The sequence below is a fragment of the Pectobacterium carotovorum genome (genome assembly GCF_900129615.1).
GTDB lineage: Bacteria > Pseudomonadota > Gammaproteobacteria > Enterobacterales > Enterobacteriaceae > Pectobacterium > Pectobacterium carotovorum.
In genome coordinates, this window is the sequence record NZ_FQWI01000001.1 from 863,876 (window position 1) to 955,067 (window position 91,192).

85 protein-coding genes and 2 tRNA genes (1 of these 87 only partly in view) are annotated in these 91,192 nt (G+C 49.0%); 33 read left to right on the forward strand and 54 right to left on the reverse strand.

The features are described 5' to 3' along the window. A protein-coding gene (locus tag BUB06_RS03785) for an MFS transporter (protein WP_039471564.1) crosses the window boundary here: on the forward strand, nucleotides 1-524 show its final stretch. 685 nt of this gene lie to the left of the window's left edge; 524 of the gene's 1,209 nt are visible here — the last part of the coding sequence; the start codon falls outside the window, past its left edge; the stop codon is at nucleotides 522-524. A gap of 38 nt (nucleotides 525-562) precedes the next feature. Then, nucleotides 563-1,759, forward strand: a complete 1,197-nt coding sequence (locus BUB06_RS03790; protein WP_039471562.1) for an MFS transporter — start codon at nucleotides 563-565, stop codon at nucleotides 1,757-1,759. Between the two features lie 80 nt (nucleotides 1,760-1,839). On the opposite strand, the gene BUB06_RS03795 is transcribed toward BUB06_RS03790, so the two are convergent. The 9 genes from BUB06_RS03795 to BUB06_RS03840 all read right to left on the reverse strand — a co-directional run bounded on the left by BUB06_RS03795 (nucleotide 1,840) and on the right by BUB06_RS03840 (nucleotide 10,286). Further along, the gene (locus BUB06_RS03795) at nucleotides 1,840-2,379 is read right to left on the reverse strand and encodes a glycine zipper 2TM domain-containing protein (protein WP_010297275.1); all 540 of its coding nucleotides are present in this window, start codon (nucleotides 2,377-2,379) and stop codon (nucleotides 1,840-1,842) included. A 457-nt stretch (nucleotides 2,380-2,836) separates the two neighbouring features. Continuing rightward, on the reverse strand, nucleotides 2,837-4,141 hold the full coding sequence (locus BUB06_RS03800) for an NAD(P)/FAD-dependent oxidoreductase (RefSeq protein ID WP_039471560.1): 1,305 nt from the start codon (nucleotides 4,139-4,141) through the stop codon (nucleotides 2,837-2,839). A gap of 366 nt (nucleotides 4,142-4,507) precedes the next feature. Then, nucleotides 4,508-5,050: an alpha/beta hydrolase YcfP gene (gene ycfP, locus BUB06_RS03805; RefSeq protein ID WP_010297273.1), complete on the reverse strand. Its 543-nt coding sequence runs from the start codon at nucleotides 5,048-5,050 to the stop codon at nucleotides 4,508-4,510. Between the two features lie 162 nt (nucleotides 5,051-5,212). Beyond that, on the reverse strand, nucleotides 5,213-6,232 hold the full coding sequence (gene nagZ, locus BUB06_RS03815; protein ID WP_072012987.1) for a beta-N-acetylhexosaminidase: 1,020 nt from the start codon (nucleotides 6,230-6,232) through the stop codon (nucleotides 5,213-5,215). Nucleotides 6,233-6,304: 72 nt separating this feature from the next. Beyond that, nucleotides 6,305-7,189, reverse strand: coding sequence for a thiamine kinase (thiK, locus tag BUB06_RS03820; RefSeq protein WP_039471556.1), 885 nt, complete (start codon nucleotides 7,187-7,189; stop codon nucleotides 6,305-6,307). After that, complete coding sequence (lpoB, locus tag BUB06_RS03825; protein WP_010297262.1) at nucleotides 7,170-7,751, reverse strand: penicillin-binding protein activator LpoB; 582 nt, start codon at nucleotides 7,749-7,751, stop codon at nucleotides 7,170-7,172. Before lpoB ends, thiK begins: the two co-directional genes overlap by 20 nt. 21 nt (nucleotides 7,752-7,772) lie before the next feature. Beyond that, nucleotides 7,773-8,153: a YcfL family putative periplasmic lipoprotein gene (locus tag BUB06_RS03830; RefSeq protein WP_039471554.1), complete on the reverse strand. Its 381-nt coding sequence runs from the start codon at nucleotides 8,151-8,153 to the stop codon at nucleotides 7,773-7,775. Nucleotides 8,154-8,252: 99 nt separating this feature from the next. After that, on the reverse strand, nucleotides 8,253-8,603 hold the full coding sequence (gene hinT, locus BUB06_RS03835) for a purine nucleoside phosphoramidase (RefSeq protein ID WP_010276226.1): 351 nt from the start codon (nucleotides 8,601-8,603) through the stop codon (nucleotides 8,253-8,255). 228 nt (nucleotides 8,604-8,831) lie between these two features. Continuing rightward, nucleotides 8,832-10,286, reverse strand: coding sequence for an MFS transporter (locus BUB06_RS03840; protein ID WP_039471552.1), 1,455 nt, complete (start codon nucleotides 10,284-10,286; stop codon nucleotides 8,832-8,834). A gap of 124 nt (nucleotides 10,287-10,410) precedes the next feature. Here BUB06_RS03840 and BUB06_RS03845 point away from each other — a divergent pair, with 124 nt between their 5' ends. After that, nucleotides 10,411-11,208, forward strand: coding sequence for a helix-turn-helix transcriptional regulator (locus BUB06_RS03845; RefSeq protein WP_039471550.1), 798 nt, complete (start codon nucleotides 10,411-10,413; stop codon nucleotides 11,206-11,208). Between the two features lie 60 nt (nucleotides 11,209-11,268). Here the strand turns inward: BUB06_RS03845 and ptsG are convergent, their stop codons facing one another. The 14 genes from ptsG to yceD all read right to left on the reverse strand — a co-directional run bounded on the left by ptsG (nucleotide 11,269) and on the right by yceD (nucleotide 23,606). Further along, on the reverse strand, nucleotides 11,269-12,702 hold the full coding sequence (ptsG, locus tag BUB06_RS03850; protein ID WP_010297248.1) for a PTS glucose transporter subunit IIBC: 1,434 nt from the start codon (nucleotides 12,700-12,702) through the stop codon (nucleotides 11,269-11,271). A gap of 313 nt (nucleotides 12,703-13,015) precedes the next feature. Beyond that, nucleotides 13,016-13,813 carry a metal-dependent hydrolase gene (locus BUB06_RS03855; protein WP_010297243.1) on the reverse strand — a complete coding sequence of 266 codons (798 nt, stop codon included), beginning with the start codon at nucleotides 13,811-13,813 and terminating at the stop codon, nucleotides 13,016-13,018. Nucleotides 13,814-13,832: 19 nt separating this feature from the next. Further along, nucleotides 13,833-14,843 (reverse strand): DNA polymerase III subunit delta', encoded by a 1,011-nt coding sequence (gene holB / locus BUB06_RS03860; RefSeq protein ID WP_010297240.1) that lies wholly within the window; start codon nucleotides 14,841-14,843, stop codon nucleotides 13,833-13,835. Next, nucleotides 14,843-15,502: a dTMP kinase gene (tmk, locus tag BUB06_RS03865; RefSeq protein WP_039471548.1), complete on the reverse strand. Its 660-nt coding sequence runs from the start codon at nucleotides 15,500-15,502 to the stop codon at nucleotides 14,843-14,845. Before tmk ends, holB begins: the two co-directional genes overlap by 1 nt. Next, nucleotides 15,492-16,511 carry an endolytic transglycosylase MltG gene (mltG, locus tag BUB06_RS03870; protein WP_039471546.1) on the reverse strand — a complete coding sequence of 340 codons (1,020 nt, stop codon included), beginning with the start codon at nucleotides 16,509-16,511 and terminating at the stop codon, nucleotides 15,492-15,494. Before mltG ends, tmk begins: the two co-directional genes overlap by 11 nt. 14 nt (nucleotides 16,512-16,525) lie before the next feature. Continuing rightward, nucleotides 16,526-17,323, reverse strand: a complete 798-nt coding sequence (pabC, locus tag BUB06_RS03875; RefSeq protein WP_039471954.1) for an aminodeoxychorismate lyase — start codon at nucleotides 17,321-17,323, stop codon at nucleotides 16,526-16,528. Between the two features lie 128 nt (nucleotides 17,324-17,451). Continuing rightward, nucleotides 17,452-18,693 carry a beta-ketoacyl-ACP synthase II gene (fabF, locus tag BUB06_RS03880; RefSeq protein WP_010297227.1) on the reverse strand — a complete coding sequence of 414 codons (1,242 nt, stop codon included), beginning with the start codon at nucleotides 18,691-18,693 and terminating at the stop codon, nucleotides 17,452-17,454. Nucleotides 18,694-18,774: 81 nt separating this feature from the next. Next, nucleotides 18,775-19,011, reverse strand: coding sequence for an acyl carrier protein (gene acpP / locus BUB06_RS03885; RefSeq protein ID WP_005970506.1), 237 nt, complete (start codon nucleotides 19,009-19,011; stop codon nucleotides 18,775-18,777). Nucleotides 19,012-19,165: 154 nt separating this feature from the next. Then, nucleotides 19,166-19,900, reverse strand: coding sequence for a 3-oxoacyl-ACP reductase FabG (fabG, locus tag BUB06_RS03890; RefSeq protein ID WP_010297224.1), 735 nt, complete (start codon nucleotides 19,898-19,900; stop codon nucleotides 19,166-19,168). A gap of 14 nt (nucleotides 19,901-19,914) precedes the next feature. Further along, nucleotides 19,915-20,844 carry an ACP S-malonyltransferase gene (gene fabD, locus BUB06_RS03895; protein ID WP_039471543.1) on the reverse strand — a complete coding sequence of 310 codons (930 nt, stop codon included), beginning with the start codon at nucleotides 20,842-20,844 and terminating at the stop codon, nucleotides 19,915-19,917. Between the two features lie 17 nt (nucleotides 20,845-20,861). Beyond that, nucleotides 20,862-21,815 (reverse strand): beta-ketoacyl-ACP synthase III, encoded by a 954-nt coding sequence (locus BUB06_RS03900; protein WP_010297218.1) that lies wholly within the window; start codon nucleotides 21,813-21,815, stop codon nucleotides 20,862-20,864. A gap of 6 nt (nucleotides 21,816-21,821) precedes the next feature. Beyond that, nucleotides 21,822-22,868 carry a phosphate acyltransferase PlsX gene (gene plsX / locus BUB06_RS03905; protein ID WP_010297216.1) on the reverse strand — a complete coding sequence of 349 codons (1,047 nt, stop codon included), beginning with the start codon at nucleotides 22,866-22,868 and terminating at the stop codon, nucleotides 21,822-21,824. Nucleotides 22,869-22,897: 29 nt separating this feature from the next. Beyond that, entirely contained in the window at nucleotides 22,898-23,068 is a 171-nt protein-coding gene (gene rpmF, locus BUB06_RS03910) for a 50S ribosomal protein L32 (protein WP_005970518.1), read from the reverse strand. A gap of 16 nt (nucleotides 23,069-23,084) precedes the next feature. Next, nucleotides 23,085-23,606, reverse strand: coding sequence for a 23S rRNA accumulation protein YceD (gene yceD / locus BUB06_RS03915; protein ID WP_005970520.1), 522 nt, complete (start codon nucleotides 23,604-23,606; stop codon nucleotides 23,085-23,087). 140 nt (nucleotides 23,607-23,746) lie between these two features. On the opposite strand from yceD, the gene BUB06_RS03920 reads away from it, so the two are divergent. Continuing rightward, nucleotides 23,747-24,331 carry a Maf family protein gene (locus BUB06_RS03920; protein ID WP_039471540.1) on the forward strand — a complete coding sequence of 195 codons (585 nt, stop codon included), beginning with the start codon at nucleotides 23,747-23,749 and terminating at the stop codon, nucleotides 24,329-24,331. 79 nt (nucleotides 24,332-24,410) lie between these two features. Here the strand turns inward: BUB06_RS03920 and rluC are convergent, their stop codons facing one another. Then, nucleotides 24,411-25,367 carry a 23S rRNA pseudouridine(955/2504/2580) synthase RluC gene (gene rluC, locus BUB06_RS03925; RefSeq protein WP_039471538.1) on the reverse strand — a complete coding sequence of 319 codons (957 nt, stop codon included), beginning with the start codon at nucleotides 25,365-25,367 and terminating at the stop codon, nucleotides 24,411-24,413. A 594-nt stretch (nucleotides 25,368-25,961) separates the two neighbouring features. On the opposite strand from rluC, the gene rne reads away from it, so the two are divergent. Continuing rightward, a complete protein-coding gene (gene rne, locus BUB06_RS03930) occupies nucleotides 25,962-29,315 on the forward strand; it encodes a ribonuclease E (RefSeq protein WP_039471536.1) in 3,354 nt (1,117 codons plus the stop codon). A 62-nt stretch (nucleotides 29,316-29,377) separates the two neighbouring features. Here rne and BUB06_RS03935 read toward each other — a convergent pair whose 3' ends face one another. Continuing rightward, a complete protein-coding gene (locus BUB06_RS03935; protein WP_010297204.1) occupies nucleotides 29,378-29,665 on the reverse strand; it encodes a putative quinol monooxygenase in 288 nt (95 codons plus the stop codon). Nucleotides 29,666-29,849: 184 nt separating this feature from the next. Between BUB06_RS03935 and pyrC the strand changes: the two genes are divergently transcribed. From pyrC to BUB06_RS03965, 6 genes are all read left to right on the forward strand, one after another. Continuing rightward, a complete protein-coding gene (pyrC, locus tag BUB06_RS03940; protein WP_039471535.1) occupies nucleotides 29,850-30,893 on the forward strand; it encodes a dihydroorotase in 1,044 nt (347 codons plus the stop codon). Between the two features lie 106 nt (nucleotides 30,894-30,999). Continuing rightward, nucleotides 31,000-31,239 carry a DNA damage-inducible protein I gene (gene dinI, locus BUB06_RS03945; protein WP_010297195.1) on the forward strand — a complete coding sequence of 80 codons (240 nt, stop codon included), beginning with the start codon at nucleotides 31,000-31,002 and terminating at the stop codon, nucleotides 31,237-31,239. An 88-nt stretch (nucleotides 31,240-31,327) separates the two neighbouring features. Then, nucleotides 31,328-31,585 (forward strand): hypothetical protein, encoded by a 258-nt coding sequence (locus BUB06_RS03950; RefSeq protein WP_010297192.1) that lies wholly within the window; start codon nucleotides 31,328-31,330, stop codon nucleotides 31,583-31,585. A gap of 233 nt (nucleotides 31,586-31,818) precedes the next feature. Next, entirely contained in the window at nucleotides 31,819-32,073 is a 255-nt protein-coding gene (bssS, locus tag BUB06_RS03955) for a biofilm formation regulator BssS (RefSeq protein WP_039471533.1), read from the forward strand. Nucleotides 32,074-32,533: 460 nt separating this feature from the next. Next, the gene (locus BUB06_RS03960) at nucleotides 32,534-33,088 is read left to right on the forward strand and encodes a cytochrome b (protein ID WP_039471531.1); all 555 of its coding nucleotides are present in this window, start codon (nucleotides 32,534-32,536) and stop codon (nucleotides 33,086-33,088) included. Nucleotides 33,089-33,117: 29 nt separating this feature from the next. Beyond that, a complete protein-coding gene (locus tag BUB06_RS03965) occupies nucleotides 33,118-33,693 on the forward strand; it encodes a YceI family protein (protein WP_161503050.1) in 576 nt (191 codons plus the stop codon). 73 nt (nucleotides 33,694-33,766) lie between these two features. Here BUB06_RS03965 and trhO read toward each other — a convergent pair whose 3' ends face one another. Then, nucleotides 33,767-34,834: an oxygen-dependent tRNA uridine(34) hydroxylase TrhO gene (trhO, locus tag BUB06_RS03970; protein ID WP_010297181.1), complete on the reverse strand. Its 1,068-nt coding sequence runs from the start codon at nucleotides 34,832-34,834 to the stop codon at nucleotides 33,767-33,769. A gap of 235 nt (nucleotides 34,835-35,069) precedes the next feature. Here trhO and BUB06_RS03975 point away from each other — a divergent pair, with 235 nt between their 5' ends. Together BUB06_RS03975 and BUB06_RS03980 are read left to right on the forward strand one after the other, a co-directional pair. After that, nucleotides 35,070-36,164: an NADH:flavin oxidoreductase/NADH oxidase gene (locus tag BUB06_RS03975; RefSeq protein WP_039471529.1), complete on the forward strand. Its 1,095-nt coding sequence runs from the start codon at nucleotides 35,070-35,072 to the stop codon at nucleotides 36,162-36,164. A 261-nt stretch (nucleotides 36,165-36,425) separates the two neighbouring features. After that, nucleotides 36,426-37,346 (forward strand): Kdo(2)-lipid IV(A) acyltransferase, encoded by a 921-nt coding sequence (locus BUB06_RS03980; RefSeq protein WP_039471952.1) that lies wholly within the window; start codon nucleotides 36,426-36,428, stop codon nucleotides 37,344-37,346. 119 nt (nucleotides 37,347-37,465) lie between these two features. Here the strand turns inward: BUB06_RS03980 and mdoH are convergent, their stop codons facing one another. Both mdoH and BUB06_RS03990 read right to left on the reverse strand, forming a co-directional pair. Beyond that, a complete protein-coding gene (mdoH, locus tag BUB06_RS03985) occupies nucleotides 37,466-40,045 on the reverse strand; it encodes a glucans biosynthesis glucosyltransferase MdoH (protein WP_039471527.1) in 2,580 nt (859 codons plus the stop codon). Beyond that, a complete protein-coding gene (locus BUB06_RS03990) occupies nucleotides 40,038-41,540 on the reverse strand; it encodes a glucan biosynthesis protein G (protein WP_117590829.1) in 1,503 nt (500 codons plus the stop codon). Before BUB06_RS03990 ends, mdoH begins: the two co-directional genes overlap by 8 nt. Nucleotides 41,541-41,983: 443 nt before the next feature. On the opposite strand from BUB06_RS03990, the gene BUB06_RS03995 reads away from it, so the two are divergent. After that, nucleotides 41,984-42,478, forward strand: coding sequence for a DUF2946 domain-containing protein (locus BUB06_RS03995; RefSeq protein WP_072012986.1), 495 nt, complete (start codon nucleotides 41,984-41,986; stop codon nucleotides 42,476-42,478). A 102-nt stretch (nucleotides 42,479-42,580) separates the two neighbouring features. Continuing rightward, nucleotides 42,581-44,104: a PepSY-associated TM helix domain-containing protein gene (locus tag BUB06_RS04000; protein ID WP_039471523.1), complete on the forward strand. Its 1,524-nt coding sequence runs from the start codon at nucleotides 42,581-42,583 to the stop codon at nucleotides 44,102-44,104. A gap of 111 nt (nucleotides 44,105-44,215) precedes the next feature. On the opposite strand, the gene BUB06_RS04005 is transcribed toward BUB06_RS04000, so the two are convergent. The 3 genes from BUB06_RS04005 to BUB06_RS04015 all read right to left on the reverse strand — a co-directional run bounded on the left by BUB06_RS04005 (nucleotide 44,216) and on the right by BUB06_RS04015 (nucleotide 47,471). Then, entirely contained in the window at nucleotides 44,216-45,880 is a 1,665-nt protein-coding gene (locus tag BUB06_RS04005; RefSeq protein WP_039471521.1) for a methyl-accepting chemotaxis protein, read from the reverse strand. 851 nt (nucleotides 45,881-46,731) lie between these two features. Further along, entirely contained in the window at nucleotides 46,732-47,013 is a 282-nt protein-coding gene (locus tag BUB06_RS04010; RefSeq protein ID WP_010297160.1) for a hypothetical protein, read from the reverse strand. Between the two features lie 158 nt (nucleotides 47,014-47,171). Beyond that, entirely contained in the window at nucleotides 47,172-47,471 is a 300-nt protein-coding gene (locus BUB06_RS04015; protein ID WP_072012985.1) for a hypothetical protein, read from the reverse strand. Nucleotides 47,472-47,626: 155 nt separating this feature from the next. On the opposite strand from BUB06_RS04015, the gene BUB06_RS04020 reads away from it, so the two are divergent. After that, nucleotides 47,627-47,812 (forward strand): GhoT/OrtT family toxin, encoded by a 186-nt coding sequence (locus tag BUB06_RS04020; protein WP_039471519.1) that lies wholly within the window; start codon nucleotides 47,627-47,629, stop codon nucleotides 47,810-47,812. 83 nt (nucleotides 47,813-47,895) lie between these two features. Then, nucleotides 47,896-48,402 (forward strand): 2-thiouracil desulfurase family protein, encoded by a 507-nt coding sequence (locus BUB06_RS04025; protein WP_010297154.1) that lies wholly within the window; start codon nucleotides 47,896-47,898, stop codon nucleotides 48,400-48,402. 54 nt (nucleotides 48,403-48,456) lie between these two features. On the opposite strand, the gene BUB06_RS04030 is transcribed toward BUB06_RS04025, so the two are convergent. The 4 genes from BUB06_RS04030 to BUB06_RS04045 form a co-directional block, all read right to left on the reverse strand. Next, nucleotides 48,457-48,885 (reverse strand): universal stress protein, encoded by a 429-nt coding sequence (locus tag BUB06_RS04030; RefSeq protein ID WP_010297151.1) that lies wholly within the window; start codon nucleotides 48,883-48,885, stop codon nucleotides 48,457-48,459. A gap of 164 nt (nucleotides 48,886-49,049) precedes the next feature. Beyond that, the gene (locus tag BUB06_RS04035) at nucleotides 49,050-49,505 is read right to left on the reverse strand and encodes a GNAT family N-acetyltransferase (protein WP_039471517.1); all 456 of its coding nucleotides are present in this window, start codon (nucleotides 49,503-49,505) and stop codon (nucleotides 49,050-49,052) included. 4 nt (nucleotides 49,506-49,509) lie between these two features. Further along, nucleotides 49,510-50,034, reverse strand: a complete 525-nt coding sequence (locus BUB06_RS04040; protein ID WP_010297144.1) for an isochorismatase family protein — start codon at nucleotides 50,032-50,034, stop codon at nucleotides 49,510-49,512. Nucleotides 50,035-50,123: 89 nt separating this feature from the next. Continuing rightward, on the reverse strand, nucleotides 50,124-50,546 hold the full coding sequence (locus BUB06_RS04045; RefSeq protein WP_010297142.1) for an NUDIX hydrolase: 423 nt from the start codon (nucleotides 50,544-50,546) through the stop codon (nucleotides 50,124-50,126). A 466-nt stretch (nucleotides 50,547-51,012) separates the two neighbouring features. Between BUB06_RS04045 and BUB06_RS04050 the strand changes: the two genes are divergently transcribed. Next, on the forward strand, nucleotides 51,013-51,267 hold the full coding sequence (locus BUB06_RS04050; RefSeq protein ID WP_039471515.1) for a biofilm/acid-resistance regulator YmgB/AriR: 255 nt from the start codon (nucleotides 51,013-51,015) through the stop codon (nucleotides 51,265-51,267). 389 nt (nucleotides 51,268-51,656) lie between these two features. Here the strand turns inward: BUB06_RS04050 and BUB06_RS04055 are convergent. Further along, a tRNA-Ser gene (locus BUB06_RS04055) sits at nucleotides 51,657-51,744 on the reverse strand. 288 nt (nucleotides 51,745-52,032) lie between these two features. Here BUB06_RS04055 and yccA point away from each other — a divergent pair. Both yccA and tusE read left to right on the forward strand, forming a co-directional pair. Beyond that, nucleotides 52,033-52,692, forward strand: a complete 660-nt coding sequence (gene yccA / locus BUB06_RS04060; protein WP_039471513.1) for an FtsH protease modulator YccA — start codon at nucleotides 52,033-52,035, stop codon at nucleotides 52,690-52,692. 109 nt (nucleotides 52,693-52,801) lie between these two features. After that, nucleotides 52,802-53,131: a sulfurtransferase TusE gene (gene tusE / locus BUB06_RS04065; RefSeq protein WP_010305633.1), complete on the forward strand. Its 330-nt coding sequence runs from the start codon at nucleotides 52,802-52,804 to the stop codon at nucleotides 53,129-53,131. Nucleotides 53,132-53,143: 12 nt separating this feature from the next. Here the strand turns inward: tusE and yccX are convergent, their stop codons facing one another. Next, a complete protein-coding gene (gene yccX, locus BUB06_RS04070; RefSeq protein WP_039471950.1) occupies nucleotides 53,144-53,422 on the reverse strand; it encodes an acylphosphatase in 279 nt (92 codons plus the stop codon). A gap of 225 nt (nucleotides 53,423-53,647) precedes the next feature. Here yccX and hspQ point away from each other — a divergent pair, with 225 nt between their 5' ends. Continuing rightward, nucleotides 53,648-53,956 (forward strand): heat shock protein HspQ, encoded by a 309-nt coding sequence (gene hspQ, locus BUB06_RS04075; protein WP_010276051.1) that lies wholly within the window; start codon nucleotides 53,648-53,650, stop codon nucleotides 53,954-53,956. A gap of 82 nt (nucleotides 53,957-54,038) precedes the next feature. On the opposite strand, the gene BUB06_RS04080 is transcribed toward hspQ, so the two are convergent. Next, the gene (locus BUB06_RS04080; RefSeq protein WP_010305621.1) at nucleotides 54,039-54,452 is read right to left on the reverse strand and encodes a CoA-binding protein; all 414 of its coding nucleotides are present in this window, start codon (nucleotides 54,450-54,452) and stop codon (nucleotides 54,039-54,041) included. Nucleotides 54,453-54,646: 194 nt separating this feature from the next. Between BUB06_RS04080 and BUB06_RS04085 the strand changes: the two genes are divergently transcribed. Both BUB06_RS04085 and BUB06_RS04090 read left to right on the forward strand, forming a co-directional pair. Then, nucleotides 54,647-55,171, forward strand: coding sequence for a DUF2057 family protein (locus BUB06_RS04085; RefSeq protein WP_039471510.1), 525 nt, complete (start codon nucleotides 54,647-54,649; stop codon nucleotides 55,169-55,171). Nucleotides 55,172-55,308: 137 nt separating this feature from the next. Then, the gene (locus BUB06_RS04090) at nucleotides 55,309-55,767 is read left to right on the forward strand and encodes a methylglyoxal synthase (protein WP_014915868.1); all 459 of its coding nucleotides are present in this window, start codon (nucleotides 55,309-55,311) and stop codon (nucleotides 55,765-55,767) included. Nucleotides 55,768-55,844: 77 nt separating this feature from the next. Here the strand turns inward: BUB06_RS04090 and helD are convergent, their stop codons facing one another. Further along, nucleotides 55,845-57,902: a DNA helicase IV gene (gene helD / locus BUB06_RS04095; protein ID WP_039471508.1), complete on the reverse strand. Its 2,058-nt coding sequence runs from the start codon at nucleotides 57,900-57,902 to the stop codon at nucleotides 55,845-55,847. A 197-nt stretch (nucleotides 57,903-58,099) separates the two neighbouring features. Here helD and BUB06_RS04100 point away from each other — a divergent pair, with 197 nt between their 5' ends. Both BUB06_RS04100 and yccS read left to right on the forward strand, forming a co-directional pair. Next, nucleotides 58,100-58,546 (forward strand): YccF domain-containing protein, encoded by a 447-nt coding sequence (locus BUB06_RS04100; RefSeq protein ID WP_039471506.1) that lies wholly within the window; start codon nucleotides 58,100-58,102, stop codon nucleotides 58,544-58,546. A 20-nt stretch (nucleotides 58,547-58,566) separates the two neighbouring features. Continuing rightward, entirely contained in the window at nucleotides 58,567-60,702 is a 2,136-nt protein-coding gene (yccS, locus tag BUB06_RS04105; RefSeq protein ID WP_039471504.1) for a YccS family putative transporter, read from the forward strand. A 14-nt stretch (nucleotides 60,703-60,716) separates the two neighbouring features. On the opposite strand, the gene BUB06_RS04110 is transcribed toward yccS, so the two are convergent. Next, on the reverse strand, nucleotides 60,717-61,337 hold the full coding sequence (locus tag BUB06_RS04110) for a TfoX/Sxy family DNA transformation protein (protein ID WP_010305607.1): 621 nt from the start codon (nucleotides 61,335-61,337) through the stop codon (nucleotides 60,717-60,719). A gap of 223 nt (nucleotides 61,338-61,560) precedes the next feature. Between BUB06_RS04110 and sulA the strand changes: the two genes are divergently transcribed. Both sulA and ompA read left to right on the forward strand, forming a co-directional pair. Then, the gene (gene sulA / locus BUB06_RS04115) at nucleotides 61,561-62,067 is read left to right on the forward strand and encodes an SOS-induced cell division inhibitor SulA (protein ID WP_039471502.1); all 507 of its coding nucleotides are present in this window, start codon (nucleotides 61,561-61,563) and stop codon (nucleotides 62,065-62,067) included. 362 nt (nucleotides 62,068-62,429) lie between these two features. After that, entirely contained in the window at nucleotides 62,430-63,515 is a 1,086-nt protein-coding gene (ompA, locus tag BUB06_RS04120) for a porin OmpA (RefSeq protein WP_039471500.1), read from the forward strand. A 154-nt stretch (nucleotides 63,516-63,669) separates the two neighbouring features. On the opposite strand, the gene matP is transcribed toward ompA, so the two are convergent. Further along, nucleotides 63,670-64,128 (reverse strand): macrodomain Ter protein MatP, encoded by a 459-nt coding sequence (gene matP, locus BUB06_RS04125; protein WP_039471498.1) that lies wholly within the window; start codon nucleotides 64,126-64,128, stop codon nucleotides 63,670-63,672. A gap of 177 nt (nucleotides 64,129-64,305) precedes the next feature. Between matP and BUB06_RS04130 the strand changes: the two genes are divergently transcribed. After that, the gene (locus BUB06_RS04130) at nucleotides 64,306-66,075 is read left to right on the forward strand and encodes an AAA family ATPase (protein ID WP_039471496.1); all 1,770 of its coding nucleotides are present in this window, start codon (nucleotides 64,306-64,308) and stop codon (nucleotides 66,073-66,075) included. A 91-nt stretch (nucleotides 66,076-66,166) separates the two neighbouring features. Next, a complete protein-coding gene (gene fabA / locus BUB06_RS04135) occupies nucleotides 66,167-66,685 on the forward strand; it encodes a bifunctional 3-hydroxydecanoyl-ACP dehydratase/trans-2-decenoyl-ACP isomerase (RefSeq protein ID WP_014915875.1) in 519 nt (172 codons plus the stop codon). A 94-nt stretch (nucleotides 66,686-66,779) separates the two neighbouring features. Here the strand turns inward: fabA and BUB06_RS04140 are convergent, their stop codons facing one another. The 4 genes from BUB06_RS04140 to betI form a co-directional block, all read right to left on the reverse strand. Beyond that, nucleotides 66,780-67,433: a tellurite resistance TerB family protein gene (locus BUB06_RS04140; protein ID WP_080726766.1), complete on the reverse strand. Its 654-nt coding sequence runs from the start codon at nucleotides 67,431-67,433 to the stop codon at nucleotides 66,780-66,782. Nucleotides 67,434-67,592: 159 nt separating this feature from the next. Continuing rightward, nucleotides 67,593-69,272, reverse strand: a complete 1,680-nt coding sequence (betA, locus tag BUB06_RS04145; RefSeq protein ID WP_039471493.1) for a choline dehydrogenase — start codon at nucleotides 69,270-69,272, stop codon at nucleotides 67,593-67,595. Nucleotides 69,273-69,291: 19 nt separating this feature from the next. Further along, the gene (gene betB / locus BUB06_RS04150; RefSeq protein WP_039471491.1) at nucleotides 69,292-70,764 is read right to left on the reverse strand and encodes a betaine-aldehyde dehydrogenase; all 1,473 of its coding nucleotides are present in this window, start codon (nucleotides 70,762-70,764) and stop codon (nucleotides 69,292-69,294) included. A gap of 69 nt (nucleotides 70,765-70,833) precedes the next feature. Beyond that, nucleotides 70,834-71,421 carry a transcriptional regulator BetI gene (gene betI, locus BUB06_RS04155; RefSeq protein ID WP_010309838.1) on the reverse strand — a complete coding sequence of 196 codons (588 nt, stop codon included), beginning with the start codon at nucleotides 71,419-71,421 and terminating at the stop codon, nucleotides 70,834-70,836. Nucleotides 71,422-71,774: 353 nt separating this feature from the next. On the opposite strand from betI, the gene BUB06_RS04160 reads away from it, so the two are divergent. The 3 genes from BUB06_RS04160 (at nucleotide 71,775) to BUB06_RS04170 (ending at nucleotide 74,973) form a co-directional block, all read left to right on the forward strand. Beyond that, nucleotides 71,775-73,808: a choline transporter gene (locus tag BUB06_RS04160; RefSeq protein WP_010309837.1), complete on the forward strand. Its 2,034-nt coding sequence runs from the start codon at nucleotides 71,775-71,777 to the stop codon at nucleotides 73,806-73,808. 216 nt (nucleotides 73,809-74,024) lie between these two features. Next, a complete protein-coding gene (locus BUB06_RS04165) occupies nucleotides 74,025-74,663 on the forward strand; it encodes an RpiB/LacA/LacB family sugar-phosphate isomerase (RefSeq protein ID WP_010309836.1) in 639 nt (212 codons plus the stop codon). Nucleotides 74,664-74,883: 220 nt separating this feature from the next. Then, nucleotides 74,884-74,973 (forward strand) — tRNA-Ser (locus tag BUB06_RS04170). 86 nt (nucleotides 74,974-75,059) lie between these two features. On the opposite strand, the gene phoH is transcribed toward BUB06_RS04170, so the two are convergent. From phoH to BUB06_RS04190, 3 genes are all read right to left on the reverse strand, one after another. After that, nucleotides 75,060-75,848 (reverse strand): phosphate starvation-inducible protein PhoH, encoded by a 789-nt coding sequence (gene phoH, locus BUB06_RS04175; RefSeq protein WP_039471489.1) that lies wholly within the window; start codon nucleotides 75,846-75,848, stop codon nucleotides 75,060-75,062. A gap of 531 nt (nucleotides 75,849-76,379) precedes the next feature. After that, a complete protein-coding gene (fliZ, locus tag BUB06_RS04185; RefSeq protein ID WP_010306119.1) occupies nucleotides 76,380-76,895 on the reverse strand; it encodes a flagella biosynthesis regulatory protein FliZ in 516 nt (171 codons plus the stop codon). A gap of 204 nt (nucleotides 76,896-77,099) precedes the next feature. Next, nucleotides 77,100-77,822 carry an RNA polymerase sigma factor FliA gene (locus tag BUB06_RS04190; protein WP_014915881.1) on the reverse strand — a complete coding sequence of 241 codons (723 nt, stop codon included), beginning with the start codon at nucleotides 77,820-77,822 and terminating at the stop codon, nucleotides 77,100-77,102. A 478-nt stretch (nucleotides 77,823-78,300) separates the two neighbouring features. On the opposite strand from BUB06_RS04190, the gene BUB06_RS04195 reads away from it, so the two are divergent. Beyond that, on the forward strand, nucleotides 78,301-79,344 hold the full coding sequence (locus BUB06_RS04195; RefSeq protein WP_236689866.1) for a glycosyltransferase: 1,044 nt from the start codon (nucleotides 78,301-78,303) through the stop codon (nucleotides 79,342-79,344). Nucleotides 79,345-79,416: 72 nt separating this feature from the next. Here the strand turns inward: BUB06_RS04195 and BUB06_RS04200 are convergent, their stop codons facing one another. The 6 genes from BUB06_RS04200 to BUB06_RS04225 form a co-directional block, all read right to left on the reverse strand. Continuing rightward, the gene (locus tag BUB06_RS04200; protein ID WP_039471485.1) at nucleotides 79,417-80,259 is read right to left on the reverse strand and encodes a WcbI family polysaccharide biosynthesis putative acetyltransferase; all 843 of its coding nucleotides are present in this window, start codon (nucleotides 80,257-80,259) and stop codon (nucleotides 79,417-79,419) included. 201 nt (nucleotides 80,260-80,460) lie between these two features. Beyond that, nucleotides 80,461-81,054, reverse strand: a complete 594-nt coding sequence (locus BUB06_RS04205; protein ID WP_039471484.1) for an acyltransferase — start codon at nucleotides 81,052-81,054, stop codon at nucleotides 80,461-80,463. Nucleotides 81,055-81,171: 117 nt separating this feature from the next. Continuing rightward, nucleotides 81,172-82,293 (reverse strand): DegT/DnrJ/EryC1/StrS family aminotransferase, encoded by a 1,122-nt coding sequence (locus BUB06_RS04210; protein WP_039471482.1) that lies wholly within the window; start codon nucleotides 82,291-82,293, stop codon nucleotides 81,172-81,174. A gap of 22 nt (nucleotides 82,294-82,315) precedes the next feature. Continuing rightward, on the reverse strand, nucleotides 82,316-85,819 hold the full coding sequence (locus tag BUB06_RS04215) for a glycosyltransferase (RefSeq protein ID WP_039471480.1): 3,504 nt from the start codon (nucleotides 85,817-85,819) through the stop codon (nucleotides 82,316-82,318). Between the two features lie 145 nt (nucleotides 85,820-85,964). Then, nucleotides 85,965-89,648 carry a glycosyltransferase gene (locus tag BUB06_RS04220; RefSeq protein WP_072012984.1) on the reverse strand — a complete coding sequence of 1,228 codons (3,684 nt, stop codon included), beginning with the start codon at nucleotides 89,646-89,648 and terminating at the stop codon, nucleotides 85,965-85,967. Between the two features lie 391 nt (nucleotides 89,649-90,039). Then, complete coding sequence (locus BUB06_RS04225; protein WP_039471476.1) at nucleotides 90,040-90,930, reverse strand: flagellin N-terminal helical domain-containing protein; 891 nt, start codon at nucleotides 90,928-90,930, stop codon at nucleotides 90,040-90,042. Nucleotides 90,931-91,192: the final 262 nt, after the last annotated feature.

Sequence of the window (91,192 nt, forward strand, 5' to 3'; positions counted from 1 at the left end):
TCGTGGGCACCGTGGATATCGTCAGCGTCGCCTTCGCCGAACAGCATGGTCAGCCTGCTGCGGCCAGTCTGGTACTGTCGGCTTATGCGGTAGGTTCCTGTCTGGCCGGGCTGGTGTTCGGCGCTCTCAAGCTGCGAACCGCATTGCACCAGTTGCTGTTGCTGGGCGGCTTGGCAACGGCAGCAACCACGTTGCCTCTACTGCTGGTTGGCAGCATTCCGGCACTGGCTGCGGCCGTGCTGATCGCCGGGCTGTTCTTCGCCCCCACCATGATCGTGGCAATGTCGCTGGTCGAACGTCTGGTGCCCGAACATCGCCTGACTGAAGGCATGACCTGGCTGCTGGCAGGGTTGAATGTCGGCGTGGCGCTGGGTGCTGCGGTATCAGGCCACGTTGTCGATAGCGGCGGCGCTCGAGCCGGATTCACCGTGGCGCTGTGCGCTGGCGTACTGGTGCTGCTGGTCGCGCTGTGGGGATACCAGCGCCTGCGGGCGCATGCCTCCTCTCTTCCCCATACCGCTTGACGATTAAACCGCTTGTTCCCCCTATTAAGGACTGAACCATGAACACGTCTTCCTCTATCCCTATAGGTGCAGCTTCACAGCATCTCTGGCTGGCTGTCGCCGCCGTTGGTCTTGCGACCTTCTCTGTCGTCACGACAGAAATGCTTCCGGTCGGCTTGCTAACCCCGATTGCCGATACGCTACAGACTTCTACCGGAACCGCTGGCCTGATGATTTCGCTGCCTGCACTGTTAGCCGCGTTATTCGCCCCATTCGTGGTCATCGCATCCGGCGGTATGGATAGACGCAGGATCCTATGCGGACTGCTGACGCTGCTGGTTATCGCCAACATTGCCTCGGCACTGGCACCGGACATCGGTTGGATGCTGGCGGCACGCGTGCTGGTCGGCTTCTGCATGGGCGGCATTTGGGCGATTGCCGGTGGTCTGGCGGCCCGACTCGTTCCCGAGCATGCCATCGGCCTGGCGACATCTATCATCTTTGGCGGTGTCGCAGCGGCATCGGTGCTGGGTGTGCCGTTCGGCGCACTGATCGGCGATCTCGCCGGATGGCGCTGGGCCTTCGGCTGCATGGCCATCTTTAGCGGGCTGGTGCTAGTGCTTCACCTCGCGGTTATTCCTGCCTTGCCCGTCGCCCATTCCGTCACCTTACGCCAGTTCGGCGAGCAGTTGCTCAACCGTAAACTGCAAGTCGGGCTAATCCTGACGCTGTTGCTGGTAGCCGGACACTTCATGGCCTTTACCTTTGTGCGACCACTGCTGCTATCGGTGTCAGGGTTCGATGCGCGGTGGATCGGCGCATTGCTGTTCGCCTATGGTCTGGCAGGTATCATCGGCAATTTTCTGGCGGGCATCATCGCAGCGCGGCGCACGGCGTTAACCTTGATGGCAATCGCGTTGGGGCTGTTGTTGACCCCGATCCTGTTCCTGACCGTCGGTGGCTCACATTTCGGCGGCGGTATAGTGCTGCTCGTCTGGGGATTAGCCTACGGCGGCGTGTCTGTCGGTTTGATGACCTGGATGATTAAGGCCGCGTCGCGCACCGTGGAGATGGCCTCCGCGCTGTATGTTGGCGTCTTCAATATTGGCATCGCGCTTGGGTCATGGGTAGGCGGTCAGATAGTCGATAGCTCTGGCCTGATTACGACGCTTTGGCTGGCCGCTGGATTTGCAGCTGTCGCCGTATTGTTATCGTTGAGCATGAAACTGGCTGAGAGCAGGAAGATCGTACAATGAAAAAACCGCGAGCACCTTCTTCAGGTGTCTCGCGGTTTTTAGAGATGGTGTCAGCGCAAAACCGTAGACGTTGGGGTCAGTTAACTCTGTTGGTTCAGGATTAATTGCCCGTTTCGGTCTACTGGAATTTGTGTACCAGGATCGCGATCCATGCGGATTTTACCCTGCTGGTCGCCGATTTTATAGGTGACATCATAACCCAGAACTTTTTGTGATTTATCGTACACGGTCTGACAGCGCTGTTGCTGCGTCGTGTACGTATCATTTTCCTGCATGCCGCTTTGTACGCGGTTACCTGCATAACCACCGGCCAACGCGCCCGCTACCGTTGCAATATCTTTACCACGTCCGCCACCAATCTGGTGCCCCAGAACACCACCCGCTACGGCACCCAGTACCGAGCCAGCAATCTGGTTTTCATCCTGCACGGGGCGACGATGCGTCACGCTCACATTACGGCATTCCTGACGAGGCGTTTTGACCGTTTCTTTAATCGGTGTTGCTGTTAGCACCTGTGCAAACTGAGGTTTAGAGGAAAAGACATCCATACTCGCCACCGCCGCCACACCCAATGCAGCAGCCACACCAATACCTACACCCGCTAACATTGATTTGTTCACAGGATACCTCCCGAATCTATTCTCACGCATTCCCCACCTGCAATCCTGACGAAACATTGTTTTACGTCAGCTCGCGTTTAACGCGATGAATCCGATGGTTCCTTCTGAATATCAGCATTCAGAATTTTCGGCGTGCGTGCTACGCCATCTGTAAACAGTGGAAAGTCTGCACAATGTTTCACACTCTCGCAATAAGACTAATTAACCAAAACTGTCAGATTCGTAAAATAAAACCGTCATTTGGGAATTATCTTAACTGGAATTGGTAATAGGACGATATTTTATACTGCCAAATCAGAGAAGTAGCCCATCGCGCGACGGCTCAGAAACAGGGGGTGAGTAGATTGACGGAAAAGAGAGGGCTACAAAGTAAGTAATAAGATGGCCGCTGACAGAAAAGAATACGGGCATGACATTGCGTTCATGCCCGTATCAGAAAGTTGTCAGCTGCGATGAATTAATGCAGTTTCAGACGCGGGCGAATCACCCGGTTGATCCCACCGACCAACATCATCAGGCCAGTTTTAACATAGCCATGCAGAGCCACCTGATGCATACGATAGAGAGAGATATACACGAAACGTGCAATCCGCCCTTCTACCATGACGGAGCCCCGCATCAGGTTCCCCATCAGGCTGCCAACCGTACTAAATTTAGACAGCGAAACCAGCGAACCGTGATCTTTATAGACATAAGGTTTCAGCGTTTGCCCGTTCAGCAACGCGATGATATTGCTGTGGCAGCGTGATGCCATCTGGTGAGCCGCCTGCGCGCGCGGTGGCACAAACCCGCCGCCTTCCTGCGGGCAGGAGGCACAATCGCCAATGGCGAAAATGTTGGGATCGCGCGTCGTCTGCAACGTCGGCTCAACCACCAGTTGGTTAATCCGGTTCGTTTCCAGACCGGCAATCTCTTTCATCGCATCCGGTGCTTTGATGCCCGCCGCCCAAACCATCAGGTCGGCTTCGATAAATTCACCGTCCTTGGTATTCAGACCCCCACGTTCTGCGCTGGTCACCATGGTTTTCGTCAGCACGCGAACGCCAATATTGTTCAATTCCTGATGTGCAGCCGCTGAAATACGCGGCGGCAGCGCAGGCAGAATACGTTCGCCCGCTTCCACCAGCGTCACATTCAGCGTTTGGTTATCCAGCCCGTCAAAGCCGTAGCTGTGCAGCTGTTTCACCGCGTTATGCAATTCCGCAGACAACTCGACCCCTGTCGCACCACCGCCCACAATCGCGATGTTCACGCGCTCTTTTTCTTCCTGATTTGCCGTGAATTTCAGGAACAAATTCAGCATTTCATTATGGAAACGACGGGCTTGTTTCGGGTTATCCAGGAAAATACAGTGATCTTTCACGCCCGGCGTGCCGAAGTCATTTGAGGCGCTGCCTAATGCCACCACCAAAATGTCATACGGAATACGGCGTGCCGCGACCAGCACATCGCCTTGCTCGTCACACACTTCAGCCAGTTGAATCTGCTGCTGTTCACGATCGATATCCGTCAACATGCCAAGTTGGAACTGGAAATAGTGATTGCGGGCGTGCGCCAGATAGCTCAGCGCATCCATATCGTCGTCCAGTGAACCAGTTGCCACTTCATGCAGCAGCGGTTTCCACAGGTGGCTGTGGTTGCGATCCACCAGCGTGATCTCCGCTTTTTTCTTGCGTCCTAACTTGTGGCCCAAACTCGTTGCGAGTTCAAGTCCGCCAGCTCCCCCGCCGACAATGACAATTTTTTTGGTTGGTGATGTCAAAATGACCCCCTAAAATGTGAACCAATCGTTAATAAAGAGTAAAAAATAATATCCTTATATAACATAGGGTTCGCGTAAGTTAAGCCTGATATCTGCTGCAAGAATAGCACGCTAGGTTATTTGGTCATACCAAAATTGATATATATCAATTTATTTTGTCGAGCAGGTTTTTAGCGAGAAAATTCCATCTTTATTTCAGTGAATTAGCGGAAATCTGCGCGAAGAGAAAATGCTGAATCGTGCGCGTCTGCGCCGCTGGATGAACTAAGGAAAGTAAATAAATTGCGTCATTCCTCCTGATCTCCCTCAAAAAAGGATACCAGAAGGAATGACAGCAGCCGTTGACAAGTCATCGCTAACGCAGGGTTAACCGAGCGTTTTGAAGGCTTTTATTCGCTGCAAATGGGGGGAGATGCTTTTGAATTTATGCGTCTGAATATCGTCCCAGACGATCTCATAATACGTTCCCAACGTCTGTGCGCTACGCTGGCTGTCGAGCATTTCATCCTGACGAGAGAGCATCACCATACAGCGATCGCGGTTCTTTTCACGAAAGTTCGCCACGCACTTCGTGGCGATATCCAGATACTCTTCTGGGCGATCGATTTTCCCGCTCATGTTTTCCTGCGGGAAAAGGTTAGGATTAACGATGACTTGCCGTATATCACACAGGAAACCAACGCGTTCGGCCCAGAATCCCCCCAACCCCACGCCACAGATCAGCGGACGATCGTCATCAGACTGCTGAATCGTCTTATCCACCTGCTTGAGCAGATGTTGCATATCATGGCGCGGATGCAACGTGCTGTAGCTAATCAGCCGAACATCTTCATCAATAAACTGAAGCTGCAGGACCTTTTCATGGTTGCCGGGGCTGGTCGAGTCAAAACCGTGTAAATAGATAATCATCTTTCATCCTCACCGCAGACTGGGTTGCCTATTTCTCGCCATTTTTATACCCGTCATACTTCAAGCTGCTTGTGCGTTGGCTTCCCTTACTCACCCCAGTCACTTACCTAAGTAAGCTCCTAGGGATTCGCGCAGTTGCCGCCTTCACGCAACTCGAATTATTTAGTGTATATGCGCCTGCCAGCGCTCGCTGAGTAATGTGAGCGCCTGATTAGCCTGCTTCCAGCGTGGCGAATCCAGCAGTTCCCGACGAGAAAACGAACCCTGATGATATAAGCGCGTCAGTTGTTCCGCTTTGACCGGGGACAGGTTATCCAGCACGCTGACCGCCCCTTCACGATGGTTACAGACCAGAATCATGTCACATCCTGCCTGCAACGCCGCCTGAGCCCGCTCGGGATAGCTGCCCATCACGGCGGCACCTTCCATCGAGAGATCGTCAGAGAAAATGATGCCATCAAAACCTAACTCTTCACGCAGCACCGTTTTGAGCCAATAGGACGAACCACTAGCAGGACGCGGATCGGCCTCCGTATAAATCACGTGGGCAGGCATGATCGCATCCAACTGCTGACGCTGGATCAGTTCTTTAAAAATCAGCATGTCGTGCGCACGAATCTCCGCAAGCGAACGCGGATCGCGCGGCGTTTCTTTATGTGAGTCGGCGCTGACCGCACCGTGACCGGGGAAGTGCTTACCCGTGACCTTCATACCTGCGCTGTGCATGCCGCGGATAAAGCGCTGCGCCACCGCCAACGCTGTCTCTGGAGTGGCATGAAATGAACGCTCACCAATCGCCGCGCTCTGGTGGCCGATATCCAGCACCGGCGCAAAGCTAATATCGATATCCATCGCGATCATTTCTGCCGCCATCAGCCAACCGCCTTCTTCCGCCAAACGCAGGGCTTCTGATTCGCTATTTAATGCCGCAAACGCCTGCGCGGCAGGCAGACGAGTAAATCCGTCACGAAAACGCTGAACGCGCCCACCTTCTTGATCCACGGACACCACAAGGCGCTCGCGCGACGCCGCGCGGATTTGACGCACCAATTCACGCAACTGCGCCGCGTCATGAAAATTACGGGTAAACAGAATCACGCCGCCAACCAGCGGATGTTCCAACACTTCACGATCTTCTGCATCCAGCTCATAGCTGGCAACGTCTAACATTACCGGACCCACAAAAACCTCATTCTTTAGAGTGTACTGCTTAATGAAATGATCTTTACCACAAAAGCCACACCGTCAGCCTGGCTATAGCCTGTAGCCCAACTGTAACCGATGATATAGCGCGGGAATGTCCGCTAAAAATTCGGGGTTCTTCGTTTGCTGCCAGCGAACCTCAAACCACATCAATACCAGATAATCGACCCAGGGGAACCACTGCATCATCTGTTGCTGGAGGCGGCTCACGGAAAACCCTCGCTGATGTCGCTGGTAGCTCTGTAGAAAATGCGTTTGCGCCAGGTTTTCCATCTGGCTGGCTCGCACAATAAACGCCAGTTCAAAGGCAATATCGCCATCTGAGGCATATTCCCAGTCAATCAGCATCGTTCCTTGTGGAGTAATCAGCAGGTTTTCAGCATGCACATCAAGATGGAGAGGAGCCAGCGCCAAAGGCGTGGGTAGCGCCGCACGCTGAAAATAATGATGGGCACGCAACAACGCGGGCGAACGGCGGCGCGGATCCATCAACTGCCAGTGTTGAGCAAATAGCGTTTTGAGATCGAGAGGATGGCCGCTACGCGGCTGGCGATGAAGCTGAGACAACATTCGCGCCACTTCGCCATTAGCCAGCATCATCAGGAACTCATCAGAGGTGGCAATGCGCCCCGGCACCCATTCGACAATGAGCCAGCCATCACGCCACAACAGCGGCCGTGGCGCGAGACCTATCGCCGACATCTGCCGCAGCAGAGCGAACTCGCGCTGGCGATCGACGCCCATTTTCCGCTCGGTTGGCGATTGCCGACGCGCAAGCCATTCGATACCCGGGCCACGGATACGCCAGCTTTTACTACTCAAGCCACCAACCAGCTCAAAGCGAATATCCGCCATCTCCACGGCCGGGAAATATTTCAGGATCGTCGCAATCAGCTGCTGGTGGATGCCTGCCTGCTTAATGCTGAACGGCGCCATTGCCTGACCACACAATTTCACCGGTCTGCACCAGCATCAGTTGCATGTCGAGCTGCGGCGATTTCACATCACCACTGACATCGCTGTACAGCACATACTGCGCGCTGACATAGCGCGCCAGACCAATCGCCTTGCTGCGCGATCCTAAGCTGTCGTCAACCGACAGGCCCAACGTTTGTTTTGCGGCAGCCAGTTGCTCACGCGGCACCAGCGTAAACGCCTTACCGGAAGATAACGCGCTGTACAACGCGCCCGTCGCTTTCGCGATCGGCAGTGAGCCATTGGTGTTATTTTTCACACTATCCACCAGCAGGATGCTGCCCGGCGTGACGCCATCGGCTTTCAGCATTTGCGCCACCAGCGGATTAATGCTGGCTTCCCAGTTCAACGTCTGGATTTTTGGCGGTTGTGGTACGGATTCCCCCGGCGGCGGCGTTGGCGTGGTCGGCACTTGAGGCTCAACGGGCTCAATCGTCGCAGGTGGTTCGGTCGGTTCCGGCGGACGACTGGGGCAGCCTGTCAGGACCAATGCCGCCAGTATCACCCCTAGATACTTTTTCATATTTTCTCTCTCTGCACAGCATTACAAAAACAGATGAAGACGGACCTGACGCGCATTAGGACTGCTGCGCGTTGAAAAAACCGTCATTTCCGTCTGTGGCGGGATTTCAATGGACTGCACCTCTTCAAAAGGCAGCACATCCAGCCCGTTTTCGTCATACCAATAGAAACGGTAATGCACGGTCACCGCCTGTGAGGCGTCGTTGCTGACGACGGAAGACGCACGCAGTCGGCCATTTTCTGAACCCAGCGACGGATTCTCCGCGGTAATCCCGGCCGATAACACAGGTGCATCCAATACCAGCGTTTGCCGCTCATTGATGGTCAGCACTTTTGGCGCACTACAACCCGCCAGCAGCCCAGCCATCAAACACGCGGACAGAAAAAGCATCGGGTTACGCATGATGTTCTCGCATAATGATTTTCTCGCACGACAGTCTACCCATGACTATCGAACTTAGTTCTATAAGATCTAGTTCTGTAAGATCTAGTTCTATAGGATCTAGTTCGCCAGCAAAGGCCCTAATGCGCGGCCACCCAGCAGATGCATGTGGATGTGATAAACCTCCTGCCCGCCGTGTCGGTTGCAGTTAATGATCAGGCGATAGCCATCTTCTGCAATCCCTTCCTGCTGCGCAATTTTACCCGCGACCGTCACCATACGCCCCAGCGCTGCTTCATGCTCGGGGGCCGTGTCGTTAACAGTAGGGATCAGTACGTTCGGGATAATCAGGATATGGGTTGGTGTGCGAGGCGCGATGTCACGAAAGGCGGTGACCAGTTCATCCTGATACACGATATCGGCAGGAATTTCCCGGCGGATAATTTTACTAAAGATGGTTTCTTCAGCCATGATTGATTTCCTTGTTAAAGCTGGCGTTGAACGACGTCATGTAGGCAGTATGAGTGACATATTCCATTTCTTTCAACCTTCTTCGTCTATTTCTGGTGCGGGTGGTCAAAATACGACTCCCAGTAAAAACCAGAAATACGCCTGCCTTCTCCCGAAAACAGTGACGCTATCACTGCTGTAGTAAGGATTTTGCACCGTCCATCGAAAATTTGTGCACGCGCCGTCCTATCAACGGAATGACCGCTGCGTTCTTACCAGCATCAGCAATAGGATGCAGACCAGCAGAGCCGCGATCAGGTTGTAGAGCATTCCTGCCACAAAGGCCGCAACATATTGGCCCGCTTGTGCCACCGCACCATCACCTGTAGCCAGCGCAGCACCAAACAGGATACCCACCACGGCCACACCCAGCGCCGCCCCAACCTGCTGAACCGTCGAGATCACGCCCGATGCCATACCAGCCTGAACCTCATCGACAAAGCCCAGCACCAGATTCAACAGTGGCGTCATGATGAAGCCTTGACCTGCCCCGACCACCACCAACACAGGGATCAGCCGAACGGCCACCAGATCCGACCCTGCTATCTGTACCTGCATAATCAACAGGCCGATCGAGACAGCGTAAACCAACGCCCCCGCGACGATGGCAGGCGTTCCCCAACGGGCAACCAGACGTGGTGCAGCCAGCGATGCCAGAACGAAGCCCACGCTGCACGGCGCGAAAATACTGCCCGCGAGGAAAGGATCAAGCCCCAGCCCTGTTTGCACCAGTAGAGCAAAACACAGGAAAAATGAGCTGGATGTAGAATACACCAACAACACCAGCAACACGCCCAGTAGGAAGCGGCGCTGTGCAAGCAGGCGCATATCCACCAGCGGAAGATACCCCGCCAGCTGTCGACGTTCCTGCTGGCGATGAAAAACCGTCAACAAGAGAGCGGCTGTGGCCAACATCCACAGGCTCCATGCTGGCCAGCCTTGCCCTGGGCCTTCGATCAGCGGCACCAATAGCAGCGTCAGCCCAATGCTGACCAACGCCACACCCGCCCAGTCCAGTGAAGGGCGCTGCGGTGTGCGGGACTCAGGAATAAATCGTGCAGATGCGATAGCCAGCAGGCCAATGGGTACATTGATAAGAAAGATACTGCGCCAGCCCAGCCCAAACAGATTGGCATGCACCAGCCATCCCCCCAGTACCTGACCCGCGATGGCGGCTAACCCCAGCGTCATGCCCAGCAAACCGAAGGCACGGCGGCTATCGTCCCCGTCGAAATTGACGCGGATAGAAGCATAAACCTGTGGAAACAGTAAAGCGGCCGCAAGTCCCTGCAAGATACGTGCACCAATCAGAAACCCCGCGCTGGGTGCTAAGCCACACAGCGCAGAGGCGAACGTAAATCCAGCCATACCCATCACAAACAGGCGACGTCGGCCAAATACATCCCCCAGTCGACCGCCCGTAATCAGCAATACGCCGAAGGCCAGTTCGTAACCCGCCACGATAAAGCCGATCTGTGCGAAGCTAGCGCCCAGATCGGCCTGCATGCTGGGAATAGCGACATTGACCACGAACAGATCGAAGATCGTGACAAAACCGGCCATCAACAGCACAGACAGACCGAGCCACGGCGGACTATTGACAGCCGGCGTAGGCAGTGCCGACGCGCGATAATTTGAGTTCATCTTATGTATCCTTGCATATCGAGAAGTTGCGTATCGAAAGTGATGACGCCGCCATTCTCAAATCCTTTTTAAACAATTACAATTTAACCACTTATGCTATTACTAAAAGCAATGTGGTAAAACGATGCGAACATTGGAAAGAACTCGCCACGATCTGGCCGCCTTTTTGCGCGCGCGGCGTGAACGGGTGTCCCCCGCCGACGTGGGCTTGCCCAGCGGAGGAAGACGGCGCACGCCGGGATTGCGACGTGAGGAAGTGGCTGCGTTGGCTGGCGTGGGTTTGACGTGGTACACCTGGCTCGAACAGGGACGTGATATCGGTGTATCGGCCGCATTTCTGGACAGTCTGGCACGGGTGCTCAAACTCGATGCCGCTGAACGTCGCCACCTGTTCCTGCTGGCGCATGAGCGACCACCTGCCGAACCGGGTAAGACGTGGTGCGTGGTGCCGCCGCTGGTAAGGCGTCTGATGCACGATCTGGCTCCGCATCCTGCCTATATACTCAACCTGCGCTGGGACGTGCTGGCCTTCAATGAACCAGCAAACCAGCTTTTCGGCTTTGACGCGCATCCTCCAGAAAGACGTAATCTGCTCTGGTTGCTGTTCACCGATCCGTTGCTGCATGAGCGATTCATCGGCTGGAAGCAACAGGCTCCACAGATGCTATCGAGCTTTCGCCGCGATTTCGCACGCGCAACGCAGGAGGCTGATATTCATGAACTGGTGGACGAATTGGAACAGGTATCGCCAGACTTCAAAACGTGGTGGCGACAGCATGAGGTACACGCCCCGTGCAGCGGCGTGCGGCAACTGATGATCGACGGCAAGGCTGAAGCCTTCGAGCATACGTCGCTGATCATCGATGAAGATCGCCATCTGCGTCTGGTGGTTTACGCCCGGCAATCTCAGGGAAAGGAATGAGGTCGCGCTGACCATAAAAAAAGGGGCTTTCGCCCCTTTTTACCACTCCCCAACAACACATCAGTGGTTACGGATGTAGTCGTCCATATCGGTTTTCAGGTTGTCGGATTTTGTACCGAAAATGGCCTGAACACCGGAACCTGCCACAACCACACCAGCTGCGCCCAGTTTTTTCAGGCCAGCCTGATCAACTTTAGCCACATCACCTACGCTAACGCGCAGACGGGTGATGCACGCATCCAGGTTAGTGATGTTTTCTTTACCACCAAACGCGCTAACCAGAGCGGCAGCCATTTCTGTGCTGTCCTGTGAGGTTTGCTCAGATGCGCTATCTTCACGGCCTGGTGTTTTCAGGTTCAGTTTGGCAATCAGAACGCGGAAGATGGTGTAGTAAATCAGCGCATAGCACAGACCTACAATCGGGAACAGCCACAGGTTGCTACCGTTGCCGCTCAGTACCACGAAGTCGATCAGACCGTGGGAGAAGCTTGTACCATCACGCATGCCCAACAGGATACAGATTGGGAACGCCAGACCCGCCAGAATCGCATGGATCACATACAGGATCGGCGCAACAAACATGAAGGAGAACTCAATTGGCTCAGTGATCCCCGTCAGGAACGAGGTCAGTGCCGCAGAGATCATGATGCCGCCCACTTTTGCGCGGTTTTCTGGCTTAGCTGAATGCCAGATAGCAATAGCCGCAGCTGGCAAGCCGTACATTTTAAACAGGAAACCACCGGACAGTTTGCCTGCAGTCGGATCACCTGCAATGTAACGAGGGATATCACCGTGGAAAACCTGACCCGCCGCATTGGTGAACTCACCAACCTGCATTTGGAAAGGTACGTTCCAGATATGGTGCAGACCAAACGGTACCAGAGAACGTTCAACGACCCCATAGATACCGAATGCCAGCATCGGGTTCTCATTCGCTGCCCAGTGAGAGAATACCTGGATCGCGCTACCAACTGGTGGCCAGATGAAGGACAACAGCGTACCGACAATGATTGCCGTCAGGCCGGAAATAATCGGCACAAAACGTTTACCAGCAAAGAAGCCCAGATACTCAGGCAGCTGAATGCGGTAGAAGCGGTTAAACATATACGCGGCAATCGCACCGGCAATGATCCCGCCCAGAACACCCGTATCCGCCAGGTGCTTCGCCGTGATCTCGGCAGCCGGTAGATTAAGAACCAGCGGCGCAATCGCAGCCATGGTCTTAACCATGATGCCATAAGCCACCACCGCCGCCAGTGCGGAAACACCGTCGTTATTAGTGAAGCCCAGGGCAACACCAATAGCAAAAATCAACGGCATGTTGGCAAACACCGAGTCACCGGCCTGTGCCATGACGCTGGAGACAATTTCAGGCAACCAGCTAAAATTGGCCGAACCGACACCCAGCAGGATACCTGCGATAGGGAGTACGGATACGGGCAGCATTAGCGACTTACCTACTTTTTGCAGGTTTGCGAATGCATTCTTGAACATAATTGAGTGTGCTCCTGAGTAATAGTGCTTTTACTTCTGATACTTCATATAAGCAAAGGCGGGGAGGATGGCCTTTGCGAGTTGGGGTGTCTTAGCCCCCTTTAATTTTTACGCAGAGTAAAATAAATAGCGTCCACAATGTTTGATTGCTATCACGTTTCCACAAGCCAACAGGCTGAGATCGAACAGATATTGCACTTTTCTGTGATATATCGCTAAAAAACACGTCCCCCTGAAGAGGAAAAACCTAATCAAGGGGATTATGAAGCGCTATTAATTACACGGATAAAAAAAACTCGGCTATTTTCAGCCACTATTGCGCGGCGGTCAACCGAGCTGGATCGATGTGAAACAGGCGGGAGAAGTTTTCTGTCGTGGCGGCAGCGAGGGTTTCCAGCGATGTGCCTTTCAGTACAGCGAGATATTCTGCGACATCGCGTACATACGCAGGCTGGTTTTCCTGACCCCGGAACGGAACCGGCGCGAGCCAAGGGGAATCCGTCTCAATCAGCATCCGATCCAGTGGCACGTAGCGCGCGACGTCACGCAACTCTTCTGCATTACGGAACGTCACGATCCCAGAAAACGAGATATAGAACCCCATGTCCAGCAGCGCTTTTGCCGTGATCAAATCTTCCGTAAAGCAGTGCAGAACACCGCTACATTTCTCTGCCTGCTCGTCACGCAGAATTGCCAACGTATCTTCACGGGCAGCACGCGTATGCACGATGACCGGCTTGTTCAGGTCATTGCCAATACGAATGTGTTCGCGAAACGATTCTTGCTGCTGGGCTTTCGTCTCCTGCTGATAGAAATAGTCCAGACCCGTCTCCCCCATCGCCACCACACGGCTGGCGCTGGCTAGCTCACGCAGCTCGGCATAATCATAAGGGGCTTCCTGATTAAGCGGATGAACGCCGCAGGAAAAGGCCACGTTATCGCGCTCACCGATTAACTCCACCATGGCACGATAGCCGGGCAGCGTTGTCGCCACCGCCAGAAGGAAGCCGACATCGCGACGTTTCGCTTTCTCCAGCACGTCGGAGACATCTTTATGCAATGACTCATAATCCAAACCGTCAAGATGACAGTGGGAATCCACTAACAACATGATATTTACTCGATAGTAATTAAACAGAAAAAGGATGGCTGTCGCGCTTAACCGATGAAGCAAGCGTGCGCTCCCCATCAAGCAGACGTTCCGTCAGCAGCAGTTCACGGTTCACACCCGTGACGGTCAGCAATTTTTGCCGACAAGCCAACCACTGTTGTAGCTCATACTGCAAATGTGCGGAAGGTTCGCGCGCCAGACGCTCAACCAGTTCGATCTGATCCTGATTCACCCAATGCTCGCTTGCTCCCTGCTGCCATTTCATGGCATCCAGCAGTAGCGTGGCCAACCAGTGAATACGAACATCCACATCGTCATGATTTAGCTGTGGTATCAACGAGAGCTGATCTCGCGAAGTCAGCGCGGCAGAAAACGCCTGACACAGCGCGCTACGCTGTTTCCACCGCTCTGGCTGCAATAACGCCTCGGCAGCTAGCGGCGCACCCGATTGCAATCTCAATGCCGTGCGCAATGCCTTGCTGTCATGGCGATGGCGAGCATTCAGCCACAGCACGCTCTGCGTCTCGCCAGGGACATCCAGATAGTGATACAGGCAACGGCTGCGTAACGTTGCCAAGAGCCGAGCGGGTTCACGGCAGCCAAATAAAAAGAAGGTATTCTGCGGCGGTTCTTCCAGCGTTTTCAGCAGTGCGTTTGCAGCGGCTTCAGTCAGTTGCTCAGCAGAAGCCAGCCAAATCACTTTTGCTCCGCCCTGCCGGGAGTGTTGGTACACTTTTTCCACGACGTCACGCACGGGATCGACACCCAGGCTTTGCTTACCTTTCTCCGGGCTTAGCACATGCCAATCTGGGTGCGTTCCTGCGGTCATCAGGTTACAAGAGTGACACTGGCCGCAGCTTTTCATCCCATCAGGCCGCTGGCAGATCAGCCAGCGGCTCAGCGCATAAATCAGCGACTCATCGCCCATGCCCGGCAGCGCATGTAACAACACCGCATGGTGCCCCCTGCCCGCTTGGTATTGGCCGATAAGCTGCCGATAAGATGCATTCAGCCACGGATACCACTCCATCAGCCCTGCCCCTCTGCAACAGGCTGCAACCCTTGTTGCTGCAACCACTGCTGTAACGCCGCCTGAATATTCGCACTGACGGCATCAATAGACTGTGAGGCATCGATCGTCAGGATACTGTCATCCTCCGCCGCCAGTTCCTGATAGCGGGAGCGAGTGCGGTCAAAGAAAGCCAGCGACTCCTGCTCGATTCTATCCAGTTCGCCGCGCTGACGCGCGCGCTGCAAGCCAATGGCTGGTGGCAAATCAAGATAAAGCGTTAGGTCGGGACGAAAATCACCGAGCACAGTATCGCGCAGTGAGCGCAGCAGTTGCTGGTCGATCCCGCGTCCACCGCCCTGATAAGCCTGTGAAGAAAGATCGTGCCGATCGCCAATGACCCAGTTTCCATTCGCCAGCGCCGGTTTGATGACGTTATCCACCAGTTGAACCCTGGCCGCGTATAACATCAGCACTTCCGCTTTGTCCGTGACCTTCTCATCGGCTATACCCTGCTTGATAAGCTCACGCAGCTTCTCCGCCAACGGCGTACCACCGGGCTCCCGTGTGAACACCACATCTTTCACACCATGTGAGCGCAGCGTTTCCACGACGATATTGCGCGCGGTGGTCTTCCCCGCGCCTTCCAATCCTTCAATGACGATAAATTTACTGTTCATCCCGTTCCTTTAACGCTGAGCGGTATACCCTCACAGCACGATTATGGTCTGCAAGGTTAGTGGTAAAACTGTGTCCGCCTTTTCCATCCGCCACAAAATACAGGTACGACGTTTTGGCTGGATGCGCAGCCGCATCCAATGAAGCTTTCCCCGGCATCGCAATTGGCGTAGGCGGTAAGCCGGAGATGACATAAGTATTGTAAGGCGTCGGCGTATCTAATGCTTTACGGGTTATCACGCCTTTATAGTCCTCCCCCATGCCATAAATCACTGTGGGGTCAGTCTGCAAGCGCATGCCCAGACGTAAGCGATTGACAAAAACGGAAGCGACCTGCGTGCGCTCTTCATTGATCGCCGTTTCTTTTTCAATGATTGACGCCATCGTCAGTAATTCGTCCGGTGTCTTATACGGTAATCCTTCTTCGCGCCCTTTCCATACCTCATCCACCGTTTTTTTCATGCGTTGATGCGCACGCTGCAACAGGGCGATATCGCTCGTACCTGCCGTGTATGAATAGGTATCAGGATAAAACCAGCCTTCCGGGTTCGTCTTATCTTTGATTTCCAACTGGGTGGCAACGTCCTGTTCAGTTTTATCGGCCAGTGAGTGCTTGATATAAGGCGCTTGTTGCAGCGTGACCAACCACTCTTTCAAACGTGAGCCTTCGACAAAACGGATGGAGAATTGCGCTTCTTTTCCGCTGGACAGGAGCGCCAGCATCTCGCGCACGGTCATTCCCGCCGTAAAGCGATACGTACCCGCCTTGAATTTCGCCAATTCAGGCTCGATACGCAGTAACCACGGAAAAAACGCGCCATCAGTAATAATTTTCTGATCGAGGAGTAGCGTTTCCAGCCCTTCCCTTCCCGTACCGGCAGGAAGTGTGAAAATAGTTTCTTTTTCGATAGCCAATGGAGAACCAGCAAAACGCTGCATTTTCTGCCACGCAACCAGCAACATGAGTACAACAGCAGCGATAATCAGCAAACCAACTTTCTTTTTCTTCATAAATCAACCATCTACTAGCAGTCAGAACTCAGGAATTGATAAAGATCTCGGGAGTGGTAACGCCAGACATGTGCCTGATTCACGGGAACTATCGGCATTAATGCGTTACAAATCAGCACTTCATCCGCATCAGCCAGTGTGGCCACGGGTTCGCTAACAATCTGTAGATCGAAGTCAGAACCAGCCAGCAAGGCGATGATATGCTGCCGGGCAACACCATCCACGCCTGACTCGGATAAATCCGGCGTATAGACCCGGTGCCCTTTACGCCAGAATAAATTCGCGGCACAGCATTCCACTAGCGCACCAGAGGTGTCAAGCACGAGGGTCTCATCGGCTGAGGTCTGGTCAAGATGCGCACGAATCAACACCTGTTCGAGCCGATTCAGATGTTTTATTCCCGCCAACAGCGGATTTTTAGCTAGCGCCACAGGGCTGAGATTCAGGCTAATACCCTGCTCACGCCAGCTGGCATAGTGCGCAGGATAGCTTACCTGCATGACGACGCGGGTTGGCTGCACACAGCCTTGGGCACTGTAGCCACGCCCACCGACACCCCGCGTGAGCATCACTTTCACTACGCCGTCCACTCGCCCCAGTGCTGCCTGTTTCATTTCAGCGATCAGGCTTTCCCAATCAAGCGTCGGAAACAATAAGCGCGTAGCAGCCTGTTGCAGACGCACGACGTGTCGATCAAGCCAGACAATATCGCCATCGCATACTCTGGCTGTCGTAAAACAGCCGTCGCCATACTGTGTACCCCGATCGAGTACCGAGAGCTGTTCCTGTAACTGACCATTAATCCACAGCATAATAAGCTCCGCATCATTCATCATCGTCAGCTTGCCAGCAAAGCGGCGTTGCAGACAAGCAGGCGTGTCTGATTTTATGCAGGCAAAAAAAAACCCGGAAACCGGGTTTTTTTAAGACGCAATCGCAATCAAACTTTACGGAAGATCAGAGAACCGTTGGTTCCACCGAAACCGAAAGAGTTGCAGAGTACGTATTCCAGATTGCTGACCTGACGCGCCTCATGCGGCACGAAGTCCAGATCGCAGCCTTCATCTGGATTGTCCAGATTAAGCGTTGGCGGAACAGACTGATCGCGTAGAGCAAGAATACTGAAAATTGACTCTACCGCGCCTGCCGCACCGAGCAAGTGACCCGTCATGGATTTTGTCGAACTCACCAGCACACTGCTGGCGTCCGCACCAAATACGGATTTCACTGCCTGCGTTTCGGCTTTATCACCCGCTGGCGTAGAGGTGCCATGCGCGTTGATATAGCCAATCTGACTCGTTGACACACCAGCATCACGCAGGGCGTTTTCCATCGCCAGCGCAGCACCAGAGCCGTTCTCCGGCGGAGATGTCATATGATACGCATCGCTGCTCATGCCAAATCCAACAATTTCTGCATAGATTTTCGCACCGCGCTTTTTCGCGTGTTCATACTCTTCCAGCACCATGAGGCCAGCACCGTCACCCAGTACAAAGCCATCACGGTCTTTATCCCACGGACGGCTTGCTGCCTGAGGATCGTCATTGCGCGTAGACAACGCACGAGCGGCACCGAATCCACCGACACCCAATGGCGTACTGGCTTTTTCTGCACCACCGGCCAGCATCACATCCGCATCGTTGTAAGCAATGATGCGAGCTGCCTGACCAATATTGTGCACACCAGACGTACAGGCCGTAGCGATAGAGATGCTCGGGCCACGCAGTCCGTACATAATAGTAAGATGCCCAGCCACCATATTGACGATGGTTGACGGCACGAAGAACGGACTGATTTTACGCGGGCCGCCGTTCACCAGCGCAGTGTGGTTCTCTTCAATAAGACCCAGACCGCCGATGCCGGAACCAATCGCCGCACCGATACGCGGGGCGTTCTCTTCCGTTACTTCCAAACCGGAATCCTGCATGGCCTGAACGCCAGCAGCAACACCGTATTGAATAAAGGCATCCATTTTGCGAGCTTCTTTACGCGAAATGAATTCCTCAGAATTAAAATCCTTTACTAAGCCAGCAAAACGCGTTGCGTAGGCACTAGTATCGAAATGGTCGATCAGGCTGATACCACTCTGACCGGCAAGAAGAGCACTCCAGGTAGACTCAACTGTATTGCCGACAGGAGATAACATGCCCAGTCCGGTCACAACTACTCGACGCTTAGACACGCTTATCCTCCAGGGAGGGAAAAAAAGACACTGCGGGACAAAAAAACTTAGGCGGTCGAATGACCGCCTAGATATGTTCGCTTACTGCTGGTTAGCCTGAATGAAATCAATGGCTGCTTGAACAGTCGTGATTTTTTCAGCTTCTTCGTCTGGAATCTCAGTATCAAATTCTTCTTCCAGAGCCATTACCAGCTCAACAGTGTCAAGAGAATCAGCGCCGAGGTCGTCAACGAAAGAAGCATTGTTTACGACTTCTTCCTGCTTAACACCAAGCTGTTCAACGATGATTTTCTTAACGCGTTCTTCGATAGTGCTCATACTCTTAAATTTCCTATCAAAACTCGCTTTCGCGATGGTTTTCGTAGTGTATAAAATGTTTGAAAAGATGCAACAAAATCTCGGCTGGTCGAACCACGATTTTGTGCTATTTTGCGGTTATCACCGCAAATAATGCAAATAGTTTTCGAGCTTTTTAGATCATATACATGCCGCCATTGACATGCAATGTTTCGCCAGTAATGTAAGCAGCTTCATCAGAGGCTAAAAATACAACAGCACTGGCGATTTCTTTAGCATCACCGAGTCGGTTAGCTGGAACCGACGTCAAAATGCCTGCTCGCTGTTCTTCTGTCAATGCCTGAGTCATATCTGTTTCGATAAAACCAGGCGCGACAACGTTGACCGTAATACCACGAGAAGCCACTTCACGCGCGAGGGATTTACTGAATCCAATCAGTCCCGCCTTCGCTGCCGCGTAGTTAGCTTGTCCTGCATTGCCCATCGTTCCCACAACGGAACCGATGGTAATGATCCGGCCAAAACGTTTCTTCATCATGGCACGCATCACTGCTTTAGACATGCGGAATACCGACGTTAAATTGGTATCCAGGATATCGTGCCATTCATCATCTTTCATACGCATCAGCAGGTTATCACGGGTGATACCCGCATTATTGATAAGAATATCAACTTCCCCAAATTCTGCGCGAATTTCTGCTAATACGCTTTCTACTGATGCTGCATCGGCAACATTCAGCATATAACCTTTACCGTTCTCACCCAGCCAGCCGCTAATTGCTTCAGCACCTTTTTCGCTGGTTGCGGTACCAATGACTTTTGCCCCGCGGGCAACCAATGTCTCGGCGATGGCACGCCCAATACCACGGCTTGCACCAGTAACCAGTGCAATTTTCCCCTCAAAACTCATTGTATTCTCCGTTCTTATTTCTCAATCGCCGCTGATAGAGAAGCAGGATCGTTCACCGCAGCTGCTGTCAGGGTATCGACGATTCGTTTGGTTAAGCCAGTCAATACTTTACCCGGCCCGACTTCTAACAGCGACTCAATGCCCTGAGAAGCCATAAATTCAACACAGTCAGTCCAGCGCACCGGGCAATGAAGCTGGCGCACCAGCGCATCGCGAATGGCTTCCGGCGTGGTTTCGATGCGTGCATCAACATTATTGACAACGGGGATGACCGGAGAATTAAACGTCACGGATTCCAGCGCAACAGCAAGTTTCTTCGCTGCTGGTTCCATCAATGCACAGTGTGACGGTACACTGACAGGCAGCGGCAGCGCACGCTTCGCACCCGCCGCTTTACACGCAGCACCCGCACGCTCAACGGCATCTTTATTGCCCGCAATCACCACCTGACCCGGTGAATTGAAGTTTACCGGAGACACCACTTGCCCCTGCGCGGATTCTTCACACGCTTTGGCAATAGCCTCGTTATCAAGCCCGATAATGGCATACATCGCACCCGTGCCTTCTGGCACGGCTTCCTGCATCAGTTTCCCACGCAGTTCAACCAGACGGACGGCCTGTTGGAAATCCAGAACGCCAGCACAAACCAGTGCAGAATATTCACCGAGGCTATGACCAGACATCAGAGCAGGTGTTTTGCCTCCCTGCTGCTGCCAGACACGCCAGATAGCAACAGAAGCGGTCAGTAACGCAGGCTGAGTCTGCCAGGTTTTATTCAACTCTTCAGCCGGCCCTTGCTGGGTAAGCTGCCACAAGTCATAACCTAACGCTTCAGAAGCCTGAGCAAACGTTTCGGTGACGATCGGGTATTCTGCTGCAAGTTCAGCCAACATCCCTACCGTCTGCGATCCCTGACCGGGAAACACCATTGCAAATTGCGTCATATCACAATCCTGTTTAATTAAAAACGAACCAGCGCGGAACCCCAGGTAAAGCCGCCACCGAAGGCTTCAAGCAGCACCAGTTGCCCTGGTTTAATACGCCCATCGCGTACCGCTTCATCAAGCGCTGAAGGCACAGAGGCTGCGGAGGTATTACCATGACGATCTAGCGTCACAACCACCTTATCCATCCCCATACCCAGCTTTTTCGCCGTGGCGCTGATAATACGCAGGTTAGCCTGATGAGGCACCAGCCAGTCTAATTCACTTTTATCCAGTTGAGCCGCTTGCAGCGTTTCTTCAACGATATGTGCCAGTTCAGTCACTGCCACTTTAAAGACTTCATTACCCGCCATCGTCAGGTAAGCAGGCGTATCCGCGTGGTTACGATCCTGATGCGGCAACGTCAGCAGTTCGCCATAACGACCATCGGCATGCAGATGGGTAGAAAGAATACCCGGTTGCTCTGACGGCGTTAACAGCACGGCACCCGCACCATCACCGAACAGAATCAACGTGCCGCGATCTTCAGGATCCAATGTACGAGACAACGTATCAGAGCCGATCACCAGCGCGTATTTCACCGCACCACTTTTAACATATTGATCGGCAACGCTCAGCGCGTAGGTAAAACCTGCACATGCAGCAGCCAGATCGAAGGCAATCGTATCTTTGATCCCTAGCAGTTGCTGAACCTGACAGGCAGAGCTAGGGAAAGCATGGCTTGATGATGTTGTAGCAACAATCAGAAGACCGACTTCAGAAGGATCGACATTCGCCATTTCCAGCGCTTTCTGCGCGGCACGATATCCCATGGTCGCTACGTTTTCATCCGGCGCGGCAATACGGCGCTCACGGATTCCAGTACGTGTGACGATCCATTCGTCCGTCGTTTCCACCATCTTTTCTAAATCAGCGTTCGTCCTGATTTCTTCAGGCAGGTAGCTGCCCGTTCCGATTATTTTTGTATACATGTACGCTTAATCACTCTTGGGTAATACCGCTTCTAGACGAGCGGCAATCCGCTCGGGAAGCTGCCGCCGTACCGTCTGCATTGCCTGTTCAATAGCAACCGCAAACGCTCTCTGGTTTGCTGCACCATGGCTTTTGATTACAGTTCCCCGTAATCCTAGCAGGCATGCGCCATTATATTGATCGGGATTCAAATGACCGAAACGCTTTGATAAGCGTTTTTGTAACAAACGCCCTAGCCATTTCAACCACCAGGATCGCTTTTGTTTTTGCCCAGGGCCTGAAGCTGGAGATTTCAGCAGTGACAGGAACATCCTTACCACGCCTTCCACCGTTTTCAGTGTGACATTCCCCACAAAGCCGTCACAGACCATCACATCCGTTTTTCCAGTCAGTAGATCGTTGCCTTCCAGATAACCGATGTAATTTATTGATGGTGCCTCTTTTAACTGTGCCGCTGCTTCACGGATAGTGCTCAGCCCTTTGCTTTCTTCTTCACCGATATTCAACAACGCGACCCGAGGATTTGTCAGTCCCAGCACTTCTTCTGCCATCACTGAGCCCATCACGGCAAACTGAACCAGCATCGTGCTGTCACAGTCAACATTCGCCCCCAGATCCAACACGACTGTTTTTCCATGTTGCTGGTGAGGTAATACTGACACCAACGCGGGTCGCTCAATGCCTTCCAGTGGCTTAATCAGGAGCTTGGCAAGCCCCATAAGCGCACCTGTGTTGCCAGCACTTACACAGGCCTGTGCTCTACCGTCTTTAATCAACTCAAGCGCTATGCGCATTGAGGTACCACGGCTCGCACGAATAGCCTGCGACGGCCTCGCATCACTAGCAATAACCGACTCCGCCGGAACAACTTCTAAGCGGGAAAGTAAATCAGAATCGACTTTGGCAAGTAATGGAGTAATCGCAGCAGGATCGCCGACTAATAACAAATTGAGAGCTGGATTAGAAGCCAGTGCCTGCAATGCAGCAGGCACTGTTACGCAGGGACCAAAATCCCCGCCCATCGCATCTAACGCCAGTGTTAGGCGTGTCAAGGTATTGCCTTGCAAATAATTCGCAAGAATTACTTAGCAATGACCTTGCGACCGCGGTAGTAACCATCCGCAGTGATGTGGTGACGCAGGTGAGTTTCGCCAGAAACTTTATCTACGGATACAGAAGCGGTAGTCAGCGCATCATGTGAACGACGCATACCACGTTTGGAACGGCTAGGTTTGTTTTGTTGTACGGCCATGGACCTTACTCCTTAATTACTTACGCTTTAAACTGGCTAATACGGCAAACGGATTTGGTTTTTCCGCCTCTGCAGGCAGTTGACCAAATACCATATCCGCTTCGGACACTTCACAGTGTTCAGAATCATGCACCGGGGCGATAGGCAACATCAGAATAATTTCATCTTCAATCATTGCCAGCAGATCGACTTCGCCAAACTCATCAACGCCGATCGGCTCATACGCTTCCGGTAACGCTTCGGCCTGCTCATCATTGACGACCGGGCTAAAACAGAATGTCGCATGGACTTGATGTTCAAACGGCTTTCCGCAACGCTGACACATCAGTGTGACCGTAACGTCAGCATTACCGTCAATCACCGCCAGACGCTGATTATCAATATTGAAAGATAAAGAGGCCTGAACATCACTATCCACACTCACCACTGATTCGGCAACACGCTCTACTTGTTCAGCCGAATAGATACCAACGTAATCTAAACGCTTCTGAGCAGTGCGGACCGCATCAAGGGTTAAGGGTAATTTTACCTTTTGCATAGGGCGCGCATATTAACGTCGTAACGACATAGAGTCAAAGAAAAAGGCAGTGATGCACCACCTTTCACCAATATTCGCTTCCAGAGCGGCGCACAGTTTAAAATGCCTTTCATCATTACGCTACGGTTTATCAAAAAATTATGCAGCAGATTGTTCTCGCCTCAACCTCGCCTTACCGTCGAGCCTTATTGGAAAAGCTCGCGATCCCTTTTGTTTGCGCATCGCCAGACATCGATGAAACACCTCGCCCCGGCGAAAACGCCGTCGATCTTGTGATCCGTCTTGCTGAAAGCAAAGCGAAAGCGCTGGCCGCGCACTACCCCAATAGCCTGATTATCGGTTCCGATCAGGTTTGCGTGCTGGGGAACGCCATAACAGGAAAACCACATCATAAGGGTAATGCAACACGGCAGTTGCAGCGGGCCAGCGGAAAGTGTGTTTCCTTCTTTACGGGTTTAGCGCTATTCAATAGTGCAACCCAGGAAATGCAGAGCCTCGCAGAGCCATTTGATGTGCATTTCCGTACGTTAACGGAAGCGGAAATTGATGGTTATCTGGAGAAAGAGCAGCCGTGGAACTGCGCGGGCAGCTTTAAAAGCGAAGGATTGGGCATTACCCTCTTTGAACGACTATCCGGGCGCGATCCTAATACGCTCATTGGATTACCCCTGATCGCGCTAACGCAGATGCTACAAAAGGAAGGCGTAAATCCGCTGACGGTGTAAATTGACGGTGTAAAATAAATCGGGATAGCCCGATGAAGCAGCTATCCCGACAGACAAAAGCATGTAGAGGTATACGTGGTTATGCTTTTGTCTTGCGCAGCACCTGCAGACAGCGACGCAGTCCGCTATCCAATGGCGCTTCGACTCTTAGTGTCTCACCCGTGTTCGGATGTTCAAAACGTAGCGCCTGCGCATGCAGGAAGAGGCGTTTTAAGCCCGTGTCCGCCAGTTGCTGATCGAATTCGCGATCGCCGTAACGGTCATCGAACGCTATCGGATGCCCAGCATGTTGGGCGTGTACACGAATTTGATGCGTACGCCCGGTAACAGGGCTCGCCCGCACCAGCGTCGCGTGTTCAAAACGCTCTTCTATTTTAAAGCGCGTTTCTGATGGTTTACCGTCGCTGTTTACTCGTACGATACGTTCACCGCTTTGCAGGATATTTTTCAACAGCGGTGCCTGAACAACTTTGCAGTGAGACTGCCACTGGCCGCGAACCAGCGCCAGATAGTCTTTTTGCATGCCTTTCAGTCGTAGCTGTTCATGCAAAGAACGTAAGGCCGAACGTTTTTTTGCGACCAGCAAAACGCCAGAGGTATCGCGATCGAGGCGGTGTACTAACTCCAGAAAACGCGCTTCCGGACGTAAAGCACGCAACCCTTCAATCACACCGAAGCTCAGACCACTGCCGCCATGCACGGCTGTACCCGAGGGCTTATTCAGAACCAACAGGTAGTCATCTTCATAAATAATGCACTCGGCCAACGCCGCTACTTTGCCAAGACTGGCAGAAACAGGAGTTTCATCGCGTTCTGCCTGTCGAACAGGCGGAATACGGATGACATCGCCATCGAGCAATTTATACTCAGGCTTGACCCGTTTCTTATTTATTCTTACCTCACCTTTTCGCAAGATGCGGTAAACCATGCTTTTAGGCACACCCTTTAAATGGGTATGCAAAAAATTATCGACGCGCTGCCCCGCTTCATCTGCGGAGATCGTCACAAATTGTACTGAAGGATTATCTGTTTTCATGATGCGCGATTCTAAATAGAGCAACCCGATAGCGCCACTTCTTTTTCTGTGCTTAACTGTGTGTCTGACTTATGAAGATATTGTTGCATTGTCAAGTAAGTGGACGGGTGAGTTAGGCTGTAGCATCAAACCCTGTCCGTTTTGGTGATAACAACAGAACTATCTTTATACAGACAGGCAAAGTCACCTTGCTATAACGGTATCAGCAGTGGAATAATGCTTTTGCGTTTCCCACGCGGATTTCCGATAAAACAAGGGGAAATTGCGAAATTATTAAATTTGCCTGATGACGCACACACGCAGCAATGGCGTAAGACGTAATGTGAAATCAAGCAGTTAGCGGGCTGCGGATTGCAGCTTGGCCGGCAAATGGAATCAGATCTGGCGACATAATTCAGAAGCTGTTCCCTCAGTAAATGCGCTGTTTTCCATCAGGAAACACAGGCTACCGAAACATGCGTCTCTATGCAGGCGACAACCGGGAGGTTGACGTCCCTGCGATAAGCCACGAGGCCATCGGTTCACTCCGGTCATGCGGTTCTTTTGTCCGCAGCTCTATCAATAATGCAAGTAAAAATAACGAGTAAGTTGAAGATGAAAAGAATGTTAATTAACGCAACTCAGCAGGAAGAGTTGCGTGTTGCCTTGGTTGATGGTCAACGACTGTATGATTTGGATATTGAAAGTCCGGGTCATGAGCAGAAGAAAGCAAATATCTACAAAGGTAAAATCACTCGCATCGAACCTAGTCTTGAAGCGGCTTTTGTTGATTACGGCGCTGAAAGACACGGTTTCCTCCCTCTTAAAGAAATCGCCCGCGAATACTTCCCTAACAACTATTCCTCCCACGGTCGTCCTAACATCAAAGACGTGTTACGTGAAGGTCAGGAAGTCATTGTTCAGGTAGACAAAGAAGAGCGTGGCAACAAAGGCGCAGCACTGACCACCTTTATCAGTCTGGCAGGCAGCTATCTGGTCTTAATGCCAAATAACCCTCGTGCGGGCGGTATTTCACGCCGAATCGAAGGTGACGATCGTACCGAGCTCAAAGAAGCGTTGGGATCGTTGCAACTGCCCGATGGCATGGGGCTTATTGTTCGTACCGCTGGTGTGGGTAAATCCGCTGAAGCACTGCAATGGGATTTGGCGTTCCGTCTGAAACACTGGGACGCGATCAAAAAAGCTGCCGAAGGCCGCCCTGCACCGTTCCTGATCCATCAGGAAAGTAATGTGATCGTCCGCGCTTTCCGCGACTATCTGCGCCCAGACATTGGCGAAATCCTGATCGACAACCCAAAAATTCTCGATCTGGCGAAAGAACATATTTCTGCGCTGGGTCGCCCTGACTTCAGTAGCAAAATCAAATTGTACAGTGGTGAAATTCCGCTTTTCAGCCACTATCAGATCGAATCGCAGATCGAATCAGCTTTCCAGCGTGAAGTTCGCCTGCCGTCCGGCGGCTCTATCGTTATCGATACGACAGAAGCGCTGACAGCAATCGATATCAACTCCGCCCGTGCGACGCGCGGTGGTGACATCGAAGAAACTGCGTTCAATACCAACCTTGAAGCCGCAGACGAAATTGCCCGCCAGTTGCGCCTGCGTGACCTCGGTGGCCTGATCGTTATCGACTTTATCGATATGACTCCGGTTCGTCACCAGCGTGAAGTTGAAAACCGTCTGCGTGACTCCGTGCGTCAGGATCGTGCACGTATTCAGATCGGTCGGATTTCCCGCTTCGGTCTGCTGGAGATGTCGCGTCAACGTCTGAGCCCTTCACTGGGTGAATCCAGCCACCACGTCTGCCCACGCTGTAGCGGCACAGGCACGATTCGTGACAATGAATCACTTTCACTGTCTATTCTTCGTCTGATTGAAGAAGAAGCGCTGAAAGAAAATACCAAAGAAGTCCACGCGATTGTTCCGGTCCAGATTGCATCTTATCTGCTGAACGAGAAGCGTGACGCCGTTAACGCCATTGAGAAACGTCAAGGCGGCGTGCGCGCGATCATCGTGCCACACGACGGTATGCAGACACCGCACTACTCCGTTGTTCGCGTCCGTAAAGGCGAAGAGAAACCAACGCTCAGCTATTTGCTGCCTCAGCGTTTGGAAACGGAAACGCAGCAGCTGCAAGACGAACAAACGATCGAGCGTAAACAGCCTGAGCAACCCGCTTTAGCAACGTTTAGCATGGCTGAAATGCCAGAGGAAACCGCACCATCGATTGCCAAAGCAGCGCCTGCGGCGGCGAAACCTGCGGAAGTCGCTCAGCCGGGCCTCGTTAGCCGTTTGTTCAGCGCCTTAAAAAGCGTCTTTGCTTCCGAGCCTGCGGCAAAAGCAGCGGATAGCGTTGACGATCAGAAGGCCGAAGAAGAGAAATCCACTGAAGGTCAGCGCCCTGAACGCCGGAACTCACGCCGTCAGGGTAATAATCGCCGCGATCGTGGCTCTCGTGACAATCGTGACAATCGTGACAATCGTGACAATCGTGAACAGCGTGATGATCAGCGCCGTAATAAGCGACAAAACGAGGACGCGGTTACTGACACCCGGTCAGCGGAAAATGCGGAAAAATCCAGTTCGGAAGAACAGCTGCGTCGCGAACCACGTGCTGAACGTCAGCGTCGTCGTCAAGATGATCGTCGTCAGGCTCCGGCTGAGGCAAAAGCACAGCCAGTTATTGATGATTCCGATGACAATGCGGCTGAGGACAAACCGACTCAGGTTATGCCGCGTCGCCAGCGCCGTCAGTTGACGCAGAAAGTACGCGTTCAGTCTGATGCGCAACAAGATACCCTCTCCGATAGCACAGCGTCTGTCGCGGCCCCATCTGAGCAGGTTCAATCTTACGTCAAGCCAAACGATGCTGCGGTAGACAATAACGAGGTCGATAACGAGCAAAGCGATGCTAATCGTGCCAATGCCGAGAATGGCGGTATGCCGCGTCGTTCACGTCGTTCGCCACGTCATCTTCGCGTCAGCGGCCAGCGCCGTCGCCGCTATCGTGATGAGCGTTACCCATCTCAGTCACCAATGCAGTTGGAATTTGCCGCCGCATCACCGGAAATGGCATCAGGAAAAGTGTGGGTTAGCTATCCTCTTGCACAGCCACAGCAGGTTGAAAGCCAACAGCAGGACGAGAACGTTGCAGCAATTGAAACACCGCTGTTACCTGCCGTTGTCGAAGCCGCAGTGACTGCACAAGCTGACGCAGTGGAATCTAACACGGTTGAAAACGTTGCGATTACTGAAGCGGTAGAAACGGTAGTTCACGAAGAAGCCAAGGTAACCGCAACAGCACAATCTGCAGACGTTATCCAGGATAGCAATGTAGTGGATGTCGAGGTGAGTACCGCAGGCGAAGAAAGCGTCGTCGAGCCAGTTACCGAAAACACCGCTATCGACGATGCTATCGCTGCAGTTGCCGTGAATGCCGTTGAAGAAGCAAAAGCTGCTGATACGGTGGAGACTCAGGCCGCTGAAGAAACCGTTGACGCGGTTACTTCTGAACAAACAGTGGCTGAAAACGTAGCTACCGAAGCAGTCGTAGAAGACAAGCAAGCGGATAGCATCGCTGATGCAACTGAGAAAGCAGATGTGGCAGAACCGGTTTCTGCCCCTGCGGTTTCCGCAGTACAGGAAACCAGCACGCCACAACGCGTTCAGGATGAGCCGGTATCTGCTATCAGCGCACAACCGATTGTGGAAGCGTCTGAATCGAGCGTAACAAAAGCAGCAAGCGTTGCTGGGCAACCTCGTTATAAGCTCCACGCGACAGCGCCTATGACTAAAGCGCCAGCGCCGGCATACCATGCAGAGCCTGCTCGACACAGTGATTGGGTACGTCCGGCCTATCCGTTCTCAGGAAAAGGTTCGGCAGGCGGTCATGCCGCAGTTAACCAGTCAACTGCGCCAGCAACCAAACCTACACCGGTCAGCGAGTAATCCTGATTTCTATAGACAAACACCCGCCAATTGGCGGGTGTTTTTTTATGCACAACTATTTGTTAGCCTAAAAAATTCAATAATTTGATGTCTACACTGTCTGTTTTGCCATCCAGTTCCACCAAGAAGCGTTTAAAGTGCTCACTCTGCTCATGTGATGCCACAGCATCACGATCCTTCCAGCGTTCGAAGAACACAAACGAGCCGGGTTTATCCACGACTTCATGCAGATCATATTGCACATTACCCGCTTCCTGTCGGCTAGGTGATACCACGCGCTTTAGCGTTGCGGTAACATCAGCAATGAACTCAGCCTTTGCCTGAATAGTGGCAACAATACGAATTTCCATATACATCCCTTGTTTATCAATGAAAAGATAATGCTATCAGATGCCAATCCACGGTTAATTTCAAGCATTCATCAACAAACGGATGCATTCAAATAGCTTTACGCTTATCCTTATCCCCCGCCGTATCAGTCCCAAAACCAACCGAAAGACGATGTTTTTCTACTGACCGCCGGAGCGCAATTCCATGACCGCACAGCCCACTATTCTTAAAATCCGTCGCCCTGACGATTGGCACATTCACCTGCGTGACGATCGGATGCTGGAAACCGTTCTCCCCTATACCAGCCGTTTCTTTGGCCGTGCGATTGTTATGCCTAACCTGACGCCGCCGATTACCAGCGTAGCCAGCGCTATCGCATATCGTCAGCGTATTTTAGCCGCGGTCCCGCAGGGTGATGATTTTCATCCGCTGATGACGTGCTACCTGACCGATGCGCTTGATGCCAACGAAGTCGTGAGTGGCTTTGAGCAAGGTGTCTTTACCGCAGCCAAACTCTATCCAGCCAATGCGACAACGAACTCCAGCCATGGGGTCACCAGCGTCGCCAATATTTCTGGCATTCTGGAACAAATGCAGAAAATTGGCATGCCGTTACTCATCCACGGTGAAGTTACCGACTCTGCCGTTGATATTTTCGATCGGGAAGCGCGCTTCATCGAAACCGTGCTGGAACCATTACGGAAACAGTTCCCTGAGCTGAAGGTCGTCCTTGAGCACATTACGACGAAAGAAGCCGCGCAGTATGTTGTTGAAGGTAATGATTATCTCGCCGCAACCATTACACCGCAGCATCTGATGTTTAACCGTAATCATATGCTGGTTGGTGGCGTTCGCCCTCACCTATATTGCCTTCCCATATTAAAACGCAATACGCATCAGCAAGCGCTACGTGAAGCGGTTGCTAGCGGCTGTGACCGACTTTTCCTCGGCACTGACTCCGCGCCCCATGCAAAACACAGAAAAGAGTCCAGCTGCGGCTGTGCCGGTGTGTTCAATGCTCAGGCGGCATTAAGTACCTACGCCACCGTTTTTGAAGAAATGAACGCGCTGGATAAACTCGAAGCATTCTGCTCCCTGAACGGCCCACGTTTTTATGGCCTGCCGGTGAACGACAGCTGGATTGAGCTTCATCGTGAAACCGTCACATTCCCCGAAGAAATCGCTCTCGGCGACGAATCGCTAATCCCCTTCCTCGCCGGACAAAGCCTCAACTGGTCAGTCCGTTAATCGACAAGCCCATCCGCATTATGCCGATGGGCTAAATTTTATTGCGTGTCTTGTTCTCCGCTTGCAATAACTGTATAAATAAACAGTTTAAAATTTGGAGGTCAGCATGCGCGTAGAAATCACTCTTGCAAAGACAACGCCTTTACCCGCCGGTGCAGTCGACGCACTCAGGCATGAGCTGGAAAAGCGTATTCACAAAATTTATCCCGACACACCCATTCAGGTTCGTTATGCGTCCGCAAATAACCTGACAGTCATGGGGGCTGGCAAAGAGGACAAAGATCGTATCTCTGAAATCTTGCAGGAAACGTGGGAAAGCGCCGACGACTGGTTTACCGCAGAGTAATCTAAAGCTTGAAAAATAACGAAGATATAGGCTGTAATGGCAGTTTAAAGCGGCAATTCGCCATGTGCTATGACCGAGGGTATCTGTTATGACGGTAGAAAAACCAGAAGAGGCAATGACATTCGGGGAACTGCTGGAGCTGATTGGCGAGCAACAACGCAAGATCGACGCTCTGGAACTTGCCTTTTCGTCCCTAGCATTCTGCCTTGATGAAAAAGCAAACAAGCTGATGATTCACAATCTGGCACTCGAATCTCAAAATGAGAATCGGGATCCAGCGATGAAGAAATACCTTGCCCGACTTGCTGCCGCATTGGAGAAAAATGCAGGATTTGGCGTGGAATAATGCTCTGCCGTCCCTGTTAACAACACCTTCGGGATGAAAATTTATTCGTCCCGATATTTCATCTGAACATCCCTTAGCCATACCTGCCTGTGTAATATTTTTTACGAAAAATTGAAAATATTTCCCATAAATTAAATAAGCAGCAGTATACTGATGATGTTCATTTAAAAAAAATGAACTACCTGAAGCCTCATTAGTCACTCATGTTAGTAACTAGTCAATAAGGGGTATTTATGGATAGAAAAAATGAAGTTATTCAGACACATCCTCTTGTAGGTTGGGACATCAGCACCGTTGACAGTTATGACGCCATGATGATCCGTTTGCACTACTTATCCACCTCGGACCAAGCACCAGATGAAGCACATGTAGACCGGACGCTTTGGCTAACAACCGATGTTGCAAGGCAACTGATACACATACTCGAAGCCGGTATTGCAAAAATCGAATCAACAGACTGTGACACCAGTGATTATCGGAAACATTAGTAATTGATAACGTTATTAATATTATATTCAATACCCATTGATTTTCTTAAAAAATAACAACACCGCCAATAGGGCGGTGTTGTTATTTTAGGGTTATTCTCATTTCTTTTCATATCCGTCAATAAATTAATTCGTGCCTATCTGTTTTTATACTATCACCGCCCTGATACTAATAATCACCCGCTACATCATTATTCAACTAATAGAGTCCCTTTCCAGTGCCATTAATTTATTTCACCGTCGTCTTTATTCATCTTTCGCCTGAAAACAGGCATTAGAAATATCTATTTCTAGTAAAGAACTTCCATAACCAAACTGAATAAATTATGAATTTAAATTCAAAAAAATTGCTCATGTTTATGATAATGTTGCAATTTGAAAGTTTATATTGATTTTATGTTTCTTCCTGTTAAATTTCGCCGAATTGACTGCGTTACCGATCTGATAAGGAGTTATCACCATGCTTTGGCGTAATACCTCTTCTCGTTATGGCCATATCAGCATTCTTTTGCACTGGATTGCAGCGTTAACCGTTTATGGCATGTTCGCTTTAGGACTGTGGATGGTCACATTAGGGTACTACAATATTTGGTATCACCGTGCCCCAGAGATTCACAAAGCCATTGGCGTGTTGTTCTTTGCCATCTTAATTTTTCGCGTGGTGTGGCGTTTTATCTCCCCACCGCCTCCGCCGTTGAAAAGCTATTCCACATTAACCCGCGTCAGCGCGACGCTGGCTCATATTGCGCTTTATGTCATTCTTTTCGCCATTCTCATTAGTGGATATCTCATTTCCACTGCCGAAGGGCATTCCATCTCAGTTTTTGGCTGGTTTTCTATTCCGGCCATTGTCAGCGGCTTGACGGATCAGGCCGATATAGCAGGCGACGTGCATCTTTATCTTGCATGGGCGGTGGTTGCCTTATCAGCGCTGCACGGTTTAGCCGCATTAAAACACCACTTTATCGATGGTGATAACACGTTGAAACGGATGTTGGGTCGCAACGTTCCTTAACTTTCTGGATTTATGGAGAAATACCAATGCTGAAGAAAACACTACTGAGCCTGACCGCAGTATCCATGCTTGCCTCTGCCGGTTCTGCACTGGCGGCAGAATACAAGTTCGATAAAGAAGGCCAGCACGCGTTTATCGAATTCCGCATTAAACACCTCGGTTACAGCTGGCTTTACGGCAGCTTTAACGACTTCGATGGTGCCTTTACCTTTGATGAGAAAAACCCATCAGCAGATAAAGTGAATGTCACTATCAACACCAACAGCGTTGACACTAACCACGCTGAACGTGACAAGCACCTTCGCAGTGCAGAATTTTTAAACGTTACCAAGCATCCGCAGGCAACGTTTACGTCCACTGAAGTGAAGAAAGACGGCGAAGATTACGATATTACCGGCAACCTGACCTTAAATGGCGTTACCAAGCCCGTTAAGCTGGATGCCAAACTCATCGGTCAGGGTGATGACCCGTGGGGTAACTATCGTGCAGGTTTTCAAGCCGAAGGCACTATCAAGCTGAAAGACTTCAACATCACGACGGATTTGGGTCCAGCTTCACAGGATGTAGAACTGATTATTGCCGTTGAAGGCGTTCGCCAGAAATAAGGCGGCACCACGTATCAACACTACACAGCCCTTTCCATTGGAAAGGGCTTTTTATTGCATGATGAGCCGTTCGCTATTCAGCCTTATCTTTCGCTACGGGTGCAGGAATGTGCAATGTTGACTGCAACAATCCTTTGGATTTATTGAAGATTTTCATCCCATTTTCACGCCCGCTGCGTATCGCCCTTTGCTCTTCGAGTGGCAACTTCGTTTCATCCTGACACTGCGTACTGCAACAGCCTTCGTACTTTGCGGCACAGCTCGGACATTGGATAAAAAGAAGATGGCACCCTTCATTACGGCAGTTAGTGTGACTATCACACGATGCTCCGCACTGATGGCAATGCGCGATAACGTCATCAGAGATACGCTCTCCCATCCGTTCATCAAACACGAAATTCTTGCCGATAAACTTCAGCGGTAAACCCTGAGCTTTAGCCTGACGCGTATACTCGATAATGCCGCCCTCGACGTGATACACGTTCTTAAAGCCGTGATGCAGCATGTAAGCGCTGGCCTTCTCGCAACGGATACCGCCGGTGCAGTACATGACAATATTTTTATCACGCACCTCGTCCAGCATTTCAACCGCCATCGGTAGCTGCTCACGAAACGTATCCGATGGGACTTCCAGCGCATTCTCGAAATGCCCGACTTCGTATTCGTAATGATTACGCATATCAACAAACACGGTATCAGGATCGTCAGCCATCGCATTGACCTGATCGGCTTTCAGATATTGCCCGACATTCGCCGGGTTAAAAGTAGGATCGTCAATGCCATCGGCAACAATCCGTTCGCGTACTTTCATACGCAACACCCAGAACGATTTCCCGTCATCTTCCAAAGCGATGTTTAAGCGAATCTGATCGAGTGCCGGATGCGCACTGAACAATGCAGCTTTAAAGGCATCGAACTGATTATTGGGTACGCTGATTTGGGCGTTAATCCCTTCAGTGGCAATATAAATACGCCCGAAGACCTTATATTGCTCAAGCTGAATATACAGGCAATCGCGAAAGGCTTTTGGATCGTCAATCGTAAAATATTTATAGAAGGAAACTGTGGTACGCGGCTCGGTTTCCGCAAGCATGCGCGCCTTCAGTTCCTCATTAGAAATTCGGTTATGTAACACTGGCATGGTGTACGTTCCTGTCTTCATTGAGGTTAGCGTGTGACGTTCAATATCAAGCTATCGCTCGATACATCGAATCGCCCGGCATCATACCTGATAGCGCTGAGGCTGTCAGGGCATGAAATGAATAGCGCAACGAGAAAGAGTGATCTACCGTAAACCTATGACCTTACCGTAACCCCATGACCTCTGGGATTCATTTTTGCTTTCATGAAGTATCATCATCGAAGGATCTGTCATTATGAGTCAGCTTTTCTCCCCCGTATCGCTTGGTAAACTCGAACTGCCCAACCGAATCATCATTGCCCCCATGTGTCAGTATTCAGCTGAGGACGGCAAGGCGACAGCCTGGCATACGATGCATTTAGGTAACCTGTCACATTCTGGCGCTGGGCTGCTCATTATCGAAGCTACCGCAGTTTCGCCAGAAGGTCGGATTTCCCCGCACGACCTTGGTTTATGGGATGACGCGACAGAGCAGGCTCTTGCTGGCGCGATTCACGCAGTCAAAACCTATTCTGACATGCCCCTCGGCATACAGTTGGGGCACGCGGGTCGCAAAGCCTCAACGGGCGTTCCGTGGAGCGGACGGGCATTTCTGCATCCAGAACAGGGAGGATGGCAGACTATCGCGCCATCGGCTGTTCCTTACAACGCCAGTGATGCGACACCACAGGCCATGTCAGAACCGCAAATCCGTACGCTAATTGACGCGTTCGTTGACTCAGCTAAACGTGCGGATCGTCTGGGCTTTGATCTGATAGAGATTCACGCTGCCCACGGCTATTTACTGCACCAGTTCCTTTCACCGCTGACAAACCAGCGCACGGATGGCTATGGCGGTTCGCTTCAAAATCGGATGCGTCTGGTCATTGAAATTTACCGTGCGATACGCGACGTTTTCCCTGAACATAAAGCCGTTGGTGTGCGCATTTCTGCGACAGATGGTGTGGAAGGCGGCTGGGATCTGGAACAGTCCGTACAGCTCAGTAAAGCACTGCACGAATTGGGCTGCGATTTCATCCATGTATCCAGTGGCGGGCTATCACCGTTACAACAGATTCATCCTGCGCCTAATTATCAGGTGCCGTATGCGCAGCGGATTAAGCAAGAGGTGGGTATTACAACCATCGCCGTTGGATTGATAACCGAGCCGGAACAGGCAGAAGCGATCGTTGCAACCGGTGAGGCAGACGCTATCGGGCTGGCTCGCGCGATACTCTTCGACCCTCGCTGGCCGTGGCATGCGGCCGCCAGGCTAGGCGCACAGGTCTCCGTCCCAGCACAGTACTGGCGTAGTGAACCACGCTACGCCAGAGGTATTTTCAAACAGTAACGGTGAATACGATGTGTCAGGCGATCCTATCTGGGTCGCCGCTTCCCTCTCTCACCACGCCCTATGCCACCAAAAGTCAAAAACCATTCTCTGGAGATGGTACGATTACTGCCGCTTTCTGTATAAAAATCAGTCAATAAGACGGCAATAGTTTGTTTTATTGGCAAAGCACCGCAATAATCTATCTTGCAGCTAATCATTAACTCGATTCTTTTTAACGGTTCGCGTGCTGACCAGCACCAAAATATTGATACTGAGGCCATGACACAAATCCCTTCTTTTAATCGTTCATTGCTACATCCGCGCTACTGGCTCACCTGGTTGGGCATCGGCATCCTGTACCTTATCGTTTTGCTGCCCTACCCCGTTATTTATCGTATCGGTACCGCGCTTGGCTATCTTGCTATGCGTCTGCTGCCAAAACGCGTCAAGATCGCCGCCCGCAACCTTGAGCTGTGTTTTCCTGACATGCCACAGGCTGAGCGTGATGTATTAATCAGGAAGAATTTCGAATCGGTCGGCATGGGCGTAGTTGAAACGGGTATGGCCTGGTTTTGGCCGAATTGGCGTCTCGAACGCTGGTTTACGGTAACAGGCCTTGAGCATATACGCCCTGAGAACGAACGGGAGCAAGGCGTATTGCTTATCGGGCTGCATTTTTTAACTCTGGAGCTCGGTGCACGCGTTTTTGGTATGCACAATCCGGGGATCGGCGTCTATCGTCCGAATGATAACAAGCTGATTGACTGGTTACAGACATGGGGAAGAATGCGGTCCAATAAATCCATGCTGGACCGAAAAGATCTGAAGGGCATGATTCGTGCTCTCAAGCAGGGCGACATTATCTGGTATGCCCCAGATCATGATTATGGCCCACGCAGCAGCGTATTCGCGCCTCTGTTTGCCGTAGAGAAAGCCGCGACAACCCGCGGTAGCTACATGCTGATAAAAACGGCACGCCCGGCGGTCATCCCTTTTGTGCCTCGCCGACTGCCTGACGGCAAAGGCTATGAACTACTGATCCAGCCCGCGGAACAGGGTGCGCCTGTAGATAATGAAACCGTGACCGCCGCCTGGATGAACAAGGTTGTTGAACAGAACATTCTGCTCGCACTGGATCAATACATGTGGCTGCATCGCCGTTTTAAAACGCGCCCGGAAGGCGAACCATCTCTTTATTAACGAATGCACTCCTGTAGTTTCAGGAACTGCGACACCTTATGACAGACGAAAAAAAAGCAACGGCGATTGATTGCCGTTGCTTTATCTTTCACACCACTAATTTTCTACACTACAAGCAGTTAGCTTTTGATATGAGGTGCGGGAAGTTTCTGATAAGACTCAACCCACGCAGCATAAGTTTCCGGCTTTTGCCACACATGGTAGTGCAGGCGCGATATCGTAACGGGATCGCTAAGCAATGCCAGACGCTGATTATTGCTCACCTCTTCCGGCTTGCGATTCAAAGCATCACGCACATTCTGCTCACGTACGTCTTCAATTGCTCGGCTGAAGCGATGGCGCGCCGTCGCCATTGCACTGGCAAGGGCGTTAATTGACGGATCAAAGACAGCCTGCATAAACCCGTTATCAAGTCTACGCTGGTGGTTCAACCGGCAATATTCATCCGTAGCGACCAGTTCGCGCGGCGGATTAAACTCTTCCGGTATCATCAACAGCTTGGCACGCTTACAACCCAGACCCAATGACGCGCGGCTCGAATAAACCGAAACGAACGGCGACAAAATCAGCGAGAAGACAATCGGAGCCAGCCACCACAGGAAGCGCAGATCCAGCCATGCCATGCCAATCGCCCAGACCAGACCCAGAATCAACTGAGAACCGTGGCGCACAAACGCCTCACTCCACGGGGTCGCATCGTCATCACGCTGTGGAGAATTCCACTGTACCGACCAGCCGAGAAACGCACTGACAACAAATACCGTGTGGAACAGCATTCGAACCGGTGCCAACAGAACCGAGAACAGCATTTCCAGCAACAGAGAAAGGAATACCCGGACAGCGCCGCCGTACTCTTTTGCCCCTTTCGCCCATACCAGAATCACACTCAACAGTTTTGGCAAGAACAGCAAGACCAATGTCGTCGAGAAGAGCGCGATAGCCAGTTCCGGCCGCCACTGTGGCCAGACGGGGAACAACTGTCGAGGCTGCAAGAAGTACTGTGGTTCCATCAGCGTATGCACAACCTGTAAGGCTGTAGAGAGCACCAGGAACATAAACCACAGCGGTGCAGACAGATAAGACATCACACCAGTAAGGAAAACGGCACGGTGAACCGGATGCATACCTTTAACCAGGAACAACCGGAAATTCATCAGGTTACCATGGCACCAGCGGCGGTCACGTTTCAATTCATCCAGCAGGTTAGGCGGCAGCTCTTCATAGCTTCCAGGCAGATCGTATGCGATCCACACGCCCCATCCCGCACGACGCATCAGAGCTGCTTCAACGAAGTCGTGGGACAGAATCGCACCAGCGAACGAGCCTTCACCCGGCAGCGGTGCTAAAGCACAGTGCTCGATGAACGGTTTAACGCGGATAATCGCGTTATGCCCCCAGTAATGCGACTCACCCAACTGCCAAAAATGCAGGCCGGCGGTGAACAGCGGTCCATAGACACGCGTTGCAAACTGCTGGCAGCGTGCATACAGCGTATCCATGCCAGAGGCTTTCGGCGAGGACTGGATGATGCCGGCGTTCGGATTCGCTTCCATCAGTCTGACCAGAGACGTCAGACATTCACCGCTCATCACGCTATCGGCATCCAGAATCACCATATAGCTGTATTGGTTGCCCCAACGGCGGCAGAAATCGTCGATATTACCGCTCTTACGTTTGACGCGACGACGACGACGGCGATAGAAGATACGCCCTGCTCCGCCAACATCACGGCACAGCTCCATCCAGGCTTTTTGCTCTGCTATGCATATATTGGGATCGTTACTGTCGCTCAGGACGTAAATATCGAAATGCTCAAGGTTGCCCGTCGCTTCAACCGATTCATACGTCGCCCGCAATCCCGCAAACACGCGTTCTACGTCTTCGTTACAAATCGGCATGATTAACGCCGTGCGATGCTCGGGATTCAGCGCCTCATTACCCACCGTCGTGGAAGAGATACTGTATTTGTCTCGACCAATCAGCAGTTGCAGGAACCCCATCAAGGCGGTCCAGAACCCGGCCGACACCCAACAGAACAGCACCGCAAACAGAACGAGTATGCCGCTTTGCAACACATAAGGCAGCAGTTGCATCACCGAGCGCGTCCACGGCTGACCTGCCATTTCAAACGGATCGATCAGCGCCCATCCCTGATAAGGGAGGATGGTTTTCATGTACCAGGTTGCGATCGCCGTCTGGAACAGCGTCAACGCCAGCAGAATATAGCGGCGAATTGTCCCCACCAGACGCCAGCGGTTTTCGGAAATTTTCTCTTCCGGGCTGTAATGAGGACGAGGCGGCACGGTACGGCCCAGCAGACTTTCCCACCAGCGGATCAGTGGGTTCGTCCGCCAGACATCAGGGAACATGGAAGCGCGCGTAATGACAGGCATTGCTTTTAATGCCGTGCGCCCTTCTCTGTCTGTGCCGAGCTGCTTACCGTTGTCCAGACCATCAGCCCAGGCCATTTCAAGACGAGCCTGCACGGAATGCAGTGCAACATCGTCTTCTGCCTGAACATTGACCTGGCGACCTTCAGACTGGTTATCTTCAGACTGGCTGCCTTCAGACAAAGCCTGATGCAAAACGGCCTGATCGTTCCAGGCCGCTTGCGGTAATTTTTCGCGAAGAACCTCTGCCTGCGGAGCAGGCAGAGGAAGTTTCTCAATATAATCGAGAGAAGAAGTTGACTTATTCATTAGCAGGTAGCTGATTGCTCCAGGTTTCAGTCAATGTCGTCTCGCCATTAACCAACGCAGCTCTCATTTCAGTCGGCTGTTTCGCATCCTTCACACGCAAACGCAGCGTCAGACGCCAGCCATGAGTTACCGGGTTATAGCGAACATTATTTTCTACAATCTCGCCGTTGTCGCCAATGCTGACCTGAGACGCTACCGGAGCGTTCTCATCCAGTTCTTTTAAATTCGGCCCAATGAAGTCCACAATATAAGCGATCGTGCCGTCAGGCTGGCGGATCAGGTTAGATTGTTTGACATCACCGGCAGAACGGCGGGTCTGTTGAACATAGGCAACATTCGGGGAATGCAGTTGATCTTCGTCGCGCGTAAAGTGCAGACGATATTTAATATCCAGCGGTTTGCCCGTTTCTGGCAACACATCAGGTGTCCAGAAGGCAACGATATTGTCGTTGGTTTCATCCGCGGTAGGGATTTCAACCAGTTCAACTTTTCCTTTGCCCCACTCGCCTTTTGGCTCAACCCAACCGCTTGGACGCAGATCGTAACGATCGTCAAGATCTTCGTAGGCGGCGAAATCACGGCCACGCTGCAGCAGACCAAACCCTTTCGGATTTTCTACCGCATAAGTACTCACGGACAGGTGCTTAGGATTATTCAGCGGACGCCAAATCCATTCGCCATTACCGGCATGAATTGACAGACCGTTAGAGTCGTTAAGCGCTGGACGGTAGTTCAGCGTTGGCGACGGCTGGTTCGGCCCAAACAGATACATACTGGTCAGCGGAGCGATACCCAGTTTGCCCACTTTATCGCGCAGGAAGACTTTAGCCTGAACGTCTACGACGCTGTCACGCCCCGGGTAAACGGTAAAACGGTAAGCCCCTGCGGCACGTGGCGAATCCAACAGCGCATAAATCACCAAATGTTTATCATTTGGTTTTGGACGTTCAATCCAGAACTCACGGAAACGCGGGAATTCTTCACCAGAAGGCAACGCCGTATCGATAGCCAGACCACGGGCGGACAAGCCATAAATCTGGCCTTTACCTACCACACGGAAATAGCTGGCACCCAGCATGCTGACAATTTCATCGTTCTTATCTGCTTTATTGATCGGATAGAGAACTTTAAAACCGGCAAAGCCGAGATTTTTAACGGCTTCAGGATCGTGATTAACGGAACCAAAATCAAAGTACTCAGGAGAGTATTTAATCTCATCAACCGTTGTTGCCGTGACTTCATTAATTCTCACCGGGGTATCGAAATACATCCCCTGATGGTAAAACTGGAGCTTGAAAGGCGTCTGTACATTATTCCAGTATGACTTATCGTTATTGAAACGAATTTGCTGATAGTCCGCAAATTTCATATCACGAAATTGCGCAGGAAGATTACTTTTCGGCGCTTCAAAACCCTTTTGTGCCAGCTTTTCAGCCTGCTGTGCCACATCATCAATAGAAAATGCCCAAGCAGGCACTGCGCTTACAGACAGCATAATGGCGGCGGACAGCCAGCGAAGGCTAGCAACCCGCTGTTTAAACCCAAATTTATTATCCAGCACAGCTCCCCCTGTTGGTGTGCTTCAATCAACTAAAATCCATATTAATGGATAAGTTAGCTTTCCTACAACTTGATAAAGATATTGTTCATCATAATAGGTCAGCGTTTAAACAACGAGAACGCTAAAGCATGATAAACCGGGTTGTCAAAATGGAAAACAGCCACGGACTATAGCGAATATCACCCCGCACGTGCGTAGGATTATTCCGTTTACGCCCGAGCAATTTCATGACGTGTCATTGATAGAAATCAGAACAGATAGCGACAGCACTTCACATGTCACTTGCAGTATGCCAGGTATAAACATTTGTGTAACAATGCAGGGACAAGTAAAGTACACTCCTTGGCTGAACCCGGTATTGTTGAATTAAGACTGCTATGCTTTTGTCCGCGCTACGACGGCGAAGTTTCCCAGCCTGGGTCGGCATCTTCGCTATTTTGACCATCTTCATTGCCCCAGTGATTTCACAAACACTGGTGCTTCATGGGGCCCATGCTCATGAAGAGGGTACAAGCACGCCTGGTTCTACTGCACATAGTTCTATTACTGCACATACAACCAGCGCGCATGATACAGCAGCGTCCGACAGACACAGCAGCAGTATAGCCGAACCGCATCATAATCATACCGGACATGAGATGTCCGGGCATCACGCGACGCCATCACACCATTCTTCGCCGTCCATGATGATGGATCATGCTGCTTGCGGTTACTGCGTACTCTTTTCGTATACGCCAGCGCTGTTCGCAACAGGCTCTCCCAATCCCATACTGACGACTCCCTTATCGGAAGCGCTGGTTATTCATTTTATTTCCCGCATTGTCCTTCCTGAACGTTATGCTTCTCCTGTAGTCCGCGCCCCGCCTTTCTGAATCACGCATCATCCTGCTCATGTGCATTTATAACGCATCGCGCTATACCCTTTCAGGTGTGGCGTTTGATCATTTCTTTGCTAAGTGATTTCAGAGGGGTCTATGTCACACCCTAATCAGGCATCAGCCACTGCTGCCGCCTCCGGCTCACGCCCAGCCGGAGAAGCGGCATCGGATAAACACGCGATGGATAACGTATCGCCACGTGCTGCGATCGTTGCCCTGTTCATCCGGCTTCATTTCTATATCGGTATTTTTGTCGGTCCTTTTATTTTTGTCGCTGCTCTGACAGGGACGCTGTATGTCCTGACACCGCAGATTGAAAACCGGCTGTATTCACACCAGCTTTTCACCGAGAGTCAGGGCACGCCACATTCTCTGTCTGAGCAAATCCATGCTGCACAGGCGGGGCTCGCTCACCGTCAGGATGCAAAACTGCTTGCGATACGCCCTGCGCCTGCTGCGGGAGAAACCACCCGCGTCATGTTTGCCTTGCCGGAATTGGGGCCATCGGAAAGCCGCGCCGTTTTCATCGATCCTGTTTCGCTGGAAAATCGCGGCAGTGAAATTGTTTACGGCACCAGCGGCATCCTGCCATTCCGTACCTGGCTTGATTACCTGCACCGCGGGCTGCTGTTAGGCGATGTCGGGCGTAATTACAGCGAGCTGGCAGCATCCTGGCTATGGGTCGCAGCACTGGGCGGCATTGTCATCTGGTGGTCAACCCGACATCTGTCGTCAGCGACCAAACGGCGGAAGTTAAAAAATAGCCAGACGACGACAGCCAAGACGCAGCGTTTACGCCACTGGCACGCCACGATGGGGCTGACTCTTGTGCTTGGGTTGCTCTTTTTCTCCGTAACGGGGTTAACCTGGTCGCAATGGGCGGGAAGCAACATTTCTGTCGCGCGTACTGCGTTAGGGTGGCAGACCCCATCGGTGAACACACAGTTGCCCACACCGATGTCCCATCACGACATGATGCACGGTCACGATATGGCGATGACTACGGATGAGCACGCTGAACACCATGCGTCGATGCCAATAGAGGATGTCGAAGCCGCTTCACCAGCGTTATTTGATGAAGTGCTGGCTGCCGCACGCGATGCTGGGATTGATGCCAATAAAATCGAAATCCGCCCTGCCACCAAGCCGCATCGTGCCTGGAGCGTCACTGAGATCGATCGTTCTTGGCCAACGCAGGTTGATGCCGTGTCGGTAAACCCAGATACGCTGGAGATTGTAGACAAAACCGATTTCAACACCTTCCCGCTTGCCGCCAAGCTCACCCGCTGGGGAGTGGATGCCCACATGGGGGTGTTATTCGGTTTACCAAACCAACTCATCCTCGCGGCGTTTGGTCTTGGGCTCTGTGCGATGATTGTGTGGGGTTATCGGATGTGGTGGATACGTCGTCCAAAATCTCGCCATGACGCTAATCCGGTTAACACGCTGACCGCGACATTATTACTGGTCCCAGTCGTTCACCGTGTGTTGATTGCGCTTATTACGCTGCTGCTGGCAGTGAGCTTGCCCGTCATGGGGATCAGCCTGCTCATCTTCCTGCTGATTGACGTTGTTCGGTGGTATATGAATCACCCCAAGCAAACTATCGCTAAAAGCTGATTACCATACTGTCATCATTGCTCGACACGCCAATAGAAAAACCGCCATTGTGCTACACAATTTGTGCACACAATGGCGGTCAGTCAGCTATATAAGGTTAACGACAAGACGTTAGAACGTCGTCCAATCTGCCAGTTCACCTTTAGCAGACGTTTTTTCCACACGGGAACTTTTAGGGGCAGCCAGCGCGGGCGTTTCTGCTTTTCTATTTAATGTCGCGCTTTTGTACGATGCACCAAGATTGAACACGCTGACCGTACGCGCGAGGCTATTGGCTTGATCCTGTAAAGAGAGCGCAGCAGCGGCAGATTCTTCAACCAGCGCGGCATTTTGCTGAGTTGTGGTATCAATCTGCCCAACGGCCAGATTGATCTGGTTGATTCCATCACTTTGCTCACGGCTGGCCTGCGCGATTTCGCTAATGATTCCCGTTACGCCCTGCACGTTCATCACCAGTGAGTTCATCGTGACACCAGTTTCTTCTACCAGCCCCATGCCGTCCTGCACTTTCTTGAACGAGTCATCGATAAGCTCTTTGATTTCTTTTGCCGCCGTAGCGCTTCGCTGAGCCAGCGCACGTACCTCACTGGCGACAACGGCAAACCCTCTGCCCTGTTCACCGGCACGTGCCGCTTCGACGGCCGCATTCAGCGCCAGAATGTTAGTTTGGAATGCAATGCCATCAATCACGCCGATAATTTCCGCCATACGCTGTGACGAATCACGAATACCACGCATTTCCTGCGTTACTGTTTCCATCATGGCACCGCTTTTTTTCACGGTTTCAGACGCGCTAGCCGCAAGATCTGTCGCCTGCGTCGTGTTATCGGCGGTATTTCTTATTGTCGACGTCAATTGTTCCATTGATGACGCCGTTTCTTCCAGCGAGCTTGCCTGTTCTTCCGTTCGGGCAGATAAGTCCTGGTTCCCCGCAGCAATTTGCGACGCGGCACTAGAGATCGTTTCTGCCCCATCGCGCACCTGGCTAACAATCTGCCTTAAGCTGCTGTTCATATTATTCAAGGCGGATAACAGCTGACCGGTTTCATCTTTACGCTCGGTATAAATTTCAGAGGTCAGATCGCCTTTCGCGACATTTTCGGCCACACCCAGTGCTTCCTGTAACGGCTGAGTGACGCTGCGGGTGATCAGTGAAGCAATAATTAATCCAGCCAGCGCACTGATGATAATGATCGTAGCGAGGACCATCAGCGCATTTTTATAACTATCACCCACCTCTCGCGCTGAGGATGTCATTTTGTCATCCTGTATATCGATGAACTCATGAACCTTGCTGGTGTATTTCGCCTGAGTAACTCGCGTTACATTGAAGTATTCTTCCGCAGCAGCGTCGGTGTTTCCTGCCGAGACCAGTGAAGAGAGTTTATTCGCGGAGCCAAGGAAATCGCGGCGAATGTCGCCAATATCACGCAGTATCGCAACGGATTTATCGTCGCTTACCGATTGGTTTAAGTACTCCATGAGTTCAGATATCGTTCCTGAACGCTCTTTGTTCAACGCCAACTGTTTGTTAATTTCGCTTTCTGATTTCAGTAGTAGCAGCAACTGCTGATTATTGAGGTAATTATTCAGCTCATCAATGAGCTTGTTACTTTTGACGGTGAGTGGGTAATTCTGCGAAACAATCTCATCCATTTTTTCGTGAAAGTCACTTAATTTTGAAATTGCAACGCTGCCAATTACCAAAAGCATTAATACCAGAAAGGAAAAACCCGCCCCTAATCGATATCCTATACGCCAGTTGGACAAACTCATTAACATCTCCTTAATTAATTTTCTCTATCTGTATAAAAATATATAATTGAACAATTAATATTTATTCAATAAATACAGATAGCTCCAATACTCTTTTTCATAACAAAAAATACACATCTCTGGACAGATTATTTATATGCCCTGGTGAGAAACATAAACAATATGTTGATAGGCATGATCCATCAAACCACATCCATCACGGCGCGGTCGAACTGGTCTAGCCAGATACGGCGCAGGGTGCAAGACATCTGCACAGACTGGCAGTGGAAAAAACGTCATCCTTTACACCCCATCTTTTACCGCACGTTCTCGTACCATGACTGCCTTCTTACATTCCCATGTTCCCTAAAGCCCAGGAACATTACCGTCACTAAAATTAGTGGTTAAATAGCAGCGACAAGGGTGAATAAAAACCAGAACACCTCTTCCTTACGCCGAAGGTGGTATCGGCCTTTTGTAGATAATCTTTATATTTTCTAACTTATGGCATTAATATCTATTAAATCGATCATTTTTTTAAAATCTATCTATTTATAAGATATATAGGTTTTAGAAAAATGAATATTGTATTTAGAATATAACAATAAACTCAAAAATAAATAATAACAGTTTGTTATACATTTAAATAAATACTATTTGAATTTATATTCAACCGCCGCAGGGAATGGCGATATATGAAAAATGAGGAAAATGGCGTGGGATAACGTGCTTTTCGGTGAAATCAACGTGCTATACGAACATCAGGGGGAGCAAAAAAACTCACCCAGACACCTTTTTATCAAGGCACCTGGGTGATTTAATTTTGTTCTCTATTCTTTAAATCAATCAGAGATCAGAATCACATTCCAGCATTACTTTTTCTTGGAAGTCGCTTTAGATTTACCTTTCAGTAATTCCCGGAGTTTCTTGAGTTCTTTCTGCGTCAATGGCGCTTCTGCACCCACTTCCTCCGTACCCTGACTATCCACCGCTTCAGGAGACAGCTCAGAGGCCTGGTGGCTTTCATCAAAGCTTCTCAGCAACCGGGCGCTAACTTCTGCACTGAGGGATACCTCGTTTTCCAAGGCAGCGGCTTTGATTTTTTCTTTCAGCTCTGGGGAAATTTTCAGGGACAGGCTAGATATCTCACTCATTTTATTACCTTTCTCATAGGGTAAAATAGTAAGCTATGACAGCCAGCCTATAATGTCCATACTGAAATAAAAATTTAATATTTCTGTCACATAAATAGTTTAATTAATTTCTTAGCAAAGAGATTATTATTTCGCTATTTTTATTTTCCTGTCGAATGCTATGTATTTCCATTTTTCATTCTCCAGTCATCAATCATTTTTCTGGTCACGTCGTCTTTGTAACAAATTGGCGAATCGCCTCCTGCCCGACTCCATGCGCTACGCTTACCGCACTTGCTACCATTACGCGCTGAATTATAAGGACAAGGGCAATAACCAGAATAAGACGAAATCGATTCCTGAATAATCTTTTCTTTGATCTGTTCATCAGAAATCCGAGAATTTTTCGCCATACTAGGTGTAGAAACAGAAAGCAGGGCAACAGCACACACCATCGCAACAGCCAGTGTTGTTTTCATACCGAAGGTCTCATTTTAACCAGAGGATAGTAACTGTAGTACAAAATACACACCGCGGAGCGATGCCTCACGACTACCCATTATGGGTTAAAAAATTGATCATAAAATATTAACAACATAAAATGCAGGCGCTTCGAGGATAAAAGGAAACAAACGTGCCACATCACTCCCTCTGGGAACTCATCAAAATTACCTACATGATCGGCTTTGTCGTTTCCCTGATCGTGACGTTCTTGTTAAGTAAAGACAAATCCCTGTTCATCCGATTTTTTGCGTCATTAATAGTCGGTCTAACCTGGCCGATGAGTTTTCCTGTTGTCCTGTTGTTCTCCATTTTTTGAAGCGGCGTTTATCTTCTACACAACGCGCATGATGACTCAATGCCGCAACGCCTATGCTCGCCTCTTAGAGGGAATATCCCACAATGCATAACATTCTGATCAGCGCCTGCCTGTCCGGCTTCCCTGTTCGCTATAACGGGACTGAAAAGAAATCTGTCGGCGAGTACCTTGCCCAGTGGCGACAGCAGGAAAGGCTGATTACGTTTTGCCCGGAGCTCGCTGCGGGTTTCTCAACGCCCAGACCTTCAGCAGAGATTATTCCGGCCTCGGGTGGCAATTCGGTCATCAAGGCTGGTGCCAAAGTTGTCGAAGCAACCGGTGGCGATGTAACCGAGCGTTATATCCTGGGAGCCTGGCTAACACTGCAAATGGCACAACAGCATAACTGCCGCTTCGCTCTCCTTACAGAAGGAAGCCCATCCTGCGGCAGTCGCATCATATACAGCGGACGATTTGATGGCTCACAAACGGCAGGCAGCGGCGTCACCGCAGAATTGCTGCGCCACCACGGTATCGACGTGTTTTCCGATCGCGAGATCGAGCAGTTGATCGAACGGGTTGAATATTGCGATAGCCATGCTGATGCATAGTGTCGCTGCTGTCCCATCACCAAATCCAAACGCGACAGCAGCGTTATGCAAAAACTAACGGACAACTAGCACTGACATTTTCGCATGGCGAACAATGGCGGCAGCATTTGAGCCAAGCAGATAGGTTTTCACGTTCGGCCGCCGTGAACCGATGACAATTAAATCTGCATTAATCTCCTCCGCCAGCGCTAGCACTTCGTCTCTGGCCGACCCGAAACTGACGCTGCATGACAAACGCGATGCAGGAAGATCGATCGTTTTCATCAGTGATTTCAGCTTGTCATTCGCTTTCACCACCGCCTCATTCTCAAACTCTTTTATGCCAAAAGAATAAGCAGATAAAAATGCTGACGCATCCGGGAGGGAATGAAAGAGGTGGATTGCGGCACCCGACATTTTAGCCAACCTGACGGCATGCGTAAGCGCGTGCGTGGTGAGTTCATCTTCTTCTATATCTACTGGTACCAGGATGCTCGTGTACATAATCACCTCTCCCATCGTGGATAACTGATTATCTGTCAGCCTGTAAGAAGCGTAGTCTGCTCCTCGTCAGCAGAATATGATCCCGTTCACTTTTACGCATGTTGCCTGCAACTTTTAACCTGATACGCGCATAAAGCGAGCCGTTAGCTCACCGCCATTTATCGTTAAAGCGATCGTGAATAGATACGTGACGATTCACCCCAAGGGTGATAGCCCATTCCGGTAAAGTGAAATCCATATTGTTCATAAAAGCCGAGCAGCTCGGTGCATAAATGCAGCGCAGAAAAACCAGCACGGCGCGTTTCCTGAGCAAGATGCTCAATCAACTGCCCCGCATAACCCTTGCCACGATGGTTTTCTTCAACGTAAAGCGCACACAGCCAGGGATAAAGATCCATGCGGCTGATGAAATCATTGGTAATTAACCCTGCACCGCCAATAATTTGCCCATTTTTCTCCAGCAGATACCAATCTGGCAATGGGTTTTCCGCATCAATGCAGTGGCTGATACAGTCTTCGTAAAGTATCAACGTCTCATCTGATGCCCAGTGGCGTTGGAAATAGTGGATCGCCTGCTCTTTGTATTCGGGGCGATTTCTGATAGAAATAATCTTCAGCATGGCACTAACGACTCATCTTCCATGAAGCAACAATGTGCTCCGTGGTTTCTACCGTAATCGTGTTGCCCGGAATAATAAAATTCCGCCACACGTCGTTGTAATGCGTGACTAGCTGTTCGGCTTTCAGTTCGCCGCGATTCGCCGTCGTGTGGGCATCAGCTGCAATCGTCAGCGCATAGCCTCGGCTGGCTGCATTTTTAATGGTTGCATCAACGCAATAATCCGTCGCACACCCGCAAATCGTAAGATGGTTAACGCCTAACTCAGCTAGCACACCGGCTAACGACGTGCGGTAAAATGCATCGCACGCCGTTTTGGTGATAAACAGACTCCCCTCTGGCTGATGCAGTTCAGGTAATAGCTGCCATCCCTCGCTGCCAGACAGCATGCCGTCTTCTTCATGCTGAATAAAAATCGTCCGATCTGCTGCATCTGAAAGCTGGTTTATCAATGCGACCGTCTGCGCTTGTCGCGCTCTTGGCGTTGCAAACACCGCATTTTGCATATCAACCACTATCAAAACCTGCATCTTTTTTTCCTTATTTCGACGCTTAACATCGGCACACATTATCATCACGGAGGCAACGGCATGTCACCATCCCTACCCGTCAGTTCCGGCTAGATCATGCCCACTATACCATGAGGATAAAACTTGATTTCCCCTGAGCGCAGCAAATCAATATCAAACCAGCGAGTCACGATCGGAATACCGTTTGTCTCTATACCATGAATGATATCTTGTTGATAAAGGGACTCATCCTGAAAGCGAGCCTCATAAACAAAGACAATCTCATGGCCCGGCTTGCCATTGTAGGAGAAAATATTCTCTGAAACGCCCAACAGCGAAAAGTCCTTGGTCGCTGCACTGATTTCCTCCTGAACTTCCCTCTCCGCCGCGGCCTGCGACAGTTCGCCAAAATCAATGCCGCCACCGAGCGGTAACACATAGTGCTCATCTTTTATCGGGTCATGCCCTTCGGCTAACAGAATTTTGCCATTATTGCGGAAAAGACAAACTGCTTTTGCTCTGATCTTTTGCATGCCAACGCTCCAAGTAAACTACAGCACTCTTTTGATAAAAAGACATTTATTGATAAACAGCCTGTATCACAGAAAAATGCCATCTTCTCGTACAGATAAAAATCTTATAGGACGTAATCAAATGCATTAATAGTCTTTATGTTCTGTTAATGTTTTTCTCTGCCTCCTTTCCTCTCGTTATGTTTAACTTATTGAAGTTATGTATCTCTCATAATTATTCCAGACATAATATTGATGGGAAGCGAACAATTCATATTTATCCGCCTGACCATTGATCGCCGTCATACTTTCATGTGTGGAAGCATTGCTGAGTAACGCTGTGTTTATTTATCTTATCGACTGGTTTTATGCATATGATCGACTAAAGTTAAGTAACCGTTTCTTCATGTCTGGCGGATAGCGTGTTCGTGCTGTCTGGCAAGACGTGTATTCACCCTGTAAGAAAGCGCTAAAGGGAGGAAAAGCAATGCATTCAGAGGTGCCCCAAAACGAGATCCCAACATCTGGTGGACTCGGCCTTGACTCTCAGGTCAGTGATACGGAAATACTCGGTAACATTGTGGAAGAAATCATTCAATCCGGTCATTCCGTCAGCAACAAGGCCATCATCGCTAAATTAGTCCACAAGATTGAAACAGAGGCCAATGCTGCTTTTCAGGAAAAATATCGCTCTTTGCTGGAACTGGTGGTTTATAAAACGCAAGATGACTTCCTGATTTAATACGCAGTCAATACCTTACTCTATCGTTTTTCAGTAACACATATGCTTTCCAATTCGGCATTTATTTAATGTGCCCAAGGCTATTCAGGAATATGCGAGCAATAAATAACATCAGTGTTTATATTGTTATTATTCTGGAGTAATAACTATCGATTTATTAATAATGAGTAACTCGATGCTTATTTATTTTTTACCAATCGTTAGCATTCATTTCTGAATGAATAGGTGATGGGAAAATCCGCCTCGTGTCTTCACTACACGTCTCAACATGCTCAGCCCAGAGGTTATTACGGACAATGACCACATCAACACCACAAGGTAAAAAACGACTCTGGGATTTTATAGCAGAAACGAAAACGGGCTAGCCTAAGCTAACCCGTTGAATTTTTTGGCGGAGGAGTAGAGATTCGAACTCTAGAACACTTTCGCGTCGCCGGTTTTCAAGACCGGTGCCTTCAACCACTCGGCCACTCCTCCGCAATGACGCGAACTATAAACAGTGTGTGAGATCTTGTAAAGCATCACAGCGCTCGATTGCCTGAAAAATAATCTAACGCAACGCAATTGCACGTAAAAACGCCACGTGACAGATAAAATAGTGCAATTTATCTCCGGCATCACACGACTTGCAGAACAAAATACGAGCGCTGGCACACAGAATGGAAAAACTTCAGCGTAAAGAAGGGTAAACCACCTTTAATAACGTCCTGCAACTATTTACTCTTTGACATTGGATAATAGCACCCTGAAGAGAGAGTCGCTGATATGGATCGTATTGTTGTTTCTTCTACCCGTGAAAGCTCGCTACTCAGCACGCACAAAGTGCTGCGCAACACCTATTTCCTACTGTCGCTGACGCTGGGTTTTTCTGCCGTTACCGCAACGGCAAGTACTGTACTTAACCTGCCCGCACCTGGCTTAATTCTGATGCTGGTTGGTTTTTATGGTCTCATGTTCCTGACGCACAAACTGGCGAACAGTCCTGCCGGTATTCTGGCGGCGTTCGCACTGACCGGATTCATGGGCTATACGCTGGGCCCGATTTTAAGCTCGCTGATTTCTTCCGGCGCAGGCGACATTGTCATGCTGGCTCTCGGCGGTACGGCGGTGGTGTTCTTCTGCTGTTCAGCTTATGTCTTAACGACACGTAAGGATATGTCCTTCCTGTCAGGCATGATGATGGCAGGATTCGTTGTTCTGGTTGTTGCCGTCATCGCCAATCTGTTCCTACAGATTCCAGCCTTGCATCTGGCAATCAGCGCCCTGTTCATTCTGTTCTCTGCAGGTGCCATCTTGTGGGAAACCAGTAACATCATCCACGGTGGCGAAACCAACTACATCCGGGCGACGGTTAGCCTGTATGTCTCGATATACAATATCTTCGTTAGCCTGTTGAGCATTCTGGGCATCATGCGTAACGACTAAGTCTTGTCTATTGCCGCACCGAGAAAGCCCCATCTGGGGCTTTTTTTATTCCGGCGCTGCCAGAAAAATTTGTTAAACTACGGGCTGAACTATCGCAGTCGGAGAGAAGATGTTGGAGTTTGAAGGGCGAACAATCGCAACTGACGCGCAGGGTTACCTGATGGATAGCACCGCATGGAGTGAAGCATTGGCTCCCGTGTTGGCGGAACAGGAAGGCATCATGTTGACTGAACCGCATTGGGAAGTCGTCCGATTTGTGCGGAATTTTTATCAGGAGTTCAATACGTCCCCCGCGATACGCATGTTGGTTAAGGCGATGGCGCAAAAGTACGGTGAGGAGAAAGGAAATAGCCGCTACCTGTATAAACTGTTTCCAAAAGGGCCAGCCAAGCAGGCAACTAAAATCGCTGGCTTACCCAAACCGGTGAAATGCATCTAGCGTTGCCTAGGTTCAATAGCGGATCGTAAAACCTTCATAGTCCGTCTTGCCATGTGGCTCAATAAGCACCTTATCCACTCTGGCGCTTCGTGGGCCCCCTTGCTTCAACCACTCAATCAACGCGTCTACCGCATGAGGTTCACCGCTTGCGACTACCTCCACACTGCCATCATCACAATTGCGTGCATACCCATTGAGTCCAAGCCGCATGACCTGATGCTGCGTGCTGTAACGAAATCCAACGCCTTGAACCACACCATAGACATAGGCGACAGTCGCTATCTTTGTCATCTTCTCCCCCCTTTCCAGCCCTGCGACCACACAACATTTCATTAGCAGGGCTGTATCTTCTAAAAATTTACACCATACTGTTAATAATGTGTTCAGCCAGTGATTCATCAACGAACACATCACTTGAAAAACGCTGTACGCTAAAAGGCGTTATCGGATGCGGTTGCTTTTCCTTCACGCTATCCGCAACGAGTAGAAAGTGTAATCTATTTCCAGGGGGGGGATATGATCATCTGTAAATTTGGCATCGGACAACAGATTCGTCATAGACAGCTGGGATTTCCAGGGGTTGTTATTGATATCGATCCCGAATACTCATTAGACACGCCCACCTGGGAAGAAATTAGCGGTAATGACACGCCGCGCTCCGAACCGTGGTACCACGTTGTGATGGAAGACGACGAAGGCCAACCAATTCATACTTATCTGGCAGAAGCGCAGTTGATGAAGGAAGAGCTTTCTGAGCATGAGCACCCTTCGCTAAACGAATTAGCCGAGGTCATTCAACGCCGCGCGCCACAGCTGCGCCATTAGTTTTTCACGACAAGCAAATACTGGCGACCAAAGACAAATATTGGCGATGTGGTGGTATTCAGCATCGCCTACTATCTGCAACTTATTTTTCCAACCCCAGCCGCGGGATTTCAATTTTCGGGCAGCGATCCATCACGACTTTCAGCCCGGCATCGTGAGCCAAAATTGCTGCTTGCTCATTAATGACCCCAATCTGTAGCCACAGCACGGTAGCGCCGATGGCGATGGCCTCTTTGGCAATATCATAGGCCGCTTCCGGCTGGCGAAAAACATCCACCATATCAACCGGTTTAGGAATATCCTCTAAGCTGGCATACGCTTTTTGACCTAAAAGTGTCTGGCCGGCCAGTTTGGGGCTAACGGGGATAACGTCGTAGCCCTGCTTAAGCAAATACGCCATCACACCATAACTCGGACGGGATGGATTATCGCTGGCACCCACTACCGCAATGGTTTTTACCGTTTCCAGTACAGACTCAATCTCTTTGTCATTCATGCGATTCAACCTCTCTTGCGTGATTGATTACAGTGTATCGCACATTCTACGAATAGCATGAAATGGCTTAAGACCACCTCCATCTGCGCCCTATAGCGCGAAAAATGCCATAACAGCCTGTTTCAAATTGAAACCTTTGACACATTCAGACAATTCCTCAACAATACTCGGATTACGTTCCATCTGGGTAAATTATGAAATTCGGCTTCATCACTGTCTGCCTGGTTATTGCAGGTTTAAATACCTCTGCAATGGCGGCAACAACGTTGAAATTAGATCAGAAAATCAATCTCCTTATGGTTGACGGGCAAAAGATGTCAGGCTCGTTGCTGAAAGGTGCCGATAGCCTCGAACTTGGCAGTGGGCAACACCAGATTCTGTTCAAAGTCGTCGATACTGTCGATGCCCAGACTGGTGCGCCAGCGACCTATTTCCCTTCAACCTTTATTGCGACCTTTAACACGGAAAAAGTGGCATCCGTATCATTTAAACTGCCGCCGTTGCAAACCCTTCAGGATCGCAAGAACTTTACCACCCAGCCTGAATATCAATTACTTGATGAAAAAAATCGGGCAATCCCCATTCGTACCGATGCAATTGTGATCGCAGACAGTGAGCTACTCGATATAGAGCGAAAAATGTCCGAGTACAACGCAGCGGCGAACGGGGCTTCAGTTGCTGGCTTTGCTACCGCACTGAATGAATCCGTAAGCTGGTGATTTTACGCGCAGTCACATCTGATTTTTGATACCCGTTCGCCTTTTCCTGCTTTTATCGCTTTGCACTGAAACTACGTTTCCGTAATCTGTCTATACCCTAGCGTCAGCTTTACTACACCAGATTGAAGGACGTAACCATGGAGTTCACCACCCGTACCATCCCCGCGCAAAAACACATCGCGCTGGTCGCACACGACCACTGTAAACAATCTTTGCTAGATTGGGTTGGTACGAATAAACAACAGCTCACAGAGCACACGCTTTACGCTACCGGAACCACCGGCAACCTGATTCAATTGAACACGGGGCTGCCCGTTAAAAGCATGCTAAGTGGACCGATGGGGGGTGACCAGCAGGTTGGCGCACTCATTTCCGAAGGGAAAATCGATTTAATGATCTTCTTTTGGGATCCGCTTAACGCCGTACCACACGATCCCGATGTGAAGGCGCTGCTGAGGCTGGCTACAGTTTGGAACATTCCTGTTGCTACCAACCGGGCAACGGCGGATTTCCTGATTAACTCAGCGCTATTTAAAGAATCCGTTCAAATCGCCATTCCTGATTATCAGCGCTACTTGCAAGATCGACTGAAATAATATCAGCACATCACAATAGACCAGCGGCGTACTACGCTGTCGACGCTGGTCTCTTCTGTTCTACTTCTCTCTTTTCGTTATCCAGGCTTACGCTGCGTCGGTACACCTAAACGATGAAGATGTTCAATAAACGCCGATGGATTCGCCACATCCTGTAACAACCACACGCGATGTTTCGCCCTCGTCAACGCCACATACAGTAAACGCCGCTCTTCCGCATCGGGGAAATCCTCCGGTTCAGGTAACAGCACCGCCTCAATCACAGACTCTCTTGCCGGAGCTGGGAAACCGTCCTTCCCTTCATGCATACCCACGATAATGACATATTCCGCCTGCTGCCCTTTACTGGCATGCACCGTCATGAAATCAATCTGCAAATTCGGCCATTTGGTTGCTGCCTTCTCTAAAATCGCCGGGCGTAAATGGTGATAACGCGCCAGCACGAGAATGCGTTCATCAGCTTTCACAAAACCGCTCAGTTTATCCAGAAGTGGCTCAAGCTGATCCTGAGGCAGGATGGTCACCGCTTTTTTATCTCCCTTACTCAGGCTATTAAGCGGTTTCTTCAACTGATACGGATTTTGCTGTATGAACGTGTTGGCGACTTCACCAATGCGTTCATTAAAACGATAGGTGGTATCCAGCGCGCACTGCTCGCCTACGCCGAAATGCTGTTCAAATGCCGTCGTCAACGCCAGCTCAGCACCGCTAAAACGGTAAATTGCCTGCCAGTCATCCCCGACGGCAAAAAGACAGGTACGGCTATTTTGTCGACGCAATGCTGCTAACAGCGTTGCACGCTGTGGCGAGATGTCTTGAAATTCGTCCACCAGAATGTGCTTCCAGGGGCTGACAAAGCGCCCTTTATCCAGCAAGTTCACAGCCTGATGGATAAGACCGGAGAAATCGACCGCGTTTTCATCCTTAAGCGCTTTTTTCCAGGCTTTCAACAACGGCGCCATTAGGCGAACGCGCTGCTGAAATTCGGTCCGAATGGATTCTGGTGCCTGCTCAACCATTTCGCTCTGGCTGCCGCCGTGCATACGCATCAATCCTAACCAGCGCTCAAGTCGCCCGGCCAACCGCCCCGCTAACTTCGGATCGTTCCAGAAATCGCCTTCGGGTACATCCCATTCCAGCTCTTCCGTTAACCAGCGTCGCCACCCGTTAGCCTGCGTTTTTTTCTCTGCACACTGCTGCTGCCAGTGAGAAATCAGCAATTCGCGACGCTGTTTCGCATCACTTTCTAACTGGCTTATCATCGGGGCCTTGCGGCTAGCCTGCTGAATAATGTGCAATGCCAGTGCATGGAACGTCTTAGCCTGAATCTCATCCGTCTGAAACCGCTCCCGGATGCGATCGTTCATCTCTTCCGCCGCTTTACGACCAAATGCCAGCAGCAAAATCTGATCGGGTGTAGCCTCTTGTCGGTGCATTAGCCACGCCGCTCGGGCCACCAGCACGGAGGTTTTTCCGCTGCCTGCGCCCGCCAGTACCAACACGCCCTCTTCGCCATTGATCACCGCTTTACTCTGCGACACATTTAATGGCGAACTCTCCACCGTTTCAAAGAAAGGTTGCTCTGCCGCCAGCGTGCGATCCATCCATGCCTGATTCACCGCAGTGCGCGTCTCATCGCCCTGCTCAAGCCAGCGCAAGCAATGCTGGTAGTGATCACGGCAGTTATCAAAGGCTTCAAGACGAGACACAGGAAGAGGCAAAGCTCCCAGCGAATCGCGAATGGCATTCTGTAACGTTGCCAGAGTCTGACGGCTAAACCATTTATCCTGCTGCGTCAGCGTTTGAATGCTGTCCGTTTGGCGCTGCAAAACTTCAGCGCTGATCAGACTCATCTCCTCGCTCCAATCGAGCCAGGATTTAAGAAGATGGCGGTAAAAAGCCTGCGTTTCCTGCCACTCTGTTCCGTGCAGGCGCACCACTTTTCCGGCTGGCAATTCAAATTCCAGCTCTCCCCACACCAGCCCTCTTTTACAGTGAATACTCAGCAACTGATTAAAGGGGATCAGGTATTGATGTTTATCGCCACTCACTTCGACACCGGCATTCAGTAACCGCACCCGGTTGTAAGGATGCTGGGCCAGATGTTTACCTAACGAGGTAGATTTCAGTTCCATGATGTTCGCGCCATGACTATGTGAGAGGTTATTCGTCCATTTTTTATCGTTTATCTGTTCCCTAGTTTACCCGTTATCGGACTTCACGCTCTAGCCTTAAAAACAGGTTAGGATATCCTGATGCTTAATGTGATAATTCTTTTACCATCAGCGAGTTTGGGACGTTATCTGGTTACCTTACAAGTACAGGAGAGACTATGCGTACTGTGTTGAATATCCTTAATTTCGTATTAGGTGGTTTTTTCACCACGTTAGCCTGGCTTCTGGCAACAGTCGTCAGCGTGTTGCTTATTTTTACCTTACCGCTAACGCGTTCATGCTGGGAAATCACCAAGCTGTCGCTCTTGCCTTATGGTAATGAAGCGATCCATGTTGATGAGCTACGCCCAAATGAAAAGAGCGCGATTCTCAGCGCGGGTGGATCGCTGCTGAATATCTTCTGGTTCATTTTCTTTGGCTGGTGGCTTTGCCTGTCGCACATCATTACTGGCATCGCACAGTGCATTACGATCATTGGCATTCCTGTTGGCATCGCCAATTTTAAAATTGCCGCCATCGCGCTGTGGCCAGTAGGGCGTCGCGTGGTTTCTGTCGAACTGGCGCAGGCAGCGAGGGAAAATAATGCCCGCCGCCACTTTCGCTAACGGCATCTAAGGATATTACGTTGCTCACCTTCGCCCTGGGAATTCGCCGCTATGTGTATAACAGCAGTTGGCTATATACCATTCGCATCCTCATTGCACTGAGTGGTGCGGCGGCCGTTCCCTGGTGGCTAGGGCAGCCAACATCGACAATCCCCGTCACGCTTGGCGTCGTCGCGGCCGCCCTCACCGACCTTGACGATCGCCTCACCGGGCGTTTGCGTAATTTGTTCATTACGCTGGCCTGTTTTTTTGTCGCTTCCGTCTCGATCGAATTGCTTTTTCCCCATCCCTGGCTGTTTGGCTTTGGTCTGGCGGTATCGACCTGCGGCTTTATTCTGCTCGGCGCATTAGGGCAACGCTATGCAACCATCGCATTCGGCGCACTGCTGATCGCGATTTACACCATGCTGGGCATATCCCTTTACGACAACTGGTATCAGCAGCCCATCATGCTGCTGATCGGGGCTTCCTGGTACAACCTGCTGACGCTATTCGGCCATCTGATATTCCCCATCCGCCCGTTGCAGGATAACCTCGCGCAGTGTTATCAGCAGTTGGCTCGCTATCTGGATGCCAAAGCCAATCTCTTCGATCCCGATATTGAAGAAGAAACCGACAAGCCCCTCATTGACGTCGCGATGGCAAACAGCCAACTGGTTGCGACGCTCAACCAGACCAAGTCATCGCTGTTAACGCGTCTGCGTGGCGATCGCGGCCAGCGCGGAACGCGTCAAACGCTGCACTACTATTTTGTCGCGCAGGATATTCACGAACGGGCCAGCTCATCGCATGTTTACTATCCGCAATTGCGTGAGAAACTGCGCTATAGCGACGTCCTATTTCGCTTTCAGCGCCTGCTGAGTAGGCAGGCCAAAGCCTGTCAGCAGTTATCGCAATCCATTCTGCTGCACCAAAAATATCAGCATGACGGCCGCATTGAGCGGGCTTTCGTGCATCTCGAATCCGCTATTGCACGTATCGCTGCCAACAACATGGCAGACGCCGCACAAATCAAAGCACTCACCTATCTCTTGAATAATCTGCGCGCCATTGATGCCCAGTTGGCGACTATCGAATCCGAACAAGCCATTGAGCAAGAAAACAACCCGGAAAACACGCTGGCAGATGACAAAATCACGGGGTGGAGCGACATCCGCTTACGCATTAGCCGCCACCTGACGCCGCAGTCAGCACTGTTTCGTCATGCCATCCGTATGTCCGTGCTGCTCTGTAGCGGCTACGCGTTAATTCAGATCACGGGCTTGCAACACGGTTACTGGATTCTGCTCACCAGCCTGTTTGTTTGTCAGCCCAACTATAACGCCACTCGGCGGCGGCTGACGTTAAGAATTATCGGGACATTGACCGGTATTTTGCTCGGCCTACCTATCCTGTACTTCGTTCCTTCGCTGGAAGGACAACTGACGTTGATCGTTATTAGTGGCGTACTGTTTTTCGCCTTTCGCAACGTGCAGTACGCCCACGCGACCATGTTTATTACGCTGCTTGTCCTGCTCTGTTTCAACCTGTTAGGTGAAGGCTTTGACGTTGCGGTGCCACGCATCATTGATACGCTACTCGGATGTGCCATCGCCTGGGCGGCAGTGAGTTTTATTTGGCCGGACTGGCGCTTTCGCGGTCTGCCAACCGTCATCAATAAGACATTGAACGCCAACTGCCGTTATCTTGATGCGATCATGGTTCAATATTATCAGGGGAAAGATAATAGCTTGCCTTATCGCATTGCCCGCCGCGATGCACATAACTGCGATGCAGAGTTGGCATCCGTCGTATCGAATATGTCTTCAGAGCCTCATGCGACCAGAAGCAAGCTGGACAGCGCATTCCGTTTCATGTGCCTGAATCATACGTTGCTAAGCTATATTTCGACGCTCGGCGCACATCGAGGGAAAATTACTTCAGCGGAAACGCTGCAATTGCTGGATGATGCCGTTTGTCACGTTGATGACGCGCTACACTGCAGCGAAGAGGAAAGTTTGCGTATCAATCAGGGATTGAAAACCATCACCGCCAGCCTTCAATCCCTTTCACCCGAGTCAGACAGTAAAGAATCATTAATTATTCAGCAAATCGGCCTGCTGATCGGCCTCTTACCTGAACTCGTACAGCTAAAAAATGACATGATGACGCAGTGAAATAGACGCATCCCTTAGTGCTTTGGCCCTTTGGAGACCGCATTGTTTTTATACCATTCCAACAGTTCGTTGCGGATACCGCGAGGGAGTGCCGCCTGATGTGTGCCACAAATGGCACCAGCAAGCGCCAATAGCACGTTGACACTCAAATTAGCGCGAACCTTCCGCAACTCGAGATAGCTGTTTTTCGCACCATAATGCTGTAATTCATCGACATTCTTGATCCCCGCTTTCCACAACAGTCGTTCGATATCGTGGTTAAGATTCGGAAGATCTTTTAACCGCCCATTGGTACTTCTGACAGCTTTATCATACTGCGCCCCTCCCAACGCCAGATGGGCGAAATACAATAGTTGCTCAGATTCTTGCCATAATGCTTCATCGACAAGAAAGTAATTCAACGGAACGGGCATACCGCGCTTGGTATAAATCAGATTAGGCATATCACGCTGTTGAAAATATTTTTCATCCTTCTTACTGGCGCGCAGATAAAGTTCCCCTTCCGACACCAGTCCAAAAATCGTTTTATTTGCTGCGATGCTGTAGCCACCAAATTGGGAACGCGAAGTGATGTCCCCCAAAGATGAAAAAGACTGCTGAGATTGCAAAATCCTTTTTTTGCATAATTGCTTCATTGCCATAATCCTTAGTATTGAAATGATCTCGTCCTGAACAATTAAAAATATCTGTAGCAGGAACAAATAATTAACCACAGCCCCGATGCGGCTTCAAACAGTAAATGTGTTTACTGTCTCTTGCATAAGGAATATGCGAAGCGCTTTCAAAAAATCAGGTTGATTTTCACGCACACAGCAGATACTGTATGTTCATACAGTAACACTATGGGTAGAACTCATTATGCGTACGCAATCAATCCGCTCTCACAACATCGAGCCGTCATCATTTTCTGCAAGTCAACACGCTGCGGAACCCTCGGTTGCCACAGGTGGAATTATCAGCGAAATCGTGTACAACGCCGATCAGCCCATAGTCACACACCTGTTATTACCGCTCTTACAGCAGCTAGGCACGCAGTCTCGTTGGCTGTTATGGCTTTCGCCACAGCAAAAATTGAGCCGCCCCTGGGTACAGCAATCTGGGCTACCGCTGGATAAAATGGTGCAACTTCACCACATCAATCCGCTGTTTACGGTTGATGCCATGGAAAGAGCCTTGCTGACAGGAAATTACAGCGCTGTTTTGTGCTGGTTACCGCACGAATTGACGGAAGAAGAGAAGGTTCGATTACGGCACGCCGCACAGGCAGGAAATACGTATGGCTTTATTATGCGGCCAGAAAGTGCTGGCGCTGACGCCTATAGACTGTTTCCTAGCCTTAAAATTCATTCGACATTGTATCATTAAGTAAATTAAGAATTTTCTCAGCTTATTCAGGTTATATGTCTTATCGATCGCCGCAGAGCGGTATTCTGCGGGCTTTTTGGGTATATTTAATACAGCTAAAAGGCGTAAGATCTGTCAAAAGCATCTACTATTTGTTAGCAAGTATGTATGAATCGTGCGATTTTCTTATGATGTAAATCACATCATACTTGTAACTTTCTCATCACGTTGTAGACTTTAACTCGCTGGAGTTGCTCTTTTATAACGTCAGTTGACTGACAGTAAGTCATAAATAAGGGCAAAGTCTCCGACCAAAGGATTTTAACCAAAGGTTTATTAGCCCTCCGGGTTAATTGCCGATTTGGATGATAATGAGGCGTAAAATGAAAAAAACAGCTATCGCAGTTGCAGTGGCACTGGCTAGCTTCGCGACCGTCGCGCAAGCAGCTCCTAAAGACAATACCTGGTACACCGGTGGTAAACTGGGTGTGTCTCAATTCCACGATACTGGTTTCTACGGAAATGGTTACACTGGTGTCAACAACAACCCAATCAAAAGCAAGTTAGGCGCTGGTGCATTTGTTGGTTATCAAGCCAACCCGTACCTCGGTTTTGAACTGGGCTACGACTGGCTGGGCCGCATGAAGTATGCAGGTTCTACTTCTAACGTAGCAGACAGCGCGAGCTTAAAGGCACAGGGCATCCAACTGGCCGCTAAACTGAGCTACCCAGTTCTGCCTGATCTGGACGTTTATACTCGTCTGGGTGGTATGGTATGGAGCGTTGACACTCACGCCGACAGAAGCGGCAACCATCTCAACAACGACGACACTGGCGTTTCTCCGCTGGCTGCGATCGGTGTTGAATACGCTATCGACAAAAACTGGGCTACTCGTGTTGACTACCAATGGGTAAGCAACATTGGTGACGCTGGTACCGTTGGTGCGCGTCCAGACAACATGCTGATGAGCGTTGGCCTGTCTTACCGTTTCGGCCAGGATGACCGTGTAGCACCAGTTGTTGCTCCGGCTCCAACCCCAGCTCCAGCTCCAGTTGTTGAAACTAAGCGTTTCACGCTGAAATCTGACGTCCTGTTCAACTTCAACAAAGCAACGCTGAAAGCAGAAGGCCAGCAATCACTGGATCAACTGTACACGCAGCTGAGCTCTCTGGATCCGAAAGACGGTTCCGTTGTTGTTCTGGGCTTCACTGACCGTTTAGGTTCAGAGCAATACAACCAAGGCCTGTCTGAAAAACGCGCACAGAGCGTCGTTGATTACCTGGTTTCTAAAGGCATCCCTGCGAACAAAGTCTCTGCTCGTGGCTTAGGTAAATCTCAACCAGTTACCGGTTCTACCTGTGACAACGTGAAACCTCGTGCTGCGCTGATCGACTGTCTGGCACCAGATCGTCGCGTAGAGATCGAAGTTAAAGGCATCAAAGACGTTGTAACTCAGCCTCAGGCTTAAGTTATTAACGAAAAAAAACCTCGCTCCGGCGAGGTTTTTTTATGCCGGACATCCTTGTCCGTCACCCTGTGGGTCGTTGCTGCGCAACGTTGAAAAACGCTCCCTGCGTTTTTTTATGCGTGTTTGTCAGCAAAATAAAATGACAAAAAACCGATCACGTCTCATCTTTATTCAGAATGGCTTTAAGATCCTGTTTAAGCAGCGACATCTGGCTGGCATATTTTTCTTTGTGTTCAGCGTCTTCAATTAACTGCACAATCGTTTCTGATAAGGTCACACCGCGTCTCTGAGCGAGAGCCGCAAGGCGCTGCCAGACCAGGTATTCCAGATCGATCGATTTCTTGCGTGTATGCTGGTGCTCCGCGTTGAAATGGCGTTTGCGCCGTGCGCGAATCGTCTGCTTCATCCGGTTTTCTAAGGTGGGATTCATACATTGCGCAATCCACTCCAGCACTTTCACCGGCTGGTTTTCCATTTTAAGTAATGCCTGTACGGCATCATCCGCAGCGCTTTGCTCGAGAAAACGCGTAATCTCTTCTCCCTCCCGATGCTTCTTCACCAGGTATTTCCATTTCCACCCGCACTCAAGATTTTCTAGTTGTTGATATTTCATATTAAATTCTTCAGTGACCGCGTAACGTAACTTTCAGCATAACAGTTTTCCCTGATTTTGACCGCTTTCTGGCGGCTTTCTGACAGCTTTTAAGACGATTAGCCAAACGTGGTCTGAGCTTCACCGTATGAAAGATGACGGAGAGATGACTCTCCTTATGCGAAGTCTAGATTATTCTTGTATAATCACGCTTTTCCTTCAGACGATTACATTGATACTTTGACCAGTAACCGACTCTCATGGCAGCATTTACTGCCCAATAATACGCCTTATCAAACGCTATTCACTCAGGCAGCTCAACTTGCTCCTGCTGAATTCTCCGCTATTCAGTCACGTCTTGCAGACAGCCTGACGCTCTTTTGCCACCCTCGTTCACCTTCGCGCTTTATGCTGTTGAAAGCGCAAGAGAATGATGAATATATGGCATTGATCGCCCGTGCGCTGAGCGCCATCAGGCCAGACTCCGGGGCGATACATGGCAGTAAATATATCATTGAGGGTCGTCATATCCGGGTCGAACCCGCTACACAGCCTGCGGATAACTTTGCCGCACAGCAGTCCTGTGGCTATCAGGAATGGATTGAACCTGAACAGCTCTTCGGCTGCGTGCGTAGTTTTCACGATGAAGTCACGCTGCACCCGGGGCTGATTCACCAGGTTAATGGCGGTACGTTGATCCTGTCGGCCAGAGCACTGCTGGCTCAACCGTTGATGTGGCTGCGTCTGAAACAGATTATGGCTGAAGGCATCTATCGTTGGCTGTCACCAGACGAGCGCAAGCCACTTCCTGTTGATGTGCCGCCGATGCCGCTTGATGTTCGCCTGATTATTCTCGGCGACCGCGAAAGTCTGGCAGATATTCATGATATGGAGCCAGAATTAGGCGAACACGCGATTTACGGCGAATTCGAAGCGCAATTGCAGTTGATTGAAACTGACGACATGGCGCGCTGGTGCTCCTACATCAATGCACTATGCAGCGAAAATCAGTTACCGCTGCTGGATGCCGATGCCTGGCCGGCATTAGTGAACGTGGCGATACGCTACAGCGGCGATCAAGGCAATTTGCCATTATGCCCACGTTGGCTAATCGGCCAGTTAAAATATGCATCGCTATACGCCAGAGATGGCCAGATCACGGAGCAGGCGCTGGTTGACGCCGTTGCCGCTCGCCAATGGCGTGAAGGCTACCTTCGTGAACGCATGCAGGATGAAATCGAATTAGGCCAGATCCTGATCGAAACGGAAGGCGAAGTCGTCGGCCAGATTAATGGACTTTCCGTATTGGAATTCCCAGGCTATCCCGTTGCCTTTGGCGAACCAACACGCATCAGCTGCGTGGTTCACGCTGGCGACGGTGAATTCACCGACGTTGAGCGCAAAGCCGAACTTGCTGGCAATTTACACGCCAAGGGTATGATGATTATGCAGGCGTTCCTGATTACGGAACTGGAGCTTGATCAACAACTGCCCTTCTCGGCTTCCATCGTCTTCGAACAATCGTATAGCGAAGTTGATGGCGACAGCGCCTCACTGGCAGAACTGTGTGCGCTGGTGAGCGCCCTCTCCTTGCGGCCAATCAATCAGCAGTTCGCTGTGACCGGTTCTGTCGATCAATTTGGTCACGTGCAACCCATTGGCGGCGTGAATGAGAAAATCGAAGGCTTCTTTGAGGTCTGCCAGCGTCGTGGATTGACGGGAACACAGGGCGTGATTTTACCTGCGGCTAATCTACGCCATCTCTGTTTACAGGAAGATGTCGTTGAAGCGGTACGCGAAGGGAAATTCCATCTTTTCCCGGTAGAAACTGCACCGGAAGCGTTGTCATTATTGACCAACTTAGCTTATGACGATGAACAGCAGCCAAACCTGCTGTCCGCCATTCGTGAGAGAATTGGACAACTTGCACCGCAAGAACGTAGACGTTTCCCTTGGTTTTTCCGTTAAACCAACTGGTTTAACCAGACGCAACAGACTTGCCCAGCGTACAGGTGTACGCTAACCTGCGTGCTTCATTAAAACAAGGCTTACAGAGACCATGGTAGATAAACGCGAATCCTATACAAAAGAAGACCTCCTTGCCTCCAGTCGTGGCGAACTGTTCGGCCCGAACGGCCCTCAGTTGCCTGCCCCTAACATGCTCATGATGGACCGCGTCGTTAAAATGACGGAAGACGGCGGTAAGTATGGCAAAGGCTATGTGGAAGCCGAATTGGATATCACGCCTGACCTGTGGTTCTTCGGTTGCCATTTCATCGGCGATCCGGTGATGCCAGGCTGCCTCGGTCTGGATGCCATGTGGCAATTAGTCGGCTTTTATCTGGGCTGGCTGGGTGGCGAAGGCAAAGGCCGCGCGCTCGGCGTGGGTGAAGTCAAATTCACCGGACAAGTGCTGCCAACAGCGAAGAAAGTGACGTATCGCATTCACTTCAAACGCGTGATCAATCGCCGTTTGGTGATGGGGATTGCTGATGGCGAAGTACTGGTTGACGGTCAGCAGATCTATACCGCTGACGAACTGAAAGTGGGCCTGTTCAAAGACACCAGCGCTTTCTAAGCCTCATATAGCACTGCGGGCGAAAAACCTTTCGCCCGCGTTATCCGTTTATTTCTCCGACGTTATCTCACCGCAGCTTAAACTCTCCGCCCTATCATGATGGACTTTTCAGTTCATTGGTGATCGATTGCCGTACGTCTTGCGGTATCTTCAATTCGTTCGCTAACGCATCCAGATAGCTTTTCTCCATGAAGTGATCGACATCAATGACTGCGCAGCTCAGGAAGTACACTTCAAGCGCCTCTTCCTCATTTTTCACATCTTTCGCCAGCAGAATCGGATCAAGAGGTTGCTCTATGGCTTCCTGCACCCAGCGGTGCGCTTCACTGCCCAGTTGCAGTTGCTGAATATTTTCATCAATACGCTGTTTCTCAGTCGCATCAATATGGCCGTCGCTCTTGGCAGCAAAAACCAAAGCCTGAATCAGACGGCGGGCACGAATATTGTCAGCCGAGGACTGGGTGCCAAACTGCGGGTCGTCCTGATGCGTATCGCGAACGCGTTTTTTGTACTGGTTCCACAACACCACGCCCGCCGCCGCACTACCGCCAATAATCAACGCATTTTTACCCAACGAACCCATGATTTTTCGCGTGGACTTATTCGACAACAACACGCCCGCCAAACCGCCTAGCGCAGCAGGCTTCAGCATATCGCCTAAATTGCCGTTTTTACCCCCTTGATGCTGATTCCCCTGCTTGCTACCGGAGCCCAATAAGCCCTGAATCTGTTGCAGCCAATTATTCATTTTCATTCCTCAAGGAAAAGTGACATCACTGATGGTGTTGTCACTCATAGTAATGGTGCGGAAGGCGTTTGTTTGTCAGATTGTGTATAGCAATGAAAAGTATGGACCGCACTTTCTCGACGGTCCATCTGGGCGATCCATCTTGCTATGCAGGAAACGTCACGGCGCTGGCTTCAGCGGCGCTTTTCTCACTGGGGTATTCCCGGAAACATAGTAGCGCGCTTTGCTACGCGGCAGCGGCTGACGTCGGCGGATTCGGTCGGCAATTTTCTCAGCAATCATAATGGTTGTCGCATTCAGGTTACCGGTAATAATCTGCGGCATAATGGAGGCATCCACCACGCGTAGCCCTTCCATACCGTGAACGCGGCCTTGTCCATCGACCACCGCCATTTCATCCTCACCCATCTTACAAGAACAGGAGGGGTGGAATGCTGTCTCAGCATGAGTGCGGATAAACTCGTCCAGTTCCTCATCCGTCTGAACCTCCACCCCAGGGCTGATCTCTCGCCCACGGTATTTATCCAGCGCGGGCTGCGCCATGATTTCACGCGTAATGCGGATCGCATCGCGAAATTCCTGCCAATCCTGCTCCGTCGACATATAGTTGAACAAGATGCTAGGGTGCTCGCGGGCGTCTTTGGAGCGCACCTGGACACGCCCCCGACTGAGTGAACGCATGGAGCCAACGTGCGCCTGAAATCCGTGCTCTTTCACCGCATTACTGCCGTTGTAATTAATCGCGACAGGCAAGAAGTGGAACTGAATATTCGGCCAGGCGAACTCATCCCGACTGCGAATAAAGCCCCCCGCTTCGAACTGGTTGCTAGCCCCAACACCAGTGCCATTGAACAACCATTCCGCGCCGATTTTTGGCTGGTTAAACCACTGCAACGCCGGATACAGCGATACCGGTTCTTTGCAAGCGTATTGCAAATACATTTCCAGATGGTCCTGCAAGTTTTCACCGACACCGGGTAAATCGTGCACCACGGGAATATCGAGACGCTGAAGCAGGTCTTTCGGCCCCACACCGGAACGTTGCAGGATTTGCGGCGAGGCGATTGCGCCAGCACACAGCAGCACCTCGCGGCGTGCCTTCGCCGTCTGCGCACTTTCCCCTTTAAAGTAAGCCACGCCAACGGCACGTTTTCCGTCAAAGAGAATCTTGTCGGTTAAGGCATGCGTCACGATGGTCAGATTTTTACGGCCTTTTGCCTGATCCAGATAGCCTCGCGCGGTGCTGGCGCGACGCCCTTTCGGCGTGACGGTTCTATCCATCGGGCCAAAGCCTTCCTGCTGATAGCCGTTAAGATCGTCTGTACGCGGATAACCCGCCTGCACACCCGCTTCAACCATCGCGTGAAACAGTTCGTTGTTTCCCATCTTCGGCGTTGTTACCGAAACAGGACCGCTCGCGCCATGATAATCATTCGATCCCACATCCCGCGTTTCCGCTTTACGGAAATATGGTAGGCAGTCAAGGTAACTCCAGTCTTCCAGACCCGGCATGGTCGCCCAGTTATCGAAGTCCATTGCATTGCCACGGATGTAGCACATGCCGTTAATCAGAGACGAACCGCCCAGCCCTTTGCCTCGACCGCATTCCATACGGCGATTATTCATATGAGGTTCGGGGTCGGTTTCATAAGCCCAGTTATAGCGCTTGCCCTGCAATGGGAAAGCTAATGCAGCGGGCATTTGCGTGCGAAAATCCAACCGATAGTCTGGGCCCCCCGCCTCAAGCAACAACACGCTCACGTCGCTTTCTTCTGTTAAACGCGTTGCCAGCACATTGCCGGCGGAACCAGCTCCGATAATGATGTAGTCATATTCCATTAGGCTTTCTCCCCTTCGTTTAAAATACCGAGCGGAATTCACCCAGTTCAACCTGTACAGATTTAATTTGCGTATAGTGTTCCAGTGTTGTTATGCCGTTTTCACGTCCGACACCCGAATGTTTGTAGCCGCCCACAGGCATTTCAGCCGGAGACTCACCCCAGGTGTTGATCCAGCAAATACCTGCGGCAAGTTGATGAATAACCCGATGTGCCCGATTCAGATCGCAGGTCACGATGCCAGCCGCCAGTCCATACTCGCTCTCATTGGCGCGGCGGATAACCTCATCCTCATGCTGATACGTCAAAATACTCATGACCGGGCCAAAGATTTCCTCTCGCACAATCGTCATATCATCCCGGCAATCTGTGAACACCGTCGGAGCAACGTAGGCACCTTGCGCATACTTCTCGTCAGTTATCGATTCGCCGCCCACCAGCACATGAGCGCCTTCACGCTTCCCGCTTTCGATGTAGCGCAGTACGGATTCTCTATGCGGGAAGCTGACCAGCGGACCAAAATTCACCTGCTCGTCAGTCGGGTCACCAATACGAATACGCTGAACGCGCGCCAGAATTTTTTCCTCAAACTGTGCCTGCAATGCCTGCGGAATAAAGACGCGTGTACCGTTAGTACACACCTGACCTGAGCTGAAGAAATTCGCCATCATGGCGATATCCGCTGCCTTATCCAGATCGGCATCATCAAAAATGATCAGCGGCGATTTTCCGCCTAGCTCCATCGTGACGTCTTTCAGGGTCGAACCTGCGGCATTGGCCATTACCGTTTTCCCGCTGGCGATCCCCCCGGTGAAAGAGACTTTGGCAATGCCCGGATGCGTAGTCAGCGCCTGACCAACGGATTTCCCCGTCCCCGTCAGCACGTTGAATACGCCAGCCGGTAACCCAGCCTCGGTATAGATTTCCGCCAGCTTCAGCGCGGTGAGCGACGTGACTTCACTGGGTTTGAAGATCATCGCATTGCCTGCCGCCAGCGCAGGGGCGGATTTCCACAGTGCGATCTGAATGGGGTAGTTCCAGGCACCGATACCCGCGACCACGCCAAGCGGTTCACGACGAGTGTAGGCGAATGAGGTATCACGCAGAGGGATCTGCTGACCTTCCAGCATAGGAATCAGCCCTGCGTAGTACTCCAAAACATCCGCGCCAGTCACGATATCAACAGTGCGTGTTTCCGAGAGCGGCTTGCCGGTGTCGTGCGTTTCGAGTAACGCGAGTTCATCGTTGCGCTCACGCAGAATATCCACGGCACGGCGTAAAATTCGCGAACGTTCCATCGCCGTCATCGCCGCCCATACTTTCTGCCCTGCGGTTGCGGCACTGACCGCACGGTCAACATCTGCGGCAGTAGCCGACTGAATGTGGGCAATGATCTCGCCATTCGCGGGGTTAATCGCCTCAAACGTCTCGTCACCCGTGCTATCGACATAAGTGCCGTTGATATAAAGCTGTTGTAAACCGTAGTGAGACATAAACTCTCCTGTCTGATGGCTGCCCGAACAAACGTTCCGGGCAGAAAAGGCAAAAATAATAAGGAAGGGTTACGTGCGGGCGAGCTGCTGGTCGATATACTCATAGGTAATGCTCAGCGCTTCTTCGCGGTTGAAAGCGTCATGGCTGAGCGCACCACGCAGCCATAGCCCGTCGATCAGACCTGCCAGCCCTTTTGCAGCAATACGTGCGTTGTCCTTCGACAAGCAGCGGCTGAATTCGACACACAGGTTGGAGTAAAGCCGCCGATCGTTAACCTGCTGTAGCCGATGGAGCATGGGGGAATGCAGGCTACTGGCCCAGAACGCCAGCCAGGTTTTCATCGCTGCGCTATTCGTCTGGCTATCATCAAAATTCCCCTGCACAATCGCCCGCAAACGTGCGCGAGGCGTATTTTCTGCCAGATTCAGCAGCCTTGATCTCACCGCCAGCCCCAGATGACTAATCAGATAGCGCATCGTCGCTTCCAGTAAGCCATTTTTATCGCGGAAGTAATGACTAATGATCCCATTCGACACTCCCGCACGTCGGGCAATCTGTACGATTGAGGCATCATGCATCCCCACATCGTTAATCGCGGCCAGCGTCGCTTCGATGAGTTGCTGCCGTCTGATGGGCTGCATTCCGACTTTAGGCACCGCACTTCCCCTTCATTTTCTTCCCTTCATTTTTGCGTGATGGATCACGGTTAAACGACAGTGATTCATGATCCGATTTGTCCCATTAAACTTTTTTTTGATTGAACGTTCAATAAAAAATGAATATCTTTTATTGCTGAAAGGTTAAAAATCTGTATCAATTATCATGAAAATCGGTGTGAGTTCAGACGATAACTCCACCTTAAAAAGAATAATTTATTTTTTGTTCTGAAGACCTTCTTCGACGAAAAGCGTACTCAGCGGATGTCCTGCGCCGTATTCTTTATATGCGCTAAGCGCGCTTCGTGGAGAGAGGAATCAGAGTATCTGTTCACGTCACGCAAGGGATAACCATGCCAGCATCAGAAGCCACCACCCAACGGGATCGCCTGAATCCTGTCGTGTTTTACACATCCGCGGGATTAATCCTGACCTTCTCGCTGATGACCATGTTGTTTAACCAAGAAGCGAATGCCTGGATTACTCACGCGCTTAACTGGGTTTCTGCCACATTTGGTTGGTACTACCTGCTAGCCGCCACGCTCTACATCGTTTTCGTCATCTTCATCGCGTCATCTCGATTTGGCTCGATCAAGCTCGGGCCAGAACAGTCGAAGCCTGAATTTAGTCTGATGAGCTGGGCGGCAATGCTGTTTGCAGCGGGGATTGGCATCGATTTAATGTTCTTTTCCGTTGCGGAACCGATCACGCAATATATGATGCCACCGGAAGGACAAGGCCAGACGATAGAAGCGGCACGGCAGGCCATGGTCTGGACGCTGTTTCACTACGGGTTAACCGGCTGGTCAATGTACGCGCTGATGGGCATTGCTCTGGGCTACTTCAGCTACCGGTATAATTTGCCGCTGACGATTCGCTCTGCCCTGTACCCTATCTTTGGTAAACGTATTAATGGCCCGATTGGCCACAGCGTTGATATCGCGGCCGTACTCGGAACCATCTTCGGTATCGCGACTACGCTGGGCATCGGCGTCGTTCAGCTAAACTACGGGCTGAAAGTCCTGTTCCAGATCCCAGAGAATCTTACCGTTCAGGCCTCGCTCATCCTGCTTTCCGTGATCATGGCGACGGTTTCCGTGACGTCCGGCGTCAATCGCGGCATTCGCTTCCTCTCCGAGCTTAACGTCCTGCTCGCACTAGGCCTGATTCTTTTTCTGCTCTTCTGGGGCGATACCGAGTTTCTGCTAAACGCGTTGGTACTTAACGTGGGGGATTACATCAATCGCTTTACCGGCATGACGCTCAACAGCTTTGCCTTTGATCGCCCGACAGAATGGATGAATAGCTGGACGCTGTTCTTCTGGGCATGGTGGGTCGCATGGGCACCGTTTGTCGGACTATTTCTGGCGCGTATCTCACGCGGCAGAACGATTCGACAGTTCGTCGTCGGCACGCTGATCATTCCGTTCGTCTTTACACTGCTGTGGCTCTCCATTTTTGGCAACAGCGCGCTTTATCAAGTCCTCCACGGTAATCTGGATTTTGCCAATGAAGTCATGCAGCACCCAGAGCGCGGGTTCTACAGCCTGCTGGCGCAGTACCCCGGCTTCAGCCTGAGCGCCTCTGTCGCGACCATTACCGGCTTGCTGTTTTATGTCACCTCTGCCGATTCCGGCTCGCTGGTGCTCGGCAACTTCACCTCTCGCCTTGGCGACATCAATAATGATGCGCCAAACTGGCTGCGAATTTTTTGGTCAGTCGCCATTGGCCTGCTGACGTTGGGGATGCTGATGACAAACGGTGTTTCAGCCTTACAGAACACCACCGTCATTATGGGATTACCGTTTAGCTTTGTGATGTTCTTTATTATGGCGGGATTGTATAAATCACTGCGGGTTGAAGATTACCGTAAAGCCAGCTCCTTACAAACATCGGCACCGATGCCAATCTCCGGCGACGATCGTCTGAACTGGAAGCAACGCCTATCACGCGTCATGAATTTCCCCGGCACAACGCATACGCAAAAAATGCTGGATAACGTCTGTAAAGCCGCTATGGATGATGTCGCGCGCGAACTACGCCTGCGAGGTGCCAGCGTTGAAGTCAACGACTTGCCACCCGTCGAAGATGAACGCCTGAACCATCTCGAACTGTTGGTTGATTTGGGTGATGAACAGAACTTTCTTTATCAAATTTGGCCGCAACGCTATAGCGTCCCAGCGTTTACCTATCGCGCCCGCTCGGGTAAATCAGATTATTACCGCCTTGAAACCTTCCTGCTGGAAGGGAGCCAGGGGAATGACCTGATGGATTACAGCAAAGAACAGGTGATTAACGACATTTTGGATCAGTACGAACGACACCTGAATTTTCTTCATCTTAATCGAGAGGCACCGGGCAATACGTTGACCTTCCCTGACGCATAATCCCCTACGCTATGGCGCTGAAATACAGCGCCATTTTTCAATACGTTATGCATTTATCCTCCTTTTTCTTTCATCCTCTTTTTCCTGAATCTATGGGCTGTGCCGCATTCTTTGCTTCGACGATTTGCGCTTTATTTTTGAAACGGTATACTGCTCACATCAATTTGAAATACAGTTTTAAAAAATGTATTTGTCCGTCACAGAAAAGGAACGAACATGAAAATTGCACTGATTAACGAGAACAGCCAAGCTGCCAAAAACGCCATCATCGCCGAGTCTCTGACCAAAGCGGTTGCACCGTTGGGCCACACTGTACACAACTACGGCCAATACGCCGTTGAAGATGCAGCGCAGCTGACCTACATCCAGAACGGTATTTTGGCAGCTATCCTGCTGAACTCCGGCGCGGCTGATTTCGTTGTGACCGGTTGCGGTACTGGCCAGGGCGCAATGCTGGCTTGTAACTCTTTCCCAGGCGTAATCTGCGGTCTGGTTGTTGACCCATCTGATGCTTACCTGTTCTCTCAGATCAACAACGGTAACGCCGTATCTGTTCCTTACGCTAAAGGCTTCGGCTGGGGCGCTGAACTGAACCTGGAAAACCTGTTTACCCAGCTGTTCAAAGAAGAAGGCGGCCGTGGCTACCCGAGCGATCGCGTTGTTCCTCAACAACGTAACAAGAAAATCCTGGATGCCGTAAAAGCAGTGACCTACAACGATCTGATCACTATCCTGAAAGGCCTCGATCAGGATCTGGTTAAAGGCGCGATTGCTGGTCCTAAATTCCAGGAATACTTCTTCGCTAACAGCAAAGACGAAGCACTGACCAGCTACATCAAAACGCTGCTGGCGTAATCGTCCGATAGCTGACAAAAAACCACAGGCCATCATGGTTTGTGGTTTTTTTTTATGCCAATTATCAACTCGTTTTGCCTACATGTTAACGACACGGTTACGCAGACTATCCTTTACCGTTCAATGCTTAGCCATACGCACCGTTCGCGCTAAATACTGCTTGACCGAAGCTAGACGACTCCCTATAGTAGCGCCCCGTTGCCCCTTGTAGGCAACCCCCGGTGAGGTGTCCGAGAGGCTGAAGGAGCACGCCTGGAAAGTGTGTATACGTGAAAACGTATCAAGGGTTCGAATCCCTTCCTCACCGCCATATAAAAGAAAACGCCGCTGATGCAAATCAGCGGCGTTTTTTTATGCTGGTGGCACAGAAACTTTCATTCCTATGCCACACAGACATCAGCCATAGGCATGGAGCGTACGCTGGCACAGCGCCGAACGCACACAGTCCTCTTTACCGAAAGAGACGACGCCAATCATGTCATCCTCAACAAAACGCTCCAATGCATCGCGCAGGCCGGATTTAACGCCAGATGGCAAATCACACTGCGTCACATCACCGTTGACAATAACCGTGACATTTTCGCCTAAACGCGTCAGGAACATTTTCATTTGGTTCACTGTCACGTTTTGCGCCTCATCCAGAATCACAACCGCATTTTCAAACGTCCGTCCGCGCATATACGCAAAAGGCGCAATTTCGACTTTGGCGATTTCCGGCCGCAAACAGTACTGCATGAAAGAGGCTCCCAGTCGACGCAAAAGTATGTCGTAAACTGGGCGGAAATAAGGCGCAAATTTTTCCGCAATATCTCCAGGTAAAAAGCCAAGATCCTCGTCAGCCTGTAATACTGGCCGCGTAACGATAATACGTTCAACCTCTTTATGGATTAGTGCCTCCGCCGCTTTCGCAGCGCTCAGATACGTTTTACCGCAGCCAGCTTCACCTGTGGCAAAAATCAACTGTTTATTTTCTATCGCAGACAAGTAATGTTCCTGGGCAGCTGTACGAGCTTGAATAACGGAATTATCACGATTTTCGCGCGCCATTCCGATTGCTTCAATCCCGCCCATTTGTACCAGAGAAGTGACCGATTCTTCCTCACGCTGACGATGGCTACGCGACTCACGGCGGATAACGCGTTTTGCTTCACGACGAGCTTTGATCACTGCTTTTTGTCTTCCCATAGTGGCACCTTACAGTTTGTTTCACTTACCGCACTGCTCTACAGCGCGTGACGTTTAACTCACTAACGAGGTTAGGCTTCCTTATTAAGCCAATAGCGGACGGAGAATATGCATGATTCATCCACGAGCCGGATGAAAAACGGACCGAGCGTTCATGGATAGAAAAGGAAAATAAACGGAAAATTTGGGGAACAAGAGAATGGAACAGTGTTGAAAATAAGTGGGAGGAAAGTCCCTCGCATCGGCGAGTCAGCAGCGTAGAATCTTGACATCGACTATAAAGTCCAAAAAAGGACATTACCATTCGCGTTCCTCACTGTGACAACAACTATTCCACTGAATAATGATTGATCGCATCGTAGAACTACCGCTAACCATTGCCTAAAAATTAGTGCCGAATGATTTCAGTAGTATGACAGTGCAATAATTTGCCTCTGCAATGCAAGCATTTTTTACACTGTCATAACATTTACGTATAGTCAGTATCCCATGGTTTGGCAATGTCAGCCTGAGAACGACGCATGATGCACGTCAGAAATGCCGCTGCCAGTCCAGATATTGATCGTATTTTCGTAAGGCGCTGCGGTAGATATTTTGCTCAATACCGGGAAGGTAATCACATACGCGCTGCTGTACCCCATCGCGATGACGGGAAAACGTTTCTGCGGGATAATTATTGGCGGCAAGCAGCTCATCTAAGCGCCGCAGACGAATGACATACTCGCGCATCGTGCTATGGCGGACTTCAGTCTGCTCAATCAGATACTGTGTGAAAGCTTTAATATCGAAATAGCTAGCAGTGGTATTGCATAATATTTCGCTACAAAAGCGGCAAAGTGGGATTAATTCCTGTTGCAGACCTGACCATATGTCGTCGTCGATAAGCCTGTCGATACTGCCGATCGACTTTTTATTGATAAGCTGATTGCGAAATACCAGTGAAACGCGGTCGAGCTCTTTATCACACTGGGAACAGTTAGTTTGTCTGTGTTTGAAGTCTTTCAGATAACGGCTTAGGAGCTGTTTCTTCCGAATTGATGGGTGCATGAATCCATTCCATGACAATATATAACCTCAATGTGAAGCGATAGCATCGTTCATTACGCCAGAGAACCTGGTGTGCTAAAAACAGGTGACATTAATCATGTAAATACTGATGCAAAATGCGCATCAATATTCAAAATTTTTCATGGCCCTGCTGCTTCAGTGACTGAAGATATACTTTGATAACAGTATTCCTACGCAGCGCAATTAAACATCGTTCATTAATTTCACGCGCAGGCGCTTTATCGCCTGGCTATGCAACTGACTGACTCTCGACTCTCCGACTTCAAGAACGGCACCGATCTCTTTCAGGTTCAACTCTTCCTGATAGTAAAGCGTCAACACCAACTTCTCGCGCTCTGGCAGGCTTTCAATCGCATCCATTACACGATGGCGCAAATTGCCTTCCATCAGTTGATGCAATGGGTTCGCATCTTCATTGCCTTCCAGTAACGCCTCTGCGCTGTCACCATGTTCTTCACGCCATTCATCGTAAGAGAAAAGCTGGCTGTTATTCGTATCCAGCAATATCTGACGATAATCTTCAAGCGTGATATTCAGGGTCTGCGCAACTTCCTGCTCCGTTGGAGTACGACCGAGCTGCTGTTCAGCCTGTTGCATTGCTTGTGCCACTTCCCGCGCATTACGCCGTACACTGCGTGGAGCCCAATCACGACTGCGTAATTCATCCAGCATCGAACCGCGAATTCGTTGGACGGCATAGGTGGTAAACGCCGTACCTTGTAACGAATCATAACGTTCAACTGCGCTTAGCAAGCCGATACCGCCAGCCTGTAGCAGATCGTCAAGCTCAACACTCGCGGGGAGACGAACCTGTAAACGCAAGGCTTCATGGCGCACTAGTGGTACATAGCGCTTCCAAAGGGAATTTTTATCCATTGTGCCTTCGGCGGTATACAAATCGCTCACAGTGACAAATACCTACGATGATAATGTTATCGACACTATTATGCTTTTAGGTAGGGTAGCCAATCGTCTGAATAGCGTCAAAAAAGGAGGGTTATTCATGCTATGTATGACAGGATTGAGTAAGGAGTCTGCGGAGAGAAACACAAATGGCACGTACATCGGATGTAATACGACAGCAAATTTGTGACGCATATCTCTTCAGAAAGGAAAGTGATTTTAGCGCAGATCTCGAACAGATGAACCCGAATGTCTCCTCATAGGATCAACAGTAATGTGAAACACGTAGTGCCGGTAGATGTAAACACTAATGCGTGTCAAAAGCATTATAATCAATAATATAAAAGCCTACGGCCACTCATTCACCCTTTTATCGCAGTCAATGGAGAACAAGTATCAAATTGTTATCACTGATAAATTAATATAGTATTGAGTAATATCAAGCCTTTAAAAACGCGGTGCATAAATGATATCAGTCTGCATGATCGTGAAAAACGAAGCTTTGCACTTAGGCAACGCACTGAAAGAGATTGCAAAATATTTTGACGACATTGTTGTCGTTGATACTGGCTCTACCGATGACTCAAAAAATATCGCCAGGATTTTTACTGACAAAGTTTATGACTTTGAATGGATATCAGATTTCTCCGCGGCGAGAAATTACTCACTACAATTTGCCAAATATGATTGGGTTTTAGTTGTTGATGCCGATGAAGTGATTAATCAATTTGATGTAGCATTGCTTTCAGAGCTCATTAGCACACATCCGACACAGATAGGCACCGTAGAAATTGCCAGCATTACTAATGATGAAAGTTCGGAAGAGACAGATTTAATTCAAGAACGTATAAGTCGGCTTTTCAACAAAAAATATTATGAGTTTTTCGGCATTATCCATGAGCAAATTTGCAAGAAAAATACAGGAAAAGCACCGGATGGACGTTTTGATGCACCACTATCGTTCATGCATAATGGTTACACAAAAAAAATCATAGAAAGCAAAAATAAGATCGCTCGCAATATTACATTACTCCAACATGCCATCGATAAAACAAGTGATGACGCTTACCTACATTATCAATTAGGAAAAAGCTACTATTTGGGGAAGGACTATGAGCGAGCGGCACAAAGTTTTGAAACATCACTACATCTACAAAAAGATATGCATCAGGATTACAACGAAGTCCTGATTGAATGTTACGGCTATTGTTTAATTAATACTGCACAGTATGAAAAATCATTAGACATTTTACAATATGAGGCTCTCTGTTCTTCTACCGACTTCATGTTTTTAAAAGCATTAATACTCATGAATAATGCTGATTTTCAGAATGCTATCGATACATTTCAGCTATGTACGAAAATGGGTCCAGGTCGAAAACAAGGTGTTGGAACGTATAAAGCCAATTACAACATAGCAGTTATACTGGAGTGTTTTGGCATGAAGCCTGAAGCTCTCGACTATTACCAAAGATGCGGAAATTATAAGCTAGCGCTTGAAGGGATAATGAGAGTTAAATCGTAATTTATTTTAAAAAAGATAATGGAATATCGCTATATTACTAAAGCTTGATATTCCATTAAAATGATATGATATTTAAAAATTCATATATTCATCGTTAAGAAGATTATAGTAATTTGAGCTAATCAATGCTTTAGTTAAATCAGTTCGGCTATATTTGTCAAAAAATGAATAATTAATTTTGCACGCAAGCGGCAATCCAGAATTTCTCATCATATAATAGCTTTCATCGCCGCTACCAAGTCTAGGCGCTCTGTAATTATTCAACAACTCTTGACCATTAAGGTTAAATGTTTCATGAACACCAAATGTATTAAGATGTATTGACTCAAACAATAAACTTAAATGTTTATTATTCGGATGACTAATTGTTGAAAAACAGTCTTGATCCTGAGATAAAGAAGATAAATAGTAATCTGAGTAATCAAAAATCAGCTTCCCTGATTTATACAATCTCTTATATTTATCAGTATCTTCGATCAGTGCAGCCTGCTTTTTATCTTGGGACAAACTAACATTATGGTATTGAGTGATGGCATCCTGATAATTAAAACCAGAGAGATACAAATGCAGAAACCGATAGTCTACATAAACCATCAAGTCAGGCAGATCTTTATCAATGTAGGCTAATTGTGGGCTGGATACTCGAGATTCCATAGTCGGAAGCATTTTTATATCAAAGTATCTTTCCAGTGCGGAGGTAGAAAAACGCCCCCATCGTTCTGAGTGATACTGCATAAAAATGACATCGCAAGACTCTAATTCATGGTAGAAATTTATAACATCAACCTTCTCTTTTAATTTATAGATTGGTGTATTAAAAATATAGTTATACTCATGACCGCTTATATTTTTATTACCTTTCAGCAACTCACCAATAATTTCGAGCTGACAATTTCCAACTAAGGCAATGTTCATAAAAGACCTATACAGAAGACATAGTTCTGATGAAAGAGTTTATTACATTGGAGAACATAGTAATATCATCCCTGAAAAATTCACCCAAGCTACATTCTGCCTAGTGAACATAGAATCATTTACAAAATTCTCTCTACTAATCTATTAGTCCGTTCAGGATAGAAAAAGAATAGCCATATATAAAATACAAAAAAAATTAAATCATTCTTTTTTAGACATTTCTAATAGAAATTCTCTTTCTAGCATGAGTAATTTTTTATTTCTCTCTTTTATTCTTTTTACTGGGCTACCAAAATAAACCCCCCATTCAGGAAGACTCTTTGTTACAAGGGATAGAGCACCGACGGAGGAACCGTCACCAACCACCACTTTCGGTAAAATGACTGTTCCTGAGCCTATAATGGAATGCCTTCCTAAAATCACCTCACCTGAAGTGACTCCCGTATACTCTGAACTTACAGTCGGGTTAGTCAAATAATTTCCAGTATAATCATCCGTTTTACTATAAATTTTAACGCCCTGAGATATGCCGCTAAAATCATTCATTGTTATACCTGCGCCTGCAGATAATAGTGAATAACCTCCTATATGTATAAATGATCCTAGGTTCAAAAAACCATTCTCGCTTGCGATTATCGTCGTATACCCATCGATTCTCACATTACTTCCAATTGAGATATTCTCCAAACCTAAGATCGTGCAATTTTTTGCAATGCATACATTTTTGCCTAATGATTTAAAACCAAAATTAACCAGTTCATTTTCTGTAAAGAAACCGATATTGAAAGGATTCATGAGGAACCTGCATCAGGTTAAACTAATAAAATGCTACTTTTTCTTAGTAACATTGGTTTAATGATCTCTCAAAATTAATTTTCATTAACCAGAGAGTTATTAACGCTCTAAATAGCATTAATTAACTTGACAAATAATAGCATTAATCAAACCAATAACTTTCTCTTGCTCACTATCTTGTAAATCGGCATAAATTGGTAAACAAAGCACAGACTCAGCAACGATGTGAGACTCAGGTAAATTCTCAGTTTTCGCACTATCTAAACCACGGTACATTGGGAATGAACTGATTAATGGATAAAAATAACGTCGTGTAAAAACCCCCTCAGCTTTCATTAAAAGATAGAGTTCATCCCTGCCACAGGGGAAATCATCTCCAATAAAAATAGGACAGTAGGAATAATTCCATGAAACATTCTCACTGACATCGACCAGTCGAATATGAGGTATATTTCTTAATGCTTCCCTGTAACGCAGATATACTGCTTTTCTTTTCAGCAAGGCATCATCTATATGTTTTAGTTGCAACAGGCCAAATGCGGCCTGAACTTCATTCATTTTCCCATTGATGCCAGGTGCCACCACAGTAACTTCATCAGCGAAGCCAAAATTTTTCAGATAATCAATGCGCTTTTTAGTTTTGGCGTCCTGAGAGATAATTGCGCCGCCTTCAATGGTATTAAAGACCTTCGTCGCATGAAAACTAAGAATAGAGAGATCACCATGATTTAAAATACTATAGTCATCTTTTTTTACGCCAAATGCATGGGCAGCATCATAGATAACTTTTAGTCCGTAGTTATCCGCAATCGCCTGGATACGTTCAACATCGCAAGGAATGCCATAACAATGCACTGGCATAATAGCTGAGGTATCAGAAGTAATGGCTTGTTCAATTTTATCAGGGTCAAGATTGCACGTCAGAGGATCAATATCGACAAATACGGGTTTTAACCCATTCCACAAAAGCGAGTGTGAGGTGGCAACAAAAGAGTAAGGAGTAGTGATAACCTCACCGGTAATGCGCAACGTCTGCAATGCAGTCAATAGCGCCAAAGTACCATTTGAAAAAAGACTGATATACTTGACTCCCAAGTATTTTGCCAGTTCTTCTTCAAGCTGTTCGTGTAGAGGCCCACCATTCGTTAATCTTTTATTTTCCCATATCTTTTCCAAATAAGGAATAAACTCCTCAAGCGGAGGAAGTAGTGGACTGGTGACATATATTTCATTTTTCATAAACAGCCCTTAATATAATAAATTATCGTGGCAGCCAAATTTTCTTTATAATTTCCAGTTTTTTTTGATTAAGCATCCAATTTTCTTGAACTTCACTTTTCAACACCGCACCAACTTTCCTAGCCGAATCAACATCATGGATATATTGACTCATTGCTGAAGACCAGTCCTTGTATCTATTTTTTACAGCATTAACGGAAAGCCTGCCTTTGTAGCATAAAACATCACTGCATATAACCGGTATTCCACAGATACCAAGCTCTAATAAACGAATATTGCTGCGGGTTCGATTAGTATTATTATCAGCCAACGGTGCTATTGCAAAATCAAGATTGAGAGAGGCTAGCTGTTGGGGATAATGCGTAAAACCGTGATAGCGGTGATATTCATGAATAAAGGGCTTCAGTTTAGGAGGATAAGTCCCCAAAAACACCCACGTAACGTGGTTAGAAAAATCACGGATGACGTTGGATACCAATTCAATATCTTCATCACGGAGGTCCTGCGTTATACACCCAACTCGAGGCTTATCGCTTACCCTTCCCGTGAGAGCAAGATCATTCCAGAAATGAGGTAAATATGTAGGTAAAAACTGAATGTCGTGATGCACTCTGCCATATTGCTCAGCTAATGCTTCAGACCCGACAATCACCCTATCAAAAGAAGCCAAGTTCTCTTTTATTTTATTCAAGTGTTCTTTTTTATTTTTACTATCATCAAATTTACTTGATTCATAGTAGTTCATATCATAAATAGAAAAACAATCTTTCATCGATTTGAAATTAATTATATCTCCACTTTGAACATGGTTCTGAGTGATAATAACATCAGGCTTTATTTGCAAAAACTCAGATATGACGAGAGAATCTGAAACCACAGCCCCTTCAACCATTCCGTTGTATCTCATTTTATAAAAAGGCTCGTCTAACCGATATATCTCTATCGGATTACAACCGCCAGAATACATCATTACGCGAGGCAGGCGTTGAGGCTCTAGCGATAGCTCGCGCGGCCTGATATATTTTTCTATTCTATAAGCATGAGTTAATGACAAATTCTTATTATAAGCAGGATCATTAGCAGTGACATATCCCCACTTATGATAGATAACCCTCTCTTGTTCTGAGCAAGTTTCGTTCTTCCTATCATTTTTTTCCGGAGATAAATCAGTCGCAACAATAGAGTAAGGGGTCCAAACGGAAAGATAACCTGCGTCACGAATTTTTAAACTTAAATCGATATCAGCAAGATATTGCTCAGTCAGCAACTCGTCTACTCCACCGACATCTTGATAAACCGAGCGCCTTACAAGTAAACATAATGAGGGGAGCGCGCTATAATTTTGTTCTATTGCTAAACGATGCATATAACCTGAAGCTGAATAGTGGCTTCCAACAAAAGGACTTTCAGCTACACCATTGAGCCCAAGAATCATTCCTGCTGAATAAACTTTCTCATTAAGATTAATGACTTTGCTGCCAACACATCCTACTTCATCACGCAGGCAATGATTCACTAAATTTTCTAGCCATTCATCATGCGCAGGAAAAACCGCCACATCAAGCAAGAGTATATAATCACCCGATGCTTGACTAGCTGCGATATTATTGAGTCTTGAGCGACTTTCCTGATGTGGAAATAGAATGACTTTTATTCTTTTAGGATCAATTTTACTGACTTCTTCTAGCCAGTAACGATTCTCTTCAGCCTCAGCATAGCAACTTAGAATCAAAATTTCATAATTAGTATATTTAGATTTTTCCAGCAACCCCATAACACAGCGTTGCAATATATTGACATCACCGCTATCGATGATAAAAATACTAACTTTAGGTAACTCCTTGGCATGTCCATAAACAACCCGACATCCACCTGAGGAATTGTGTAAAATCAAGCTATTCACATAACCTTTTTTACTTAAATAGTGACTAATCAACTGTTCTGCTTTACTACTGTCTAACTCTTTTTTTGATTCACTGATTAACAAAGGCTCAGAAAAATGGCCAACACTTCCATTCCCTTTTTCTTCAATCACTCCCATCATAACATCGAAATCAAAAAAGTCAGGAGAAATGCTATTATAACAATTCGTGTCTCTAAATATGCTTTGATGGAAGAAGCAGCCAACAAAAAATGCGCTGGGGAAACCAATAAAATAATCAATACTAAAGTCAGGTAAAAAAGCAGACTCTACTTCACCACGATCATCAATAAATATTTTGTCAGAATAAATCGCGCTATATTCACTCACTTTATTTAAGTAACATATAGCAGAAAAAACCCCATCTGCTATAAATGTAACGCCAGCCCTCACATACTGAAGCCAGTTAAAACGCTGCTCCATTGATATATTTTTTATAGTAGTGCTTAGCTTTATTGTTTCGCATAATGAGGTCCAAGACTCAAAATCTTTAGAAAGCGTATACTCTCCATCGGTAAAAACAATACAGTTTAATCTTGAATACATCTTCTTAACAGGCAATAAAGACTCTAATGTAGTTAAAACCTCACGCCATGATTTCGATTGATCATAGATGCAAATATAAATAGCTTGAGGTGATACCAATTCACTAATATTTCTGGAAATAAGGGAAATTCGTTCAGGGGAAAGCTCCCGCCGTTTAACCCATTCCATTATATTTTCTTTATGATTTCTATTATAACAATCCTGTGCTTTATCTTGTGTCAGTTCCAGAAATTTGAAAAATTGCTGATTGGATACACTTTCCAATCCTTCATAAAAATCTTTATATTTATAAAGGCTTTCCCTTACTCTCTCCAACTCATTCGGGGAATCATCCCAGGCAACATCAGCATTACCGATATCCTCAGATGTCTTCTCCGTGATAGCATATTTTTCATACCCTGAAGCAACCCTGGCAACCACAGGACAACCGCATAACCCAGCTAAAGCACAGGTACCAGATGCTTCATAAGAATACATAACGCGTCCACGCTTGAGGACCTTAGCAAGTTCATTCAGCGATAATGGCTGTTCCATCGATAAAACTATTATGTTTTCAGGTAATGTTGAAAAATCAACACAGCTGCGTGGAACTCGGTTTAAATATAAAAGGTCAAGATCTTTCTCTTTAACATCATCACAAAACACTGACAAATCATAAGTTGACATTGTCAATAAATTCACATTTTCTTCATTTTCGGCAAATTCTTTCCGATAAAAGAAAAAGAGGTCATCCTCGCCAGCATTAATACTATTGCCGTTCAGAACCCCTTCTCTATTCAACATATACCGGACACAAACAGGTGCTTCCAGAGGATTACCTGACTCTATTTCAGGATAAACCGCGATGAATACTTCGCCAGACTCTTTATATTCGTTAAATTTCCCAGAAGTTAATTGCGGCGTATTCCATTCTGGATTCGTTACCGGAGAAACAACATATGCCTCACCACCATTCTGGTTAATAAGATGGCAAAGACGATGTACAACCTGAATACCAAGAGAGGCTTCAATATAACCAGGAACAGTAATTACATAAGGATATTTAAATTTTTTACTCATCGTTTATCCTAAAAATCAAGCATTGCATATTCGCAGTTTACAAAAAGTCGATCATCATTGTCTAAAGATAAGAATGCTACCGCCCTTGGCTCTTCAGCAACCAATGCGCTAGCACGTCCTCATGTTGTGTTGCTACGCTATCTCGCTATTTTGGCAACCAGGCCTGTAACCAATCCGTCAAGCCCTCGCCTTCCAGCATCCAATCTTTATACACGGCATTTCTCAGTTGATCGCCCATTCTTGCTGTCGCATCCATATCAGAGATATGCATACGTATTGCGTCCATCCAATCTTTGAAACGATTATCAACCCGTGTTACGGGTAAACCACAGCGATAAGGCTCGATGTCAGTACAAATTACTGGTACCCCACAAGCTCCTAACTCCATGAGTCGTAGATTACTTTTGCATTCATTGAACAGATTATACTCAAGCGGTACCAGTGCCAAATCGAGATTCAGACTCGCTGTTTTTTGTGGGTAATATTCGATAGGGACACCTGCATGAAATTCACATTTCACACCTTCAGGCTTCATCCCCATGAAAACCCACTCAACTTCATCTTCAAGCGCTTTCACCACCGAGCGGAGAATAGCTAAGTCACCTTTATGGCTGCTCCCGCCTGCCCAACCAACCCTAGGTTTACGCCCTTGTTGGCGTAGACTTGTTAGCCCTTTCCACCAGGACGCAGGTAGCCGGTTATAAGCAACACGAATATCTGAGTGGTAAGCCGAGTAGGCTTCAGCTAGCGCTGGCGTAGAAACCACAACCCAATCAACAGATTCCAGTGAACGACGGAAATTTTTAATTAATTGCTGTGAGAATGATTTCCTATTACCGCTGTTGATAGGAATATTAAGGATATAGTCATCGAATTCCGCAACAATCGATGAACGCGTATATTTGCGATACTGTGCCACCATCTCAGGTGTCTGAGCCCCAGCGGCGGACTGAACAATCACAACATCGGGCTCCATATCAACAGCATCGACCAATTTTGGCACGCCGTGCTTCAGTCCCCCTTCTATATGCATCTCTCGCTCTAATGCCTGAAAAGGGAAAATAACACGATAATGACCGCATCCATGCCAATCACTATGGCTCCCAATAACCACTGGCAGAGGTCGCCCAGGCAATGCGCGTTGGCACCTTGCCATTTCTGGCGTTAGAGAAAACCCCGGAGCATGCTTACCGTACGCAGGGTGATAACATGGATCGTTCGCGAGTTGCGGTAACCAGCGGTCATAAAGCAGGTCAACATCTGACTTTTGGGGTAACGGTGGTAACTTGAAGTACTGCTGTAATAAGCGCGATGCACCACCTAAATGCATCACTTGAGCATCTGGCGTCCACACAACCAAATAGCCCTGTTGTCGAGCTTTAAGCGCAAGATCAACATCGCCAAAGTAGGTGGGATATTGCTGCTCATCAAATCCCCCCAGCTCAACATAAACGTCACGCCGCATCATCATGCAAGCCGCACTAACCGCACTGACATTATGGGTCGTACGGAGACGACTCATATAACCTTTTGATTCTGGACCCATTCCCTGAAACGCAATCGCGGCGCTATCATTCATTCCTAATACAATACCGCCATGTTGAATTCGCCCATCATCAAACACCAATTTAGCCCCAACGATACCGACTTCAGGACGTAGTGCATGATTTAATAAAGCATTCAACCAATCTCCATTTGTAATTTCAGTATCATTATTAAGGAAAAGCAGAACATCGCCTTTCGCTTTTTGAGCAGCAAAATTATTAATGGCGGAAAAATTAAATGGATGTGGCCACGATAAAACCTGAACCTGGGTTAATTCCATTGCGGCAAGCTGTCTTAAATATTGACATGCACCCGCCTCTGCTGACTGATTATCTACAATTAACAATTCATAATTGAGGTATTGCGTACGCTCCATCAGCGTTTCAATGCATCGACTGATGACAGGCAGATGATCACGCGTAGGAATAATAATGGAAACAAGCGGCTTACTTGCATGTTGATACTGAATACTGCATATTCCGTCATTGTTGCGTGCTGAAACAACAGCTTCAACATGGCAACGAACAAGATGACGCCGGATAATATCAGGATAGTGCAGTGTCACACTGTCGCTGTTCAACCAATCGAACAATGAGTCTGTGGTATAAACCAGCACTTCGGGAATATGACCAATCGCTTGCGGCCCTTCTTGTTCTATCAGTTGCCAAATAACATCATGTAGTTCAAGAGATTCACCTATCGAAGGAATAATACCCTGCTGGCGCAAAGTTGACACATCCACAGCCAGGTTACGGCCTATGTAGGGGAAACTGCGCAACATATCAATATTACACTCAGGCTTAAGCATTGGGTTTTCTGCTTTACCTTCTTTCAGGATCGCTTCGTCAAAATAGAAGGCTTTCGCTGAAGGAAAACGCAGGCGGTGCTCAGCTAATAATAATGATGCATGCGGAAGTAAACGTTCCCCAGCACGTAAAACGAACAGATAGGATGCTGATGTTTGAGCCAGAATGGCATTTAGTTGGCTCTCCTCAGCGCGATCGGATGATAACCATGTGACCGTGCCGGGAGCATCAGCACAAACGAAATTATTCGAGGTCAATACATAGACCTCTTTGGCCAAATAAAATTGTTCATGGATGCTAGCCAATGAAGCATTGATGGCATTTTTATCATTAGATTGTGCCAGTACCGCAATACTTATATTACCAACATCTGGATAGGCTTGGATAAATGCTTGTAATAAATCACGACGAGCAGGACTAATCAACCGCTCGCTCAACCACTTATCAACAGAATAAAAAGGCTTCGTTTTATCCTGCAACGTTAAGTTATGAAGAGCAAGCCTTTGCAGTTCCTGATCGGTTATTGTTTTAAGCGTCGGCTCTGGCAAACTGTCAATCAGTGATGGTAACGTATTTGATAACCGCCAGGATTTATTATAATAGTCTAAACGCTTCTGGGTATATTTAGCTGCTTGTTCATAACCCTTATAAATGCTCTCTGCCACTTCTTCGGAAGAAAGAGCCTTCCCAGCCGTTTCATTACGAAATACATTGCCCTCAACCAATTCATCGGTAATGTACCCGATGAAAAAATTGTCTTGGTACAAATAGGCTGGCTTGCCTGCACACAGCGCATATTGTGCAATAATTCCACTAGCAACAATAGCATCAAAATCCGCAACGGTATTATTATGAACCCATTGTTCTCGGTTCATGATTTCACAAACTATCGAAAATTTCTCCAATTCACTTATCAACGCCTTGAGCATTGGCGTTGTTTCTTCCACGACAATAAGTATCTTTTTTAGACTATTATTATTTTCCAGAGAAGTGTGATTAAAATATAAATCAGGAGGAGAATGAGGGAACACAGATGTCAACGAGCTAGTTATCCCGCTCTCATTCAAAAAATCGGCCAATCGAGGCAATGTAACTAACGCTCGATCGCACAAGCGGTTTTCAAGCAAAATATCAGCTGATGCGGACTCTCGACTATCCAATGACTGGTGGTCGAATATCATATTCGTTGTGACACCACCATTCAGGAACCGGTCTAATATACTTGTATTTAATGAAAAATATTGAATCCAGAATAGATCATAATCTTCATTGAAAACATGATCAGTATCAGCAGTGGCAAAAATGTCTTTACCTGGAAATTTCTTCTCTATCAGATTTTTTATGCGCACATCATACTGATGGCAATAGACATCCACACTCCAACCGTTATCGATGAATCCACCGATCAGGTCCAAAATGGCCAGTGTTTCATCTCTGTAGTCGATAAGTTGAAGTGTGCTGATAAAGACGCGTGGCATAGAAAGGAGCCTTGTAGACAAAACGGATGTGTAAATACTTCCATTCTAAAGAGAGAAAATCAAACTAAACGATAAATAAACCAATCAATTACCATGCTATTTAAAGCATTAAAATCAAAACTATCGTTCTTCTCCTAACAAAATGTACTAAGGTCTATTTTTTATTGTTCGCTTGGTTTTATTTTATAATAAACAATCACTTATAGGAATTTTTTTGAAACTATAAAAAAGTGTTCGAAAGGTACAGAAAGATAAAGAATGGAAAAAATTAAGATAGAAGGATCATGGAGATGCTGTTAAAAACAGGCTTAAAATGACACTGAAATACAAACGATTGATATATTTAACCCGGCGCATGGCCGGGTTAAAATTCATACCATATTGCTTACGATTAACGCAGCAGAGACAGAACGGTCTGAGGAACCTGGTTAGCCTGAGACAGGACTGACGTACCGGCCTGTTGCAGAATGTTCGCCTTGGTCATGTTCGACACTTCCACCGCATAATCCGCATCCTGAATTCGGCCACGGGCGTTGGACAGGTTGTTGATGGTGTTGTTCACGTTAGTGATCGTGGATTCGAAACGGTTCTGGATCGCACCCAGGTTACTACGTGCGGTGTCTACTGCTTTCAGTGCGGTATCAACAGCATTGACGATTTGTTGTGCCAGACCACCAGAACCACCGATAGCACCTGTACCACTCGCAGCACCTGTACCGCCGCTGATTGTGTTTACTGCAGTAGAAACACCAGAAGACAGGCCAGAAGTCGTTGAGGCATTAACCAGCGCGCCAGAGTCGATGGTGATAACTTCGTTAGCACCGGTGTTTGCACCAACCTGAATGTTGATACCGCCGCTTGCTGTACCGTCCAGCAGATTCGTGCCGTTGAAAGAGGCTGATTTAGCAACACGGTCGATTTCGTCCAGACGTTGCTTCATTTCAGTGTAGATTGAAGTACGGTCAGTACTGCCGTTGGTGTCACTTGCTGCCTGAACCGCCAGCTCACGAACACGCTGTAAGTTGTTGTTGATTTCGTTCAGGTTACCTTCTGCGGTTTGCGTCAGGGAGATACCGTCGTTCGCGTTACGCGCAGCCTGAGTCAGGCCTTTAACCTGTGCAGTCATACGGTTGGCAATCGCCTGACCAGCAGCATCGTCTTTTGCACTATTGATACGCAGACCAGAAGACAGACGCTCAATAGCGGTGCCCAGAGAAGATTGTGATTTGTTCAGGTTGTTCTGGGTAACCAGAGACATGATGTTAGTATTAATCGATGCCATGATAAGCGTTCCTTAATCAATGAGATGTAAGTGTCGGGTTCAGCTCATTGGCTCATCCCCGTCCTTACTAATTATCGGAACCTTTTTTAAAATCTTTAATTTTTTGTCTGTCCGTGTTTTTTATTCAAAATCATCTGTTTCAGAAAGAAAAAACCCAGCACTAGGCTTAATGCTTTTCAGTTAAGCTTTTGAAGGTAGCCGTAACGTGTAACGTTGCGGCTTCTTTTTTACCGCCCTCGGGTAATGTCTCGCTCGGCGAGTC

Excerpts from the sequence above, each read along its gene's own strand:
- hinT (WP_010276226.1), bottom strand. The coding sequence starts at position 8,603 with ATGGCTGAAGAAACCATCTTTAGTAAAATTATCCGCCGGGAAATTCCT.
- BUB06_RS03980 (WP_039471952.1), top strand. The coding sequence starts at position 36,426 with ATGACACAAATCCCTTCTTTTAATCGTTCATTGCTACATCCGCGCTAC.
- BUB06_RS04045 (WP_010297142.1), bottom strand. The coding sequence starts at position 50,546 with ATGCAAAAGATCAGAGCAAAAGCAGTTTGTCTTTTCCGCAATAATGGC.
- BUB06_RS04165 (WP_010309836.1), top strand. The coding sequence starts at position 74,025 with ATGAAAATTGCACTGATTAACGAGAACAGCCAAGCTGCCAAAAACGCC.
- yccA (WP_039471513.1), top strand. The coding sequence starts at position 52,033 with ATGGATCGTATTGTTGTTTCTTCTACCCGTGAAAGCTCGCTACTCAGC.
- matP (WP_039471498.1), bottom strand. The coding sequence starts at position 64,128 with ATGAAATATCAACAACTAGAAAATCTTGAGTGCGGGTGGAAATGGAAA.
- fabG (WP_010297224.1), bottom strand. The coding sequence starts at position 19,900 with ATGAGTTTTGAGGGGAAAATTGCACTGGTTACTGGTGCAAGCCGTGGT.
- fliZ (WP_010306119.1), bottom strand. The coding sequence starts at position 76,895 with ATGCACCCATCAATTCGGAAGAAACAGCTCCTAAGCCGTTATCTGAAA.
- sulA (WP_039471502.1), top strand. The coding sequence starts at position 61,561 with ATGCGTACGCAATCAATCCGCTCTCACAACATCGAGCCGTCATCATTT.
- BUB06_RS04110 (WP_010305607.1), bottom strand. The coding sequence starts at position 61,337 with ATGAAGCAATTATGCAAAAAAAGGATTTTGCAATCTCAGCAGTCTTTT.
- fabD (WP_039471543.1), bottom strand. The coding sequence starts at position 20,844 with ATGACGCAATTTGCAATGGTGTTTCCCGGTCAGGGATCGCAGACGGTA.
- mdoH (WP_039471527.1), bottom strand. The coding sequence starts at position 40,045 with ATGAATAAGTCAACTTCTTCTCTCGATTATATTGAGAAACTTCCTCTG.
- yceD (WP_005970520.1), bottom strand. The coding sequence starts at position 23,606 with ATGCAAAAGGTAAAATTACCCTTAACCCTTGATGCGGTCCGCACTGCT.
- holB (WP_010297240.1), bottom strand. The coding sequence starts at position 14,843 with ATGGAGTGGTATCCGTGGCTGAATGCATCTTATCGGCAGCTTATCGGC.
- tmk (WP_039471548.1), bottom strand. The coding sequence starts at position 15,502 with ATGAACAGTAAATTTATCGTCATTGAAGGATTGGAAGGCGCGGGGAAG.
- BUB06_RS03830 (WP_039471554.1), bottom strand. The coding sequence starts at position 8,153 with ATGCGTAACCCGATGCTTTTTCTGTCCGCGTGTTTGATGGCTGGGCTG.
- BUB06_RS03790 (WP_039471562.1), top strand. The coding sequence starts at position 563 with ATGAACACGTCTTCCTCTATCCCTATAGGTGCAGCTTCACAGCATCTC.
- mltG (WP_039471546.1), bottom strand. The coding sequence starts at position 16,511 with ATGAAGAAAAAGAAAGTTGGTTTGCTGATTATCGCTGCTGTTGTACTC.
- helD (WP_039471508.1), bottom strand. The coding sequence starts at position 57,902 with ATGGAACTGAAATCTACCTCGTTAGGTAAACATCTGGCCCAGCATCCT.
- lpoB (WP_010297262.1), bottom strand. The coding sequence starts at position 7,751 with ATGAAAAAGTATCTAGGGGTGATACTGGCGGCATTGGTCCTGACAGGC.
- BUB06_RS04160 (WP_010309837.1), top strand. The coding sequence starts at position 71,775 with ATGCCAGCATCAGAAGCCACCACCCAACGGGATCGCCTGAATCCTGTC.
- BUB06_RS04215 (WP_039471480.1), bottom strand. The coding sequence starts at position 85,819 with ATGAGTAAAAAATTTAAATATCCTTATGTAATTACTGTTCCTGGTTAT.
- BUB06_RS03950 (WP_010297192.1), top strand. The coding sequence starts at position 31,328 with ATGACGGTAGAAAAACCAGAAGAGGCAATGACATTCGGGGAACTGCTG.
- BUB06_RS04005 (WP_039471521.1), bottom strand. The coding sequence starts at position 45,880 with ATGAGTTTGTCCAACTGGCGTATAGGATATCGATTAGGGGCGGGTTTT.
- rne (WP_039471536.1), top strand. The coding sequence starts at position 25,962 with ATGAAAAGAATGTTAATTAACGCAACTCAGCAGGAAGAGTTGCGTGTT.
- rluC (WP_039471538.1), bottom strand. The coding sequence starts at position 25,367 with ATGAAAACAGATAATCCTTCAGTACAATTTGTGACGATCTCCGCAGAT.
- phoH (WP_039471489.1), bottom strand. The coding sequence starts at position 75,848 with ATGGGAAGACAAAAAGCAGTGATCAAAGCTCGTCGTGAAGCAAAACGC.
- BUB06_RS04085 (WP_039471510.1), top strand. The coding sequence starts at position 54,647 with ATGAAATTCGGCTTCATCACTGTCTGCCTGGTTATTGCAGGTTTAAAT.
- BUB06_RS04080 (WP_010305621.1), bottom strand. The coding sequence starts at position 54,452 with ATGAATGACAAAGAGATTGAGTCTGTACTGGAAACGGTAAAAACCATT.
- BUB06_RS03900 (WP_010297218.1), bottom strand. The coding sequence starts at position 21,815 with ATGTATACAAAAATAATCGGAACGGGCAGCTACCTGCCTGAAGAAATC.
- tusE (WP_010305633.1), top strand. The coding sequence starts at position 52,802 with ATGTTGGAGTTTGAAGGGCGAACAATCGCAACTGACGCGCAGGGTTAC.
- hspQ (WP_010276051.1), top strand. The coding sequence starts at position 53,648 with ATGATCATCTGTAAATTTGGCATCGGACAACAGATTCGTCATAGACAG.
- betB (WP_039471491.1), bottom strand. The coding sequence starts at position 70,764 with ATGTCTCACTACGGTTTACAACAGCTTTATATCAACGGCACTTATGTC.
- BUB06_RS04010 (WP_010297160.1), bottom strand. The coding sequence starts at position 47,013 with ATGAGTGAGATATCTAGCCTGTCCCTGAAAATTTCCCCAGAGCTGAAA.
- BUB06_RS04205 (WP_039471484.1), bottom strand. The coding sequence starts at position 81,054 with ATGAATCCTTTCAATATCGGTTTCTTTACAGAAAATGAACTGGTTAAT.
- BUB06_RS03975 (WP_039471529.1), top strand. The coding sequence starts at position 35,070 with ATGAGTCAGCTTTTCTCCCCCGTATCGCTTGGTAAACTCGAACTGCCC.
- dinI (WP_010297195.1), top strand. The coding sequence starts at position 31,000 with ATGCGCGTAGAAATCACTCTTGCAAAGACAACGCCTTTACCCGCCGGT.
- ompA (WP_039471500.1), top strand. The coding sequence starts at position 62,430 with ATGAAAAAAACAGCTATCGCAGTTGCAGTGGCACTGGCTAGCTTCGCG.
- betA (WP_039471493.1), bottom strand. The coding sequence starts at position 69,272 with ATGGAATATGACTACATCATTATCGGAGCTGGTTCCGCCGGCAATGTG.
- pyrC (WP_039471535.1), top strand. The coding sequence starts at position 29,850 with ATGACCGCACAGCCCACTATTCTTAAAATCCGTCGCCCTGACGATTGG.
- BUB06_RS04030 (WP_010297151.1), bottom strand. The coding sequence starts at position 48,885 with ATGTACACGAGCATCCTGGTACCAGTAGATATAGAAGAAGATGAACTC.
- BUB06_RS03920 (WP_039471540.1), top strand. The coding sequence starts at position 23,747 with ATGCAGCAGATTGTTCTCGCCTCAACCTCGCCTTACCGTCGAGCCTTA.
- thiK (WP_039471556.1), bottom strand. The coding sequence starts at position 7,189 with ATGGCGCCGTTCAGCATTAAGCAGGCAGGCATCCACCAGCAGCTGATT.
- BUB06_RS03855 (WP_010297243.1), bottom strand. The coding sequence starts at position 13,813 with ATGTTGTTAGTGGATTCCCACTGTCATCTTGACGGTTTGGATTATGAG.
- BUB06_RS04015 (WP_072012985.1), bottom strand. The coding sequence starts at position 47,471 with ATGAAAACAACACTGGCTGTTGCGATGGTGTGTGCTGTTGCCCTGCTT.
- BUB06_RS04050 (WP_039471515.1), top strand. The coding sequence starts at position 51,013 with ATGCATTCAGAGGTGCCCCAAAACGAGATCCCAACATCTGGTGGACTC.
- acpP (WP_005970506.1), bottom strand. The coding sequence starts at position 19,011 with ATGAGCACTATCGAAGAACGCGTTAAGAAAATCATCGTTGAACAGCTT.
- fabA (WP_014915875.1), top strand. The coding sequence starts at position 66,167 with ATGGTAGATAAACGCGAATCCTATACAAAAGAAGACCTCCTTGCCTCC.
- rpmF (WP_005970518.1), bottom strand. The coding sequence starts at position 23,068 with ATGGCCGTACAACAAAACAAACCTAGCCGTTCCAAACGTGGTATGCGT.
- pabC (WP_039471954.1), bottom strand. The coding sequence starts at position 17,323 with ATGCTGTGGATTAATGGTCAGTTACAGGAACAGCTCTCGGTACTCGAT.
- BUB06_RS04220 (WP_072012984.1), bottom strand. The coding sequence starts at position 89,648 with ATGCCACGCGTCTTTATCAGCACACTTCAACTTATCGACTACAGAGAT.
- BUB06_RS03845 (WP_039471550.1), top strand. The coding sequence starts at position 10,411 with ATGCGAACATTGGAAAGAACTCGCCACGATCTGGCCGCCTTTTTGCGC.
- bssS (WP_039471533.1), top strand. The coding sequence starts at position 31,819 with ATGGATAGAAAAAATGAAGTTATTCAGACACATCCTCTTGTAGGTTGG.
- BUB06_RS04100 (WP_039471506.1), top strand. The coding sequence starts at position 58,100 with ATGCGTACTGTGTTGAATATCCTTAATTTCGTATTAGGTGGTTTTTTC.
- BUB06_RS04025 (WP_010297154.1), top strand. The coding sequence starts at position 47,896 with ATGCATAACATTCTGATCAGCGCCTGCCTGTCCGGCTTCCCTGTTCGC.
- BUB06_RS03995 (WP_072012986.1), top strand. The coding sequence starts at position 41,984 with ATGCTTTTGTCCGCGCTACGACGGCGAAGTTTCCCAGCCTGGGTCGGC.
- trhO (WP_010297181.1), bottom strand. The coding sequence starts at position 34,834 with ATGCCAGTGTTACATAACCGAATTTCTAATGAGGAACTGAAGGCGCGC.
- ycfP (WP_010297273.1), bottom strand. The coding sequence starts at position 5,050 with ATGATTATCTATTTACACGGTTTTGACTCGACCAGCCCCGGCAACCAT.
- BUB06_RS04000 (WP_039471523.1), top strand. The coding sequence starts at position 42,581 with ATGTCACACCCTAATCAGGCATCAGCCACTGCTGCCGCCTCCGGCTCA.
- BUB06_RS04140 (WP_080726766.1), bottom strand. The coding sequence starts at position 67,433 with ATGAATAATTGGCTGCAACAGATTCAGGGCTTATTGGGCTCCGGTAGC.
- BUB06_RS04195 (WP_236689866.1), top strand. The coding sequence starts at position 78,301 with ATGATCGTGAAAAACGAAGCTTTGCACTTAGGCAACGCACTGAAAGAG.
- BUB06_RS03935 (WP_010297204.1), bottom strand. The coding sequence starts at position 29,665 with ATGGAAATTCGTATTGTTGCCACTATTCAGGCAAAGGCTGAGTTCATT.
- BUB06_RS04090 (WP_014915868.1), top strand. The coding sequence starts at position 55,309 with ATGGAGTTCACCACCCGTACCATCCCCGCGCAAAAACACATCGCGCTG.
- yccX (WP_039471950.1), bottom strand. The coding sequence starts at position 53,422 with ATGACAAAGATAGCGACTGTCGCCTATGTCTATGGTGTGGTTCAAGGC.
- BUB06_RS04040 (WP_010297144.1), bottom strand. The coding sequence starts at position 50,034 with ATGCAGGTTTTGATAGTGGTTGATATGCAAAATGCGGTGTTTGCAACG.
- ptsG (WP_010297248.1), bottom strand. The coding sequence starts at position 12,702 with ATGTTCAAGAATGCATTCGCAAACCTGCAAAAAGTAGGTAAGTCGCTA.
- BUB06_RS04035 (WP_039471517.1), bottom strand. The coding sequence starts at position 49,505 with ATGCTGAAGATTATTTCTATCAGAAATCGCCCCGAATACAAAGAGCAG.
- BUB06_RS04200 (WP_039471485.1), bottom strand. The coding sequence starts at position 80,259 with ATGAACATTGCCTTAGTTGGAAATTGTCAGCTCGAAATTATTGGTGAG.
- BUB06_RS03990 (WP_117590829.1), bottom strand. The coding sequence starts at position 41,540 with ATGCTGTCTGTAAGCGCAGTGCCTGCTTGGGCATTTTCTATTGATGAT.
- BUB06_RS03840 (WP_039471552.1), bottom strand. The coding sequence starts at position 10,286 with ATGAACTCAAATTATCGCGCGTCGGCACTGCCTACGCCGGCTGTCAAT.
- BUB06_RS04210 (WP_039471482.1), bottom strand. The coding sequence starts at position 82,293 with ATGAAAAATGAAATATATGTCACCAGTCCACTACTTCCTCCGCTTGAG.
- BUB06_RS03960 (WP_039471531.1), top strand. The coding sequence starts at position 32,534 with ATGCTTTGGCGTAATACCTCTTCTCGTTATGGCCATATCAGCATTCTT.
- BUB06_RS04225 (WP_039471476.1), bottom strand. The coding sequence starts at position 90,930 with ATGGCATCGATTAATACTAACATCATGTCTCTGGTTACCCAGAACAAC.